This is a genomic window from Pseudomonas gebzensis, from assembly GCF_034427815.1.
Taxonomy (GTDB): Bacteria; Pseudomonadota; Gammaproteobacteria; order Pseudomonadales; family Pseudomonadaceae; genus Aquipseudomonas.
This window is the reverse complement of the sequence record NZ_JAXQNS010000008.1, coordinates 57,378-172,720: the sequence shown is the minus strand read 5'-3', so window position 1 is coordinate 172,720 and position 115,343 is coordinate 57,378. Positions and strand designations below refer to the sequence as shown.

General features: G+C 65.0%; 69 protein-coding genes (2 of these 69 cut by a window edge). 22 read left to right on the top strand and 47 right to left on the bottom strand.

The features are described 5' to 3' along the window. From SJI00_RS16375 to SJI00_RS16350, 6 genes are all read right to left on the bottom strand, one after another. Positions 1-425 carry the 5' portion of a methyl-accepting chemotaxis protein gene (locus tag SJI00_RS16375; protein WP_322462755.1) on the bottom strand. 1,231 nt of this gene lie to the left of the window's left edge, so 425 of the gene's 1,656 nt are visible here — the first part of the coding sequence; the start codon lies at positions 423-425; its stop codon lies beyond the left edge, outside the window. A 29-nt stretch (positions 426-454) separates the two neighbouring features. Further along, positions 455-2,491, bottom strand: coding sequence for a chemotaxis protein CheA (locus SJI00_RS16370; RefSeq protein ID WP_322462754.1), 2,037 nt, complete (start codon positions 2,489-2,491; stop codon positions 455-457). A 40-nt stretch (positions 2,492-2,531) separates the two neighbouring features. Beyond that, the gene (locus tag SJI00_RS16365; RefSeq protein WP_322462753.1) at positions 2,532-2,819 is read right to left on the bottom strand and encodes an STAS domain-containing protein; all 288 of its coding nucleotides are present in this window, start codon (positions 2,817-2,819) and stop codon (positions 2,532-2,534) included. Positions 2,820-2,842: 23 nt separating this feature from the next. Next, the gene (locus SJI00_RS16360) at positions 2,843-3,211 is read right to left on the bottom strand and encodes a response regulator (protein ID WP_322462752.1); all 369 of its coding nucleotides are present in this window, start codon (positions 3,209-3,211) and stop codon (positions 2,843-2,845) included. Positions 3,212-3,221: 10 nt separating this feature from the next. Next, positions 3,222-4,133 (bottom strand): methyl-accepting chemotaxis protein, encoded by a 912-nt coding sequence (locus SJI00_RS16355; RefSeq protein ID WP_416221059.1) that lies wholly within the window; start codon positions 4,131-4,133, stop codon positions 3,222-3,224. Between the two features lie 623 nt (positions 4,134-4,756). Beyond that, on the bottom strand, positions 4,757-5,041 hold the full coding sequence (locus tag SJI00_RS16350; RefSeq protein WP_322462750.1) for a YceK/YidQ family lipoprotein: 285 nt from the start codon (positions 5,039-5,041) through the stop codon (positions 4,757-4,759). A 199-nt stretch (positions 5,042-5,240) separates the two neighbouring features. Between SJI00_RS16350 and SJI00_RS16345 the strand changes: the two genes are divergently transcribed. The 4 genes from SJI00_RS16345 to SJI00_RS16330 all read left to right on the top strand — a co-directional run bounded on the left by SJI00_RS16345 (position 5,241) and on the right by SJI00_RS16330 (position 8,648). Further along, positions 5,241-6,617, top strand: a complete 1,377-nt coding sequence (locus SJI00_RS16345) for an iron-containing redox enzyme family protein (RefSeq protein WP_322462749.1) — start codon at positions 5,241-5,243, stop codon at positions 6,615-6,617. A gap of 77 nt (positions 6,618-6,694) precedes the next feature. Further along, positions 6,695-7,600, top strand: coding sequence for a methyltransferase (locus SJI00_RS16340; protein WP_416221058.1), 906 nt, complete (start codon positions 6,695-6,697; stop codon positions 7,598-7,600). Between the two features lie 260 nt (positions 7,601-7,860). Continuing rightward, complete coding sequence (locus SJI00_RS16335) at positions 7,861-8,178, top strand: type II toxin-antitoxin system PrlF family antitoxin (RefSeq protein ID WP_322462747.1); 318 nt, start codon at positions 7,861-7,863, stop codon at positions 8,176-8,178. Beyond that, the gene (locus tag SJI00_RS16330) at positions 8,178-8,648 is read left to right on the top strand and encodes a type II toxin-antitoxin system YhaV family toxin (RefSeq protein ID WP_322462746.1); all 471 of its coding nucleotides are present in this window, start codon (positions 8,178-8,180) and stop codon (positions 8,646-8,648) included. The genes SJI00_RS16335 and SJI00_RS16330 overlap by 1 nt, the downstream gene beginning before the upstream one ends. A gap of 184 nt (positions 8,649-8,832) precedes the next feature. Here the strand turns inward: SJI00_RS16330 and SJI00_RS16325 are convergent, their stop codons facing one another. The 9 genes from SJI00_RS16325 to SJI00_RS16285 all read right to left on the bottom strand — a co-directional run bounded on the left by SJI00_RS16325 (position 8,833) and on the right by SJI00_RS16285 (position 24,307). Further along, positions 8,833-9,711: an EthD domain-containing protein gene (locus SJI00_RS16325; RefSeq protein WP_322462745.1), complete on the bottom strand. Its 879-nt coding sequence runs from the start codon at positions 9,709-9,711 to the stop codon at positions 8,833-8,835. A 268-nt stretch (positions 9,712-9,979) separates the two neighbouring features. After that, complete coding sequence (locus SJI00_RS16320) at positions 9,980-10,525, bottom strand: hypothetical protein (protein ID WP_322462744.1); 546 nt, start codon at positions 10,523-10,525, stop codon at positions 9,980-9,982. 21 nt (positions 10,526-10,546) lie between these two features. Continuing rightward, on the bottom strand, positions 10,547-10,822 hold the full coding sequence (locus tag SJI00_RS16315; RefSeq protein WP_322462743.1) for a hypothetical protein: 276 nt from the start codon (positions 10,820-10,822) through the stop codon (positions 10,547-10,549). Positions 10,823-10,859: 37 nt separating this feature from the next. Then, positions 10,860-11,174 carry a hypothetical protein gene (locus tag SJI00_RS16310; protein ID WP_313740604.1) on the bottom strand — a complete coding sequence of 105 codons (315 nt, stop codon included), beginning with the start codon at positions 11,172-11,174 and terminating at the stop codon, positions 10,860-10,862. A gap of 2 nt (positions 11,175-11,176) precedes the next feature. Next, positions 11,177-19,423: a two-partner secretion domain-containing protein gene (locus SJI00_RS16305; RefSeq protein ID WP_322462742.1), complete on the bottom strand. Its 8,247-nt coding sequence runs from the start codon at positions 19,421-19,423 to the stop codon at positions 11,177-11,179. A 42-nt stretch (positions 19,424-19,465) separates the two neighbouring features. Then, the gene (locus SJI00_RS16300; RefSeq protein ID WP_322462741.1) at positions 19,466-19,972 is read right to left on the bottom strand and encodes a toxin-activating lysine-acyltransferase; all 507 of its coding nucleotides are present in this window, start codon (positions 19,970-19,972) and stop codon (positions 19,466-19,468) included. 9 nt (positions 19,973-19,981) lie between these two features. Continuing rightward, positions 19,982-21,670 carry a ShlB/FhaC/HecB family hemolysin secretion/activation protein gene (locus tag SJI00_RS16295; protein ID WP_322462740.1) on the bottom strand — a complete coding sequence of 563 codons (1,689 nt, stop codon included), beginning with the start codon at positions 21,668-21,670 and terminating at the stop codon, positions 19,982-19,984. A gap of 913 nt (positions 21,671-22,583) precedes the next feature. Continuing rightward, positions 22,584-23,876 carry a PQQ-dependent sugar dehydrogenase gene (locus SJI00_RS16290; RefSeq protein ID WP_322462739.1) on the bottom strand — a complete coding sequence of 431 codons (1,293 nt, stop codon included), beginning with the start codon at positions 23,874-23,876 and terminating at the stop codon, positions 22,584-22,586. Next, entirely contained in the window at positions 23,873-24,307 is a 435-nt protein-coding gene (locus SJI00_RS16285; protein ID WP_322462738.1) for a DUF2231 domain-containing protein, read from the bottom strand. Before SJI00_RS16285 ends, SJI00_RS16290 begins: the two co-directional genes overlap by 4 nt. A 618-nt stretch (positions 24,308-24,925) precedes the next feature. On the opposite strand from SJI00_RS16285, the gene SJI00_RS16280 reads away from it, so the two are divergent. From SJI00_RS16280 to SJI00_RS16265, 4 genes are all read left to right on the top strand, one after another. Continuing rightward, positions 24,926-25,402: a nuclear transport factor 2 family protein gene (locus SJI00_RS16280; RefSeq protein ID WP_322462737.1), complete on the top strand. Its 477-nt coding sequence runs from the start codon at positions 24,926-24,928 to the stop codon at positions 25,400-25,402. Between the two features lie 323 nt (positions 25,403-25,725). After that, the gene (locus tag SJI00_RS16275; RefSeq protein ID WP_322462736.1) at positions 25,726-26,622 is read left to right on the top strand and encodes a formylglycine-generating enzyme family protein; all 897 of its coding nucleotides are present in this window, start codon (positions 25,726-25,728) and stop codon (positions 26,620-26,622) included. Between the two features lie 426 nt (positions 26,623-27,048). After that, positions 27,049-35,103 carry a non-ribosomal peptide synthetase gene (locus tag SJI00_RS16270; RefSeq protein ID WP_322462735.1) on the top strand — a complete coding sequence of 2,685 codons (8,055 nt, stop codon included), beginning with the start codon at positions 27,049-27,051 and terminating at the stop codon, positions 35,101-35,103. Next, positions 35,103-46,940, top strand: a complete 11,838-nt coding sequence (locus tag SJI00_RS16265) for a non-ribosomal peptide synthetase (protein WP_322462734.1) — start codon at positions 35,103-35,105, stop codon at positions 46,938-46,940. The genes SJI00_RS16270 and SJI00_RS16265 overlap by 1 nt, the downstream gene beginning before the upstream one ends. A gap of 304 nt (positions 46,941-47,244) precedes the next feature. Here SJI00_RS16265 and SJI00_RS16260 read toward each other — a convergent pair whose 3' ends face one another. From SJI00_RS16260 to SJI00_RS16235, 6 genes are all read right to left on the bottom strand, one after another. Next, positions 47,245-49,725, bottom strand: coding sequence for a TonB-dependent siderophore receptor (locus tag SJI00_RS16260; RefSeq protein ID WP_322462733.1), 2,481 nt, complete (start codon positions 49,723-49,725; stop codon positions 47,245-47,247). A gap of 722 nt (positions 49,726-50,447) precedes the next feature. After that, positions 50,448-54,092, bottom strand: coding sequence for a non-ribosomal peptide synthetase (locus tag SJI00_RS16255; protein WP_322462732.1), 3,645 nt, complete (start codon positions 54,090-54,092; stop codon positions 50,448-50,450). Further along, positions 54,089-64,327, bottom strand: a complete 10,239-nt coding sequence (locus SJI00_RS16250; RefSeq protein WP_322462731.1) for a non-ribosomal peptide synthetase — start codon at positions 64,325-64,327, stop codon at positions 54,089-54,091. The genes SJI00_RS16255 and SJI00_RS16250 overlap by 4 nt, the downstream gene beginning before the upstream one ends. After that, positions 64,320-70,889: a non-ribosomal peptide synthetase gene (locus tag SJI00_RS16245; protein WP_322462730.1), complete on the bottom strand. Its 6,570-nt coding sequence runs from the start codon at positions 70,887-70,889 to the stop codon at positions 64,320-64,322. The genes SJI00_RS16250 and SJI00_RS16245 overlap by 8 nt, the downstream gene beginning before the upstream one ends. 313 nt (positions 70,890-71,202) lie before the next feature. Then, complete coding sequence (gabP, locus tag SJI00_RS16240; RefSeq protein ID WP_322462729.1) at positions 71,203-72,597, bottom strand: GABA permease; 1,395 nt, start codon at positions 72,595-72,597, stop codon at positions 71,203-71,205. A gap of 343 nt (positions 72,598-72,940) precedes the next feature. Further along, positions 72,941-73,357: a Fic family protein gene (locus SJI00_RS16235; protein ID WP_416221056.1), complete on the bottom strand. Its 417-nt coding sequence runs from the start codon at positions 73,355-73,357 to the stop codon at positions 72,941-72,943. Positions 73,358-73,727: 370 nt separating this feature from the next. Between SJI00_RS16235 and SJI00_RS16230 the strand changes: the two genes are divergently transcribed. From SJI00_RS16230 to SJI00_RS16210, 5 genes are all read left to right on the top strand, one after another. Then, positions 73,728-73,985 carry a hypothetical protein gene (locus SJI00_RS16230; RefSeq protein WP_322462728.1) on the top strand — a complete coding sequence of 86 codons (258 nt, stop codon included), beginning with the start codon at positions 73,728-73,730 and terminating at the stop codon, positions 73,983-73,985. A 521-nt stretch (positions 73,986-74,506) separates the two neighbouring features. Beyond that, positions 74,507-74,836 carry a type II toxin-antitoxin system TacA family antitoxin gene (locus tag SJI00_RS16225; RefSeq protein ID WP_322462727.1) on the top strand — a complete coding sequence of 110 codons (330 nt, stop codon included), beginning with the start codon at positions 74,507-74,509 and terminating at the stop codon, positions 74,834-74,836. Beyond that, a complete protein-coding gene (locus SJI00_RS16220; RefSeq protein WP_322462726.1) occupies positions 74,793-75,350 on the top strand; it encodes a GNAT family N-acetyltransferase in 558 nt (185 codons plus the stop codon). The genes SJI00_RS16225 and SJI00_RS16220 overlap by 44 nt, the downstream gene beginning before the upstream one ends. A gap of 582 nt (positions 75,351-75,932) precedes the next feature. Beyond that, positions 75,933-76,193 (top strand): hypothetical protein, encoded by a 261-nt coding sequence (locus tag SJI00_RS16215; protein ID WP_322462725.1) that lies wholly within the window; start codon positions 75,933-75,935, stop codon positions 76,191-76,193. 138 nt (positions 76,194-76,331) lie between these two features. Next, on the top strand, positions 76,332-76,958 hold the full coding sequence (locus SJI00_RS16210; protein WP_322462724.1) for a hypothetical protein: 627 nt from the start codon (positions 76,332-76,334) through the stop codon (positions 76,956-76,958). A gap of 25 nt (positions 76,959-76,983) precedes the next feature. On the opposite strand, the gene SJI00_RS16205 is transcribed toward SJI00_RS16210, so the two are convergent. The 6 genes from SJI00_RS16205 to SJI00_RS16180 form a co-directional block, all read right to left on the bottom strand. Continuing rightward, a complete protein-coding gene (locus SJI00_RS16205) occupies positions 76,984-77,610 on the bottom strand; it encodes an RES family NAD+ phosphorylase (protein ID WP_322462723.1) in 627 nt (208 codons plus the stop codon). A 454-nt stretch (positions 77,611-78,064) separates the two neighbouring features. Beyond that, positions 78,065-80,467, bottom strand: coding sequence for a DUF3772 domain-containing protein (locus SJI00_RS16200; protein WP_322462722.1), 2,403 nt, complete (start codon positions 80,465-80,467; stop codon positions 78,065-78,067). A 440-nt stretch (positions 80,468-80,907) separates the two neighbouring features. Further along, complete coding sequence (rhlE1, locus tag SJI00_RS16195) at positions 80,908-82,230, bottom strand: RNA helicase RhlE1 (RefSeq protein WP_322462721.1); 1,323 nt, start codon at positions 82,228-82,230, stop codon at positions 80,908-80,910. A gap of 54 nt (positions 82,231-82,284) precedes the next feature. Beyond that, complete coding sequence (yedA, locus tag SJI00_RS16190; RefSeq protein ID WP_322462720.1) at positions 82,285-83,220, bottom strand: drug/metabolite exporter YedA; 936 nt, start codon at positions 83,218-83,220, stop codon at positions 82,285-82,287. A gap of 112 nt (positions 83,221-83,332) precedes the next feature. After that, entirely contained in the window at positions 83,333-83,812 is a 480-nt protein-coding gene (locus SJI00_RS16185) for a LabA-like NYN domain-containing protein (RefSeq protein ID WP_312936159.1), read from the bottom strand. A 158-nt stretch (positions 83,813-83,970) separates the two neighbouring features. Further along, positions 83,971-84,711 (bottom strand): DUF2076 domain-containing protein, encoded by a 741-nt coding sequence (locus SJI00_RS16180; protein ID WP_322462719.1) that lies wholly within the window; start codon positions 84,709-84,711, stop codon positions 83,971-83,973. Positions 84,712-84,867: 156 nt separating this feature from the next. Here SJI00_RS16180 and SJI00_RS16175 point away from each other — a divergent pair, with 156 nt between their 5' ends. Beyond that, positions 84,868-85,524, top strand: coding sequence for a hypothetical protein (locus SJI00_RS16175; protein ID WP_322462718.1), 657 nt, complete (start codon positions 84,868-84,870; stop codon positions 85,522-85,524). A gap of 288 nt (positions 85,525-85,812) precedes the next feature. On the opposite strand, the gene SJI00_RS16170 is transcribed toward SJI00_RS16175, so the two are convergent. Both SJI00_RS16170 and hrpB read right to left on the bottom strand, forming a co-directional pair. Beyond that, the gene (locus SJI00_RS16170) at positions 85,813-86,166 is read right to left on the bottom strand and encodes an MmcQ/YjbR family DNA-binding protein (RefSeq protein ID WP_322462717.1); all 354 of its coding nucleotides are present in this window, start codon (positions 86,164-86,166) and stop codon (positions 85,813-85,815) included. A gap of 179 nt (positions 86,167-86,345) precedes the next feature. Continuing rightward, positions 86,346-88,865: an ATP-dependent helicase HrpB gene (gene hrpB, locus SJI00_RS16165; RefSeq protein ID WP_322462716.1), complete on the bottom strand. Its 2,520-nt coding sequence runs from the start codon at positions 88,863-88,865 to the stop codon at positions 86,346-86,348. A gap of 103 nt (positions 88,866-88,968) precedes the next feature. On the opposite strand from hrpB, the gene SJI00_RS16160 reads away from it, so the two are divergent. After that, positions 88,969-89,388: a polyribonucleotide nucleotidyltransferase gene (locus SJI00_RS16160; RefSeq protein ID WP_322462715.1), complete on the top strand. Its 420-nt coding sequence runs from the start codon at positions 88,969-88,971 to the stop codon at positions 89,386-89,388. Between the two features lie 40 nt (positions 89,389-89,428). On the opposite strand, the gene SJI00_RS16155 is transcribed toward SJI00_RS16160, so the two are convergent. Both SJI00_RS16155 and SJI00_RS16150 read right to left on the bottom strand, forming a co-directional pair. After that, positions 89,429-90,436: an AI-2E family transporter gene (locus SJI00_RS16155; protein ID WP_322462714.1), complete on the bottom strand. Its 1,008-nt coding sequence runs from the start codon at positions 90,434-90,436 to the stop codon at positions 89,429-89,431. A gap of 251 nt (positions 90,437-90,687) precedes the next feature. Then, the gene (locus SJI00_RS16150) at positions 90,688-90,969 is read right to left on the bottom strand and encodes a PsiF family protein (protein WP_322462713.1); all 282 of its coding nucleotides are present in this window, start codon (positions 90,967-90,969) and stop codon (positions 90,688-90,690) included. Positions 90,970-91,149: 180 nt separating this feature from the next. Between SJI00_RS16150 and osmE the strand changes: the two genes are divergently transcribed. Together osmE and SJI00_RS16140 are read left to right on the top strand one after the other, a co-directional pair. Next, entirely contained in the window at positions 91,150-91,491 is a 342-nt protein-coding gene (osmE, locus tag SJI00_RS16145) for an osmotically-inducible lipoprotein OsmE (RefSeq protein WP_322462712.1), read from the top strand. Positions 91,492-91,539: 48 nt separating this feature from the next. Next, positions 91,540-92,070: a ferritin-like domain-containing protein gene (locus SJI00_RS16140; protein ID WP_322462711.1), complete on the top strand. Its 531-nt coding sequence runs from the start codon at positions 91,540-91,542 to the stop codon at positions 92,068-92,070. A 566-nt stretch (positions 92,071-92,636) separates the two neighbouring features. Here SJI00_RS16140 and SJI00_RS16135 read toward each other — a convergent pair. After that, entirely contained in the window at positions 92,637-94,700 is a 2,064-nt protein-coding gene (locus tag SJI00_RS16135; protein ID WP_322462710.1) for an AsmA family protein, read from the bottom strand. A 337-nt stretch (positions 94,701-95,037) separates the two neighbouring features. Here SJI00_RS16135 and SJI00_RS16130 point away from each other — a divergent pair, with 337 nt between their 5' ends. The 3 genes from SJI00_RS16130 (at position 95,038) to SJI00_RS16120 (ending at position 97,541) form a co-directional block, all read left to right on the top strand. Then, the gene (locus tag SJI00_RS16130; RefSeq protein WP_322462709.1) at positions 95,038-95,538 is read left to right on the top strand and encodes a phage infection protein; all 501 of its coding nucleotides are present in this window, start codon (positions 95,038-95,040) and stop codon (positions 95,536-95,538) included. A gap of 184 nt (positions 95,539-95,722) precedes the next feature. Continuing rightward, a complete protein-coding gene (locus SJI00_RS16125; RefSeq protein WP_322462708.1) occupies positions 95,723-96,355 on the top strand; it encodes a TetR family transcriptional regulator in 633 nt (210 codons plus the stop codon). A gap of 76 nt (positions 96,356-96,431) precedes the next feature. Then, positions 96,432-97,541 carry an AGE family epimerase/isomerase gene (locus SJI00_RS16120; protein WP_322462707.1) on the top strand — a complete coding sequence of 370 codons (1,110 nt, stop codon included), beginning with the start codon at positions 96,432-96,434 and terminating at the stop codon, positions 97,539-97,541. A gap of 243 nt (positions 97,542-97,784) precedes the next feature. Here the strand turns inward: SJI00_RS16120 and SJI00_RS16115 are convergent, their stop codons facing one another. The 6 genes from SJI00_RS16115 to SJI00_RS16090 all read right to left on the bottom strand — a co-directional run bounded on the left by SJI00_RS16115 (position 97,785) and on the right by SJI00_RS16090 (position 104,198). After that, complete coding sequence (locus tag SJI00_RS16115) at positions 97,785-98,552, bottom strand: SDR family oxidoreductase (RefSeq protein ID WP_322462706.1); 768 nt, start codon at positions 98,550-98,552, stop codon at positions 97,785-97,787. A 563-nt stretch (positions 98,553-99,115) separates the two neighbouring features. Continuing rightward, positions 99,116-99,832: an ABC transporter ATP-binding protein gene (locus tag SJI00_RS16110; protein WP_322462705.1), complete on the bottom strand. Its 717-nt coding sequence runs from the start codon at positions 99,830-99,832 to the stop codon at positions 99,116-99,118. Further along, on the bottom strand, positions 99,829-100,704 hold the full coding sequence (locus SJI00_RS16105) for an ATP-binding cassette domain-containing protein (RefSeq protein WP_322462704.1): 876 nt from the start codon (positions 100,702-100,704) through the stop codon (positions 99,829-99,831). The genes SJI00_RS16110 and SJI00_RS16105 overlap by 4 nt, the downstream gene beginning before the upstream one ends. Further along, positions 100,701-101,990 (bottom strand): high-affinity branched-chain amino acid ABC transporter permease LivM, encoded by a 1,290-nt coding sequence (gene livM / locus SJI00_RS16100; protein ID WP_322462703.1) that lies wholly within the window; start codon positions 101,988-101,990, stop codon positions 100,701-100,703. The genes SJI00_RS16105 and livM overlap by 4 nt, the downstream gene beginning before the upstream one ends. Positions 101,991-101,992: 2 nt before the next feature. Further along, complete coding sequence (locus tag SJI00_RS16095) at positions 101,993-102,907, bottom strand: ABC transporter permease subunit (RefSeq protein WP_312935969.1); 915 nt, start codon at positions 102,905-102,907, stop codon at positions 101,993-101,995. Positions 102,908-103,061: 154 nt separating this feature from the next. Next, positions 103,062-104,198 carry a branched-chain amino acid ABC transporter substrate-binding protein gene (locus tag SJI00_RS16090; RefSeq protein ID WP_322462702.1) on the bottom strand — a complete coding sequence of 379 codons (1,137 nt, stop codon included), beginning with the start codon at positions 104,196-104,198 and terminating at the stop codon, positions 103,062-103,064. A gap of 462 nt (positions 104,199-104,660) precedes the next feature. Here SJI00_RS16090 and pncB point away from each other — a divergent pair, with 462 nt between their 5' ends. Together pncB and nadE are read left to right on the top strand one after the other, a co-directional pair. Next, positions 104,661-105,866 carry a nicotinate phosphoribosyltransferase gene (gene pncB, locus SJI00_RS16085; RefSeq protein ID WP_322462701.1) on the top strand — a complete coding sequence of 402 codons (1,206 nt, stop codon included), beginning with the start codon at positions 104,661-104,663 and terminating at the stop codon, positions 105,864-105,866. 3 nt (positions 105,867-105,869) lie between these two features. Continuing rightward, complete coding sequence (gene nadE, locus SJI00_RS16080) at positions 105,870-106,697, top strand: NAD(+) synthase (protein WP_322462700.1); 828 nt, start codon at positions 105,870-105,872, stop codon at positions 106,695-106,697. Between the two features lie 320 nt (positions 106,698-107,017). On the opposite strand, the gene azu is transcribed toward nadE, so the two are convergent. The 9 genes from azu to rnr all read right to left on the bottom strand — a co-directional run. Continuing rightward, a complete protein-coding gene (gene azu, locus SJI00_RS16075) occupies positions 107,018-107,467 on the bottom strand; it encodes an azurin (protein ID WP_322462699.1) in 450 nt (149 codons plus the stop codon). A 704-nt stretch (positions 107,468-108,171) separates the two neighbouring features. Continuing rightward, positions 108,172-110,478 (bottom strand): YgiQ family radical SAM protein, encoded by a 2,307-nt coding sequence (locus SJI00_RS16070; protein WP_322462698.1) that lies wholly within the window; start codon positions 110,476-110,478, stop codon positions 108,172-108,174. A gap of 205 nt (positions 110,479-110,683) precedes the next feature. Next, a complete protein-coding gene (dnaB, locus tag SJI00_RS16065; protein ID WP_322462697.1) occupies positions 110,684-112,081 on the bottom strand; it encodes a replicative DNA helicase in 1,398 nt (465 codons plus the stop codon). A 112-nt stretch (positions 112,082-112,193) separates the two neighbouring features. Then, positions 112,194-112,640, bottom strand: coding sequence for a 50S ribosomal protein L9 (gene rplI, locus SJI00_RS16060; RefSeq protein ID WP_312936601.1), 447 nt, complete (start codon positions 112,638-112,640; stop codon positions 112,194-112,196). A 20-nt stretch (positions 112,641-112,660) separates the two neighbouring features. Beyond that, on the bottom strand, positions 112,661-113,551 hold the full coding sequence (locus SJI00_RS16055) for a YybS family protein (protein ID WP_322462696.1): 891 nt from the start codon (positions 113,549-113,551) through the stop codon (positions 112,661-112,663). 34 nt (positions 113,552-113,585) lie between these two features. Beyond that, positions 113,586-113,816 carry a 30S ribosomal protein S18 gene (gene rpsR / locus SJI00_RS16050; protein ID WP_003249563.1) on the bottom strand — a complete coding sequence of 77 codons (231 nt, stop codon included), beginning with the start codon at positions 113,814-113,816 and terminating at the stop codon, positions 113,586-113,588. Between the two features lie 28 nt (positions 113,817-113,844). Beyond that, positions 113,845-114,270: a 30S ribosomal protein S6 gene (gene rpsF / locus SJI00_RS16045; protein ID WP_322462695.1), complete on the bottom strand. Its 426-nt coding sequence runs from the start codon at positions 114,268-114,270 to the stop codon at positions 113,845-113,847. 250 nt (positions 114,271-114,520) lie between these two features. Next, entirely contained in the window at positions 114,521-115,267 is a 747-nt protein-coding gene (gene rlmB / locus SJI00_RS16040; protein WP_322462694.1) for a 23S rRNA (guanosine(2251)-2'-O)-methyltransferase RlmB, read from the bottom strand. Then, positions 115,264-115,343 carry the end of a ribonuclease R gene (gene rnr / locus SJI00_RS16035; protein WP_322462693.1) on the bottom strand. 2,539 nt of this gene lie beyond the right edge of the window, so 80 of the gene's 2,619 nt are visible here — the last part of the coding sequence; its start codon lies beyond the right edge, outside the window; it ends in the stop codon at positions 115,264-115,266. Before rnr ends, rlmB begins: the two co-directional genes overlap by 4 nt.

Genomic DNA, 115,343 nt, shown 5'->3' with positions numbered 1-115,343 from the left:
TCCTGGTTCTGACGGGACAGCGCCAGCACCTGCTTGCTGCTTTCGAGGTAGGCGTCCCAGGCGCTTCTCACGCTGAGCAGCAGTTGCCGGTCCTCGTCGCTGGCCACCAATGGCTCGTAGGTCTGCATGCGAATTTCGAACTGCTCGCGTGCCTCGCTGGCTTCGCGTTCGGCCTGGGCCTTTTCTTCGGCAATCTCGGTGCCGATGTGGCGGTTTTCCTTCAACCGGTAATTGGCGGCGAAAAAGCGCATGCCTGCCGCTGCGCGCATGGAGGGCATCCAGTTGCTCTTGATGTCCTGGGCGGCTTGGTTGACGGCGCCGAGCTGAAGGATGGCGAAGGTGCCCATGGCCCCGGTCAGTGCCAGGACCACGAGGAACGAGCTGATCAGCTTGGTGGAAATTTTAAGATCGTAGAACCATTTCATCGGGGAACCTCCATGGAATTGCAAAGACGTCAGCGGGCGAAGAGCGTCGGCGACTGAGGCGCCTGTGCCGTGCGGGCTTCCAGTTGTACGAGTTGGTTGAGCAGTGCCGGTACGTCGAGGATCAGGGCCACCGCACCGCTGCCCAGGATGGTCGAGCCACTGATGCCGCGCAGTGCGCCGAACAGCTTGCCCAAGGGCTTGATCACGGTCTGGAACTCGCCGTGCAGGTCGTCGACCACCAGCCCGGCCTTGTGCTCGGCATAGCGCACCACCACCACGTTCTGCCGGCGGGCGGCCGGGCCTGCGTGGTGGAAGTGCTCGCGCAGGTCCACCAGCGGCAGCACCTCGCCACGCAGGTCCAGATAGCCCTGGTCGCGGCTGGACTGGCGCTGGCGTTCGTCCAGTTCGAGGCATTCCTGGACCATGTCCAGCGGAATCACGTAGGTGGAGTGGTCGATGCCGACCAGAAAACCATTGATGATCGCCAGGGTCAGCGGCAAGCGAATGCGCACCAGCGTGCCCTGGCCGGGGCGGCTGTCGAGGTCGACGGTGCCGCGCAACAAGGTGATGTTGCGCTTGACCACGTCCATGCCCACGCCGCGCCCGGACAGGTTGGTGACGGCCTCGGCGGTCGAGAACCCCGCTTCGAAGATCAGGTTGTAGACCTCTTGGTCGGTGAGCACCGCACCGCTGGCCAGCAATCCGCGTTCCTGGGCCTTTTCCAGAATGCGTTCGCGGTTGAGCCCAGCGCCGTCGTCGGCGATTTCGATGACGATGCTGCCGGAGTCGTGATAGGCATTGAGGCTCAGGTGGCCCTTGCTCGGCTTGCCCGCCGCCCGTCGCGCCTCGGCGCTTTCGATACCGTGGTCCATGGCGTTGCGCAGCAGGTGCATCAGCGGGTCGCCGATCTTTTCCACCACGGTCTTGTCCAGCTCGGTTTCCGCCCCATTGATGATCAGCTCGATGTCTTTGCCCAGTTCCTGGCTGACATCGCGCACCACGCGGCGGAAGCGGTTGAACGTGTCGCCGATGGGGATCATGCGCAGGTGCAGGGCGCCGTCGAGGATCTCTTCCACCAGCCCCGACACCGTCGAGGTGGCCTCCTGCAGCGGGTCGTTGTCGCAGGAACGCGCCAGCAGGCTCGCGCCGGCGCTGGCGATCACCAGTTCGCCGACCAGGTTGATCAGCGTGTCGAGTTTGTCGGCGTTGACGCGTACATAGCTGCCGTCGCGGGATTTCGCCTCGCTGTGGGCCGGCAGGCGCTGGGCCGGGGCGCACGCCGAATCTTGCTCGGCGTGCGCAACGACCAGGTCGTTGCCGGTGGCCACGTCGCTGTCGGGTGTTTCGTCGACCGCGCGAATGTGCACGTCGCAGTCGTCGCGCACGAAGTCGAACACCTCAACGAGCGTGGCCTGGCTGGCCGTCGAGCGCAGGTCGATCTCGAAGCCCAGGTAGCAGCTTTCCGGGTCCCAGTGTTCCAGGGCGGGGATGGCGTCGGTCAGGGTGGTGACCTGCACCATCTGCCCCAGCGTTTCGAGGTAGCGCAGGAACGACAGCGGGTCCATGCCATTGCGGAACACGTCCACGCCGAAACGCAGGGAAATGTGCCAGAGCACGTCGGCCTGCGCGTCGTCGGCCAGCACAGCCGGTACGGCATCGGCGGTGCGCAACGGCTGGTAGGCGCTCAGCGCCTCGCGCAAGCCCTCGTCGCGCGCCAGCGCGGCCGGCGTCAGCGCCTCGCCGCGGCAGGCGACCACGTCGATCAGTTCGAGCATGTGGTCGCCGCACTTGAGCAGCAGCGCAATCAAGGCCGCGTCCACCGCCACGCTGCCTTCGCGCAGGCGGTCGAGCACGTCTTCGACGATGTGCGTGAACCCCACGATCGACGTGAGGCCGAACAGCCCGGCGGAACCCTTGATGGTGTGCGCGGCACGGAAGACCGCGCCGATGGCATCCTGGTCGCCGGGGTCGCTTTCCAGTTGCAGCAGGGATTGCTCCATGGCCTGCAACAGGTCGCGCGCCTCGACGATGAAGGTCTGCAGCGCCTGATCGAGATTGATGCTCACCTGGACTTTCCTTGTCGAGCAATGAACGGAGCAGCGCCGACTAAAGCGCGGCACTGCGACACAGTTGGAACGCCTGCATGACCGCCTGGCTCTGGCCGGTCACCTGCAAGGCGGTGCCGGCAATGTCGGCTTCACGCTGGACGACGGCCAGCCACTGCAAGCCGGCACCGTCCATTTCCGTGACCTGGGACAGGTCCAATGCCAGGCGCGGCGCCGCGCCCATCTGCGGCAACAACGCGCCCGCCAGTTCGGCGACGGTGTAGATCGTGAGTTCGCCGTCGATGCCCACCTGGGCAGTGTCATCGAGAATTTCGAGGGTGATCGGCATGTCGGCCTCCCTGGCGCCGGGTATCAGGGCAGGATCAATTTCGAGACGGCCGCGAGCATCTGCGCCGGCTGGAACGGTTTGACCACCCACGCCTTGGCCCCCGCAGCCTGACCTTCGGCCTTCTTCGATGCCTGGGATTCGGTGGTCAGCATGATGATCGGCGTGAACTTGTAGCTGGCCAGCTTCTTGACCTCCTTGACGAAGGTGATGCCGTCCATGTTGGGCATGTTCACGTCACTGATGATCAGGTGCACTTTCTGCCCGGTCAGCTTGTTCAGGGCATCCTTGCCGTCGCCGGCCTCGATCACGTCGTAACCGGCGCTTTTCAGCGCGATGCCGACCACTTGCCGTACGCTGCTGGAGTCGTCGACCACTAATACAGTCTTCGCCATGCTGGGCTCCTTAGAAGAAAGTGATGTCTTGGGAATGCTGTTGCACGGCCGCCTCGCCATGGTGGAGGCGCCGTTGCTCCTCGGTGGCGTAGGTGGTTTCCATGCGCGCCAGCCATTGCCGGGCGTCGATGGCCAACGGCTGGTCCGGAGCCTGCTTGGCCTGCACGAGGTGGTCGTGCAGGGCGTGCATGTTGTCGCGCACGTGGCTGAGGATCTGGCTGACCCGGTCCTGGAATTGCAGGTTGACCAAGACCTCGGTCATCTCGTCGCGGATGCCGTGGCTTTCCTGCTTGAGCAGGTCGGCGGAGTCGGCCAGGCGGCCGGTAATGTTCTGGAAGCGGGCGAGCACCACTTCGATGGTCTGTTCGGACTCGCTCACCGAATGGCTGTCCTGGTCGGCGCTGCTGGAGGCGGCCTGCACCAGCTGGGTGATGGCGTTGTTGATGATGTCGACCTTGGCCGACATCTGCTGGCCCGTTTCGCTGGATTTGCTCGACAGGCTGCGCACGGCATCGGCCACCACCGCGAAACCGCGGCCGGCCTCGCCGGCACGCGCCGCTTCGATGGCCGCGTTGAGGGCCAGCAGGTTGGTTTGCGCGGCAATGGCGGCCACATCGGCGGCCATGGTGCGCAGCTCGCCTGTATAGGCGGTCAGGCTGCGTACCTGGGCCAGGGTCTGGTCACGGCTGGTTTGCGTGGCCTTGAGCGAATCGATCACCTGGCTCAACTCGCTGTCGCTGCGCGCCAGCACGTCGAGCGCGCCGTCGGCGGCCTGCCCGTCCAGTTCGCCGGCCGCGTGTTGCGACGCTTGCACCGTTTCCTGCAAGCGGGTGGCGATTCCGGTGAAGCGGTTCGCCAGGCTGACGATGGCTTCTTCGGTCTGATGGCGCGAGCTTTCCACCTGCTTGGCCCAGATGGGCATGGCGCCGAGCAAGACCTCGTCGAGCGATGCCCGGGAGGCCGTGCCGTGGTGCGCGTGCGCACTCGCCTGGGCCGCTTGCGCCTGCGCAACCGCGCGTTGCAGTGCGTGGCGCTGCGAAACCGCGCTCCAGGCACAGGCCCCCAGGCCGATCGCTACCAGTGCCGCGCAGGCCAGCAGGTTGGCCATCGAGGTCGACTGCACGAGTATCCAGATCACGGCCGGTACGACCGGGATGAACGCGAACCAACGAAGAGGTGGAAGACCGGAAGAAGCCATATGGCTGGATTGACGCTGGGTCATGAGTTCGATCCTTGAACGGTGCAGCGGGTAGAAATGACATAGGGGTTATCAGCCCTGTTTGTAACAACTTTAGACAAACGATCTGCCTTCCGTCCGATTCATGACCCGCGTATGACGATGTCTTGGGTGCGCGCACAGCGCCCGGATTTCGCCTGGGCGAAACCAAGGGCACCGGTGTTTTGGAGGCTAAGGACGTCGGTGGCCAGGGGCTGTTGCTGCAGCTGTGGGCGGGGTGTCGCGATGGCGAGTCGCTGGCCACGCAATAGTGGCCTGAAGCGTTTAAGTGAACGACGAAGAAGCCGTTCGCTCTGGCTGGCGAGCCGTCACATGATTCTCAATGGCCTGATCTCGCACGCCTTGTGGTCGCCGCCCATGCCTTCCGGCAAGAACGCCGTCAGGTCGTAAGGCAGCAGCACCGTATCCAGCGCAGCCGAAAAAGGCGTATCGATCAGCAAGGGCCAGTTTTTCGACAAACTGGGATCGTTCGCCCAAACCCAGGACATGCGCGTGCCGTGATACACGCAGCGCTCCCCGCTCAAATGCCCCAGGGTGCTGAAACAACCGCTCAACGACAACGACAGCGCCAATAGCAGAATTTTCGCCCGCATGGATTTCCTTATGAGTGAAGCCGTCGTCCGTGACCGTGCGATTCCGGCGTGCCGGCAGCATACCTGCCGATCAGCAGCAGGGGCAGCAACGGCGTTCGACAAGCCCGCCGCCACCCGTCAGCCCGACCCAAACCCCATGGAATTTATCCGGCCAGGCCTCCCTCCCATTTAGAAACCATAAAACCGTGTAGGCCCTCGTATGACTTCCCTGCGAAATCTCGCCCAACGCCTGACTGCCACCCCGCCGCCGGAAGCCTCTACCCCCGTTTCGGTTTACCACGCCCTGTTGCGCCACCCGCATGACACCGACCTGACCCCGGTGCGCGGGTTTCTCGACGCGCAACTGGCGCACGCCAGTCGACTCGGCGACGAAGTCGACGGCCTACCCGAAAACCTTGACGACCTGCCGACCTGGATCGAAGACAACGGCAACGACGTTGCCTGCGCCTACCGCCAATACCTCGATGGCCGGCGCGCTGGCAACGGTCGGGCCTACTTCGGCAGCAAAGCCCATGCCCTGTATTTCCTGCAGCACGTGGCGCCGACCAAGCTGGTCGACGGCGCCTGGCTGTACAACGCGTTGTCCCACGCCAACGATTGGCGCTACCACAACCTGATCCGCACCTACCTGGAAGAGTTGGGCGACGGCGACCCCGGCCTCAACCATGTCGTGCTTTACCGCAAATTGCTGGCCGACCACGATTGCGCGCCGACCGAAGTGCTCGAAGACGCGCTGTACGTGCAAGGCGCCATTCAGCTGGCGCTCGGTCACCTGGGTGACGAATACCTGCCCGAACTGCTGGGCTACAACCTGGGTTACGAGCAACTGCCGCTGCACTTGCTCATTTCTTCGTTCGAACTCAACGAACTGGGCATCGACCCTTATTACTTCACCCTCCACGTGACCATCGACAACGCCAGCACCGGCCATGCCCGCAAGGCGGTGGACACCGTGCTGGACCTGCTGCCTACCGACGCCACCCGCGAAGCGTTCATCGCCAGAATGCGCGCAGGCTATTTGCTCAACGAATTGGGCAAAGGCACCAAAGCCGTGATTTCCGGTTTCGACCTGGAGCAGGAAGTGGTCGCCATGCTCGAGCGCAAGCGCGCCTTCGGCCAGCACCTGCATTCCGACTACTGCCGCCTCGACGGGCGCACGGTCAACGAGTGGCTGTCGGAGCCTGGGCGCTGCCGCGAATTCCTCACGGTGTTGGAGAACAAGGGCTGGATCAAACATGACCAGGACCCAGCCGACAGCCGCTTCTGGCAATTGATGGACGGGCCGGGCGCACCCATGTTCGGTGTGTTCAACGGCTATGAAATGCAGCTGCTGCGCGACTGGATCGCAGGGGATTGGCTCGATGAGCACTCGGCCAGACGGCAGAACCCCTTCCGTGCGCAATTCCGCCGTCGCCTGTCGGCCGATGCAGCGTCCACGGCCGCATCGTCCCGCACGGCCGTGGCGACGGACGCACTGATCGACTTGTTGTCGCCCGCGCACCATGCGACCCCTGAAGGGTTGAGCGCCACCCGTGTGTATGCCCGTAAACTGGCGGAAGGATCGTTGACGGTATGAGTCAGTCTTCAACCCAGCCTGTCCTGGATGACACGGTCGTGCTCGATGCGAACACCCACGACCAGGCACTGCTCCGGATGGGCAGGAAGCTGTTGGCGGACCACTACCGGTTCATGACCGTCACGCCGTTGACCCATCAGCGCAACAACCAAAGAGCACACAACCGTGAAGCGCGCGACCTGCGGGATGTCTTCGGTTGGAACCGCCCGTTCGAAACACACGTGCTGCCCGGCGTAGAGGCTCAGGCGCTGCGCGAAAGCGAGGTCATCCACGCGCAGGGCGGTCACTGGATCAGCTCCGTGCGCTATTCGAGCCTGGGCGAGCTGCTCTTCGTCCATTCGGGCTTCCCGACCACCGCACGCGATTCGGTCTTCTTCGGCCCCGACACCTACCGGTTCGCCCAGGCCATCGAAGCGCACTTGCGCACCGCCACCCATCCTGTGCGCACGGCGGCGGACATCGGCTGCGGCAGCGGTGCGGGTGCCATCTTGATTGCTCATGCCAGGCCCCAGGCGCAGGTGCAGGCACTGGACATCAACCCGACGGCGTTGCGCTTCACCGCCGTGAACGCGGCCTTGGCGCAGGTCGACAACGTGTCGGCTCGGTACAGCGATCTGTTGAGCGGCGCGTCGGGCGAGTTCGACCTGATCGTGGCCAACCCGCCGTACATGCAGGACACGCAAAAGCGCGCTTACCGTCACGGTGGTGATCGGCTGGGGTCCGAGCTTGCCGTGCGCATCGTCGAGCAGGCGCTGGACCGTTTGACGCCCGGTGGCACCCTCCTCCTCTACACCGGCACGCCTTGGGTGGACGGCACCGATCTGTTCTTCGAAAGCGCCCAACCCTTGGTCGACAAGCCCGGGTTCACGTGGTCGTACCGCGAAGTCGATCCGGACGTGTTTGGCGAAGAGCTGGAGTCCGACACTTACGCCTGCGCTGAACGCATTGCTGCGGTGGTCCTGACCGTGACTAGAACCTGCTGAGGAGCGATTGGATGGTCGCCACGCGGTGACCCTCCTCACGCTCACCTGCGGCGGCTGGAACGTCGGTCTCAGAGCAGATACGCCAGCCGCACTACCACTTCCATCCCTCTCATAGCTCATCACCAGGCCCCAGGACTGGTACACCGATCCTGGTGCACGCCTGACCTTGCGGCCCATGCCTGTGCTCGTCAGAACGATCAAGGATTGATCATGTAAGGATATTTCCTTACCATCCATTGAGCCTATCCGGGAGAATGCTCATGCCTGCCATCTACGACATCGCCACCTTGACATCAAAAGGCCAAATTACCCTTCCTAAATCCGTTCGCCAGCGACTGGGCCTCGATACCGGTAGCAAGATCGCATTTGATGTGCGCGACGGTGAAGTGGTGGTCAGCCGGGTGGAAGCCATTCACCAAGACCCTGCCATCGGTGCATTTCTGGGTTTGCTGGAGGCAGACATCCGCAGCGGGCGAAACCTCTGCGCGTTACCCGAGGATCTGGCGTACAGCATGCTCGCCAGCGCAGGCTGCGATGTAAATCTGGATGACGAGATCGACGGTGAGGTTGCACTCTGATGCAGCGGCACGGCTGGACACTGTTGTTCCATGAGGGTGTGATCGCACAGTTGCGCAAGCTGCAAGACGCTGCCGCAAGGGCCGAAAAAAATGACCCGCAACGCTTCGAAAGCAATGCCAACGTCAAACTGTTTCGAGCCCTGAGCCAGTTGATTCTGAACGGGGTGCCAGAGGATCCGGCACGCGACGAGTTCCGCCAGGGCAACACATTGGGAGTAGCCTTCCGCCATTGGCGACGGGCAAAGATCGGCAGGCGATTCCGCTTGTTCTTTCGCTACGACTCGAAATCCAGGGTGATTGTCTACGCATGGGTCAATGACGAAAACACCCTGAGGTCGGCAGGCAGCAAATCCGATCCCTATGCCGTGTTCGAGAAAATGCTTGGCCGGGGCAACCCTCCCGATGACTGGGATACGTTGGTGGCTGCCACCAGAAGCGACTGGAAAGCATTCGAGCCTTCTCCTTCTTGAGCCCGGTCGCTCGCAAAAAAGCTGGAACACCCGCTCATGTCGAGGACTGACTTGGAAGGAGCGCTGAGGGTGACAAGAGGCGGTCCGAGGCCCTCGGAATACTTGCCTTTCCAGATTTTTTTGGCGATCAGGCCTGTCTCATCTCCAAAAGGAATGCGCCGAGCCGGTTCTGCCTAGAATCCTCTTACCGCGCAGCCTCGACGTTCTTGAACACCGCCTCTACCTCAGTTTCCAGCTGATTGATCGCCCCCAGATACTCGATCAGCTCCGCCGCCCGACTGCCACGCAGCCCGGCCGTGGTCATCTCCCCGTCGACCACGTACTTGTACACGCCACTCACGGCGAACGCTTTCAATGATCCTATGTGCCGCGCCTGATCCGCCAAGGTGTTCTTGAACGCCTCGCTCTGGAAAAACCGCCGCCGCGCCACCGGGTTGCCAAACGCCACTTCCATCACCACCAGTTCTGCCCGTTCCTGGGTCGCGGTATGCGCCACGTTCGGTGCCGGCGGATGATTGCCGTCGTTCTCGAACGCTGCGCACAGGTGCAGTTGCACCTTCAGTACCGACGGGTCCCCCGCCAGGACTGGCGCCAGCGTGTCGCGGACATACACCTGCAAGTCTTGCAAACCCTGGCGCGGGCTCAGGTGCACGTGAATCCGGTCGGCATGGTCGAGCCCATTGAGCCGCTCGTCCTGCAAGCGACTCACCACGCCTAGCGAGCCGTGTGGCAGGTCGTAGGCCAGCGTTTCTTCGAACATGTTCTGTTCGTCCGAAAACAGCAGAGGGCTGGCCTCCTTGAAGCGCGCCTGCTGGTCGGCGGACTTGAAGCCGATCTCCACGCCGCCATCGAGCTCGTAGTCTTCGATCTCCAGCACACCCTCGGCCAGCGGCCACAAGTGCGCATCCTGGTGGCGCGAGAAATGGTGCTGGATGTACAGACCCAGCCCCGGCAAGCGCGAACACAAGGGCCCGTGCACGTCGCGCCAGTAGTGGGCGAAGATCTCGTGCGGCACGCGCTCGCGTTTCTTCACGGTCGTGTAGCTGTTGATGGTGATGGTCATCTGAAACCCCTGCAGAACTCACTGGATGTTCCATTTGAGAACCGCGTCAGCGAAGGGGCGTTCAGTTCGATGGACTGGTGGCCTGCATCGAGGGTATGCGGGCGAGACGCCGCGCCCGCCAGGGTGCTAGGTTCTGTACGAAAAGCCTCGAGACGAAGGCCAGGCAAGGCGAAAACGGCCGAGGAAGCGGAGTGTACTGGAGTACATGAGCATTCCGAGGACGTTTTCAACGCAGCATGGGCGAGTATCGAGGTTTTTCGTACAGAACCTAGAGCATGTCGCTCATCCGACACAGCCCTGCCCGTTGCATCGGCCCAGCCTCTGTCCAGCCCTCCGTGTGCAACTGCCGCAACAACACCACACACCCGCCGGCCTCGTAGAAGATCACCTCATAGTCCTGCCCGGCCTTGGGCACGAAGTGATACGACTGCCGGCAACTGCGCGATCGGCCCGCCGAGCCGTAGCCCTCGCTCAGGAAGTTCAGGGTGAAGGGTTTGCCTGCGGGCACCTTGAGTTCGGCTCTGGCCACCGGCTCGTCCAGGCGCCAGCTGCCGGTGGGCATGCCCAGGCTGCGGCCGTTGTTGCGGTCGGCGAAGCCGGGCTTGGCCACCGCCATCACCCCGGCGCCGGGCACGCGCCAGTCGATGCAGTCACTGGCAGGGATGCCGCGCACCATGCCGTTGGTGACCACGCGCAGGCGTGCGGTGTCACCGGCGCTGGGTTCGACATAGTCGGTGGAAAACGCGCGAATGTTGGAGACGTTGCCGCAGCCACTTGCGGCCACGGCCAGGCCGAGGATCAGCAGTGCTCTCATGGACGCCCCTCCTCGATGCGATCAGCAGTGGTGGGGGCTTTCGCTCTTGAGCTCTTCGCCGGTATCGGCGTTACGGATGATCACCGTCGCGTCGGGCGCGATGCTGCACATGGCGTTACGCGCGGTGTAGATGTGCCGGCCCTCGGCAACGATCTTGCCCAGTTTCGGGATCGGCTTGCCCGAGGCGTCCTGGGCCGTCACGGTGTATACGCCCGACATGGTCACGCAGCCGCCCAGCCCCAACAGCAGCGCCACGCATAGGCCCGATTTCAACAGGAATGTCCTTGAGGTTTTCATTGCGATGATTCCTTGGCTAAAGAATGGGTTTGCCACGTCATGGCTTCGCCTGGCAGGCCGGCAACGGCTGCGCGTCGGGTAGCGCGCACACGTCGAAGCCATCGCGGCGGGTAAAGCCTGCGCGCTTCATGCACGTGAAGCGTTCCGCGCGCTCCTGCAAGGTTGCCTTCTGGTCGAAGCCTGCGGCATTGGGTTCGCCGCAGGCGAACATTGCGTTGCGAACATCGGCTTTGCTCGCACCCGGTTTGTGCCACTGCTCGATGTCCGGTTTCGGCGGTTTGAACGCATCTTCGGTGCAGGCGGTGACGAGGGGGCTCAACAACACGGCCAGTACGAGCAGTCTGTAACGCATGCTCAATCTCCTTGTTTACGCGGGGTGACCGGTACCAGCAGGGGAATGCTGGGGTTGCTCCAGTAGCGCGCGCAAGCCGATGCGCCGCTGCCGTAACAGCTGTGCACGGTGGTGGCGCCCGTGAAGACGTTGGCCAACTCCTTGAACACGTTGCTGTCTTTGGGAATGACGCCACCGGTGCCGGGGTTGTTGCCCATGAAGAACCAACGGCCCACCGGATCGTTGTTGTGCACCTGGTACTTGAGCACCAGGTTGGCACGCTGTTCTGCGTCGGTGACGCTTGCGCGGTTCTGCAGGTAAGCCAGCTGTTCATCGGCGGTGTAGACGTTGAAGGCGCCGCCGTAGTTGTTCACGGTGGTCTTGCTCAGCATGCCCGCAGTGCCCGGCGTGTTGTAGAGCGCCTGTCTGGCGTTGCCGCCGGTCATGGTGCCGCGGCTGTGTTCGGTCAGGTGCAGGCCGGTGGCGCCGTATTCGATCAGCAGCTGCTGGGTGGCGGCAGTGTAGTTGGTCAGGCCGAAGAAGCTGTTGTCCATGTTCTTCTGGTAAGCGGCGATCAGCAGTTCCGACAAGGCATTGCCGGCCTGGGGGAACCACATGAAGTACTGCGGCCCAGTCGCGTTCGGATCACGATGCTGAGCTGCGTATTTGGCGGCGGCCTTGTCGTCGTTGAAGATGCCATTGAGCGCGACGTTGACCACATTCTTGTCATCGGCCTGTAGGTGCTTGCGCTCCTCGGCACCCACCTCGCGGAACTGCGGTTTGCCGTCATCGTCCATCTTTGGCGCGCCCTTTTCATCCAGGATCAACGCGTACATCTTTTCCGGGTTGCGGAACATGGTCCGATACGCCTCATCGGTAAACTGCACCCCCTGCCGATACGCCTCGTTCTTGATCGTCTGCTCTGCCTCGGCGGTGCGCTGGAGTTTCTCCAGGTTCTGCCGGCCGGCCTCGGTGTGTGCATTGGCGGTGTCGCGATTGAGGCTCGCCACGGTCTGCTCGCCGTCACGCCCGGTCAGTTGCTGCTGGCGGTAGGCATCGGTGATCAGAATGTTGCCGTCACTCACCGCGCTCAGGGTGTTGCCCTTGGACGAATCCGACGCTTTGCCCGCATCCAGGTAATTGCTGAGCAGCGCTTTACTCGCGCCGTACATGCCCTGCCCGACGAAGTCGGTGCTCAGGGTCAGCCCGCTGCTGTCGGCGCTGGCGCTGGAACTGTTGTGCAGGTTGGAGGTGGTCAGGGTGCCGGTGCTCAGGCGGTTCTTGCCGTCAGCGATGGCCTTGTCGTTGCTGGCAATCACGCCGGCGGCCAGGTCGGTATTGCCGTTGACGCGGATATCGAAGCCCTCGTCGCCCGCGCGGATGCCGCTCTGTTCGGTCACGCTCTGGAAGTTGGACGTCTGCACGCCCTTGTTCTGGCTGAACGAGGCGCTCGAGGTGCCCATGCAGAACGGTGGCACGCAAATGCTCACGCCCACGCCGAGGCTGGTCTGCTTGGCCTCGTAGGTGCTGACGTCCTGCAAGCTTTGCACGGTCAGGTCGCCGCCGACATCGGCCGTCACTTGCTTGCCGCTGACCACCGCGCCTTTGAGGCGCGTGTCACCGCCAGACTCGAGCGCCACCCGGTTGCCGGCATCGACATGGGTGTTGCTCCAGACCAGGTCGTCGCCATTGGCCTTGCCACGGTTCTGCGAAGCCCCCGCGTTGAAGCTCAGGCCATTGCGCTCGCCGCCCAGCGAGATACCAATGCCGATGCTGCCACTGCTGCCCTTCTCGGTGCTGCGCTGCTCGACGGTGTTCTGCGCGGCGAGCAGGTCGATCGAGCCGTCAGCCTTGAGGTTGGCATCGCGCCCGGCGGTGATCTGGCTGCCTTGCACCACCAGGTTGCTGTCCTTGCCCGCGCCGGCAGCGGTGATGTTGACATCGCCCCCGGCCAGCACCGACGAACCGGCCGCCGAGTTGGCGCGCTGCTCGCTTTTGCTCTGCTGCTTGCTGCCACCGGCCGAGATGCTGATGTTGATACCGCCGGCCATGGCCGGGTCCTGGTCATAGGCGATGTAGCCATTGCCGACCCCCATGGCGGTGTTGACCAACGCCAGGGTCTTGAGGCGGCCATCGTCGGTGCGATCAGAGGCGGTTTTCATGCGTTGCGCGGTGCGCACGGTTTCGATCACCGGGTTGGTCACGGTGATGGTCAGGCCACCCTGCTTGAACTTGGTTTCCTGGCTGACGTGCTGCTGGTCGCGCGCCTCGAGGATATCGACGTGCTGCGCGGCGATGTCGACATCGCCCTTGGGCGCCGAGACCTGGCTGCCGACCTGCTGGTAGCGGTCGCCGGCCAGAATGTTCACGTTGCCGTCGGTGGCGCCCACGGTACTGGCGGCCGCAGTCTGCCCGTCGGAGGTGTTTTTCTCGCTGCGCTGTTGGCTGCCGATGGTCACGGCGATGGCGCCGCCGCTGAACAGGCCGCTTTTCTTGACGTCCTTGAAGTGCTCCTCGCGCAGTTGATCGGTGGCGGCCAGCACGTTCACGTCATTGCCCGCCACCAGGGTGGTGCCGCTGGTGGACACCACGTTGCTGCCGCGCACATTGATGTCGTTGCCGGCTTTGACCCAGGTCGTCTCGCCGCTGAGGGTAGTGGCCTGGGCGCGGGTCTCTTCGAGGGTGTCTCGGGTGGTGGTGGTCTTCTTCGAGAACAGGCTGTTGCTGCCGGTGACCTTGTGCGCCTCGTCGACGAAGTTGTAGCGCTCGCCGGTGCCGAGGTTGACGTCGCGCCCGGTCGCCACGGTGACGCCGCCCTGGTCACTGGTGACGTTGGCGCCCACGGCGTTGAGGTCGCGGTCGGCGACCAGACGCACATCGCCCTGGCCTTGGATCACGCTGCCGGTGTCGGTGCGGCTGGCCTCCTTGCGCCAGTTGCTGGAATTCCACTGCACGCTCTGCTCGCGGCTTTGGGTGACGGTATCGAGGTTGATGTCGTTGCCAGCGACCAGCGTGGTCTTGCCATCTTTGCCCGAGCTGATGATCTGCGCCGCGCTGAGGTTGATGTCGCGCGCGGCGTTGGCCACCAGCTCACCCTTGGCAGCGGAGACGAACAGCCCGGCCACCCGGGAAATACCGGTGGCGCTGCCCTGTTCACTCTGGGTATCGCGGGTGCTGGAGACCAGGTTGATGTCTCGGCCAGCGACGGTATTGAGCCGCGTGTTGGCATCGATCAAACCGCCGAGGTTGTTCAGATCATTGCCAGCCCTGACCTCGACATCACCGCCGGAAAGGCGTCCGCCCAGGTTCTGGATATTGGCGGCGGAAATCGCCAACACGCTGCGCCCGGCGATCGTGCCGCTGTTGACCAGATCGCCTTGCAGCTTGAGGTCCACCACATTGCCCGCCATCAGGGCACCGGAGCCGTCCAGGTCACCGTCGCGCACGCGCACATACACCTGCGGCACCAGGGCCTGGGTCACGCTGCCATCGGCCAGGGTCACGTCCTGCTTGACCAGCCAGACGATGTCGCTGGTCAATTGCGCCATCTGCTCGGAGCTCAGCGCCACACCGGGCACCAGGTCCCATTTGCCGGCGTAGGTCAGTGCGCTGTCCAGCAGCGCCCGGTACTGGGTCTCGTCGTTGGCATAGCCGTCCAGAAAGCGCCGACCGGTCAATTGCGCGATCTGCTCGCGGATCAGCTTCTGCTCATAGAAGCCGTCCCCCAGGCGCGTGAGCGTAAGCCCTGGATCGAGCTGCAGACGGTCGAGCATGTAGCTCGACGACAGCCAGGAACGGTAGCTGGTGAAGCGTGGATCGCTCTCCACCAGGTAGCCAGGGTTGGCCTGCGGATTGATCTGGAACAGGCTGTTGTTGGGGAGCTGGGTGTTCACCCCGCCGGTGCGGATCGACTCGCCGACACCCCCCGCCGCAATCGCCTGCAAGGCCGGCACTTCCAGCACCGCGCCCAGCGTACGGCCGGCGCCCAGGTTCACCGACGCGGCGCCCGCCCCAGCGGCCGCTTGCGCAACGCTGCCGACCTGACGGTCCGCGACCTGCAGTCCGCTGCCGATGGGTGCGGTGTTTTCCAGGTACTGGGTCGCGCGCAGGAAGATGTCGGTGACGCTGGCCGCCGGGTTGTAGGCGGCGGTCGAGGTGCCTTGATTGTCCCGGCCCTTCTTGTGGATGCGGTACAGGTGGCTCGAGGTGCCGCGGTCGGTCACCGTCTCCTGCCCGGTGACCTCGGTGTTGTCGAGCTGCCCGATGTCACCGACCAGCGCGCCGCCGGCGATGATGTGGCTCTTGTCATTGAGCACCGAATTGGCGGTCAACAGCAGCGAGCCGCCGGCGAGGATCTGCCCAGGGTCGGAGGTGAGAATCTGCGTCTGGGTGGTGGTGCGGGTGAAGTCGTAACGGTTGTAGTTGTCGGACACGCCCTCTGGGCTGACCAGATGGCTGACTTCGTCCTTGAACAGGGAGATCTGGTCGGGTCGATAGCGGTTGGGCGAGCCGGTGTGCTGGAACTCCTGCAGCGTCTCTTTGCCCACTTGCACCACGTGGGTGCTGAAGTGCTCGTTGCTGTTACGCAGCGCGGCCGTGTTCAGGCTCAACGCGCCGAGGGCTTCGATGTTGGCGCTGAGGTTGTCGACCCGCGTGGCCTGGCCCGTGGCCTGGCCTTGGGCATCGAGCGCGCCGCCGATCAGCAGGTCGCCGGCACTGAAGAGCATGGCGTGTTCACGGTTGACGAGGGTGCCGACGCCCAGGTCGAGCCGTTCACGTGCCGCGATCACGGCGGCGCGGTCGCCTTCGACGTCGTTGTTCAGTTGCCCCGCTGCGATCGATACCCGGTCACCGTAGACACGGCCGGTGCCCAGGTTGTTGAGCACCTGAGTATTGATGCGGGTGAGCTGGGCGTCGATCAGCCCACGGTTGGTCAGGCTGTCGGCGGCGTTCAGAGTGACTTGCGCCGCGCTGATCTCGCCGCCTTCGCGGTTTTCGATGAGGTTGCTGGAGACCTGCAAGTGCTTGCCGGCCTGCATCAGGGCACGGTTATCGAGCGCGCCTTGCAGGTTCAATTGCAGGTCGCCGTTGGCTTGCAGCCTGCCGCTGTTGACCAGGCCTGAAGCGAGGTCGAGGTGCATGTCGCCCAAGCTCAGCACGCTGCCATCGCCGCTCAAGCTGGCGCCGGTGAGGCTGATGTTGTCGCCCGCGATCATCGTGCCGTTGCCATTGAGCAGCGCTTGATCGGCGCGCAGCGTGACTTGCTTGCTCGACGAGATCAGCCCAGCGCTGTTGTCCAGTTGCCCGCGGGTCTGCACGCTCAGCGTCTGGTCCGCGCGAAGCGCGCCCGAGCGGTTGAGCAACTGCCCCAGCTTCAGATCCAGCGACTGCCCTTCCACGCCCTGGTTGTTGCCTTGGGTGTTCTGGTTGTCCAACTGGTCGGCCGCGACGGTCAGGGTGCCGCCAGCGCGCAGCAACCCGCCGAGGTTGTCGACGCGGCCAGAGCCCATGTCCAGGCGCGCATCGCCGAGGCTTTGCAGTTGCCCGCCCCGATTGTTCAGGCCGTCGCCGGTGAGCAGGATGGACTGCTCGCTGGTGAGCACGCCGCCTGCAACGTTATCGACCTGCGTGGCCTGCACGTCGACGTCGCCTTTGCTGCCGATGAAGCCGGCGCTGTTGTTCAGAGACCCGGTGACGAGGCTGACTCCGGCTTGGCCCAGAATGCCATTGGCCGTGCCCGAGTCCGTGTTGATCAGCGCCTGCCCGTGGGTGTCGAGGGTCATCGCGCCTTTGGCCTGGATCAGCCCCGCCTGGTTGTCCAGCTCGCCGGTGCGCAGGTCCAGCGTGTCGCTGCTGACCACCGCGCCGCGTTGGTTGGACAGGCGCAGGCCGGCGCTATCGAGGCGCACCGTCGCGCCATTGATCAGGCCATCGGTGTTGTTCAGGCCGAGGCTGGTGAGGGTCACACCCTGCCGGGCCTGGACCACCCCCGCGGCATTATCGAAAGCGCTCTGGCTCAACGTCACGCCCAGCGAACCGTCGGCCGAGCCCAGGGTGCCTTGGCGATTGCTCAGCGCAGCGCCGGTGATCGTCAGCGCGCCCTTGGACACCAGCGTGCCGTGGTCGTTGTTCAACTGCCCGCCCGTCACCTGCAAGGTGTCGCCGGCAGTGACCTTGCCCTGGCCATTGCGCAATTGCCCGGTGGCCAGGCGCACCCCGTTGGCGGCCGACAGCGTGCCGGCGTCGTTGTCCAGTTGCGTACGGGCGGTGATGTCGAGGCTGCCGGTCACTGCCGCCTGTACCGTACCGTCCTGATTGAGCACACGGTCTGCTGTCAGGCTGATGTCGCTGTCACTGGCCAGGGTCGCGCCCGTGTTGTCGAGCAGGCCAGTGGTGGTGATGCGCATCGTCTGCGAGCCGGTCTGCAGCAGGGTGCCCTGGCGGTTGGACAGCTGGTCGGCGTCGATCTGGATCTGCCGCGCCACGGTGGTCGCACCGTCCAGCACGGCCTGGGCGACCGCCACCTGCAGCGCACCGTTGCTGCGGATGTCGCCGGCGCCGCCCTGCAGCGTCTGGCCTTGCAGGCTCAGGCTGCCGGTACCGGCATGCTCGATGTGCCCTTTGGCATTGGTCAGACGCGTACCCGACAGGCGCACGTCCGTCGCATTGCTGGCGATGCGCCCCTCGCTGTTGTCGAGGGCATCGGCCACTGCGATCACCGTGGTGTCCTTGCCCAGCTGGACGATCTCGCCCTGGCGATTGGACAGGCGTCCGGCATTGATCTGAACACCTTCGGCGTTGATCTTGGCGCGGTCGGTGGTCAAGGTGTTGCGCGCGGACGCGCTGAGCGTGCCTGCCGCGTCCACCGTCGCATCGCTCAGGTCAGCGTCACCGGCGCGGGCGGTCAGCGCGACAGTGCGCCCGGCGGTCTGGCTGGCCTTGAGGTCCAACGTGTCCGCACTCAGGTGCACATCCCCGGCCGCCACGGCCGAGCCTTGCTGGTTCAGGCCCTGGCTGGCGCTGACGCGCAGGGCGCCATTGCCGTCCAGCGTGCCATCGGCCGCGACACCTGCGCCCCATACCGACTGGCGGCCCCCCTGGACCGTGCGCGCACTCGCGTTGACGTTCTGCTGCGCGGCCACTACCCCTTGGTTGTTGATGTCGCCACGGCTCGACAGCGTGGCGTCGCCCTTGCTGTACAGCGAGCCGCTGTTGTCGATGCCCTGCGCGCTGTCGACCTGCAGGTTCTGGCTACTGCTGATCTGCCCGCTGTTGCCCAGGCGGCCATCGGCGTTGATCACCACATCACCGGCGCTGGAACCGATTTGCCCGGCATTGCGCACGCCCAGGCCGGCCTCGGTGCCCACCAGCTTGATCTTGCCAGCGTACATGCCGCCCAGTTGCGCGACGTCGATAGCGACCTGGGGCGTTTCGCCCGAACCGTTGATGGGCGTCGCCTGGGTATTGTCGGCATTGACCTGGTTGGCCCCGCTGGTGACCCGCAGGTCCTTGGCCCACAGCCCGGCGTTGACCTCCACCGAGCGGGCGATGACATCGGTGTAGTCGGTTTGCGAGGCATCCAGCCCTTTACCGGAAATGACCACCTTGCCGGCCTCGACGCGGTAGCCCTGCAATTGGCCGTCCTGCATCTGCACGTTGCCGCTGGTCAGGGTCGCCCGGTTGGCGTTGATGAAACCGCAGCCGTCACAAGCGATGCCCGAGGGGTTGGCGATCACCACCTGGGCCCGGTCGCCGGCCACTTCCACGTAACCGCGCAGCTGGCTGGGGTTGCTGCTGTTCACTTCGTTGAGGATCACCCGCGCCGTGCCGTTGGCCAACTGCGCGTTACCCTCGACCCAGCCGCCCAACTGCGTCTGGGTGTTGGTGCGGGCATTGTTGAGGATCGCGCCTTGGGCGTTGACGTCGAACTGGCTGTAGCTGTTGTGCGACACGCCCGCGGCGCTCGGCGCCTGGATGTTGACCTGCGGCACGCCATTGGCGGCATTGATGATCACCGGCTGCTGGCCGGGTGGCGCGCCATGGTCAGCCACGATGTCAGCCCAGGCCAGGGGGGAGACCACGCTGATCAAGCCCAATGCCGACATCAAGGCAAACCGCAGCGGGCGCAAGGTCACCACCGTGCTTGCGACGGCTGGGCTGGCACCTCTGCCGGAACCTGAGGCTTTGGTGCAGCCCCGCACATTCTCGGCCACGACCATCAGCAGGCCGCGGGCTTTGTTGAAAACGATTCGGTAGAGGTGCTTGTTCATCACGATCCCTGTGGAGTGGACTGTTTCAGGATGCGCAGGGCATCAGCAATGGCTGGTAATGGCTGGGGTCGGGCGCTGGGCACGTGCCACCGCAGCGCCTTGGAAATGCTTGATGCGTAACCCGCGTTCGTCGCCACGGTGGTACAGCGCGCAGGACCGGGTGTCGGCGAACAAGTGACGTCGCAGCAGGCGCGCCAGGCGGGCGCTGTGCCCGAACGGCGCCACCCAGTCCAGAATCCATAAGCGCTCGCCACTGTTCCAGTCGTGCGCGGGCAGGCTGATTGCCGGGTTCTGCACGTAGCGCTGTTCGGCCTCGGCGCTGAACCAGCACCAGGCGGCGTAGAACACCGGGCGGCCGTGTTCATGGGCGATGATGAACTGCCGGTTGGCGATCGCCGGCAGCAGCAGCGCGTTCAGGGTGTGCAGGGGCATCTCGCGGTGAGTCGCCGAATGCATCCATAGCCACACCGCCGAGCCCAGTGCCTGGGCTTCGTTCCAGGGTTCTTCACTGAAGGCCGGTGCGATCAGTTCAAAGTCATCGAGTTGCATGGCAAGCCCTCACATCGACCAGGTCAGGCTGAAGCCTGCCGTGGTATTGGCAGTCTCGAAGCCTTTGGGTTTGCTGATGGGCTGGCCCACGAAGGCGTCGTAGGACACCTGCCGGTAGCCACCGCGCAAGCCCACCACATACCCCGCCAGATGATCGCCAATCAGGTAACGGCTCGACTGGCCACCGACCTCGCCGTAATCGACGCCCAGGTAGGTTTCCTGGCCGGAGTTGCCCAGCGCCAGGGCAAGGTCGTTGCGCACCAGCCAGCCACGGTCGGCAGACAGAATGTTTTCACCGTCGAACCCACGCACGCTGTAGCGCCCGCCAATGGAGAAACGGTCCTGAGGCACCAGGGCCGTGCGGTTCCACTGCGCTCGCCAGGCGGCGGTGTAGCGCAAGCGCTGCGTGGCCAGGTCGAACGGGACCGAGAACTGCGCCTCGGCATTGATGATCTTCGAGCGTGAGGTGCCTTCGCCTGACGCCTCTTCGGCCGCCGCGAGGGCGTTGCGCGCACCGGTACCGCGCCGATAGCCGGCGCTCAGGTCGAGGGTGGCCGTACCGATGAACTCGCGATGGCTCAGGCCCAACGCCCAGCCCGCCATGCGCCGGCGCTGCGCTTCGATTTCGGTGTCTTCGATGTAGTTGTTCGACGTGCGCGTCCAGCCACTGACCTTCACCGTGGTCTTGCGCACGGCATCGCGGTAGAGCAGGCGCGAGGCGCTGATTTCGTTGTTCTTGCTCTCACCTGAGTACTGGTACTTCTGGTTCGCCCCGGCCACGGTCTGGTGGTAGTCGTATTCGCTCGAGGTCACGCCGAACAGCCAGTAACCGTAGGGCACGGAGTAATGCAGCGTGTGGCCCTTGGAGCCACGATCGCCTTTGTCACCGCCGCCCAGGTCGTGGTTGTAACTGGCGTAGAACAGGTCGTTCAGGCTCAACAGGTTGTCCAGCGAGAGCGCCGTCGAACCCAGGTATTTGCCGGTCGCGTCGGTGCCCGAATCATCCACCGAAAAGCTCAGGCGCACGGGCAAGGCCTGTTTCCAGGCAATCACCAGGTCGCTGTCACCGGGTTTTGCATCCATGCCTTCGGTGGCGGCGATCTGGATGTCGGCTTCGGCCGTGGGCACGCGCTTGAAGTTTTCCAGCGCTTGTTCGAGGTCGCGCAGGTTGAGCAGATCACCGGCCTTGGCCGGCACCGCATTCCAGGCATTGGCGCGGGTCGAGGTGCCTTCGGCGAAGCGAATCGAATGAATACGCCCGGGAATCAGCGTGAGTTGCAGCACGCCGCTGTTCAGGTCCTGGGGCGGGGCCAGCACCCGCGTGGTGACGTAACCGCGCTCGATGATCGCGTTCTGGATGCGCTTCATCGTCAGGTTGATGCCTTGTGCTCCCAGGCACTGGCCGGTAGCCGGGTCATCCTTGGGATCGGCGCTGCGCAATGCCCATTGAAAGTCTTCAGCCAACTCGCCATTGAGGGCGATCTGCCGAATCTTGAAGCACGGTGACTCGCGCGTGTTGAGTTGCGCATCTTTGCCAGACAGCATGGGTGAATCGAGACGCACATCCGGCGACGGCTCAAGTTGCTCGCGCAGTGCCCGTTCACGGTCTTGCTGGAGCAATAACTGTTGGGCCGGAACAGGAGGGTCAGCGGCCTGTGCACCGGTACTGGCGATCAACCCCAAGAGCACGGTGGCCACGGAACGAGAACGCGTCGACGGTTTAACGGATAGGCACAACATCCCCAGACGGACCAGGACATTTCTGGGCCAGAAGCAGACGCTCATTTCTCATCCCTGTGAAAATTATCCTGCACATACGGCACGCGCCAGGACGGCGATTGGCGTGCAGGAAACGCTTTGGTGGGCAACGTCCCTGAGAGCGGAGTTGAATCAATAAGTTCAACGCCCCGGAAAAAAGGTGCCCGGCGTGCAATGGCCCTGTAGACCCGGGTTAAACGCTCGCGTTGAGGCATCGGGGCGTTGGCGAGTGCTGAGTATCGCGCGTACAGGAACGCCAGGCTGTGAAACGTTTCACAACTTAGCCCGCCGCCCATTACAGGGTTAGCCAACGTGCAGTTGGCAGTGCGCTCGAACTTCGCCCCGACAGTTCGACAACAGTCGTCAAACCACAGCGCAATAACATCGCAGTCGGTGCAAACATGAATGCGTATCGATCAATAACAGCCAGCCGCCTGTTAAGTCGGCTTACTGTCCTGGTTTCAGATCGACTGGGCGCCGCGATACATACAACGCCCTTCACGTAGAGGGTCGCTAGCGTTGTAACAGCCGGTCAGTGAGAGTGTCGACAGCACAACTTTCGCCACGCCTATCTGCAGGTCCCGCTAGGCTCTGTCTGAAAAGTTCTGAGACGAAGGCCAGGCAAGGCGAAAACCGGCGAGGAAGCGCAGTGTAGTGGAGTACATGAGCATTCCGAGCCGGTTTTCAACGCAGCATGGACGAGTATCAGGACTTTTCAGACAGAGCCTAGTGCCCGTGCGCAGGTACACGATCGGCAGGGTCTATCGATCACTCGCGGTCACATAAGAAGGTGGAAGCTGTATGCGGGTTGGTACATCGAGAGTGCAGGGCGGTTACCCGCCCTGCACAAAGGTCACCGGTTACGGGTCACCCGCCAGATCGTGTTCGACAGGTCATCGGCGATGATCAAGGCCCCCTTCGGGTCTACCGTCACGCCCACGGGCCGGCCGCGTGTCTTGCCATCCTCCGCGCGGAAGCCGGTAGCGAAATCGACCGGCTCACCCGCAGGCTGGCCGCTGGCAAAGGGTACGAAGATCACTTTGTAGCCCACCGGATTATCCCGGTTCCAGCTGCCGTGCTCACCCACGAATGCGCCGTTGGCAAACTGCTCGCCCATCGCGGGGTTCGAGAAGTCCACGCCCAGTGCCGCCACGTGCGAACCCAGGCTGTAGTCCGGCTTCACGGCGATATCGACCATTTCCGGCTTGAACGGCTGCACGCGCTTGTCGGCGTTCGGGCCCCAGTAGGCGTACGGCCAGCCATAGAATTTCCCTTCCTGGATCGAGGTCAGGTAATCGGGCACCAGGTCCGGGCCCAACTCGTCACGCTCGTTCGCCACCGCCCACAGCTGGCCGGTCTCAGGCTGGATGCTCAGCGCCGTCGGGTTGCGCACGCCGGTGGCGTAGGGCTTGTGCATGCCGGTCTGAGCATCGATCTGCCAGATCATCGCGCGGTCGATCTCGACCTCCATGCCGCGCTCGCCGATGTTGCTGTTCGAGCCGATGCCGACGTACAGGTAGCGGCCATCGGGGCTGATGGTCATGGACTTGGTCCAGTGGTGGTTGATTGCAGACGGCAGGTCGACCACCTTGGTGGGCGCGCCGCTGGCTTGGGTCTGGCCGTCCTGGTAGTCGAAGCGCACCACAGCGTCCTGATTGGCGACGTACAGCGTGCCGTCGTGGAAGGCCAGGCCGTAGGGGGCGTTGAGGTTTTCGGCGAAGACGGTCTGGGTCTCGTATTTGCCGTCGCCATCGGCGTCGCGCAGCAGGGTCAGGCGGTTGCCGCCTTTCACTTTGGTGTTGCCCTGGGCCTTGATGTAGCCGGCGATCACGTCCTTGGGCTTGAGCTTGGCGGCATTGCCGCCACGGCCTTCGGCCACGAGGATGTCGCCGTTGGGCAGCACCAGGGTCTGGCGGGGGATTTTCAGGTCGGTGGCGATGGCGGTGATGCTGAAGCCGTCGGGGACGGTGGGTTTCTGTTCGCCCCAGGCGGCGGGCTCGGCGATCTTCATGCTCGGCAGCAGGCCGCGTTGCTGCTCGGGCAGTTTCGGGTTGGGGCCGCGCTCGAGGGTGCTGTCGGCTTCGTTGCCGCAGGCGCTGAGCAGCAGCGCCACACTGAGGGTGGTCAGGGTGCCGAGGGTTTTCATCGGGCGACTCCAGTGCGTGTGCGCAGGTTGCTCAGGCCGAGCGAGGCGGTGATGAGGGTCAGGACGGCGACGATGACCGAGAGAATCAGGCCCGATGGCATCACGGCGTAGGCGTCCTTGGCGTGCTCGAAGGCGTTGATCAGGCCCAGCACCCAGGTCACCAGCAACAGCAGGAAGTAACGGGTCGGGCGGCCAGCCTTATGGTCGGCACGAATCAGGTTGGTCAGCGCGAACAGCAGTGCCAGGCCTGCGAACAACAAGCCGCCGGCGATCAGCCAGGCGGCGAAGTTGCTCCACTGGATCTGGAAGGTGTTGTAGTAGGCGATGTCGCTCAGCAGCGCGCCGAGAAACAGCGGGACGGTGCCGGCCAGCAGCATCGCGTGCAGCGGGCCGGGTCGGCAGCGGTAGTCGGGGTGGGTGGCGGTGGTCACGGCGGCTCCTTGGTATTCGGGAATCCCGGGGCTGACGGCTGGCGGGGGGTGTCGGGCCATCAGGCTCGCGCTGGCTGCGCCTAAGCAATGATTGCCCTGCGGGTTGGTTAGTTCAGGTGTATTTCGCGGGTGAAATGTTTTGAGACACAGCATGAGGATGGAGGGCCGCCTGGCGCGAGGTGCCGTCGCTGTCGCGCGGGTGACGCAGGGCATGAGCGCGTGCCATTCGCAGCGACCGCCAAGGCGCCCGGGACCGCCGCGCAGGGCGGCAAGGCAGCGCCAGTGGCCATGGCTGCGGTTCTTCAAGTGACTCGCTGCGTGTGTGCTGGGCGGCGCAAGCCGCGCCCTCCTCGATCGCGCAGATTCCACAGACTCCACAGACTCCACAGACTCCACAGACTCCGCAGACCAAGAAGCGGCTATTGCCGCGAAGGTCGACGAAGTCGGCCCAACACAAGCAGCACGGGTTCAACAGACAGAACCCGTGCAAAGAGCCCTTTGACCAGCGTTGAAAACCGCACACTATGCTTATTGACAACATTTTTTCAGCACTGCGGGTCGGGTGACCCGCAGCGGTGTTCAACGCACTGTTCTACCCACCTCACTGGAGTGTCCGCCATGCCTGCCGCCGCAACCCGCCCACCCCTGCCCCCCTTCACCCTCGAGACCGCCACGCAGAAGGTCCGCCTGGCCGAAGACGGCTGGAACAGCCGCGACCCCGACAAGGTGTCGCTGGCCTACACCGCCGACACGCAGTGGCGTAACCGCGTCGAGTTCGTCACCAGTCGCGACGAAGCCAGAGCTTTCCTCACCCGCAAGTGGAACAAGGAGCTCGACTACCGCCTGATCAAGGAACTCTGGACCTTCGCCGATAACCGCATCGCCGTGCGCTACGCCTATGAATGGCACGACGATTCGGGCAACTGGTTCCGCTCCTATGGCAACGAGAACTGGGAGTTCGCCGAAAACGGGCTGATGCACCGCCGTTTTGCCTGCATCAACGACACGCCCATCGAAGCATCCGAGCGCAAGTTCCGCTGGCCGCTGGGGCGGCGGCCGGATGACCATCCGGGGCTGTCGGAGCTGGGCTTGTAAGCAGCACCTGAGGCGGGTGGCTACACATCCGCCCTGGGTCAAAGACCAACAGCCCCGCGCACGCCAGGCCGGCAGCGACTGCAGAGCCTGAGCGGACGCGTCGCCGGGCGGCTGCGCCAGGCAGTGCCGGACACCTTGAGCAAGGTGCCGCAGGCGCGCTCGTAGCGGTGTCAGGCGCTGTCGCATCCATCAACCGCCCGTTAAATCTCCCGCCTCATAGCTCGTTCTTCCCAGACAACGCACCCGCCGCAGGCGGTGTGGCAGGCCCGCGCCTGGCACCCGCCCGCCCCTCCTCGCCAGCCGCTCCGGGAACCCCTCACGCCATGACTCACGCCCTGCCCACCCTGCTGTCCCGCCTCGCCCTTGGCGCGCTGTTCTGCACCCTGGCGCCGTTGACCCTGGCTGCGCCCAGCAAGCCCGGCGCTGTGTTCAATGACTGCAAAGCGGGCTGCCCGGAGATGGTCGTGCTGCCGGCAGGCAGTTTCACCATGGGCACCCCCGAGGGCGAACAAGGCCGTGAAGACGACGAGGGCCCGCTACACACCGTGACCTTCGCCAAGGCCTTCGCCGTCAGCCGCTTCCAGGTGCTCAACGGTGAATGGCAGGCCTACCTGGCCGACACCGGTTACCACATGCCCGACGGCGACGACCGCCCGGGTCGCGAATGCATCGCCGGGGTGCCGCGTTACAGCGAAACCAAGGAATACAAAAGCCGCGACGCCGCGCGTTACCCCGCGGTGTGCATGGATTACCGCGAGGCCGAGGCTTACGCGGCGTGGCTGTCGAAAAAAACCGGCCAGCACTACCGACTGCTCAGCGAAGCCGAGCGCGAATACGCCGGCCGCGCCGGCAGCACCGGGCCGCAGCCGTTTCCGCGCGATGAGGGCAAGCCCTACAGCATTGCTCGGCACGCCAACACTTACGGGCCGGAAGATGGCTTCAGTTACATCGCCCCAGCCGGCAGCTACGCGCCCAATGCCTTCGGCCTCTACGACACGCACGGCAATGTCTACGAGTGGACCGCCGACTGCCAGAACGACGACTACGTGGGCGCGCCGAACGATGGCAGCGCCTGGACCGCAGGCGATTGCGTGGTGCGGATGATCCGCGGCAACGACTGGACCGAAGCGCCGATCTTCTCTCGCTCGGGCAACCGCAACTACCGGCATACCGAACGTCGCGGCGACTGGCTGGGCTTTCGCGTGGCACGCGAGCTGTAAGGCGCGCCCCAAGAGCTGGCCGGGCACGGGCCGCTTCCAGGGCGGGCGCCCCCTGTAGGCGCGAGCTTGCTCGCGATGGACCTCAACGATGACGCGCCCCCCCGACACAGCGCGGTGTCTGGGCTTTTTTCGCGAGCGAGCTCGCGCCTACACATTGCGGCGGCGCAGCCGACCCAAGGCTGCAACTTACGTCAACCTACCAGTGCGCGGCAGCTGAACCAGGCCGGCTGCGCTTTCCTACACGTCGGCAGCCCAACGCGCCCCTGAGCGAGCTCGCTCGCGACGGACCTCAACGATGACGCCAACGCCTGGCAGAGCGCGCTGCCTGGCGCAAACGCCCGCCGTGCGCCGTGTGCGTGTAAATACCCCTGCGTGTGCTTCGTCTTCCTCGGTACTGCTCAATTCCGGCCGACGGCGACGAACTCGATGACCACTGCACAGCTTCCCCCTTCCGACGACGACTTGCTGGCCCTGCTGCTGGCCGACGAACACGGCCCGGCGCCGGTCATCGTGGCCGGCGCGGGGCAAGCGCCGCAGCCGCTCTCCTTCGCCCAGCAGCGGCTGTGGTTCCTGCAGCAGTTCGCGCCGCAGAGTTCGGCCTACAACCTGCCCCGCGCCCTGCAACTCGATGGGCCACTGCACGTCGAGCGCTTGCAGCAGGCGCTGCAACAGGTGATCGCGCGCCATGACATCCTGCGCACCCGTTTCATCGAGGTCGACGGCCAGCCGCAGCAGGTGGTTGACCCCAGCGCGCGCCTGAGCCTGCAACAGCAAGACCTGCGCCACCTGGACCAGGCCGCCCGCGACACGCAACTGAACACGCTGATGGTCACTGAGGCCGGCACGCCCTTCGACCTGAGCCAGGCGCCGCTGATCCGCGCCACCCTGATCGCGCTGCCCGCGCAGCGCCATGTGCTGTTGCTGAACATGCACCACATCGTGTCCGACGCCTGGTCCAACCCGATCCTCATGCACGACCTGGCCCGCGCCTACCAGGGGCAACCCCTGCAGCGCCCGGCGATCCAGTACGCCGACTACGCCCGCTGGCAGCGCGAGGACTACCCGCACAGCCCAGGGCATGACGCCGCAGCAGCCTACTGGCGCACCTACCTCGGCGACGCCCTGGCGCCGCTGCAACTGCCTACCGAGCATCCGCGCAACGACGATCGCCCGACAGTGGCCGCGACCCATCGCATGCCGCTGCCGCGCGCGCAGGTCGAGCGCCTCAATGCTTTCTGCCAACGCCACGGCCTGACGCCCTTCGGCGTGCTGCTGGGCGCCTGGCAGCTGCTGCTGGGCCGCTACGCCGGGCAAGACGACTTTACCGTCGGTGTGCCCAACGCCAGCCGTAACCAGGCGCAGACCCAGGCGCTGGTCGGCTACTTCGTCAGCAGCCAGATTTTCCGTGCACACCTGGACCCCAGCCAGACCACCCTGGACTTCCTGCACGGCGTGCGCCGCCACGCCCTGGCGACCCTGGAACACGCTGACCATCCGGTCGAGCTGATGCTCGAACAGTTGCAGCTGCAACGCAGCACCCAGGCCAACCCGCTGTTCCAGAGCCTGTTCAACTGGCGCGTGGCGAGCGATGACAGCGGCCCCCTGCGCTTTGCCGACCTGGCACTGGATTTCCTGCCGCTGGGCCAGCAGCAGGCCAAGTTCGACCTGTCGCTCGACGTGCTCTACAGCCCGGGCAGCATCGAGGCCTGCTTCGACTACGACGCCACGCTGTTCGGCGCCGAACGCATCGCGGCCCTGGCGGGGCATTTTGGCAACCTGCTCGACGCGCTGCTGGCCAACCCGCAGCAGGCCCTGGGTGAGCTGTCGATGTACCCGCAGCACGCACTCAGCGCGTGCCTCGCGGCGGCCCAGGGTGCCGCGCAGCCGTACAGCACCCTGCCCGCGGTACACCTGCAGATCGCCGCGCAGGCGGCGCTGACCCCTGAACGGATTGCCGTGCGCTGCGCCGCAGCCACCTTGACCTACGCCGAACTGGAACACCGGGCCAACCGCCTGGCGCAGCGCTTGATCGAACACGGTGTCGGCCCCGACGTGCTGGTGGGCGTGGCGCTGGCGCGCAGCCTGGCGTTGGTGGTGGGCCTGCTGGCGATCCACAAGGCCGGCGGCGCGTACCTGCCGCTGGACCCCAGCTATCCGCCGGAACGCCTCGACTACATGATCCGCGACAGCGGCATCACCCTGCTGCTGCGCCAGCCCGAGCAGGCTCAAGCACTGCCGTTGCCAGACGGCGTCGAGGCACTCGCCATCACCGAACTCGACGACGTCGCCCGCACAGCGACTACGCAACACACCGAGCCCGCTCAGGCCCATCCACTGCAGACGCCCACTGGCCGCAGCGCGTTCCCCGACAGCGCACTCAACGCCGAGGCTCGTGCAACCTCTGCGCAGGCCATCGCCTCCGACCAGACCCACCCCCTGTCAGCTTCCGCCAGCACCCAGCCACTGGCAATGGCCCACCTCGACAACCCACACCACACAGCGCCTGCGCGCACCCCCGACCCCGAGCACCTGGCCTACGTCATCTACACCTCCGGCTCCACCGGCCAGCCCAAAGGCGTGCAGGTTCGCCACGCCGGCCTGATCAACCACATGGCCTGGATGCAACGTACCTTGCAGCTGCAGCCGAGCGACCGGGTCTTGCAGAAAACCGCGTTCAGCTTCGACGCCTCGGTGTGGGAGTTCTGGCTGGCGCTGCAACAGGGCGCCGAACTGGTCCTGGCCAGCCCGGCGCTGAGCGAGGACCTGTCGCGGCTGTGGGACGAGGTGCACGCGCACGGCATCAGCGTGCTGCAGATGGCGCCGTCGCTGTTGCAGGCGTTGCTGCCCCAGGCCGACGCTGCGCAACTGAACGGGCTGCGCCTGTGGCTGCTGGGCGGTGAAGCGCTGGGCGCCGAGCTGGTCACGCAGGTGCAGGCGCGCTTCGCCGGGCGGCTGGTCAACCTGTATGGCCCGACCGAAGCCACCATCGACAGTTGCTACCATGACCTGCAAGGCCCGCTCGATGGCGCCGTTGCACCGATCGGGCACCCCATCGACAACGCCCAGGGCTACGTGCTCGACGACCAACTGCAGCCCTGCCCACAGGGCACGCCGGGTGAGCTGTACCTCGGCGGCGCCGGCCTGGCCCGTGGCTACCACCAGCGCCCAGCCCTGACCGCCGAACGTTTCGTGCCGCACCCGTTTGGCGCCAGTGGCCAGCGCCTGTATCGCAGCGGTGACCTGACCCGCCGCCGCGCCGATGGCGCACTGGACTACCTCAGCCGCCTCGACCATCAAGTGAAGGTCCGCGGCCTGCGCATCGAGCTGGGCGAGATCGAAAGCCAGCTGCTGCGCCAGCCGGGTGTCAGCGAAGCCGCCGTGCTGGCCCAGCCCGGCGCCCACGGCCTGCAACTGGTGGCCTACACCGCCCCGGCGGCGACCCACAGCGCCCAGGCCCTGCGCGAGGCCCTGCTGAAGACGCTGCCCGACTACATGCTGCCGGCGCACTTCCTGTTGCTCGACGCGCTGCCGCTGACCGCCAACGGCAAACTCGACCGCCGCGCCCTGCCGACCCTCGACCAACACGGCAGCCAGCGTGGCTACGTCGCGCCGCGCAGCCCACTGGAGCAGCGCATCGCCGCCATCTGGCAGAGCACGCTGAACCGCCCGCAGATCAGCCTCGACGACAACTTCTTCGAACTGGGCGGCGACTCGATCCTGTCGATCCAGGTGGTCAGCCGCGCGCGCCAGGCGGGCATCCACTTCACCCCAAAAGACCTGTTCACCCAGCAGACCATCCAGGCCCTGGCCCAGGTGGCGAGCCTGGCCGATGACGCCCAGGTGCTGGACCAAGGGCCGGTCACAGGCCCGGCGCCGTTGCTGCCGATCCAGCAGGCGTTCTTCGACATGCCGTTGCCCGAGCGCGGGCAGTGGAACCAGTCGGTGATGCTCAAGCCCGCCACCGCGCTGAACCCCGAGCTGCTCAGCCAGGCGCTGGCCGCCCTGATCGACCACCATGACGCCCTGCGCCTGCGCTTTGCCCAAGGCGATGCGGGCTGGGTCGCCGAGCATGCCGAGCTGCGCAGTGACGACAGCCTGCTCTGGCAGGCCGACGTCGCTGACACCCAGGCGCAGACGGTGCTGGCCAACCAGGCCCAGCGCAGCCTCGACCTGGCCCATGGCCCGCTGCTGCGCGCCGTGCTGATGACCCTGGCCGATGGCAGCCAACGCTTGCTGCTGGTGATCCACCACCTGGTGGTCGATGGCGTGTCATGGCGCATCCTGTTCGACGACCTGCAGCAGGTCTATGGCCAGTTGCAGGCCGGCCAGGCGCCGCAGCCGATGGCCAAGACCAGCGCCTTCAAAGCGTGGGGCGAGCGCCTGCGCCAGTACGCCCAACGTCCGCAGGCCGCCGCCGAGCTGGCCTACTGGCAGGCGCAGGCGCATGGCCTGGACCCTGACCTGCCCGGCGCCAACCCTGGCGCCTCACTGCTGGCCCGCGACGCCCACACGGTCGGCGTGCAACTGTCCCAGGAGCACACCCGGCAACTGCTGCACGTGGCCCCTGCGGCCTACCGCACGCGCATCAACGACCTGCTGCTGAGCGCACTGGCCCGCGCCGTGCAGCGCTGGAGCGGCCTGCCCGAGGTGCTGGTGCAGCTTGAAGGGCATGGCCGTGAAGCGCTGTTCGATGAACTCGACCTGACCCGCACCGTCGGCTGGTTCACCAGCCTGTTCCCGGTACGCCTGTCGCCCCAGGCCGATGTGCCGGCCTCGATCAAGACCATCAAGGAACAACTGCGCGCGGTGCCCGACAACGGCTTGGGCTACGGTGCCCTGCGTTATCTGGGCAGCGCCGAGGTCCAGGCCAGCCTGCGGGCGCTGCCGAGCCCGCGCATCACCTTCAATTATCTGGGGCAGTTCGACGCCAGCTTCGGCAACGACGATGCGCCGCTGTTCGCCCCATGCGCAGACCCGGTCGGGGACGAGAAGCACGCCGAGGCGCCGCTGGGCAACTGGCTGACGGTCAACAGCCAGGTGTTCGACGGGCGTCTGAACATGGCCTGGACCTTCAGCCAGCAGATGTTCGAACCGGCACACATCGAGGCCCTGGCCCAGCACTGCCAGGCCGCGCTGATCGAGGTGATCGAGCATTGCGCGCAGGGCGAGCACTTCGGCGTCACGCCGTCGGACTTCCCCCTCGCCCCACTCAGCCAGGCGCAACTCGATGCCCTGCCCATACCGGCACGCAACATCGACGACATCTTTCCGCTGTCGCCCATGCAGGAAGGGCTGCTGGTGCATACCCTGCTGGAGCAGCACTCGGGCATCTACTTCATGCAAGAGTGCTACACCATTCGCGAACCCCTCGACTATGCGCTGTTCGACGCCGCCTGGCAGCAGGTGGTGCAGCGTTACGAGGCGGTACGCGCCTCGTTCCTGTGGAACACCGGTGGCGAACTGCTCCAGGTGATCCACCGCGACACCCCGGTGCAGGTCACGCTGCTCGACCTCAGCGACCTGCCGCTGGAGCAGGCCGAGGCGCGCATCGTGACGCTGCTGCGCGAAGAGCGCGAGGCCGGCTTCGACCTGAGCCGCGAACCGCCGATTCGCTTCCAGTTGATCAAACTCGCCGACCACAGCCACCGCTTCGTGATGAGCAACCACCACATCCTCATCGACGCCTGGTGCCGCTCGCTGCTGATGGCCGACTTCTTCGAGCTGTACCACGCCGCCCGCGAACAACGCCCGAGCCAGTTGCGCACGCCGTATCGCTTTCGCCAGTTCATCGAATGGTTGCAGGCGCAGGACCCACAGGCCGCCGAACACTTCTGGCGCACCCAGCTCAACGGCGTCGAACAAGCCACCGCGCTGCCCACCGACCGGCCGCAGGTCGGCGGCGCCGCGCACTCGCGCATCGACGACAACTACACCTGGCTCAGCACCGCGCAGAGCGCACAGCTGCTGGAGGCCGCCAACCGCCACCGGCTGACCGTCAACACCTTCGTTCAGGCGGCCTGGGCGCTGACCCTGCACCAGCACAGCCGCAGCCATGACATCGTCTTCGGCGTGACCGTGTCCGGGCGCCCGGCGCACATCCCCGAGATGCAAGACACCGTGGGGCTGTTCATCAACAGCGTGCCGCTGCGCATCCAACTGCCCACGCCGGACCGCACCGTGACCACGCTGGACTGGCTGCACGGCATTCTCGACAGCAACGTCTCGCTGCGCGAATACGACTACCTGCCCCTGGTGCGCATCCAGGCCTGCAGCGATCTGCCCAAGGGCCAGCCCCTGTTCGACAGCCTGTTCGTGTTCGAGAACGCGCCGCTCGATGCCTCGGTCGGCAACGATGCGCGGGACATGGGCGTGGTCTCGGAGTCTTCGCGCACCCACACCAACTACCCGATCACCGTGGTGGTGTACCCCGGCGAACAGCTGGGCCTGCACCTGTCGTACGACACCCGTTATTTCGAGCGCAGTACGATGGATGCGCTGCTGGCGCAGTTCCAGGCCTACCTGGTGAGCCTGCCCCCGCACCTGCAGCAACCCCTGCACAGCCTGACCCAGCACACCCCCGACGACCCGCGCGCCTGGAGCCTGCAACACAACCAGACCGAAGCGGCGCATGCCCTGGACCGCTCGTTCGTCGAGCTGTTCGAGGCCCAGGTGGACCGCTGCGGCGAGGCCATCGCGGCGGCCTGCGGCGAGGTGCAATGGCGCTACCGCGACCTCGACCAGCAGGCCAACCGCGTGGGCCAGGCGCTGCTCGCTGCCGGTGTGCACCAGGATCAGCCGGTCGCCTTGCTCGCCGAACGCAGCCTGGAGCTGCTGGCCAGCATCGTCGGCGCCTTCAAGGCCGGCGCCGGTTACCTGCCGCTCGACCCCAGCCACCCGGACGAGCGCCTGATCGACATTCTGGCGCGCAGCCAGACCCCCGCCCTGCTCTGCACCGCCAGCCAGCGCGCGCGCGCCGAGCAAGTGCTGGCCGGCGTCGGCCACCGGGTGCGCCTGCTGGTCTGGGAGCACCTGCCGCTCGAAGCCGAGCACGCGCAGCGTCCCGGCGTGTACAGCGCGCCGAACAGCCTGGCCTACGTGATCTTCACCTCCGGCTCCACCGGCCAGCCCAAAGGCGTGCTGGTCGAGCAGGCCGGCATGCTCAACAACCAGCTGAGCAAACTGCCGTACCTGCAACTGGACGCGCGCGACATCATTGCCCAGACCGCCTCGCAGTCGTTCGACATCTCGGTGTGGCAGTTCCTCACCGCGCTGCTGTGCGGCGCCCAGGTGCGCATCTTCCCGGACGCCGTGTCGCGCCACCCCACCGAGCTGCTGCGCCAGGTGCGCGAGCGGCGCGTCAGCGTACTGGAAATCGTCCCCGCGCTGATCCAGGCCCTGCTCGACCAACAGCACGCCGCGCTGCCTGACCTGCGCTGGCTGCTGCCCACCGGCGAAGCGCTGCCGGCAGAAATCGCCGCCGGTTGGCTGCGACGCTACCCAGCCATCCCCCTGGTGAACGCCTATGGCCCGGCCGAGTGCTCCGATGATGTGGCCTTCTACCGCATCGACTCCGCCGCCACTGCGCGCAGCAGCATCCCCATCGGCTACCCCACCGACAACAACCGCCTGTACCTGCTCGACGACTACCTCGACCCGGTGCCCGACGGCGCCGTGGGCGAACTCTGCGTGGCCGGCGTGGGCGTGGGCCGTGGCTACTGCGCCGACCCGGCAAAGACCGTGGCGGTGTTCGTGCCCAACCCCTTCGCCTTGCAGCCGGGCGAGCGCCTGTACAAGACCGGCGACCTGGCGCGCCGGCGCAAGGACGACGGCGCCCTGGAATACCTGGGCCGCGTCGATCAGCAGGTGAAGGTCAACGGCTACCGCATCGAGCTGGGCGAGATCGAGGCGCAGATCAGCCAGTTCGACGGCGTCCGTGAGGCGGCGGTGATCGTGGCTGAACATGCCCTGGGCAAGCGCCTGGTGGCCTTCATGACCGTGGCCGACGTGCACGCAACCGGCCCCGCCGCGCTGCAGGCGCTGCGCGATTTTCTGAAAACGCGCCTGCCGGCCTACATGACCCCCGCGCTGTATCAGGTGCTGGAACAGATGCCGCGCAACGCCAACGGCAAGCTCGACCGCAAGGCCCTGGCCCGCCTCGATGTGGGCGGCCCGGAACAATGCTTCCGCGCCCCGCAGAGCGCACTGCAACAGGCCGTGGCGGCGATCTGGCAGACCGTGCTGAAAACCGAACGCGTGGGCCTGGACGACAACTTCTTCGCCCTGGGCGGTAACTCGCTGCTGGCCACCCAGGTGACTTCGCGCATTCAGCTCGAACTGGCCATCGAGGCGCCGCTGGCGCTGCTGTTCGAGAGCGCCAGCCTGGATGACTTCACTCGGCGCCTGCCGGCTGCGGCTGCACCCACCCCCGAAACTGAACTGAGTGACCTGTTCGATCTGCTCGATGAGCTGGAGACCCACTGATGCAAAGCAAAGCCCTGTCCGAGCTGATCGCACGTTTCGTCAAACTGCCCGCTGCCGCCCGCAAGACCCTGTACCAGCAGATGCTCGGCAAGGGCATCAACGTGGCCCGCTTGCCGATCCCGGTGACGCGCGATGCCTTCGCGCAGATTCCGTTGTCGTTCGCCCAGGAACGCCAGTGGTTCCTCTGGGAGCTGGACCCGACCAGCGCCGCCTACCATCTGCCAACCGCGCTGCGCCTGCATGGCGCCCTGGACGTCGACGCCTTGCAGGCCAGCTTCGATGCGCTGCTGGCGCGGCACGACAGCCTGCGCACGCGCTTCGTCGACATCGAGGGGGTGCGCTGCCAGGTGGTCGAGCCGGATGCGCGCATCGTCATCCAGCAGCAGGCCCTACCGCTGGGTCCGGGCACTGTCGAAGCGCGTTTGCAGGCCTACATCGGCGCCTGCATCGCCGAGCCCTTCGACCTGCCCAACCCACCTTTGCTGCGCGTGCGTCTGCTGCGCCTGGCCGCTGACGAGCACGTGTTGCTGCTGGTGCAGCACCACATCGTTTCCGATGCCTGGTCGATGCAGGTGATGGTGCGTGAGCTGATCGCCGGCTATGCCGGTGGCGCGGCGCTGCCGGCCTTGCCGATTCAATATGCCGACTACGCCCTGTGGCAGCGGCACTGGATGGAAGCCGGCGGCCGCGATGCGCAGTTGGCGTATTGGCTGGAACAGCTGGGTGATGAACAGCCCGTGCTGCAGTTGCCGGCCAGCCGTGCGCGCCCGGCGCAGCGTGACGGCCATGGCGCGCGGCTGGAGGTGGACCTGCCGGCGGCCCTCGGCCAGTCGCTCAAGGCCCTGGCGCAACAACACGGCGTGACGCTGTTCATGCTCTTGCTGGCCTCGTTCCAGGTGTTGCTGCAACGCAGTTCTGGGCAAAACGACATCCGCGTGGGCGTGCCCATCGCCAACCGCAACCGCGTCGAAACCGAGGGCCTGATCGGCTTCTTCGTCAACACCCAGGTGCTGCGGGCGCAGATCGACGGGCAGCAACCGTTCAGCACGCTGGTCGAGCAGGTCAAGCAGCGTGCCCTGGGCGCGCAGGCGCACCAGGACTTGCCCTTCGAGCAACTGGTCGATGCCCTGCAACTGGCCCGCACGCTCAGCCACAACCCGCTGTTCCAGGTGGTCTACAACCACCTCGCTGCCGACCCGGCGCAGGCCGGCCAAGGCAGCGTCGCGGCCCAGGGTTTGCGTGTCGAGGCCATCGAATGGAGCAGCCAGACCGCCCAGTTCGACCTGGCGCTCAACACCTTCGAGTCCGCTGACGGCCTGCGCGCCACGCTGATCTACGCCACCGACCTGTTCGACGCCGCCGATGCCGAGCGCCTCGCGGCGCACTGGCGCAACCTGCTGCGCAGCATCGTGCGCGACCCACAGCAACGGGTCGGTGAGCTGGCCCTGCTGGACGCCGAGGACTACCAGCACACCCTGGCCCAATGGAACCCGGCGCCGCGCCAGGTCGAGGTCGAGCAGTGCCTGCACCTGTTGATCGAGCGCCAGGCCGCGCGGCGCCCCGAGGCCATCGCCCTGACCTGCAACGGCGAACACCTGAGCTACGACCAGCTCAACCGCCGCGCCAACCGCCTGGCCCATCACCTGATCGCCCAGGGCGTGGGTGCCGAGCGCTTGGTCGGCCTGGCCTGCGAGCGCTCCTTCGACATGCTGGTGGCGGTCCTGGCCGTGCTCAAGGCCGGCGGCGCCTACGTGCCGCTCGACCCGCACGTGCCGGCCGAGCGCCTGGTCTACATCCTCGAGGACAGCGCCGTGGCGCTGCTGCTCGGCCAGCCTGAGGTGCTGGCGCGCCTGACGCTGCCCGAGGGCCTGGCGACCTGCGCCGTGGACGCGGCCGGCGCCGAGCTGCCCGCGCACAACCCAGGGGTCGTGGTCTCTCCCGACAACCTCGCCTACGTCATCTACACCTCAGGCTCCACCGGGCTGCCCAAGGGCACCCTGCTCAGCCAGCGCAACGTGCTGCGCCTGTTCGACGCCACCGCGCCATGGTTCCACTTCGACCATCAGGACGTGTGGACCCTGTTCCACTCCTACGCCTTCGACTTTTCGGTCTGGGAGCTCTTCGGCGCGCTGTTGTACGGCGGGCGTCTGGTGATCGTGCCGCAGGCGGTGACGCGCTCGCCGGAAGACTTCCATGCACTGCTTGTGGCCGAAGGCGTCAGCGTGCTCAACCAGACGCCATCGGCCTTCCGCCAACTGATGCACGTGGCCTGCGCAGCGCCCGCCAGCGCGCCGCTCAGCCACCTGCGCTATGTGATCTTCGGCGGCGAAGCGCTGGATGTCGGCAGCCTCGCGCCGTGGTTCGAGCGTTTCGGCGACCGCGCGCCGCAACTGGTGAACATGTACGGCATCACCGAAACCACCGTGCACGTCACCTACCGGCCGCTGTCACGCAGCGACCTGGAACGGCCGGGCCTGAGCCCGATCGGCGAACCGATCGCCGACTTGAGCCAGTACCTGCTCGACGAGCAGCTCAACCCGGTGCCGCGCAACTGCGTCGGTGAGCTGTACGTGGGCCGTGCGGGCCTGGCGCGCGGCTACCTGAACCGCGCCGACCTGACCGCCTCGCGCTTCATCCCCAACCCGTTCGATGCCGCGGGCGGGCGCCTGTACCGCACCGGCGACCTGGCGCGCTTCGGCGCCGATGGCGTGGTCGAGTACATCGGCCGCCTCGACCAGCAAGTGAAGATCCGCGGCTTTCGCATCGAGCTGGGCGAAGTCGAAGCCCGCCTGCAAGCGCTGGACGGCATCCGCGACGCCGTGGTGCTGGCCCTGCCAGGGCCCAGCGGCGCGCAACTGGTGGCCTATGTGGTGGCCGACGGCGAGCCGCTGGACGTGGCCGAGCTGAAACACCAGCTCAAGGCCTCGTTGCCCGACTACATGGTGCCGGCGCATGTGCTGGTGCTGGAGGCATTGCCGCTGACCAGTAACGGCAAGCTCGACCGCAAGGCGTTGCCGGCGGTGGACCTCGCCCTGGTGCAGCAGCACTATCGCGCTGCGCACACTGCCCTCGAACAGGCACTGGCCACGATCTGGCAAGAGGTGCTGCAGCTCGAGCAGGTGGGCCTGGACGACGACTTCTTCCAGCTCGGCGGGCACTCGCTGCTGGCCACCCAGGTGACCAGCCGCGCGCGGCGCAACCTCGGCCTGGAAGTGCCGCTGCGGGTGCTGTTCGAGCACAGCACGCTGGGCGCCTTTGCCCAAGCCCTGGTCGCAGAGGCCCCACAAACCCTGGCGCCGATTGCCCCGGTGGCCCGCGATGGCGCGCTGGCGTTGTCCTACGCCCAGGAACGACAGTGGTTCCTCTGGCAACTGGAGCCTGACAGCGCCGCCTACAACATTCCCCAGGCCCTGCGCCTGCGCGGCCCGCTGAACCAGCCCGCGTTGCAGCAGGCCTTCGATGCCCTGATCGAGCGCCACGAAAGCCTGCGAACACGCCTGCTGGAGACCGAGCACGGCGCCTTGCAGTTGATCGAGGCCGCCACGCCGGTGCGCATCGAAATGGCCCAGGTGCCAGCAGACCAGGCGCCTGAGGCGTACGTGCGCGAGTACGTGCAGGCCGAGTCGCAACGCCCGTTCGACCTGCGCACCGGGCCGCTGATGCGCGTCGGCCTGCTGCGCGTGGCCGCCGACGACCACGTGCTGCTGGTGACCCAGCACCATATCGTTTCAGACGGTTGGTCCATGCAGGTGATGGTCGATGAGCTGGTGGCGCTGTACAGCGCCGCCAGCACGGGCCAGGACGCGCAATTGCCGGCCCTGCCCATTCAGTATGTGGACTACGCCAGCTGGCAGCGCCAGCGCATGCAAGCCGGCGAACGCCAACGGCAGCTGGCCTACTGGTGTGCGCACCTGGGCCCGGACGACTACGTGCTGGAACTGCCTGGCGATCACCCGCGTCCGGCGCAGCAAAGCGCGCGCGGCGCCAGCCATTCGGTACTGCTCGACGATGCGCTGCGCCAGCGCCTGAACCGCCTGGCCAGCGCCCATGGCGCCACCCCGTTCATGGTGCTCCTGGCGGCCTTCCAGACCTTGCTGCACCTGTACAGCGGCAAGGCCGATATCCGCGTCGGCGTGCCCATTGCCAACCGCAACCGCCTGGAAGTCGAGCGGCTGATCGGTTTCTTCGTCAACACCCAGGTGCTCAAGGCCGACATCGATGCCCAGGCCAGCTTCAGCACCCTGCTGGGGCAAGTGCGCCAGCATGCGCTGGACGCGCAGGCCAACCAGGACCTGCCTTTCGAGCAACTGGTCGAGGCGCTGCAGCCGCAACGCAACCTGGCTTACAACCCGTTGTTCCAGGTGATGTTCAACAGCCAGAGCGAGACGCCTCGGGGCGCGCCCACCGCAGCCAGCAGCGCGCTCGATGTCCAGCCTATCAGTTGGGAAAACCGTTCGGCGCAGTGCGACCTGAGCCTCGACACCTGCGAAACCGAACACGGCCTGCTGAGCGTCTTCACCTACGCCACCGACCTGTTCGAACCCGACACCATTGCGCGCATGGCAGGCCACTGGACTGCGCTACTCGAAGCCATCGTGCAGGCGCCAGAGCAGCGCATTGCCGAGCTGTCGCTGCTCACCGGCGAGGAGCGCGAGTGCCTGCTGCACCGCTGGAGCGGGGTCGGCAACGACCTGCCGCGCGCGCCGGACGTGACCCTGCTGATCGCCGAGCAGGCCCGGCTGGCGCCGGACAAACCGGCGGTGATTCTCGACGCGGCGCAGTTGTCTTACGCCGAGCTGGACACCCAGGCCAACCGCCTGGCCCATCACCTGATCGCGCAGGGCGTTGGTCCCGAGACACTGGTGGGCATCGCCGTGCAGCGCTCCATCGACATGGTGGTAGGCGTGCTGGCGATTCTCAAAGCCGGTGGCGCCTATGTGCCGCTGGATCCGGCCTACCCGGCCGAGCGCCTGCGGCACATGATGCAGACCAGCGCTATCGGCCTGCTGCTGACTCAGGCTGAGGTGCTGGCGACCCTGGAGTTGCCTGCGCAGACCCACACCCTGCTGCTCGACAACCCCAGCGCCTGGCAGGCGCAGCCCACTCATGCGCCTGTGCAGAGGGCGCAGCCTGAGCACCTGGCCTACGTCATCTTCACCTCCGGCTCGACCGGCCTGCCCAAGGGCGTTGCCATCGACCGGGGGGCGCTGACCCAGCACAGCCGGGTCACTCAAGGCTTCTTTGCCATCGACCGCAACGACCGCGTGCTGCAGTTCTCGACCATCAACTTCGACGGTTTCGTCGAACAGATGTTCGGCACCCTGACCTGCGGCGCGACCCTGGTGCTGCGTGGGCAGACGCTATGGGACGCGGAGGCGTTCCAGGCGGCCGTGCGCGAACACGCCATCACCATGGCAGACCTGACCACGGCCTACGTCAGCATGCTGGCTCGCGAGTTCGCCCAGGCCGGTGCAGGCGCCTGCACCTTGGCCCCGCTGCGTCGCGTGCATGCCGGCGGCGAAGCGCTGGCGGCAGAAACCCTGGCCGCCTGGGCCGAGGCGGGCTTGCAGGACATTGAGCTGATCAACACCTACGGCCCGACCGAAGCCACCGTGACCTGCTCGACCTTCGATTGCAGCCCCCAGGTTCGTGGCCTGCAACGCCGCGTCGGCAGTGTGCCGATCGGCACGCCGCTGCCGGGCCGTGCGCTGTACATCCTCGACCCGCACGGGCAGCCTGCCGCGGTTGGGGTGATCGGTGAGCTGATGATCGGCGGCGCCCTGCTCGCCCGTGGCTACCATGGTCGGGCGGCACTGAGCGCCGAACGTTTCCTGCCTGACCCGTTCGCCGACGGCGGCCGCCTGTACCGCACAGGCGATCTGGTGCGTTACCGCGCCGACGGTAATATCGAGTACGTCGGGCGCACCGATCATCAGGTCAAGATCCGTGGCCTGCGGGTGGAGCTGGGCGAGATCGAAAGCCGGCTGCTGGCCTTACCCGCCGTCAGCGACTGCGTGGTGGTGGCTCATCGACACGGCCACAGCCACCAATTGGTCGCTTACGTGGCACCCGCCAACGCTGCCGCCGACGCGGCAGTGTTGCGCGGGGCGCTGAAAACCGACCTGCGCCAAGGGCTGCCGGACTACATGGTGCCGGCACTGTTCGAGTTTCTCCCCGCCCTGCCACTGAGCCCCAACGGCAAGGTCGACCGCAAGGCCCTGCCCGCGCCGCAGCACAGTGCCCAACAGAGCGCCGGCCAAGCCCCGAGCAGCGCCATGCAACGGCGCATCGCGGCGATCTGGGAAGGCGTGCTCAAACGCCAGGACATCGGTCTGGATGACAACTTCTTCGAGCTGGGCGGCGATTCGATCATCTCCATTCAGGTGGTCAGCCGTGCCCGCCAGGCCGGTATTCAGTTCACCCCTCGCGAGCTGTTCCTGCACCAGAGCATTCGTGAACTGGCGGCCGTGGCGCAAGACAGCGACGGCCACAGGCAGGTCGAACACCCGCCTGCCCGCGGCGTGCTGACACTGCTGCCCATCCAGCAGGCATTCTTCGAAGAGGTCAGCGTCGAGCGCCACCACTGGAACCAGTCGGTGCTGTTGCGCCCCACCCAGCCTATCGACGCCGGGCGGCTGGAACAGGCGTTGCAGGCGCTGCTGATACAGCACGATGCGCTGCGCCTGCGCTTCGAGCAAACGCCTGGCGTTGACTGGCAAGGCCACTACACCGAGATCGCCGACGTTCAGGCCAGCTGGGCCACACAGCCGGTGCTGCAACAACGTGCGATTGCGTTGCACGACCTGCCTGAGCTGGCCAACCAGACCCAGCGCAGCCTCGACCTCGCCCGCGGGCCGCTATTGCGTGCTGTGTTGCTGACCCTCGAAGACGACAGCCAGCGGGTATTGCTGGTCGTGCATCACCTGGTGGTCGACGGCGTGTCCTGGCGCATCCTCTTCGATGACCTGCAACAGGCCTATGAACAGCGACATGACGGCCAGGCGCTGCGGCTACCGGCGCGCACGAATTCCCTGGCCGACTGGAGCCTGCGCCTGCAGCAGTGGGCTGGCGAGGGCGCTCTGGTTCAAGAGCTGGACTACTGGCGCCGGCAGTTGCACGACGCCCCCGTCGAGCTGCCCTGCGATCAGCGTGGCGGGCGCCTGCAGAACCGCCAGGCCAGCCACGTGCGCATCGGCCTGCAAGCCGCGGATACCCGCCGCTTGCTGCAGCAGGCCGGCAGCGCCTACCGCACCCAGATCAACGACCTGCTGCTCACCGCCCTGGCCCGCGTAGTGTCGCGTTGGACCGCGCAGCCCAAGGTGCTGATTCAACTCGAAGGCCACGGCCGCGACAGCCTCTTCGACAACCTCGACCTGACCCGCACCGTGGGGTGGTTCACCAGCCTGTATCCCCTGGCCCTGGTGCCGGGCGACGACCTGGGCAGCGCTATCCAGGCGGTCAAGGAACAGCTGCGCGCGGTGCCTCACAAGGGCCTGGGCCATGGTGTGCTGCGCTACCTGGGCAGCCCCGCCGAGCGCGCGGTGCTGGCCGCATTGCCGACCCCGCGCATCACCTTCAACTACTTGGGCCAGTTCGATGGCAGCTTCGACGGCGACGACGGCGCACTGTTCAGCCCCTCGGGCGAAGGCAGTGGCGACGAGCAGAGCCTGGATGCGCCGCTGGACAACTGGCTGAGCATCAACGGCCAAGTGTTCGACAGCCAGTTGAGCCTGACCTTCACCTTCAGCCACGAGATGTTCGAAACCGCCACCATCGAGCGCCTGGCCAACGCCTTCCAGGCCGAGTTGCTGGCCGTGATCGAACACTGCTGCGCACACGGCCCGCGCGGCTTCACCCCCTCTGACTTTCCGTTGGCCGGGCTGGCGCAGACGCACCTCGCGCAACTGCCGCTGGCGGTCGGCCAGGTGGAAGATATCTACCCGTTGTCACCGATGCAGCAAGGGATGTTGTTCCATTCGCTGGAAGCCGGTGAGGCCGGGCTGTACATCAACCAGATGAGCGTGCCGGTCGAGGGCCTGGAGGTGGAGCCGTTCCTGGCGGCCTTCGCGCAGGTGATTCAGCGACACGAGATCCTGCGCACCGGTTTCTGGGCGGCGCAGCACCTGGCCCAGCCGCTGCAGATCGTTCAACGCCAGGCCACCCTGCCGGTGGTGCGGCTCGACTGGCGCGGCCGTGGCGACAGCGCACAGGCGCTGAGCGAGCTGCTCGAGGCCGATGCCCGCCAGCCGTTCGACCTGCTGGCCGCGCCGCTGATGCGCCTGACCCTGGTCGAGCGCGATGACCTGCCGCTGCAACTGATCTGGACCAGCCACCACATGCTGGTGGACGGCTGGAGCACCTCGCGCCTGCTCGGCGAAGTGCTGGAGGCTTACCACAACCAGCCGCCGAGCCCGATTCGCGGCCGCTACCGCGATTACATCCGCTGGCTGCAGGCGCAGCCCCAAGGCGCGCTGGAAACCTTCTGGCGCGAACGCTTGGCCGAGCTGGAAGCGCCCACCATGCTCGCCAGCAGCCTGGCTCAAGCGAGCAGCGCCGTGCGCCCAGGGCACAGCGCGCTGTACCTGGACTGGGACACCACACATACCCAACAGCTGCGGGAACAGGCGCAACGCTTGCGCATTACCCCCAACACACTGATTCAGGCCACCTGGGTGCTGCTGTTGCAGCGTTTCACAGGCCAGCGCAGCGTCTGCTTCGGCGCGACCGTGGCAGGCCGCCCGGCCAGCCTGCCCCACGCCAACGACATGCTCGGCCTGTTCATCAACACCCTGCCGGTGATCCAGCAGCCGAGCCCGGAGCAGCCGCTGGGGCAGTGGCTGCAACAGTTGCAGGCCTATAACGTCGACGTGCGCGATTACGAGCACGCCTCGCTGGCCGACATCCAGCGTTGGGCCGGCAGTGCCGGGCAGGCGTTGTTCGACAGCATCATCGTGTTCGAGAACTACCCGGTCGATGAACGCCTGCAAGAGGCCGGCGACAGCCAATTGCGCTTCGGCCAGAGCGAGGGCCGCGACGTCACCAACTTCGCCATGGACCTGGCGGTGCAACTGGGCTCGCGCCTGAACATCGAGTTCCTCTACCTGCGCGAACACTTCAGCGAAGCCTCGGTCCAGCTGATCATCGCCAGCTTCGAATGCCTGCTGTCGGCCATGCTTGCCACCCCAGACGCCTGCATCGGTGAACTGCCAATGCTCAGCAGGGCCGGGCAGCAGCAGTTGGCGGCAGGCAATCGCCTCAACCAGGCCACGGCTGCCCAGCCGCTGCTGGCGCAGCAAATCCGTGCTCACGCCCTGCTGGGCGGCGAGCGGGTCGCCGTGACCTGCGCCGAGCAGTCGCTGACCTGGGCGGCACTGGAACGCCGGGCGAACCAGTTGGCCCAGCACCTGATCGGCCTGGGCGCCAAGCCGGAGGTGCGTATCGGTGTGGCGCTGGAGCGCTCGGTCGAGGTGATCGTGGCCTTCTACGCGGTCATGAAAACCGGCGCGGCCTATGTACCGCTGGACATCGACTACCCCAGTGAGCGCCTGCAATGGATCGCCGAGGATTCGGGCATGTCGCTGTTGCTGACCCAGCACAGCGTGGCAGGCACTCTGCAGTGGCCTGCCACGGTTGCGGTGCAGGCACTGGACGACCTGGCTGTCGATCACCTGCCCGATCGCTGCCCTGAAGTCAGGGTGCACGGCGACAACCTTGCCTACCTGATCTACACCTCGGGTTCCACCGGTAAACCCAAGGGTGTGGCGGTGGCCAACGAGCCGCTGCGCATGCATTGCCAGGCCATCGCCGAGCGTTATGCCATGGGCCCGCAGACCCGCGAACTGCTGTTCATGTCGTTCGCCTTCGACGGTGCGCAGGAACGCTGGCTGACCACCCTCGCCCATGGCGGGCAACTGGTGCTGCGTGACAACCGCCTGTGGACGCCGGAAGAAACCTGGCAGGCCCTGCACGCCCACCGCATCAGCATCGCCTGCTTCCCACCGGCGTACCTGCAACAGCTGGGCGAGTACGCCCAGACCCAGGAGCAGGCACCGCCGCCGGTCGCGATCTACTGCTTTGGCGGCGATGCCGTGGCCGAAGCCACGTTCGAGCTGGTCAGACAGGCGCTCAAGCCGCAGTGGCTGACCAATGGCTATGGCCCCACCGAAACGGTGGTCACGCCGCTGTTGTGGAAAGTGGCCGCCAGCGGTCGCTGTGAGGCGGTGTACGCCCCCATTGGCAGCCGTGTCGGCGAGCGCACGCTGTATGTCCTGGACGAGGCCTTGAACCCGCTGCCGATCGGCGTTGCCGGTGAGCTGTACATCGGCGCGGCAGGCTTGGCACGTGGATACCATCAACGCCCGGGGCTGAGCGCTGAGCGCTTCGTGGCCGATCCGTTCGCCGAAGGCGGGCGTCTGTACCGCACGGGCGATCTGGTGCGCCAGCGCGCCGAGGGTGTCTTTGACTACCTGGGGCGGCTGGACAACCAGGTAAAGATTCGTGGTTTCCGCATTGAACTGGGCGAGGTCGAAGCCCGCCTGCGCGCCTTGCCCGGTGTGCAGGACGCCGTGGTGGTCGCCCACAGTACGCACAGCGGCAAGCAGTTGATCGGTTACGTGGCCGCCGCTGCCCAGCCGCCACGGGCGACCAGCCTGCGCGATGCCCTGCGCGCGGAGCTGCCGGACTACATGGTGCCGGCGCAGATCCAGGTGCTGGCGCGCCTGCCGCTCAACCCCAACGGTAAAGTCGACCGCTTGGCGCTGCCCGCACCCGACTTCAAAAGCCGCGAATTCGTGGCCCCGCGCACGGCACTGGAAGCGGGCCTGGCGCGCATCTGGGAGGAGGTGCTGGAACTCGAACAGGTCGGCGTGACCGACAGTTTCTTCGAACTCGGCGGCGATTCGCTGCGCGTGCTCAAGGTGCTGTCGAAGGTACGCAACCAGCCCGAACTGGGCCTGCAACTCAAGCTGCGCGATTTGATGAGCAAGCCGACCATCGCCGAGCTATCGGGTTACGCCGCACCAGAGCGCAGCCTCGACCCGCTGCTGTTGCTCAATAGCGCGGTGCAGGGCAGCACGCCGTTGTTCTGTTTGCACGCCGGGTTCGGCACGGTGTTCGACTATGACGCGCTGGCCCGCCGCCTGGATGGCCGCTGCAGCGTCTATGGCCTGCAATGCCGCATGTTGCTCGATGACCTGTGGCAGGACGAATCCCTGGAAGCGATGGCCATCGACTACACCCAGTACATTCGCCAGAAACAGCCGCAAGGGCCTTACCACTTGCTCGGGTGGTCGCTGGGCGGGCCGCTGGTGTCGCTGGTGGCTCAGGAGCTGATCGGCCAGGGCCAGCGCGTGGCATTCGCCGCGCTGGTGGACAGTTTCGTGCCGCCCGAACACGCCGAGCCGGTCACCGACCAGGACTGGTCCGACGACTTGCGGGCGCTGCTCTGCGTGGTGCTGGGCGTACCCCTGCAGGACGTGCCGGCGGTACAGGTCAATGCCGGGGATGAGCTGGACAGGCTGGAACAGGTGATCGAGCAGGCGCGTCAGGGGCTGCATGAGGGTGAGTGGAGTGAAATGCGCTCCGACGAACTGGCGCGCACCTTGCGCACCGGCATGCGCCTCAAGGCGCTGTCGTTGCGCCTGGCGCAGATGCCGCGCTGCGTGCCGCACAGCCATTGCTGGTGGGCGGGCGATGCGACGCCGGGCACGGCTGCGGCCTTCGCGGGCAGCGTGCAGCACGCGCTGATCGAGGCCGATCACTACGCCATCCTGCGCCATCCGCTGTTCATCGACAGCGTGGTGGAGCACTTGCCGCAATCCGAAGTGGTACTGCCGTAAGCGCTTCAGCCGTCCACACGGTGTGGGCGGCTGAAACGCGGTGTGTTGAATCCCCGTGAGCGGGCTGTACCGATGCCAGCCAGCCAGTCGAGTCGAATCAGTTGGGGCTGCTTTGCAGCCCATCGCTGCTGAGCGGAGCGCCAGACCGGCCGCTTCTACAGGCTGCGGTGTACCTGCCAGAGTGAGCGTTCGAGCGCGATCAGGTGTCGACGCAGGGGCCACGCCAGCGTGGCGCAGATCGCTGCCACCTTCATGCAAAAGGGCCGCAATGCGGCCCTTTGGTCTGTGCAGGTGAAGGGGTGACTCAGTGGAACGTGCCGCGCAGGGTCAGCATGAAGTTGCGCGGTTCGCCGTAGTAGTTGCCGTACTCGCTGCTGTACACGGTGGAGTAGTAGCGGCGGTCGAACAGGTTGTTGCCATTGAGGGCCACGCTCCAGTTGTCATTGACCTGATACTCGACCATCGCGTCAGTCACCGCATGGCCCGCCTGGTTGAATTTGTAGGACCGGCTGTCGAGCACCTGCTCGGTGACCGGGTCCGTGCGGTAGGCAGTGCCATTCACATAGGCCGCGCTTTGCGCGGTGACACCCCCACCCACGCGCCATGCAGAGAAGTCACCTGGCAGGGTGTACATGCTCCACACCTTGAACAGGTGCTTGGGCGTGATGCTGCTGTAAAGGGTTTCTTCAGTGTCGTTACGCACTTGGTTGTAGGTGTAACCGGCCATCACTTCCCAGCCAGGTGCAATCTCGCCGGTCGCTTCCAGGTCGATACCGCGGCTGGTGACCTGATCGGAGGCCAGGAAGCAGCACGAGGCGCTGTAGCTGAACAGCGCGTCTGGGTACGTCGGATCGGTCACGGCCTGGTTTTTTCGCTTGGTGTAGAACAGCGCTGCGTTGACGTTCAGTCGGCCATCGAGCAGCTCGCCCTTGATGCCGGTTTCATAGCTTTTGCCCACCATCGGCTCGATGGAGCTCATCGAATCTTCAGGGCCGCTCAGCTTCTGCGACTGTGGTTTGAAGACCTCGGAGTAACTGACGTAGGTCGACCACTGGTCGTTCAGCGCGTAGATCAGCCCGCCGTACGGGACCAGCGTGGTGGGCTGGCGGTCGGAGACGGTGTCGCTGCTGCTCTGAGTCCATTCGCCGCTGCCATCGGGGTTCCGTTTGGAGTATCCCTGCTCGAACTTGTAGCGCTGCGCTCGGGCGCCAACGACCAGTTTCAACGGATCGGTCAGTTGCAGTCGCAAGGTGGAGTAGAGGCCGTACTGCACACGGCTGTTTGGCGAGTAGTCACGGTAGAACGCGTGATTCGACTCGTCGCTGGTCAGCGGCGACGCTTTCGGGTCCCACAGGTCGATGTAGCCGCCCTTGCCGAGCATGCCTTGTGCGGCCTGCCAGCGGCTGTCGACTTTCTGATAGTCCGCACCGACCAGGACTTCATGGCGCCGACCGAAGGCATCGAATGCGCCAGACAAGTTGACATCCACCACCTGCTGCTTGCTGAAGCTGCCGACATAGCTGCCCCACCAGTAGGTCCCACGCTGGGTGTTTTCATCGACCCAGCCATAGGGGTTGATGCCCTCGGTGGTCGCGGCGTTGTAGGAGTAGGTGTAGGAGGTGTTGAGTTTCCAGTCATCGTTGAACTGGTGGTCGACCTTGGCAAACCACTCACGGGTGTAGCTGTCGGCCCAGGCTTTATCCGTCGAGTACCAGGTGTGCCGAGGCAGGTGCACATCGCCGCCACCTGAGTAGCGCGGCAGACCATCGCCGGTGCCGGTTTCCTTCTGTTTGTCGTAGCTACCGCCAAAGGTCAGCATCGTGTCGTCGGTAATGTCCGCTTCGAGGATACCGTAGAGGAACGGCCGTTCGGTCGCGCGCACATCCTGGAAGTAGTGGCGATCGGTGTAGGCCGCCACCATGCGGCCACGCAGTCTGCCGTCGAAGGCCAGCGGGCCGGTCACGTCGACTTCGCTACGGTAGTTGTCCCACGAACCTGCCGAGGCTTCGAACTTGAGCTGGTACTGGCCCATGGGGCGCTTGCGCACCAGGTTGACGATGCCACCGGGGTCACCGGTGCCGCCCAGCAGACCGCTCGCGCCGCGCAGGATTTCGACGTGGTCGTACGCCGCCAGGTCGTACTGGCGCTCGCTGTAGAACGTGCCGACGCCGGTGCCGATGTCCATCGGTGCCGCGCCATCGATCTGCACGTTGTCGATGCCGAAGCCGCGCGAATAGAAGCCCTGGGTGTTGTAGTTGGCATTGCGCAGCGTGATACCCGGCGCACGCTTCATCGCATCGGCGAGGCTGGTGCTGCGCGTGTCGTCGATCAGCTTCTTGCTGACGATCGAGACAGTCTGCGGGGTGTCCTTGAGGCTGACCGGCGTTTTCGAACCCACCGAGACCAGGCCGGTGGTGTACGAACCCGAGTTCTCCGTGGCCTCGCCCATGCCTTGGCCGGAGATGCTGGTGGCGTCCAGTTCGATGGCCGCCCCCGAAGTACCGAGGTCGGTACGGGTGGCATTGATGATCACCGTGCCATTGTCGATCCGATAGGTCAGCCCTGCATTGATCAACAGCAGGTCCAGGGCCTGGCCCGGCTCCATCGTCCCCGCCACCGCCGTGGAACGCTTGCCGCTGACCAGGTTTGGCTCGAACAGCAACTGCAGGCCGGTCTGCCGGGCCAGGGCAGTGAGCGCGTCATTCAGTGAGCTGGCGGGAATGTTCACCGCCACAGGCTCGGCCTGCGCCGCGCTGCCAAACCCCAGGGCGAGCCCGAGAACCATGATCGATGCGCAAGACCGCCACTGGGTACGTTCCCAGAGGCCCAGGCTCCCCGCCTGCCTGACCTGATCGGATTTCATTCGCTGTGTTACTCCGTATGTTGTGATCTGGAAGACCGTCGCCTCTTGGGGGTAACTGGTCGGAATTCGCCCTCCTGGCGAAGCAGCTTCCTGCGAGCGGCCGGCCTGAGGTCGTACCTGCTCGGTCACTAGACGAACGGGGCATGAGTGAAATTAAGAAGCGTTCACGCTTGGCGCAAAAAATGCGACGTAAACCACGTGTGGCCAGGTGATGGGAGGTGCAGGGGGAATGCCGGAATAGTACCGTGCCCGGTGTCAGGCTGATAAGCACCGTGCGATCCAGGCAGGTTGACGCTCGTCTCAGGCAGGTCGACACGTCGAACCGACGCTCGCACATGACCGAACTGGCAGGTTGCCTGAGCACTTCTGGGCCACTTCATTTGCCACGCTGGGCGGCGGGGCCGGCCCAGGGCTGGCACCTCGATTATCCTGCCGGTGCACGGCGGCTGAATCAGGCCGGCTTTGCCGCCTCAGGGCTGCAACCACTATTTCCCTGCTGTTTTCGCGGCGCCTGGTTCAGGCCGGCTTTGCCGCCCCAGGGCTGCGGCCTGTATTTACCCGTCATTGGTGGGCGCTTTGCTTAAGCCGACTGCGCCGGCCATCGCCGTTCATCAGCGCCACACCGCCGCCCAACCCATCCTGCCCTAACCGGGCTGCCGCGCCTTCTCCAGCAACCGCGCCTTCTCCTCCGGGCTCATCGACTCCAGCCGCACACGGGCCTGGGCCAGCTTCTCCAACTGCCCTGGCGCCACTTCCTGCAAGCGCAACGCCTGGGCCAGCGCTGCCGGGCTTGGATGGTCGAAGACCACGCCCGGGTGCACCTCGCAGTGCAGCAGCTTGCGGATGCCGGCCACCAGCTTGATCACCAGCAGCGAATGCCCGCCAGCGGCGAAGAAGTCCTGCTCAACGCTCAGGCGCTCGCTGCCGAGCAACTGCGCCATGCGCCCTGCCAACACCTGTTCCAGTGCATCGCGTGGCGCCACGTAGGCCTGCTGGGTGGCGCCAAGGTCGCTGGCGGTCAGGGCCTGGCGGTCGATCTTGCCGTTGCCCAGGCGCGGCATGCGTGCCAGTGGTTGCACGCTTCGCGGCACCATCACCGCAGGCAGGCGTTGTTCGAGCTGGCGCTTGAGGGCGTTGCCCCAGTCGTCTGGCGCCTCGCCTCGCGCGGTGACGAAGGCCAGCGGCTCGCCCTGCCCGTCGAGCACCACGGCGGCTTCGCTGACGTCCGCCAGCGCCGCCAGCTCGGCCTCGATCTCGCCCAGTTCGACGCGAAAGCCGCGCAGCTTGACCTGCTGATCCGCGCGCCCTTGCAGCACGATGCCGCCTTCGGGGCGATAACGGGCCAGGTCGCCGGTGCGGTACAGGCGCCCACCGATGACCTGCGGGGCCTCGATGAACGCCTCGGCCTGTTGCTGCGCAGCGTTGAGGTAGCCGCGGGCCAGCTGCGGGCCGGCCAGGTACAGCTCGCCCAGCTCGCCGCTGGCCACCAGTTGCTGCTGGGCATCGAGCACCCGCAGCTGATTGTGGCCGAGCACCTGGGTGAGCGGCAGCGCGCTGCCGTCGAGGTCGGCGGCACTGATGGCGTGCACCAGCACCCCGACCGTGGCCTCGCTCGGGCCGTAGTGGTTGAACAGGCGCAGGTCCGGGCGCAGGCGCAGCAGCCGCTCGACCAGCGCTGGCGCCACGGCTTCGCCGCCCAGGACCAGGGTGCCGGGCAGTTGCGGCTGGGGCGTGTCCAGCAGGGCCGCCAGGTGCGAGGGCACGATTTTCAGGCAGTCGATGGCCTGCTCGCCAATGAACCGCGCAAACGCTTCGCCGGCCTGCACCGTGGCGTCGTCGGCCAGGTGCAGGGCGGCGCCGTTGAACAGCGCGCCGAACAGGGTGGTGTGGCCAAGATCGGCGACCACGCTGGCGCTGAAGGCGAAGCGTTGGCAGCCGGCCAGGCCCAGCGCCTCGCTCGCGCTGGCCACGTAGTGCGCCAGCGCGCCGTGCTCGATGGCCACCGCTTTGGGCATACCGGTCGAGCCCGAGGTGAACAGCACATAGGCCAGGTCACTGGCGCTGAGCACGGCGGGCTCGGGGATGGGTGCAGCGGCGGCCTGGCCGTCGGCTTCCCCCATCAGCACGTGGGCGATGTCCAGCTCCAGACGCCGCTCGCTGATTAGCAGCGTGGCGTCCGCTTGCTGCACCAGTGTGCTCAGCCGCGCCACCGGCCAGTGCGGGTCCAACGCTACCCAAGCTGCGCCAAGGCGCCAGGTGGCCAGCGCCGCCACCAGCCAGTGCGCCGAACGCGGCAACGCCAGGCCGACGCGCGTCCCGGCGCTGACGCCCTGCACCGCCAAGGTCGCGGCAAGGCGCTGCACACGGCCGTCCAGCGCGGCGTAGGTCAGGGTTTCACCCGGGCCGACGAATGCCGGCGCGTACGGTGTTTCCCGGCACCAGTGAGCGATGCGCGCGGGCAGCGTGTCGGCCGCTGCAGGCGCTTGAGCACGCGGAGCGAGGGCCGGCTGACGGCCAGGTTCAGCGGCGCCCGACTGCGTAAGGTCGGCGACCGCAGCGGAACCCGACAGATCGCCTTGTTCAGCGTCAGCCCGGTGCTCAAGCCCCGCGACCGGGTCAAAGCTGGGCACACTGCTCCGCTCAGCGTCAGCCCGGTGTGCAAGCTCAGCGACCGGATCGACGCTCGGCAGACCGCCCTGCTCAGCAGCATCCCGCTGCACAAGCTCAGCGCCCGGATCGACGCTCGGTACTGAACCGCGTGCCATCTCGGCCGTGTTCCAGCCAGCCGCAGCGCGGTTGAACGCCAGCAGCCGCTCGCGTTCGGCGTCGCCCAGTACCGCGCAGTCGGCCACTGGCGCGGCTGGCGTAGCAACGAGGTTGCCGAGCAGCACCTGATACTGCTCGAGCAAGACGCCCATGGCGACGCGGCTGTAGTGGCGGCGGTCGAACACCAGGCTCAGCGGCTGCGTGGCCGGCTCGGCGGCCACGCTCACTTGCAATTGCAGCTCCAGGCCCGGGGCCAGGCACGGCGTCATCTGCGCCGACCACGCAGACGCCTCGAGCGCCGGCAGGCGGCGCGCGGCGAAGCCGCAGCGGGGGCGGGTCGCATCAGTGCTGGCGGGGCAGTACTCCTGCCAGGTGCGGTGCTGTTCCAGCACGCCGCTCAGTTGGCTCAGGCAGGTGTCGAACGAGGCCTGGGGATCGAACACCAGGTGCAGCGGCAGGGTTTTTTCGAACACCCCCAGGCTGTGCGCGAAGAAGTCGTAGTCGGCGCGGCTGTCGTGGCGCCAGCCGGCGATGAACGACGAACGCCCGCTGATGCGCGCCAGCAGCAGCCACCAGGCTGCCTGCAGGACGGTGTCGGGGCTGACGCCGCTGCGCGCGGCCAGTGCCTGAACCGCCTGGCGCAACGTCGCCGACCACTGTGCCTCGACCTGCTCGACGCCAGCCTCGCCGGCCCCGATGCCGATGCCGATGCCGGTGCGGGTGTGGGCGTCTGGGCCGTTGCCGTTGCCAGTGACGGCGTCTCTACCTGCACCTGTTGGGGCCGCGTCGCGGCCCATCGCGACCGAGGTCGCTCCTAGAGGGATACCTGGACCTGTGCTGGTGTCGGCGCCAACGTTCATATCTGCGCCACCAGCGGCACCGCCCTGGCGCCGATACGGCAAGTCGGCCTGGAACAGCGCCTGGCTGCCCAGGTGCGCCTGCCAGTACTGCGCGGCCTGCCCGGCGTCTTCGTCGAGCACCACTTCGGCGCGCCATTCCAGGTACTGCGCGAACTGGCCCAGTTCGTCGTCCGCTCCGAGCGGGCCTTGGCGATAGGTCTGGATCAGTTGCTCTGCCAGCAGGGGCAGGCTGCTGGCATCGAGCAGCACGCGTGGCGCGACCAGGGTCAAATGCCAGGCATCGCCCTCCAGACGCTGCAGCAGGGCCTGCACCTGGGCTGGCTGCGTGGCGGCCTGGCGCAGCCAGTGCTGGCGCTGGGCGCTGGCAACCGCAGTGGGCTGCGGCGCATCGAGCACGCTCAGTGGCAACTGCGCGCCACGCCCCCCCGGAAACTGACGCAGGCCGTGATAGCCCGGCACCGCCGCGATGGCCGTGGTCAGCACCGGCTGGCGCAGCGCCAGGTCATCGAGGGCCGCCTGCAGCGCGGCTACCTGCAGCGCGCCGTGGAGGCGGATGTCCAGCACCTGGGCCGCTGGGCCTCGCGCAATCGGGTCATTGCAGCAGTGCTGTTCGGCGAGCAGGGCCAGGCCCGCGCCGAGGGTTTGCACGTCAAGCTCGCTCATGCGTCAGCCTCTTGGGTCAGTGAGGCGGCCCGTGGGGCCGCTTGCAGGGTGCGTCGTTCGATCATTTCGCCCATCGCCACGACGATCTTGCGTGGCCCCTCGAACGGGTCTCGGGCGTGGGCGGCGAGCATGTTGTCGAGCAGGATCACATCGCCCTTGCGCCAGTCGAAGCGCACCGCGCAGGCCTCGTACAGCTCGCCGACCAGCGCCATGGTGGCGTCGTCGATCGGCGTGCCATCGCCGTAGTAGACGTGGCGCGGCATGCGCTCGGCGCCGAACAGCGCCAGCAGGTCTTCGCGCACGTCCGGGTCCAGGCAATGGATGTGGTGCAACTGCACTTGGTTGAAGAAGGTTTTCTCGCCGGTGACCGGGTGGCGAATGATCGCCGGGCACGGCGTGCGGATCTGCAGCTCGTCGTTGTCGAACCAGGTCCACTGAATGCCGGCGGCGCTGCAACGCGCTTCCACCTCACGGCGGTCGTCGGTCTTGAAGAAGTGCTGCCACGACACATCGAGGTTGCTGGCGAAGGTGCGCACGTACAGCAGGCCCTTGCGCTCGAACTGATCGCGCACCGCCTCAGGCATGCGCTGGTACATCAGCCGGCAGTCGACCACGGGCGTGGCACCGCCCACCGGCGAGGGCTGCTCACAGAAGAACAGCTGCTTGCGCGGCCAGGTGTCCTGGTGCGAGCTCTCGTTGTGGAACAGGATCATCTTGTTTTCCGGGTAGGGCGTTGAGCGGTAGGTGTTCTTGCCGCCCTCTTTCTTCGGCAGGTCGCCGTACTTGCCGTACAGGCCCGGCTGCACCGCCTCGGCAAACGCCTCGAAGGCGTGGATGTCGTGCATGGCAAAACCGCGGAACAGCAGCCCGGCATGGCGCGACAGCTTGGCCTCGATGTCGGCGCGGTTGGCCTGCACCCAGCTCACCAGGTCGAGCCCCGGGTCGTTCGGCTCGATCAGCAGCGGGAACACCTGCGGCGCGGCCAGCAGGGTTTCACGCACCGCAGCGCTTGGCGCCGCCTCGGCGGGTTTGGGTTTCTTGAGAAACTTGCCGAGCTTGTCGGGCTTCGGCGCGGCTGCAGGCGCGGCGCCAAGCGCGGCAGGGCTCGGGGCGGCTGCGACAACGGTCTCCGTGCTCATCTTGAGGTCTCCTAATCTGATATCCGGCTCGCGCAGGATCTGCTGCAGAATGCCGGTCCAGTCCCTGGCCAGGGCACGCACGCGCTCGCCGGCGAACAGCTCGCTGGCGTACTGCCAGGTGCCGCGCAGGCCATCGCCGTCCTGATCGAGGAACAGGGCCATGTCGAATTTCGAGTAGCTGCTCAGGGCCGGGATCACCTCGACCTGCAACGCCGCCAGGCGGGCGTCGCGCACCGGCAGGTTGTTCATCACGAACAGCACTTGCACCAAGGGGTTGAGGCCGCGCTGGCGCGGCGCACCGGACGCTTCGACGATCCTGTCGAAGGGCAGCTCCTGGTGCTCGAAGGCCTCCAGGCTGGTGTCGCGTGTGGTGGCCAGGTAGTCGCTGAAGCGTTGCGCGGCGGCATAGCGCGACCGCAGCGGCAGGATGTTCACGAAAAAGCCGATCAGGCCTTCGAGTTCCGGGCGCGGGCGACCGGCGACATCGGCGCCGACCACCAGGTCGTCGCACGCCGCCACGCGGTGCAGCAACACCTGAAAGCCTGCCAGCAGGACGCTGTAGAGGGTGGCGCCGGCGCGTGCCGCCACGGCGCGCAAGCCCTGCACCAGCTCCGCGTCCAGCTGCAGCTCCAGCGCGCTGCCGGCGCTGGAGGTCTGCTGGGCGCGGGGCTGGTCGGTGGGCAGCGCCAGCACGCCAGCGTGCCCGGCCAGGGCCTGGCGCCAGTAGTCGGCCTGGGCCGCGAGCACGCCGGCCTGCTCCAGCGCCAGTTGCCAGCGGGCATAGTCGCTGTACTGCAGCGGCAGCGGGTCGAGGTGCGGCGGCTCGCCGGCCTGCAACTGCCCGTAGAACGCCACCAGCTCGTTGACCAGCAGCGACATCGACCAACCGTCGGAGATGATGTGGTGCATGGCGTACAGCAGCACATGCTCACGCTCACCGAGGCGCAGCACCTGCCCGCGCAGCAGCGGGGCGTGCAGCAGGCTGATGGCCGTGCTGGCGTTGTCGAGCACCGCCTGCGCCACCTGCGCTTCACGCTCGGCGCGGCCCAGGCCGGACAGGTCGCGCAGCGCCAGCTCGCTGCTGGCCGAGGGCAACACCTGCGCCTGCGGGTCGCCTTCGTCATCGGCCACATAGGCCGTGCGCAGCACCTCATGGCGCTGGATGACGGCATCGAGCGCCTGCTGCAGCAGCGCCACCTGCAGCTCGCCGGTCACCCGCAGGGCCAGCGGCATGCCGTAGGCGGCGCTGCCGCCGGCCAGTTGCTCGACCACCCACAAGCGCCGCTGCGCCAGCGACAACACCGCCTGGGCGTCGGCGCCTGCGGCCTGCAACACCGGCAGCGCCGCGCGGGTTGCCCCGGTGCGGGCCTGCAGCAGGTCGACGAAGGCGTCGAAGCGTGGCTGCTCGAACAGGTCGCGCAGGCCCACCGGCATCGGCAGCAGTTCTTGCAGACGCGCGACCACCTGGGTCGCCAGCAACGAGTGGCCGCCGAGTGCGAAGAACTGCGCATCCAGCCCCACCGGCTGGACGTCCAGCACCTGCTCCCAGACCGCCGCCACCTGTCGTTCGAAGGCGTTGCGCGGCGCCCGCAGCGGGCCGTCGGCCTGCACCGCCTGAGGCGCGGGCAAGGCGCTGCGGTCGAGCTTGCCGTTGGGCGTCAGCGGCAGGCGGGCCAGGCAGACGATGAAGGCCGGCACCATGTAAGCGGGCAACTGCTCGGCCAGTTGCGCCTTGAGCTCGGCGTCCAGGTTGGCCTGGGCGTCGGCGCTGGTGCAGGGGCGATGGGGCGCCACATACGCCACCAGTTGCGTGCTGCCTTGCAGCTCACAGGCCAGCACCGCCGCCTCGCGCAGCTCGTTCAGTGCCAGCAGACGCGCTTCGATTTCCCCGAGTTCCACGCGATAGCCACGGATCTTCACCTGATGGTCCAGGCGGCCGAGGTATTCCAGGGCGCCGTCGTCGCGGTAGCGAGTCAGGTCGCTGGTGCGGTACAGGCGCTCGCCCGCACGGGCGAAGGGGTGCGGCACGAAGCGCTCGGCGGTCAATGCCGGGCGGCCCAGGTAGCCGCGGGTCAGGCCTGCGCCCGACAGGTACAGCTCGGCGCCCACGCCCTGCGGCACCGGTTGCAGGTCGGCGCCGAGCAGGTAGCTGCCGGTGCCCGGCAGCGGGCGGCCAATGTTCGGCGTACCGCCGGCCTGGCGCTGGGTGGCGGTGGAATAGGTGGTGTCTTCGGAGGGCCCGTAGAGGTCATTGACGCGCACCACGTTGGGCAACTGATACAGCGCATCGACCAGGTGCTGCTTGAGCGGCTCGCCCGCCAGGTTGATCACCCGCACGCTGGGCGGAATCTGTCCGGCCTGCAGCAACGCGGCCAGCGCCGATGGCACGCTGTTGATCAGCCGCACACGTTCGCGCGCCGGCAGCTCAGGCAGGCTCAGGGCATTGCGCGCCAGCACGATGAAGCCACCACTGGCCAGGGTGATGAAGATTTCCCAGACCGACAGGTCGAAACACACCGAGGTGGCCGCCAGCACGCCTTGCAGCTCGTCGCGGCTGAAGCTCTGCTGCGACCAGTTCAGCAGCGCCTGAACGTTGCGGTGGGTGATCGACACGCCCTTGGGCAAGCCGGTGGAGCCGGAGGTATAGATCACATAAGCGAGGTTGTCGGGGCTCACCGGGGTGGCCGGCGCGGTGCTGGGGCAGTCGGCCAGCCAGGTGTGGGCATCGTCCAGGCACAGCACCTGCACGTTGCCCGGCAGATCGAGGCTGGCCAGCACTGCGGCGTCGCTGAGCAGCACCTGGGCGCGGCTGTCCTCGAGCATGTAGGCCAGGCGTTCGACGGGGTAGTCGGGGTCAAGCGGCACGTACGCGCCACCGGCCTTGAGCACCGCCAGCAAGGCCACGATCAGCTCGGCGGTACGCGGCAAGGCGATGCCCACGCGCACCTCAGGGCCCACGCCCAGGGCCAGCAGACGATGGGCCAGACGGTTGGCGCGCTGGTCCAGCTGGCGATAGGTCAGGGTCTGCGTGCCGTCGATCAGCGCCAGGTGTTCGGGGTCGCGCTCGACCTGCGCGGCAACGCAAGCATGAATGCACTGCGCCGGCACCGCGGCAACGGCATCCTGGTTCCACTCATCGACCAGGCGGTGGTGCTCCTCGTCGCCGAGCATGCGCAGCTCACCCAGCGCGGCGGGAGCTGCGAGCAAGCCGTGCAGCAGGTTCAGCAGGTGCTGGCCCAGCTGCTCGACCTGCGCGGCGCCGAACTGCTGGCGGTCGTACTGGAAGTGCACGCTCAGCCCGGCCTCGACGCCCACCAGCAGGGTCAGCGGCACGCTGGTCTGCTCGCGGGTCGCCACCGCGCCGAACTGCAGCCCGTCCGCGGCGCCCTGTTGCAGCGCCTCGGCCACCGGGTAGTTCTCGAACACCAGCAAGGTGTCGAACAGGCTGTCACCGCCCTGCCCGGCCCAGCGCTGGATGTCGAACAGCGGCGTGTGCTCGTGTTCACGCAGCGCCAGATTGTGCGCCTGTAGCTGCGCAAACAGCGCTGCCGGCGACTGCTCGCCCTGCAGCGGTACGATCACCGGCAAGGTGTTGATGAACAGCCCGACCTGGGCGTCGATACCTGGCAATGACGCCGAGCGGCCCGAGACTGTCGTGCCGAAGACCACGCAGGCCTGCCCGGTGTAGCGCTGCAAGAGCAAAGCCCAGGCCGCCTGCAACACCGTATTGAGGGTCACCTTGTGGGCACCGGCCAGGGCCTTGAGGCGCTCGCAGGCAGCGCTGTCGAGCAGCCGCAGGTGCTCGCCGTGCCCGCTGCGGGCAGCCGTGCTGGCCGGTAATGCTGCCGCCAGCCGCGTGGGCGCCGCGAGCCCCTGCAGCTGCTCACGCCAGAACTGTTCGGTGGCCTGCGCATCCCGCCCGGCCAGCCAGGCGATGTAGTCGCGGTAACGGCCCGGTGCTGCCGGCAGCGCTTCACCCCGATAGCGCTGCAGCACTTCGCCCAGCCACTGCGCGTTGCTCCAGCCATCCATCAGCAGGTGGTGGCTGGTGTAGATCAACTGGTAGCGCTGCGCGTCGAGGCGCACCAGGTGCACGCTGAGCAGTGGCGCCTGGTCCAGCTCGAAACCTTGGTTGCGCAGTTGCAGGGCCAGCGCGTCTGCGTCGGCGAGCGGGTCAGGGTGCTCGCGCCAGTCATGCTCGAAGAACGGCAGCCGCACGCTGCGCTGTACCACTTGCAGTGCGCGTTCGCCTGGCAGGAACGCGCTGCGCAGGCTGTCGTGGGCATCCAGCGCGGCTTGCCAGGCGGCGCGCAGGCGCTGCGCATCGAGGCCGCTGACCGCGACCGACAGTTGGTTGATGTACGCGCTGTCGCCAGGTTGATAGAGGCTGTGAAAGAGCATGCCTTGCTGCATGGGCGACAGCGGGTAGAGGTCTTGCACGCTGCGCGGGTCGAGCGCCAGGCGATCCAGCGCTGCTTGATCGAGGCCGGCCAGCGGCACGTCGGAGGGGGTCAGGCTGCCGTTGCCGGCGCTGCAGCAATGGCCGATCAGCGCGGCCAGCGCCTGGCCGTAGGCCTCGGCCAGGGCCTGCACGTCGGCCGGCGCAAACTGCCGCTCGCTGAACTGCCAGTCCACCTGCAACTCACCGCCGTAGACCTGACCATTGAGGGTCAAGCCGTTGCCCAGCGGTGCCTCGGCGCCCTGCTCCGCGCCGCGCGGCTCGCCCACTGCGGCGAAGAGCGCATCGGCCTGGTCGAAGCTGCCGTCGAGCTGGCCCAGGTAGTTGAAGGTGATGCACGGGGCCGGCTGTGCGGCCAGGGCTGCGCGCGCCTCTTCGCGGCCCAGGTAGCGCAGCGCGCCATAGCTCAGGCCGTTGTCCGGCACGCCGCGCAGTTGTTCCTTGATCTGCTGGATCGACGCCGCCAAGGTGGCCGCTGGGGTCAGCTTGACCGGGTACAGGCTGGTGAACCAGCCAACGCTGCGGGTCAGGTCCAGCTCGCGGGACAACACCTCGCGGCCATGGCCTTCCATCAACACGCTGACCGCCGGGCAGTCACTCCAGCGGCAGATCACCTGGGCCAGTGCGGTCAGGAGCAGGTCGTTGACCTGGGTACGGTAGGCTGCGGGCGCCTGTTGCAGCAGCTGCCGGGTCAGCTCGGCGTCCAGCCGGGTCTGCACATGGCAGGCCTCGCGCTGCAGCAGCGGTGTGTCGAGCGCTGCGGCGGGCAGCGCGAGGTCGACCGCCTGCGCCTGCCAATAGGCCAGTTGATTGTGCAGGCCCGGCGCCTGCGCATCGGCTTGCAGTTGCTCGGCCCAGGCCTTGACCGAATGGGTCCTGGCCGGCAGGCATTGCTGGCGATAGGCGCTCTGCAGGTCTTCGAGCAGCACCCGCCATGACACGCCATCCACGGCCAGGTGATGAATGACCAGCAGCAAGCGCTGGCGGCCATCCGGGCGCTGGGTCAACAGCCCGCGCAACAGCGGCCCGTGTTCGAGGTCGAGGCTGGCCTGGGCCGCGTCGGCAGCGGCCTGTTGCTGCGCGTCATCGGCCACCGCCTGCTGCCACACCAGCGTGGCCGGCTCGGCGTCGGCGAAGTGCGCAGCGCCGTCGTTGAAGCGCAGGCGCAGCGCGTCGTGGTGCTGCACCAGGACGTGCAAGGCCTGTTCGAGGGTCGCGGCGTCGAGGGGATGTCGCGGGGCCAGCAGCACGGACTGGTTCCAGTGCTGCGGCGTGCTGTGCACGGTGTCGAAGAACCACTGTTGGAACGGCAACAGCGGCGTCGACCCGCAGGCCGGTTGCTGGTCGATCAGCTCGGCCGCCTCACCGCACACGGCCACCGTGGCCAGGGCCTGCACGGTCTGGTGCTGGAACAGGTCTCGGGGGCTGAAACGAATACCGACCTGCCGCGCGCGGCTGACCAACTGGATGGCGATGATCGAATCGCCGCCCAGCTCGAAGAAGTTGTCGTTCAGGCCCACCTGTTCGCGCTTGAGCAGCGTTTGCCAGACCTGCGCCAGGCGCTGCTCCAGCACGCTGCGCGGGGCCACGTACTCGGCCTGTGCCTGCGCCGCGTCGGGGCGCGGCAGGGCCTTGCGCTCGAGCTTGCCGTTGGGGCTCAGCGGCATGCGTTCGATGAACACCAGCTGGTTGGGCACCATGTAGTCGGGCAGCGCCTGGCGCAATGGCGCACGCAGGGCCTCGCGCAGGCTGGTCTGCTGATCAGGTTGCCAGTGGCTGGGCACCACATAGCCCACCAACGCGCCGTCGAGGGCCAGCACCACCGCTTCGCGCACCGCATCCTGCTCCATCAGCCGCGCTTCGATCTCGCCCAGCTCGATGCGCAAGCCGCGAATTTTCACTTGATGATCGATGCGCCCGCGGTACTCGATCACGCCATCGGCGCGCTGGCTGGCCAGGTCGCCGGTGCGGTACAAGCGTTGCCCGCTGCCGAACGCACTGGTGACGAAACGCTCGGCCGTCAGCCCCGGGCGGCGATGGTAACCGCGCGCCAGGCCCTCACCGCCCAGGTACAGCTCACCGACCACCCCGGGCGGCACTGGCTGCAGTTCAGGGTCGAGCACGTAGGTCTGCAGGTTGGCGATCGGCTGGCCGATCGGCACCGCGTCGCGGCCCTCATCGCGGCAGGTCCAGTGGGTAACGTCGATGGCGGCCTCGGTCGGGCCATAGAGGTTGTACAGCGCCACGCCCGGCAGGCGCGCCAGCACCTGGTCCTGGGCGTCCACTGGCAGGGCTTCACCACTGCAGACGATCCGCCGCAGGCTCTGGCAACCGCCCACCTGCTCATCGAGCAGGAACATCTGCAGCATCGAGGGCACGAAGTGCAGCGTGGTGACCTGGTAGTGCCTGATCGACTCGACCAGCCGCTGCGGGTCACGATGGTCGCCCGGGCGAGCCACGGCCAGGCAGGCACCGGTCATCAGCGGCCAGAAGAATTCCCACACCGACACGTCGAAACTGAACGGGGTCTTCTGCAGCACCGTGTCGCCCGGGCCCAGGCCATAGGCCTGCTGCATCCAGCACAGACGGTTGGTCAGGGCGCGGTGGCGGTTGCCGGCGCCTTTGGGCTTGCCGGTCGAGCCGGAGGTGTAGATCACGTAGGCCAGCTGTTCGGGGTCGACCGACACAGCCGGCGCCTCGGCGGGCGCATCGTCCAGCACCAGGGTATCCAGCGCCAGCTGCGGCACCTGTGCCGGGCATGGCAGGTCTAGGTGCGAGTGGGTCAGCAGCAGCGCCACGCCACTGTCATCGAGCATGTAGCTCAAGCGCTCGGCCGGGTAGTCCGGGTCCAGCGGCACGTAGGCCCCGCCCGCCTTGAGGATCGCCAGCAGGCCGACGACCATCTCCACACTGCGCTCCACCGCAATGCCCACCAGCACCTCAGGGCCGATCCCGAGCCCCCTCAGGTGATGGGCCAAGGCATTGGCGCGCTGGTCGAGCTCGCGGTAGCTCAGTGCGGCATCAGCAAAACGCAGCGCCGGAGCGTCGGGGGTGGCGCGCACCTGGCGTTCGATCAGGCGCTGCACCGGTTGGTCGAGCGGGTATTCGGTGACGGCGGTGGCGTTCCACTGCTCGACGATCAACGCCTGTTCGGCGGCATCGAGCAACGCCAGCTTGGCCACCGGGGTGTGCGGCGCGGCGACGATGCCGCGCAGCAGGTTCAACCAGTGGCGGGCCATGCGCGCCACGCTGTCGCGGGCGAACAGGTCGCTGGCATAGACCAGCGCGGCGCCGAGCGCGCGCCCGTCATCCTGGGTTTCCAGGGTCAGGTCCAGCTGTGCGCTGGCGGCGTCCCACTGCAAGGGCGTCACGCTCAGCCCCGGCAAACCGAGGTCTGCAGCTTGGCGCACGCCGTCCTGATGGCTGTGCATGGCCTGGAACAATGGGTTGTGGCTGAGGCTGCGCGGCACGCCCAAGGCCTCGACCAGTTGCTCGAACGGCAGGTCTTCATGGGCCTGAGCCTCGCGCACCTGGTGCGCCACACGCTGCAGCACCGCGCTGAAGGCCTCGTTGGCGTCGAACTGCACCGCGAGCACCTGGGTGTTGACGAACAGGCCGATCAGCCTTTCGGTTTCCAGGCGATTGCGGTTGGCCACCGGCACCCCGACGCGCACCTGCGCCTGGCCACTGTAGCGGTGCAGCAAGGTCTGGAAGCTGGCCAGCAGCAGCACGAACAGGCTCACCCCGTGTGCCGATGCAAGCCCGCGCAGGGCTTGGGCCAGCGGCGCGGGAAGGTCCACCGACACGCGACCGCCCGCAGCGCTCAGGCTTGCCGGGCGCGGCTGGTCGGTGGGCAACTCCAGGACCTGCTGCGGGTCGCCGATCTGGGTTTTCCAATACGCCAGCTGCCGCTCGCCTTCACCGGCCTGCATCCACTGTCGCTGCCAGGCGGCAAAGTCTGCGTACTGCACCGCCAGCGCCGGCAGCGCCACGCCGCCGGCGTAGGTGGCCAGCAGCTCCTCGACCATCAGCGCCATCGACCAGCCGTCGGTGATGATGTGATGCAACACCAGCACCAGCAGGTGCTCATCCTGCGCCACCGGCACCCGGCACACGCGCAGCAGCGGGCCGTGCTGCAGGTCGAACGGGCGTGCGCTGATACGCTCGACGCAGGCGTGCAAGCGCTGTTGCAGCGGCAGGTCAGCGTTCGGCAACTCAGCGTGCTCAAGGGTCACGCGCGTCGGCGCATCGATGACCTGAAACACCTCGCCGCCGTCTTCGACAAAGCGCGTGCGCAGGCTGGCGTGGCGCGCGACCAGCGCATCGAAGCTGGCCTGCAAGCGCGCCTGATCCAGCGCGCCGCGCACCTGCAGCGCAGTGGCAATGTGGTAGGCGCTGCCGCTCGGCGCCAGCTGCCAGAGGAACCACTGGCGCTGCTGCGCGTACGACAGCGGCGCACGCTCGCCGGCCAGCGCCGGGACGATCGGCAAGCGCGCCACGTCGATGCCCCTCTCATGCAGCTTGGCGAACAGCTGGCGGCGCTTGTCCGCGCTCAAGCCGGCGATGCGCTCGACCAGCTGCTGATTGCGTGCGGCGTGTTCAGACGCGCCGCGTTCAGGCCCGAGGTGTTCAGACATTGTCCATCTCCAGTTCATCGAGCACGCCAAAGATCTGATCCAGCTCGCTGTCGCGCGCTTGGCTCGAGGCGTTCTGCTGCAGGTGTCCGGCCAGCTCGCCGAGGGTGCGCAGCCCATGGAAGTCGCGCAGCTTGAGCTCGATCTCGAATTCATCACGGATGCGCGACAGCAGCCGCACGACCTGCAACGAGTGCCCGCCGAGGGCGAAGAAGTCGTCGTCAAGGCCGACCTGCGGCACCTCCAGCAGGTCTTGCCAGATCAGCGCCAGACGCTGCTCCAGCTCACTGGCAGGCGCTGCATAGGCCTGCTGCAACACGCGCGCGTCCGGCGCGGGCAAGGCCTGCCGGTCGAGTTTGCCGTTGGTGGTCAGCGGCAGTGCCGCCAGCCACAACACGTGGGTCGGCACCATGTACTCCGGCAATTGCCCACGCAGGTTGGCCTTGAGCTGATCACGGGCCAGGGCTTGCGTGTGCGCCTCGGCGCTGGCCAGTGCCGGGTCGCGCGGCACCACGTAGGCCACCAGTTGCAACGACTCACCACGGCCATGGGCCAGCACCACCACGCTGGCCACCGCAGGGTCGGCCAGCAGGCGCGCTTCGATCTCGCCCAGCTCGATGCGAAAGCCGCGGATCTTCACTTGCTGGTCGATCCGGCCGCTGTACTCGATCACCCCATCGGCACGGTTGCGTGCCAGGTCGCCCGTGCGGTACAGGCGCCCGCCGTGGGCATCGAACGGGTTGGCCACGAAGCGCGTGGCGCTCAGGCCCGCGCGATTCAGATAGCCCCGGGCAAGCCCCGCGCCGCCGATGTACAACTCGCCCACGCAGCCTTTGGCGACGGGGTTGAGGCCGGCGTCGAGCAGGTACCAGGTCAGGTCGCCGATCGGTTCGCCGATCGGGCTGCTGGCGGGCTGGTCGAGGTCATGGCGGGTCAGCGCGCGGTAGGTGACGTGCACGGTGGTTTCGGTGATGCCATACATGTTGACCAGTTGCGGCGTGCGGTCGCCGAAGCGCTCGAACCACGGCCGCAGGCTGTTCACCTCCAACGCTTCGCCACCGAAGATCACCTGGCGCAACGCCAACGCCTGCGGGTTGGCGCAGGCCACCGGCATCAGTGCCTTGAACGCCGAAGGGGTCTGATTGAGAACAGTCACCCGCTCCTGGCTGAGCAACTGATGGAAGGCCTCAGGCGTGCGGCTGACGTCATGTGGCACCACCACCAGGCGCCCGCCATGCAGCAGCGCGCCGAAGATTTCCCAGACCGAAAAATCGAAACCGTAGGAATGGAACAGGCTCCAGACATCCTGCTCGTCGAAGTTGAACCTGCTCTGCGTTGCCGCGAACAGGCGCAGCACGTTGCGGTGGGTCAGCAGCGTGCCTTTGGGGTGGCCGGTGGAGCCGGAGGTGTAGATGACGTAGGCCAGGTGGTCCGGGCCCACACGCGGGGCCGGGGCATCACGACGCGCGTCGGCAGCCCCCAGGTCGAGCACCGGCAAGTGCTCGGGCAGCGGCAGGTGCGCCCGCACCGCCGGCTCGGCCAGCAGCAAGGCGATGCCGCTGTCTTCGATCATGTAGGCCAGGCGTTGCTGCGGGTAGGCCGGGTCCAACGGCACGTAGGCGCCGCCGGCTTTGAGAATGGCCAGCAGGCCGATCAGCATCGGCACGCCACGTTCGGCCGCCAGGCCGACGCAGACGTCGGGGCCGACGCCGCGTTCGACCAAGGTGTGGGCCAAGGCGTTGGCGCGCGCGTCGAGCTCGGCGTAGGTCAGGTGCTGAGCGTCACAGGTGATCGCCACGGCCGCGCCACGGCGCTGGGCCTGGGTGGCGATGACGCTGTGCAGGCAGTGTTCGACCGGCACCTGCAGCGGCTGGCCATTCCACCCGTGCAAGGTCGCCTGGTACTCGTCGACGCTTAACAGCGGCACGTCAGCCAGGCGCTGCTCAGGCCCATCGACCATGCCCTGCAGCAGCGCCTGCCAATGCCCGGCCAGGCGCTGCACCGTGGTGGCCGTGAACAGGTCGGTGGCGTAGGTGAACACCGCGTGCAGGCCGCCTGCAGACTCGAAGGTGTCGAGCATCAGGTCGAACTGACTGGTCTCGCTGGTCAGCATCAAGGCCTCCAGCTGCAACCCGCCCACCTCACGCCGTAGCGCACTCTGGCGGGCATGGGCTTGGTGGTTGAACAGCACCTGGAACAGCGGGTGATGGCTGTGACTGCGCTCGGGCTGCAAGGCCTCGACCAGTTGCTCGAAGGGCAGCGCCTGATGCGCCTGGGCGTCCTGCGTGGTGCGCCGCACTTGGGCCAACAGCGCGGTGACGGTCATCTGCGGGTCGAGCTGGGCCTGCAACACTTGGGTGTTGACGAAAAAGCCCAACAGGCCCTCGGTTTCCAGACGCTGGCGGTTGGCCACCGGCACCCCGACGCGGATTTCCGCTTGCTGGCTGTAGCGGTGCAGCAGCGCCTGCAACGAGGCCAACAGCACGCTGAACAAGGTGGTATTGGCCGCGTGCGCCAGGCCCTTGAGCTGCGCGGTCAGGGCCGCCTCCAGGCTCAGTTCCACGGCGGCGCCACGGCCACTGGCCTGCGCCGGGCGGGGGTGGTCCAGGGGCAGCTCGATGACGCTGTGGTCAGTGCCCAGTTGCGCGGTCCAGTAGGCCAGTTCGCGCGCCCCTTCGCCGCCTGCCAGGCGTGCACGCTGCCAGACGGCGTAGTCGGCGTACTGCACGGGCAGCGCTGGCAGTGCCGGCAGCTGGCCTTGGCTGAAGGCTTCATAGCCCAGCACCAATTCCTCGACCATGCGCTGCATCGACCAGGCATCCGAGACGATGTGGTGCTGTACCAGCACCAGCACGTGCTCGTCGTCGGCCTGGCGCAGCAGCGCGACCCGCAGCAGCGGGCCGTTGTCCAGGTCGAAGGGCTGACGGGCGAAGCCTTGTACCCACCCCGCGCAGTCGCTGCCGGCTGGCAGCGGTTGCGGCGCGAGGTCCAGGGCTGTGGGCGCCGCGATCACCTGCAGCAGTTGCTCGCCATCGTGGCGGAAGGTGGTGCGCAGGGTTTCGTGGCGCGCGATCAGCAGGTCGAAGGCCTGCTGCAAGGCACTGACGTCCAGTGGCCCGTGCAGGCGCAAGGCGACCGGAATGTGATAGGCGCTGCTCTGCGCATCGAGCTGCCACAGGTACCACTGACGTTCCTGGGCGTAGGACACCGGCAGCGGTTGCTGGCGGCTCACCGGCTGCAGCGGCGCATGGCGCGGTGCGTCCTGGCCGAGGCTGGCGGCAAAGGCACGCAGGGTGGTGTGCTCGAACACGCGCTTGAGGGCGATCTCTTGATCGAGCAGCACGCTCAGGCGCGACACCACTTGTGTGGCCAGCAGCGAATGGCCACCGAGCACGAAGAAATCGTCGTCGGCGCCCACTTCGCTGACCTGCAGCAGCTCGCCCCAGACCTGGGCCACGGCGTGCTCAAGCGGCCCTTGTGGCGGCAGGTAGGCGCGCTGCAACAGGCTGGCGTCAGGGGTTGGCAAGGCCGTGCGATCGAGCTTGCCGTTGGTGGTCAACGGCCATGCGCCGAGCAGCAGCCAGTGGGTCGGCAGCATGTACTCGGGCACCTGTCCGCGCAGGCTGACCTTGAGCTGCTCGCGCAGTGATGCCTGGGCTGCGGCCTCGGCGGTGACCTGTGTGGTGTCGGTCGGCACCACGTAGGCCACCAGTTGCAGTGACTCGCCGCTGCCGTGGGGCAGCACCACCACGCTGGCGACCGCAGGCTCGGCCAGCAGCCGCGCTTCGATCTCGCCCAGCTCGATGCGGTGGCCACGGATCTTCAATTGCTGGTCAAGCCGGCCGCTGTATTCGATCACCCCGTCGGCGCGGTAGCGGGCCAGGTCGCCGGTGCGGTACAGGCGCCCGCCGTCTGCACCGAACGGGTCGGCGATGAAGCGCGTGGCACTGAGCCCGCCGCGGTTCAGGTAACCACGCGCCAAACCCGCCCCGGCAATGTACAGCTCGCCCACGCAGCCCTTGGCCACCGGGTTGAGGTCGGCGTCGAGCAGGTACCAGCGCAGGTCGGGAAGCGGTTGGCCAATCGGGCTGTTGGCGCTCTGGCGCAGATCCTCGAGGGTCAGTGGGCGGTAGGTGACGTGTACGGTGGTTTCGGTGATGCCGTACATGTTCACCAGGCGTGGGGCGCGCTCACCGAAGCGCTCGAACCACGGCCGCAGGGCGTTCACATCAAGCGCTTCGCCGCCGAAGATCACTTCGCGCAGGGCCAGGCGCCCGGTGCCGGCGCAGGCCACCGGCTGCAGCGCCTTGAAGGCCGACGGGGTCTGGTTCAGCACCGTCACGCCCTCGCGGCACAGCAGTGCGTAGAACGCCTGCGGCGAACGGCTGACGTCATGCGGCACCACCACCAGGCGCCCTCCGTGCAGCCAGGCACCGAAAATTTCCCACACCGAAAAATCGAAGCCATAGGCATGGAACAGCGTCCACACATCGTGCTCGTCGAAGGCGAACCAGGGCGCGCTGGCCGTGAACAGGCGCAGGGCGTTGGCATGGGTCAGCAGCGTGCCTTTGGGCTGGCCGGTAGAGCCGGAGGTGTAGATGACATAGGCCAGGTTGTCCGGGCCGACGTGGGTGGCCGGAGCCTCGTCACGCTCGCCCTGCTCGCCCAAGGCGATCAGCGTCACGTGCTCGGGTAGCGGCAGGCCTGCCTGCACCGACGGTTCGGCCAGCAGCAGGGTGATGCCACTGTCTTCGATCAGGTAGGCCAGGCGTTGCTGTGGGTAGGCCGGGTCCAACGGCACGTAGGCGCCGCCGGCTTTGAGAATGGCCAGCAGGCCGATCAGCATCGGCACGCCACGTTCGGCCGCCAGGCCGACGCAGACGTCGGGGCCGACGCCGCGTTCGACCAAGGTGTGGGCCAGGGCATTGGCGCGGCGCTCGAGCTGGCCATAGGTCAGTTGCTGCTCGGCGCAGGTCACGGCCACAGCCTCCGGGCGTCGCTGGGCCTGCAGCGCGATCTGCTGGTGCAGGCAGGTGCTGACCGGGAACTGAGCCGGTGCAGGGTTCCAGGCCTGTAGGCTGGCCTGGTGCTCAGCGGCGTCGAGCATGGGCAGCTCGGCCAGCCGTCGCTCATCGCCCGCCACCAGCGCCTGCAACAGCGCCTGCCAGTGCTCGGCCATGCGCGTGACGGTGTCGGCCGTGAACAGGTCGCAGGCGTAGGTCAGCGCGGCGTGCAGCTCGCCCCCGCGCTCGAAGGTATCGAGGGTGAGGTCGAACTGGGTGGTCTGGCTCTGCCACTGCACCTGCCCCAGGCGCAGGCCGCCGGGCAAGGCGTAGGTGCTGAGGTCGGCCACCTCCGGCTGGTGGTTGTACATCACTTGGAACAGCGGCGTGCGGCGAGTATCGCGCTCAAGGTGCAGGGCTTCGACCAACTGCTCGAAGGGCAGGTCCTGATGGGCCTGGGCATCGAGCACCACGCCGCGCACCCGGCGCAGGAAGTCGTTCACTCGCAGCTGGCTGTCGACCTCGGTGCGCAGCACCTGGGTATTGACGAAGAAGCCGATCAGCCCTTCGGTTTCGCGGCGGTGGCGGTTGGCGATGGGCGTGCCGATGCGGATGTCCGCCTGGCCACTGTAGCGCTGCAACAACAGCTTGAAGGCCGCCAGCAGCACCACGAACAGGCTGACCTCCTGACGGCGAGCCAGACCGCGCAGCTGTTCGGCCAGTGCCGGTGCAACACTGAAGGTGCAGCGTCGGCCTTGCTGGCTGGGGTGTGCGGGGCGCGGGTGATCGGTGGGCAAGGCCAGCGGCGTCTGCTCGTGGCCCAGCTGGGCCAGCCAGTAGTCGAGCTGGCGCTGGCCCTCGCCCGCCTCCAGCCAGCGCCGCTGCCACAGGGCGTAGTCGCTGTACTGGATCGGCAGGGCTTGCCAGTTCGGCGCCTGGCCGGCCAGGCACGCGCTATAGGCCTGGATGAATTCTTCGATCAACACGCCCATCGACCAACCGTCGGCGACGATATGGTGCAGGGTGAGCAGCAGCACGTGCTCGTCGTCGGCCAGCTTGAGCAGGTGCACGCGCAGCAGCGGCCCGTTGGCCAGGTCGAACGGCGCCTGCGCCGTGGCCTCGGCCAGGGTCGACACCTGTTGTTCACGGGCAGCGGGGTCGAGTGCGGTCAGGTCATGCGTCTGCACCGCTACCGGAGTCGAGGCCAGGGCCCAGCGCACCTCGCCGTCGGCCTGGCGCTGGAACACCGTGCGCAAGGTTTCGTGGCGCGCCAGCAGGGCGGCGAACGCAGCCTCCAGCGCCGAGGCGTCCAGGCGACCGGTCAGGCGCACCGCCGCCGGCAGGTTGTAGGCGCCACTGTCGGGCGCCAGCGCCCAGAGAAACCACATCCGTTGCTGGGCGAACGACAGCGTGTGCCGGTCCTCGGCCGCCACCCCGGCAGGGATCGGCAATTGCTGAAAACTCACCCCTTCCTTTGCCAGCGCGGCGAGAAACGCGCGCCGCTTGTCCAGAGGCAGACCGATGAAACGGCCGGCGAGCATGAGGGATTGGTCAGCATTCATTTCGAGGCGTCCGGATTCAGAGGCGGGAGGCGCACAGGCGTGTCGTCCCTATAGAACGAATCCGCCGCCGAAAAATTAGCCGGCCCGGACGTGCGCTGACCATGGGTGCCGGGCACGCGCAATCGGCGCTGGCTGCAGGTGGCCAGGCGCACCGAACGCGGCATGAGGGGTTGCGAAAGCACGCGACGACGGACGTCTTGCCGCGAAGGGAGGGTGCAGGCAGAAACGGCCTGACGCAGGGTGCGTCAGGCCGTTTCGGGATCAGCGTTCAGGCGCTGGTTTCAGGCTTTGGTTTCAGGGCCTGGTCTCAGGCTCAGGTGAGCGAACGGACGCCCACCGAACGCGCATGGCCACGGGTGGTGACGATACCGAGGAACGAGATCACGATCGCCAGCCCCAAGGTGGCGCTGACTTCGGCGCGGTGCGCTTCGGTGAACATCATCACCGCCAGCGCCGCGCTGATGAAGATGATCACCGCCCAGGTCAGGTACGGGAACAGCCACATGCGGAACTTCAGCTCGGTGTTCTCACGTTCCAGGCGGCGGCGCATGCGCAGTTGCGAAATGGCGATCACCAGGTACACCAGCAGCGCGATGGCGCCGGAGCTCGCCAGCAGGAACTCGAACACGCCTTTGGGGGCGAAGTAGTTGAGCACGGCGATGGCGGCGCCGATCAAGGTGCTGCCGAACACTGCGGCATACGGCACGCCGACCTTGTTGGTGTGCTTGAGTACCGCCGGGGCGTCGCCGCGTTTGGCCAGCGAGTACATCATCCGCGAGGCGATGTAGATCGAGGAGTTCATGCAGCTGGTGACCGCCACCAGCACCACCATGTCGACCATGAAGGCGGCATGGGGAATGTTCATGATTTCCAACGCGCGCTGGTAGGAACCCACCACCGCCAGTTGCGGGTCGTTCCACGGCACCACGGAAATGATCACGAAGATCGACAGGATGTAGAAGGTGCTGATGCGCCAGATCACCGAGCGGGTGGCCTTGGCGATGTTGCGCGACGGGTCGCTCGACTCGGACGCGGCAATGGTCACAGCCTCCGTGCCAATGAAGCTGAACATCACCGTAATGAACGCACCGATCACCGCCGACCAGCCGTTGGGCGCAAAGCCGCCTTTTTCTGCGATCAAGGTGCTCAGGCCGCTGACTTCACGGTCCGGCAGCCAGCCCATCAGCGCTGCGGCGCCCAGGCCGATGAAGCAGAGAATGGCGGTGACTTTGAGGATGGCGAACCAGAACTCGAACTCGCCGTACTTGGCCACGCTGAACAGGTTGGTGCCGGCCAGCAGCAGCACCGAGGCCAGGGCGAAGATCCAGCTGTCGATGTGCGGGAACCAGGCATTGAGCACATGCCCGGCGGCCAGGGCTTCGATGGGGATCACCAGCACCCAGAACCACCAGTACAACCAACCGATGGTGTAGCCAGCCCAGCGGCCGATGGCCTGGTCGGCGTAAGTGGAGAACGAGCCGGTGTCGGGGTGGGCCACGGCCATCTCGCCGAGCATGCGCATGACCAGGACGACCAAGGTCCCGGCCACGAAATAAGAGATTATGGTGGCCGGGCCAGCTGCCGCGATGGCGTGCCCTGAACCGACGAAAAGTCCGGCACCGATGATGCCCGCAATGGACAGCATCGTTACATGACGTGGCTTGAACCCTTGCGCAAGGGCATTGCCATCAGATCCCACGGTGTTCATTCGATATTGTTCTCTTTTTGCTGACACAGGAAAGGACGGGCAGGCGTAGGCGATCTTATCTCCTTGATTGCACTGTGAATAACGCGGCACGCACGGGATTTTGTTGAGGTTTTGCCCGTGTGTCAGGGTGCTGCGCGGTGAATGACGGTGCCCATTTAAGCCCTGTGCGCCTGTGGGAATTTATGCGAGAACGCCTTGGGAGTGCGTGATTGCGACGACGGTTGTCTGATCGCGGCAGATGTCGGGATTGGCATGTCTGTTTGCGTCATGGGGTGTGACGCAGGGGGTGCGGCGCATGCCGGCAACACCGGCGCAGGCCTGAGAACTTTGCTGTGGCGAGCGATCAGACGCGTCGGTACTGCTGCAGCGGGCTGCGGGGCGAGGCGGGATCGGTCATCTCGATCAGGCCAGCCGCCAGGGCAGGCTTGAGGTAGTTCTGGTTGAAGGTGGGTCGGTGTGCGAGGCCCAGGCGTTGCATCAGTTCGCTGGCTCTGAGGGTGGTGCCGGGAGTGAGCACGGCGAGCAGGCGGGCGACGGGGGCGGTTACTTGATCGGTTACTTGGTCGGTTACTTGGTCGGTGGCTGGGTTAGCCGCGTATGGGTCCCCGGGTTTCATAGCATTTTCAGGCTCGCTTTCACTGGCCTCGCGCAGCGCCTGCTGCAAGGCTTGCAGCATGAACTCGACGAACGGCGTGGCCTCCCCCACCTGGTCGGCCAAGGCCAGCGCCGCGTAATAGGACTCTTGCCGAGCGCAGATCACCGACTCGACCGGCAGGTGGGTCTGGTCTGGTCTGGTCTGGTCTGGTCTGGTCTGGTCGTAACAGCAAACCGTACATCACCCAAGTGCTGTTGATTTTTCATTGATTACCAGATTTTCAACATGCGTTGAAATGTGAGTTTCCAGTGAAATTGCTCGACATGATTTTACTCTCGCCGCAGTGCGCGACGCTGTACCCTGGCGGCTCTGCGGACGGAGTAATGTTGATATATCTGACACGCATCTAGGACTTTTCGACTTTTAGCCGTATGACTCAGAGACTACTTTCCTGCGACTTATCGGCGTGGCAATACCACTCGATGCATCCACCAGCTGTTGCCTGGCGGCCACCCTACCGATTACTCGGACTGCCATGAAAAAGCCCGCCCCTACCACTCTCATTGCTACACCTCATTTGTCCGTTCACAGCGGCCTGAGCCGTGAGGACGCACTCGCGTATGCCCAGCAACTGTTGCAGGGCATCGAAGAGTCGCTCGATGGATATCGCACGACCAAAGCCGGTACCTCGGAAATGCACAACGTCCTCAGCGCTGTGCGCGCTGCGCGGACGGGACAGACGCTGTTGGCGCATGTGATGGGGCTTGATCCAGCTGAGGCACGCCGGCTGTAGGGCCGATTCAGCGCTCACTTAATGGAGTATCAGCAGGTTGAACGCTGGTTCGCAGCCTTGAAAATCGTCAAATGATCACTGAATTTGACTGAATGTTTCAGTTCTATCGCGCAAGCGCTTTGTCCTTCGAACACTGCAGCCGTTTCGACGTTGCTGGCCCAATGCCTTGGAGTTAACGTCCTCAGGCCGGCACTGACGTCCCGCCACTCCCGTCCATGGTCTACACCCCCTGGATCCGAAGCCCAGCCAACGATTTCCTGCTCCAACCGTACGGTAACCGTACAGAATTGACGCGCCTCAGGCTCTCGCCTACGATTCACCTCGTACGGTCTGTGTACGTACGGAGCCAAATACATTGCGAATCAGATGGATCACACGGCTCCAGACTGGAAACCGGTACGAGCGATGAATCGTCACATGAGCAGAGGACTTCGAGCAGATAAGCGCGTCAAAGAGACTGGATCCAAGCCAGAGGTAGGCAATCAAATCGATCAACATACAAGATTAATGAGGACGTCATAATGTCATCAGTAGGCGAAACACTTCAGGGTGCAAAAACTGCGAGATTGGACTTGAAAACAACTGAGTTTGCCAAGGAGGTCATTCGTAAAGCTGCAATTATTTCCGGACTCGACATGACTTCCTTCATTGTCGCTTCAGCCTTTGAAAAGGCTGAAGCTGTCCTGGAATCTCATCAAAGAATAGAAATTTCGGAAAAAGCCTTTGCTCGTGCTCATGAACTGAGCATACAAGCCATGAACAATCCGAAAGCCCATAAAAATCTTGTTGAACTACTACGGCAAAGAAATGAAAAATCCCAAACCGGTGTACGTCCAAGTAAACCTGAATAATTCACTGCACCAAGTAAAAATCAACAAGTCGTTTAAGTGTGGCGATCCGGTTATTGACCACTATCTTCGTTCCGGAAATCTCAAGCGCGCTGTAAATTCTGAAAACCTTCACGCCACAGCTGTGTGCAATGAACACTATGACGTCGTTGGCTTCATGACCGTGGGTTTCTCGCAGCTCGCGGCCAATCGGGTGAAAACGCCAAAGGGCAACCAACCCAAAATGCTTGCGGTCGCCAAGGTATTCATGATCGGCATCGATCAAGCCCATCAGGGAAAAGGACTTGGCACAGATCTGATGCTTGAAGCATTTGAGAAAGCCGTGGCTGTACACCTGCATATGCCGCTAAAGGGGATTTTCCTGGATGCCGCTCCAGGTAAAGCCTCGTTCTACGCAACCGTGTTCGGCTTCAAAGCGCTTGACGCTGACTGCATCGGCCCAAACGGAACCACCCCGATGTTCATACCTATCGAGAACGTGATAGCTGCTCTCATGGAAGTCAGCGATCTCGCCTAATAAACGCGCGTCATGCGGTATCGAACTGTTGTTTAACGAGTAAAACCACTCGTCCTGCAGCGTCTGAAAGCCCGTCCATTCGATCCGTTGCGCACATGAACTGGGTCGTTGATGCCCTTTCAAAACGGCGAACAGACGTGTGAAGACTGACGATTGATGACCCGCTGATAGGAAATCCTCAGCCTTGGTATAAAAGCGGGCCATCCGAAAACAGTCGTATATTTTTTCGAACAAGCGTGAGTGGATCTTCAAACCAAATGCGTTAATGATTGTAAGAAAATTCTGTATTTTTACCAAATACTACAGCTTAGCCTGACGCGCGACTTATCCTACGCGCGCTGCAGCCGTTTCGACGTTGTTGATCCGAGGCAAGAGGATTAATTTCCTCTGGTCGTCGTCCTGACGATCAGGGTGTGAGAGCCCGGCGGATTATCGGAATGCTGTTATGGCAGCCGTTCGTGGGCAGACTTCGGTCTGGCCGGAATTCCGATGTTCGCCGGTCTCTCACCCTGCGAACGGCTGCCACCCATTTCTGTGAGAGGAACTGTCTGGCAGCCACTACCGCGAACACGGAGTCCCGCCATGAAAAAACCAGTCCCTGATCCACCCCGCAAAATCATCCACACCCCTTACCTCGCCATCCACGACGACCTCAGCCCGCAAGACGCTCTGACCTACGCTGAACAATTGCTGCACGCTATCGAAGAGTCGCTCGACGAATACTGCTTGGCCAATGCCGGTACCTCAGGGATGGCGCTGTTGATCGGCGCCGCCCATGCCGCCCGCAGTGGCCAGGCGTTGTTGGCGCATGCGTTGAAATCCGAAGCTGGGGAAACAGTTTAGGCGCGAGAGGCCGGCGCTGGACTCATGCAGGACCAGCGCCTGGCTCCCAAACCCACAGGCTTACAGGTTTACAAATTTACAACTTGACCAGGCGCTTTATCCACGAGTAGCTTAGCTCCATTGACCCGGAGAACTAAGATGCTGCACGCCCCCTCAGTCGGACCCCATGCTCAAAACCGAAATAGGGAAGCAATCGAGGCCGAATTGCGTCAGCGTTTCGAGAGGCATCTCGCTCACGCCTCAGATGAAGCCCTGCTTCAGGTTGTCCAACTCCAGGATGCCAAAGCGTTCGCTGCACTGACCAAACCCGAACGGGCTGAGACGCGCAGCGCTGATGTAAGAAGTCAAGCGGCCAAAGCAAGAATGCTGGGCAAGGCATTTGACCGAGTGATGGAGCGGTGCGAATTGCTGGAAGCCAGCGAAGTGGTGGAGATTCTAGGAATTTCCAAGCAGGCATTGAGCCAAAAAACCAAGGCCGGCCAAATTCTGGCGTACTCCAATCAGAGGCGGAAATATTATCCAGCCTTTCAGCTCAGGGGTAATAAAATAAGGCCTGAGTTCTACAGGCTGCTCAAGGATCTGGGGGTTGACCCGGCCGATCCGTCAGCGATCAATTTTATGATCCAGCACTTGATCAGTAATATGGACTTCTCTGAGCCAGGCGAGCCGAGCAATGTCATGCCACGCTTCAAACTTATTCAGGACGAGGCCGCTTTTCAGATCATCAAACGTGATTATCTATACGCTTTTGAAATGGGTCAGTAGAATAAATCACCTGCTCAATCCTGTCTCAGACCAGGATGACACCCAAGCTTTCAAGTAGCTCTTCAGTGGTTTCACCCTGCGATAACACTGCACCCGCCACAGGTCTGTAGTCGAGGGCCTTTACCTGCACGGCTCTATGCCCAAACAACATAAGGTTGCAAGCAAGCATGGAACCACTGACGGAGTAAACAGCAGAGGGGTAAAGCAGCCCATCAATGTTATTCAGGCGGTGCATGCACAGGTAGCTAAGTGCTCGCGTCAACTGATAGCCGCGCGCGCCCTGCCCTTTTGCTTGTACAAGATCTCTGAGCTTGTGATGAGTGACGCGATTAGCAAGGACGCCAATGTCCACGGCTCGCAAAGGACGTAACGTTTCGTAGCGATAAAGAGAGCTTGCCATCAAACGCACCTCGGGCACGGCTTGTGTATCAACGCCTTGCCCCGATTGAAATGACTCCGCAATGGCTACCTCCTCGCTAAACCCCAGGTAAAAAACACCAATTTTTTGCTCGGGATCAGCATATCTTGTGTAGGAATCAGTTTTATAGTTAATAGGGTGCGCGTCATATTTCGATGGCTGCGTGCGATAGAAATACGTAGCGTTTGGAACTATTCGGATCAAGTTTTTATACTTGGCCAGATTTTCGAGCACGTGTTATGACTCGAGGCTATACCTTTCAAATTCATTCATGAGAACACGACTCACCTGATAAAACGAATCCAGACAACCATCCGGACCTGCTCGCCTCTATATTTCGCCTGCAAAACAACCAGATCAGACAAATATAAAGACATCGAGCATTACCGCACAACCACCGAATAAAATTAATTATCAAGACACACTTTATGAGTAATTATTCGGAATCTACTGACAGAGCAAGCCCTTATATGACGGCTGACAAACATCGAGTGACATGCAGAAACAAATTGAATAACAACGCTCTGTGCATTCAAACGAAGCATGTTCATTGACACACATGTCAAACCGCTTTCACTACCAGGACGCCTACGCAGATTTGAGCGAATGTAACGCGAGCAGAAGCCAATAGCGGCCAGATGGTCAGGGACGTATCGCACATCTGCGTGCCATCCGCCCCCTTCCAGCCTTACACCGAAGCAGTCCCCTCCGGCGCATTGTCCTTGAGCAACACCATGCTCTGCGGCGAAGACAACGCAATGCCCTCCTCGCGCAGCGCCGCCAGGATGTTGAACAGCAGATCACTGCGCGCCCCACCCACCTGCCGCGGCCCGGCCACATAACCGCTGACCGCGATCACCATGCCGCTGGCCGTGATGTCCTTGAACGTCACCGACGGCGCCGGCGCATCGAGGATGCCTTCGTGGTGCTGGTAGGCCGCCAGGAGTATCTCGCGCACGCGGCTGGCGTCGGTGTCCAACGGTAGCGTGAGGCTGATGCCGACCACGCCCAGAGCATTGGCCATGGTCACGTTGCGCACGTTCTGCGAGATGAACTGCGAGTTCGGCACGATCACCGTGGAGCGGTCGGACATCTGGATCTCGGTGGCGCGCACGTTGATCCGGCGAATGTCGCCTTCGACGCCGGCCAGGCTCACCCAGTCGCCGACTTTCACTGGGCGCTCGGTGAGCAGGATCAGGCCGGAAATGAAGTTCTGCACGATCTGTTGCAAGCCGAAACCGATCCCCACCGACAGCGCGCTGACCACCCAGGTCAGGCTGGTGAGGTTGATGTGCAGGGTCGACATCACCACCGAGGCCAGGAACAGGAAGCCGAGGTAGCCGACCAGGGTCACCAGGGACGCACGCATGCCAGCGTCCATGTCGGTGTCCGGCAGCAGGCGTTCGCCCAGCCAGCGCTTGAGCACGCGGATGGCGAACAGGCCGACGAAGAAGATCAGTACCGCGAGGAAGATGTCTTGCGGCACCAGGTTGAGGTTGCCGAGCACCTTGCCGCCGCTGCCATCCCAGTCGCCCAGGCTCATCAGCAGTTCGCCCGGGCTGGTGCCCGAGGGCATGAAGGCGAACATTACGGCAACCAGCAGCATCAGCGTGCGCCCGACGCCGCCCAGGATGGTGCTGGCCTGGGCCTGGTGCCGCTGCTGCAGGCCCAGGGCCGAGGCCAGCGCCAAGCCACCGGGTTGACGCGGCGAGAGCAGGGTTTCGCAGAGGTCGCCAAACACCGTGACCATCAGGTAGGCGCAGGTGGCGACCACGCTGATCCACAGCAGCTTGGCCGTGAGGAAATAGGCCAGTGTCAGGAAGCCGGTGAGCAGCGCACCGAGGATGACCGCCGCCCACACCAGGACCACGAACGGAATCAGCCCGGCCAGCCCCGTGGGGCGCGGCAGGCCGTGTTGACGGCGGGTCCGCCGGTAGCTGAGCAGCGCGGCGATGAACAGGATTGCCACCACCAGCGCGGTCAGGCCGTTGGTGGCGAGCGTCAATGCCAGGCTGGTGCCGATCACGCTGTTGATGCGCTCGACGGTCAGCAGCAGCATCAGCGACAGGGCCAGTACCTGCGGGAACCAGCCCAGGGCGCTGGCGACTTCATCGGGGATCGGCGGCAGGCGCCAGGACGGGCGCTGCAACATCAGCATGGCCCGGCCCAGGCCAGAGATGAAGGCGCTGAACACCACCAGGGTGAGGATGTGATTGGTGACGCTGGCCAGGTCGCTGCTGAGCTCGGCGCTGTTTTCCAGGCCCCAGCGCACCAGCGATACCGCGCCGCCGATGGTGCACAAGGTGGCCAGGCTGACGCCCAGGGCCAACGCGCTACGGCGCAGGCGCCCCTCGGGCAGCCAACGCACCATCAGGCGTGCCAGCAACCGCTCCAGCACGCCACGCCCGAGGGTCCAGACCAGGATCGCAGCGAGCAGGCTGGAGAGGAAGAACCAGCGGTGCTCGGCGCTGAACGCGCTGGCCACGGCATCGGCAGCGTCGCTGCGCAGGCCGCTCAGGCGCGCCACGTCTTCATCGGTCGGGCGGATCAGGCTCGACCAGAACGCTGGGCTCAATGGGCTGGCGGCGCGGCTGCTGATCTGTGAATTGAACAGGCTGCGGCGCAGGTTGACGATCTGTGTCGAGAGGTCACGCGCCGATTGGGACAGGTCAGTGGCCTGCTTCTGTTCGGCGTTCAGCGACTTCTGCTGGGCCGTGAGCTGACGGCGCTGCTGGGTCAGGCTGTCGGGCTCGTCGGCCTGGGCCGGACCCACCACGTTGAGCTGGTCGGCCACGCGCTGCAGCTCGGTGGCGCGCTGGGCGCCGAGGTCGGCGGCCTGGCGCTGCACCTGCAAGGCGGCTTGGCGCAGTTGGGAAAGCAGATCGTCGTTGGCGTTGGTGGTCACCGCCTGACGGACCTGATCGAGGCGCGTATTGAGCTGGTCCAGGCTGGCGTCTTCGGCCAGCGTCTGCTGTTCGGCAGAGGCCAGGCTGGGCGCCGTAGTGGCCGGCGCAGACCAGGCAGGGGTCGCGACCCACAGCAGCAGGGCCAACAAACCCACACAGAAATGGTCAAGGCGGGTGCGCCTCATCGTGTTTTCCTCTTTACATCTCGATTGAAAGGGGAATTCTAGGCGGGGCGGTGCTGGCTGGGAATGAAAAAGCGTTCATTACGGTGAGGATGAGTGGGGACAGCGTCTGGATTACCGCTCAACGGCGGTGGATCCACCCCAAGGAGCCGCTACTGCCGCGATGGCCAGCGAAGCCGGCCCGATTCAGGCGTAGCGCCATAACAGGGGATCGCGGTGGCAGGACTGGGTCGGCTTCGCCGCCCATCGCGGCGATAGCCGCTCCCACAGGGATCTGGGTAAGAGCGAGGGCGACGAAGCCGTCCTGGCACACGCGACACGTACTGCCAGGCACTACACGATGGCAGCCATTAGGGCTGCGGCGCAGCCCATCGCGACTGACCGGAGCGCCGGACCGGTCGCTCCGACAGAGCTCTTACAGGGCGCCTACAGGACCGTGTGGCTCACGGCTTCTTGCGCTTGCCGCCATTGAAACTCGGCACCTTGCGCACCGGCTTCACCGAAGGCGGCTCACTCCCGGCACTGTCCATCCACTTGCCCAACCCACGCTTGGCCGTGCTTTCCTTGGGTTTCTTCGGCTTCTTGGGTTTCTTGATCACCTGCCCGCTGGCATCGGTCTGCGGCACGCGGTGGTCGGGGATGAAGTCCGGCTCGTCGTGGCGCGGCAGGGTTTGGCGGGTGAGGGTTTCGATGGCCGCGAGCAACTGCACTTCGTCCGCGCACACCAGCGAAATCGCCTCACCGGTGTTGCCGGCCCGACCGGTGCGGCCGATACGGTGCACGTAATCTTCAGCGACGATCGGCAGATCGAGGTTGACCACCAGCGGCAGGTCATCGATGTCGATCCCGCGCGCAGCCACATCGGTGGCCACCAGAATCTGGATGTCGCGCTGCTTGAAGCTGTCCAACGCACGCTGGCGGGTGGCCTGCGGGCGGTCGCCATGGATGCCATCGACCTTGAGGCCCTCGCCCTGCAGACGCTCGACCAGTTGATCGACACCATTGCGGGTCTTGGCGAACACCAGCACCTGGCCCCAGCGCTGCTTGCGCAGCAGGTGGCAGAACAGGTCGGCCTTGCGCTTTTTGTCGACCGTCACCAGCCACTGCTTGACGCTGCTGGCGGCGGCATTGCGCGGGCTGACTTCGATGCTCAGCGGGTCTTGCAGGGCCAGGCCTGCGAGCAGGCGGATCTGCTCGGAGAACGTGGCGGAGAACAGCAGCGTCTGGCGCTTGCGCGGCAGCGCGGCGTACACCGCTTGCAGTTCTTCGGCAAAGCCGAGGTCGAGCATGCGGTCGGCTTCATCGAGCACCAGGGTCTGTACCTGGTTGAACTTGACTGCCTTCTGCCGGAACAGGTCGAGCAAGCGACCCGGGGTGGCGACCAGCAGGTCGACGCCACGGCGCAGGCGCATCATCTGCGGGTTGATGCTGACCCCGCCGTACGCCGCGTAGGTGCTGATCGGCAGGTGCTCGGCGTAGGCCTGCAGGTTGGCATGAACCTGCTCGGCCAGCTCGCGAGTGGGCACCAGGACCAGGGCGCGAATCGAATTGCTCGCGACCTTCTCGCCTTCCATCGTCAAACGTTGCAGCAGTGGCAGGCCGAAGCCTGCGGTCTTGCCGGTGCCGGTCTGGGCGGCGGCCATCAGGTCGCGGCCGGCCAGCACGGCGGGAATGGCCTGGGCCTGGACCGGCGTCGGCGTGGTGTAGTCCAGTTCCTGCAAGACGCGCAGCAGGGGTTCGATCAGGCCGAGGGAGGCGAAAGTCATGGCAATACCGTCAGGGGTTCAGCGAAGGCGGCGAGTTTACCGCAACGCCCTGCCCTACTTGCACATTTTGCCGGGCAGCGGCGCATCCGCCTGAGGCGCGGCTGGCGGCGGCGCCTTGCGCCACTGCGGCAGGCCGATCAGCACCACTGCGCTGATGATCACTGCCATGGCCAGGCGTTCCTCGGCGCCGATCTGCTCGCCCGCAAAGACGATGCCCAGCAACACGGCCACCGCCGGGTTGACGTAGGCATAGCTGGTGGCCGCCGCTGGACGCACGTGCTTGAGCAGGTACATATAGGCACTGAAGGCGAGGATCGAGCCGAACAGCACCAGATACGCCAGCGCGCCCCAGCCAGCGGCGCTGGGCATCTGCGTCAGGCGCTCGCCGCTGATCGCGCTGCCGATCAGCAGGATGGCGCCACCGAGCAGCATCTCGCAGGCTGCAGCCATCGCACCCTGAGGCAACGGCAGGTGTTTGCTCCATACCGAACCAAAGGCCCAGGCCGCTGCGGCAAACAGGATCAGCAGCGCGCCCAGGGGGCTGGCCTGCAGGTTGGAGCCCAAGTTGAGCAAGCCGATGCCGGCCAGCCCAAGGAGAATCCCTGCCCACTCCAGGCGTGAGTTGCGATGGCCGAACCACAGCCCGAACAACAAGGTGAACAGCGGCACCGTTGCAATCGCCAACGCTGCGACGCCAGAGGCTACCCCTGCATGTTCAGCCAGGGTCACGCCGCCGTTACCGCAACTGAGCAGCAAAAAACCGATGGCCCCCGCCGCTCGCCACTGGGGCCAGGTGGGGTTGGCCACCCCGCGCCAGCGCAAGAAGCCATACAGCAACGCGCCAGCCATCACGAAGCGCACCCCCGCCATGAGCATGGGCGGCCAGGATTCGACGCCAATGCGGATCATCAGGTAGGTGGAGCCCCAGACGAAATACAGGGCCAGGAAGGCGCCGATCAACAGCAGCGGGAAACGACGAGAGGCAGGCATGGCAGGGGCTCGAAATCCATTCAAAGAGCCCTGATTCTAAGACTGGCCGTCTGAAAACCTTAGTTACAATCTGCGACGAAATGACCCACACACTTTGCGCAAACCGCCGCGTTCAGTGGCGCAGCAGCAACCGCCCCTCGATCGGCTGAAAGCGCGTCGCCGCGCGGATCAGTGACATGGCCGTGGTGCCAGGCACGCCATACACCACCGCCTCGACACCATGGCGCTGGATCACTCGCTCCAGCAACAGGTCGAAATCACCGTCGCCCGAAGCCAGCACCACCTGGTCGACGCGGCTGGCGGCCTCGACCACATCCAGGGTGATGCCCACGTCCCAGTCGCCCTTGGCCGAGCCATCGCTGCGCTGGATATAGGGTTTCAGACGCACCTCGAAACCGAGGTTGCGCAGAATCTGCTGGAACTGCTGCTGTTTGGCATCGCCGCGGTCGATGGCGTAGGCCACCGCTTCGACGATCTCGCCCTCGCGGCTGACATCCGCCCACAGCGCGGCGTAGTTGAAGTGGCAGCCGTGGACCTGGCGCACGGTGTAATAGAGGTTCTGTACATCCGCGAACAGCGCGATCTTCTTCACCTGGACTTCCTCGGTGGCGGGGCCTGAGCAACGGGTAACTGCGTGACGGTCGGGGCCGAGCGTTCCAGCCCTCCTGCGAACGCCAGCCCAAGCGTGCCTTCACTCAAGCCAATCGGGCGCCAGGCGCCCGGAAACGGCCACCGAGTATGCCAGACCGGTCAGATGAACGTGTCGTCGTCCGCGAAGCCGCCGCCATCATCGCTGCCATAGTCGGCGTCGGAAAAGCCGCCGTGGCCCTGGTCATCACCGCCGTTGTCGGCCACGTGCCGCTGATCGGCCGAATCCTGCCAGCCGCCAGTGTCACTGGCCGGCGCGGGTTGCTCCTCGATCACATTGACCACTTCCTGCGGCTGCGAGCCATGGCCGAACAGGCTGCTGATGCCTTGCGCCAGCAGCACGCCACCCGCCACGCCGGCGGCGGTCTGCATGGCACCGCCCAGGAAGCTGTTGGCCCCGCCACGGACCGGGGCCGCAGCGCCAGCCGGTGCGCCATTGCCAGAGACGGGCGCCGCGGCGCTGCCCGGCCCTTGATCACGCCAGCCACCGCCAGAGGGTGCCGGGGTGCTGGGCCGCGGTGGTGCGGCGGGGGTCGAGGATCGAGCGCTGCCGCCGAACAGGCTGGACAAAAAGCCGCCGCTGCCCTGGTCGCTGGACTGACTGGGCTGGGCGCGCGCCTGTTGCAGCTCGGCCTGCAGCTGTTTGTTCTGTTCATCCAGGCGTTTGAGCGCGGCTTCCTGCACCAGAATCGCCTGGGCCATGTAGTAGGCGGCGGCCGGTTGCTGGCGCAGGTGTTCTTCGATACGCGCAGCGGCCTGGGCGTCACGTGGCTGGCCAGCGTCTTCGGCTTGGCGCAGGCGGCTGAACAGGCTGTCGATCAGGTGTTGCTCTTCGGTATTCATAGGGGCTACCTCACACAGGTGAGCGGGACATCGGACAGGCTCAAGATGGGGCGGCTGGCGCGCGGCTTCAATCGCCTGGCCGATGAAACTTTCTTCAGCCCGGGCCCGCCGTGGGCTAAAGTGGCGCCTTGCTTTTTGACCCTGCGATAGTGACCGATGACTCCCTATAGCGTTCTGCGCGACTCCCTGCGTTTCTTCCGCCTGCACCTCGCAGGCATCGCCCAGCTGTGCTTGCCTCTGCTGGTGCTCGAAGCCCTCTGCTCACAATTGCTGCTGCAGCAACTGGGTGAAAATGCCAACCCCGGCTATGCGCTGCTCATCAGCCTGCTGTTCTACCCGTTGTATACCGCAGCGCTGATTCTCTACCTCGACACCCGCACCCACGGCAAGGACATCCCCAAGCGCGACCTGTTCGCCCGCGCCTTGCAGCTGTGGCCGCAGATGACCCTGCTGATCCTCATCAGCTCGCTGCTGACCATGGCCGGCTTGGCGCTGTTCATCTTCCCGGGCGTGTGGATCATGATCAACCTGGTGTTCGCCGAGTTCTTCCTGGTGCTGCGCGGGCGCCCGGTGGTGCAGGCCATGCGCGACAGCGCGAGCATGACCACCGGCCATTTCATGGCGATTCTGGTGTGCCTGCTGTCGGTGGTGGCGCCACTGTGGCTGATCGACGGCCTGTTGTTGATGGCCTTCCCCGATCCGCAGCCAGGTGTGTCACTGCTGATCGACAGCGTCGGTGGCTTCCTGCAATTGTTGAGCACGGTGGTGATGTATCGCTTCTTCATGCTGCGTGAGGCGCAGTTGGCGGGGTGATGGCGCCGGTTGCGCGGCATGATCGACCGGTGCGCGGCGCAAGCCCGGTCGATCCGTCCAGAGGCAGCTTGGTTTGCCCTGAACTGCGGTCCACGCACTCAGCTGTCAAGGCGACCGTCTTGATCGCCTGCTGATCACTGAAGCCGACCACCTGGGTAACGCCGTCGACTCTGGCAGACCGCCCTGCAGCTCATCGATTCGAAGGGCACGCGGCTGGGTCGAACCGCTTGCTCACACGAAAACCGCGCGTTGTTCGCCGCAGCGCGGCCCGCCGGGCTGGACGATCTGTTACTGCGTCAGTCGATGGCTGTCTTCAATCAGTGAATGGATTTCTTCGGCGCCCAGTGGGCCGTTCAGAAGTACGGTGATCCAGTGTTCCTTGTTCATGTGGTAGGCCGGATAGATGCCCGGTTTTTTCCGTAACGACCCCACTAACGCTGGCTCGACTTTCACGTCCAGAACATCGACTCGGCCATCTCGATCGATACCGATTTTCTCGGCAGGAATGTCCATGAGCAACGCATACCACTTGTCATTATCCGAATGCCTGAACACCGCGTAGTCAGGGAATTTCTCCCAGGGGTGATCAGGTTTCGTCTGGTATTTCTTCTGCATGTGATCAATCAGCTGCTGGCGGTTCATGCAACGCTCCTGAATCGTCGGGAATGTGAAAGGCCTGCCTTGTCTGTTCAGTCAGACCCGTTGAACCGCACTTGATTTACTTTCATGACCCTCGGCGGGGGTATTGTCGAGGCGCGTCGACTGCCATCGCTTGCGAACGCAAATCCATGACGCCGTCCCCGGCCATCCACACGCCCTCGTCAGGATTTTCTGGGTTTCACCCTGGCCGTCGCCTCTGCCACCAACGGATCATCCGGCCAATAATGCTTCGGATAGCGCCCCTTCAGATCCTTCTTCACCTCGGCATAGGTGGTGCGCCAGAAGTTCGCCAGGTCTTGGGTGACCTGCACCGGACGCCGCGCTGGCGACAGCAGGTGCAGTTTCAGCACCTGCCTGCCGTTGGCGATACGCGGGGTGTCGGCCAGGCCGAACAGCTCCTGCAAACGCACGGCCAGCACCGGTGGTTGTTCGCTGTAATCGATGCGCACGTTGGAGCCTGAGGGCACTTGCAGCGTTTGCGGCGCCTGGGCCTCCAACTGCTGCGGCAAGGGCCAGGGCAGCAGGTTGCGCAGGATCGATGGCAGGTCGAGCTGGCTGAAATGGCTAAGCCGGCTGACCCGCTCCAGGTACGGTGCCAACCAGTGCTCAAGGCTGTTGCGCAGGGCCGTATCGCTGAGGTCGGGCCAGGTCTGCGCGCCGTCCTGCTCCAGGCTGCGCAGCAGCGCCACGCGGGCCTGCCACTGGCGCAGCTCGGGGGTCCAGGGCAGCAACTCCAGGCCCTTGCGGCGCACGTAATTGACCAGCGCCTGCACACGCGTAGCAGTGTCGAGGTTGCTCAGCGGGGCGCTCGAGAGCACCAGCTCGCCCACCTTGCGCTGGCGCTCGGCGCGCAGCACGCCTTCGCGCTCATTCCAGTCCAGCTCGTCCACCTCGTTGACCTGCTCGCGTAGCACCTCGTCGAACATCTGCGGATCGAAATCTGCGGCGAGGTAGATACGCTCTTCACGCTGGCCCTGGCGGCTGCCGAGGTCGGCGATCACCAGCCAAGGGTGCTTCATCAGCGCATCCGGGCTGGCGAACAGCGCTGCGCGGCCATTGGCCAAGCGATACTCGCCGCCGCCTGCGCGGCGCTGCTGGGCGATGCGATCGGGGTAGGCAAAAGCCAGCAGTGCGCCGACCCAACGGGGGTGCTGCGGGTCAGCCACCGGCATGCCAGGCGTGCCGCGCAAATGGCTGCGGTACTGGCGGGCCAGTTGCCGGGCACGTTGTACCCCGCCTTGTTCACCGCGCTGCGCCCGCTGTTCGCTGCCGAGCAGGGCCAGGCGGCTGTGGATATCAGCGCCGTCGGCGCCACGCTGAATATCGCGCTCGCCGAGCAGCGCGGCGAGGTCACAGGCCAACGGGCCCAGGCCCAAGGCGTGGCCGCGCAGCAGCAGGTGGGCGATGCGCGGATGGGCGGGCAGTTGCGCCATGTCTTGGCCGTGGCGGGTCAGCGCGCCGTCTGCATTGAAGGCGCCAAGGCGGCTCAGCAGGTCGCGGGCCTGGGCGAAGGCTGCGCCCGGCGGTGCATCGAGCCAGCGCAACTCGCTGGGCTGCACGCCCCAGCGCGCCAGTTGCAGGGCCAGGCCGGAAAGATCGGCGTGTTGGATTTCCGGCGCGGCGTAGGCCGCCAACAGGTCATGCTGCGCTTCGGACCACAGCCGGTAGCACACCCCCGGCGCCAACCGCCCGGCCCGCCCGGCACGCTGGGTGGCGCTGGCCTTGGCGATGCGTTGGGTCGCCAGGCGGGTCATGCCGCTGCGCGGGTCGAACACCGGCACCCGCTCAAGGCCCGCATCAATGACCACGCGCACACCTTCGATGGTGACGCTGGTCTCGGCGATGTTGGTTGCCAGCACCACCTTGCGCACACCCGCAGGCGCAGGCTCGATGGCCGCGCGCTGGGCGTTCAAGTCCAGCTCGCCGTGCAGCGGGCACAGCAGGATGTCCGCACGCGCTCCCAGCGCCTCGGCCAAGCCTTGCTGCACGCGGCGAATCTCGGCCTGGCCGGGCAGAAACACCAGCAGGCCTCCGGGTTGTTCGGCCAACGCCTGCAAGCAGGTGGCAACGGTACGCTGGTCAATGAACTCGCCAGTCTGGAACGGTGCGCCCCACACCGTTTGCACGGGGAACATACGCCCTTCGCTGGACACCACCGGGGCGTCGTCGAGCAACCGCGACAGGCGTTCACCTTCCAGGGTGGCCGACATCAACAGCACTTTCAGCGGCAGGTCGTCGCGCAGCATCTCGCGGCCATTGAGCGTCAGCGCCAGGGCCAGGTCGGCATCGAGGTTACGCAGGTGAAACTCGTCGAAGATCACCAGGCCCACGCCGTCCAGCGACGGGTCGTCCTGCAGACGGCGGGCGAGGATGCCTTCGGTGACCACTTCGATGCGCGTGGCCGGGCCGACCTTGCTCTCCAGGCGAATGCGATAGCCGACCGTCTCGCCGACGCGCTCGCCCAATTCACTGGCCAGCCGTTCGGCGGCGGCGCGAGCCGCCAACCGGCGCGGCTCGAGCATCAGGATGCTCTGCCCGGCGAGCCACGGCTCCTGGAGCAGCGCCAACGGCACACGGGTCGTCTTGCCGGCCCCGGGCGGCGCTTCGAGTACCGCCTCATGGCGGCTGGAAAGGGCTGTGCGCAGCGCCGGCAGTGCGGCATCGATGGGGAGTGAAATCATGGTGGTCCTCAGGCGGGCCAGCGAGTATAACGGCGAACCCAGCGCAGGGCTGATTGCGTCCAGCCGCTGGCTAGGTCTTGTACTGCTCATTAGGAGATTGTCTATGCGTATCCCCTCTCGCCTCATCGGTGGCGCGCTCGTCGCAGCCCTGCTGACCCAGCTGACCGCCTGCGGCACGCTGTTCTACCCCGACCGCCGCGGGCAGATCGACGGCAAGATCGATCCGGGCATCCTCGCGCTGGATATCGTCGGCCTGGTGTTCTACGTGATTCCTGGCTTGATCGCCCTGGGTGTCGACTTCGCGACGGGCGCGATCTACTACAGCGAGGGTGAGATGGCTCAGGTGGCTCCCGAAAAGCTGCGCCCGGCCCTCAATGCCGATGACACCGTCGACCGCGTCAAGCTGCAGGCGATCCTGGAAAGCGAGCTGGGCCAGCGCCTGCCGCTGAACGATCCGCGCCTGATCGAGCACCGTGGCAGTGTCGAGCAACTGGCCGCCTATGGCATCGTGCCGGCGGCCTGAAGCGTCTCCATGCCTCTGCAGGCGCGCCGCAGCTTGGCGCTCAGACCAGCTCGATGCGCCGCAGCTCGCTTTTCAAGTACGCGTAGTAGATCGGCCCCGCCACCACGCCCGGCAGGCCGAACGCCGCTTCGCACACCAGCATCGCCAGCAGCAATTCCCACGACTTGGCGCGAATCTGCCCACCGACGATGCGCGCGTTGAGGAAGTACTCAACCTTGTGGATCACGATCAGGTAGCCCAACGCCGCCAGCGCCACCCAGATCGACAGCGACAGCCCGACGATGGTGATCAGGGTGTTGGAGATCAGGTTGCCAATCACCGGCAGCAGGCCCAGCAGGAAGGTCAGCACGATCAGCGTCTTGGTCAGCGGCAGGTGCACGCCAAACAGCGGCAGCACCACGGCCAGGAAGATGCCGGTGAAGGCGGTGTTGAGCAGCGAGATCTTGATCTGCGCAAAAACGATGTTGCGAAACGCCTGCACCAGCAGGCTCAGGCGTTCGAACAGCGCAGCGGCCAGGGGCTTGCGCCGGGAGATGTCCGGCAGGCGCTGCAAGGCCACGATAGCACCGAGGATCATGCCGATCAGCAGGGTCACGAACATGTGCGCCATGCCTTTGCCGACCAGTTGCAGCTCGCTGAAATGCCCCTTGAGCCAATCGCCGATGGCCACCTTGAACTCGGCCGCGCTGGCCGGCAGGTAACGATCGATGAATGGCGGCAGCTGGCCACGTGCGCGGTCGACCAACGCCATGAACTTGTCCAGCGAGGCGCCGGGGTTTTCCGCTTCGTGCAGCAGGAAGCTGAACGCGCCAGCAATCAGCAGCGACAAGGTGCACACCACCAGCGTGCCCAGCAACGCGACCGCCAGCCAGCGTGCGCGCTGCCCGGCAATCAAGGGCTGCAAGCGCGGGGTCAGCATATTGACCAGCTCGAACACCAACAGGCCCGCGAGCAGGCTGGGTAGGAGTTTCAACGGGAGCGCCAGTAACAACCCGGCAGCGACAATGATCCAACTGGCAATGGTGATCTGGCGGGGGGTGAAGGTCATACAGCCTCTACGGCAGACATCAGAAAAGATCCGCAGTCTGCCAGCCTTCGTCCTACAAACATAGTGATCAGGCGCAGTACGGAATGTGCCTGCGCCGCGCTGTGCCGGGGCATACGGGTCGGTGACAGCGCTCGGGGTGACGTCGGACTGTATTGATGGCGCTGCGCGCGACGGTGGGAAATACCGCCGCCTGCGCCCGCCCGCCCGGCCCTGTGCCCGTCACCTGGCCGGGTGCAGCGCTCGTGCGACGGTTATTTTTTCTTCAGGCAACTGCTCATGTAGGCCTTGCGCTCATCACCCTTGAGCGCCTTGCCGCTGGCGTCGGCATTGCAGGTTTTCATCTTGTCCTGCTGGGTGGCGGGCTTGGCTTTCAGGCACTGGCTCATGAACGTTTTGCGCGCGTCGCCTTTGAGTGACTGGCCAGTGGCATCTGCATTACATGACTTCATCTTTTCCTGTTGCGCGGTGGCGGCAACGCCAGGGGCGCTGATGAGCAGGCCAAGCACCAGCGCTGGCACGGTGAGCATTTTCATGGTGGATCTCCTGGGCGCCGCGCCCGCTGCGCGGTGTGCGAATGAGTGTAGACAAGATTTGCAACACCTTACCCAGTTGCACGCTATCGAACCGGCTTGACCAGATCGCCAGCATTCGGATCGAACTCCCAAAGCGCCGTGCGGTTCAAAGCAACACAACCTCAGCACGGAGCGGGACCCATGTACAAACAGACCTTGGCACTTCTCCTGGTGGGCGCGTCTCTGGCCGCCTGCAGCAGCCACCCGGAAAACCCGGTTGACCATGTCACCTTCCGCCACGAGCCGCTGGTCAGGCAGGTCGAAGACGGCATGACCATGCAGAAGGTCATCGCCATTGGGGGTAGCCCGTCGAACGTGGTGGACCTGCCAAACGGCGGCACCTGCAACGATTACATCCTCAATCGAGACGGTAATCAGCAGCCCTATTACGTGCGTTTTGACGCCACCGGGCATGTCGATGCCAAAGGCTTCAAGACCTGCAAACAACGCGAGGAAGAACGTCGCGCCACCCCAGGTGCGTAATGCTTCCCACAAGACCCAAGCCTAATCCTGATCTGTTCGGAGAAAACCATGAGCCACGCTGAATTGACCGATGTCCAAACCCTGCGTGCACGCGCCCGCCAGAACGTCGAAGACGGCCCGGTGACCCAGGACTACACCTCTGACCGCGAACAAATCATCGAGCTGCTGAACCACTCGCTGGCCACCGAGCTGGTGTGCGTACTGCGCTACAAGCGCCATTACTTCATGGCCAGCGGCATCAAGGGTGCCAATGCAGCCGAGGAGTTCCTGGAGCATGCCCAGCAGGAAAGCGAGCACGCTGACAAGCTGGCCGAGCGCATCGTCCAACTGGGCGGCGAGCCGGACTTCAACCCGGACAACCTGAGCAAGAACTCGCACGCTCAGTACGTGGCCGGTAACAGCCTGAAAGAAATGGTCCTGGAAGACCTGGTCGCCGAGCGGATTGCCGTCGAGAGCTACCGCGAAATCATCAAGTTCATCGGTGACAAGGACCCCACCACCCGTCGCATCTTCGAAGACATCCTGGCCCAGGAAGAAGAGCACGCCGACGACATGGCGGACCTGCTGCAAGGGCTGTAAGCCTGCGTTGATCCACGCGCTGGATGAAAAAAGGGCCGCTGATGCGGCCCTTTTTGTTGCTCGGTGCGCAGCGGTCTTCAACGTGACGACTGCGTCGCCTATCGCGGCTGATCGCAACGCCAGGGCGGCCGTGTGGGCAGGTCCCGTATCAAGTTTCAGTCAGGCCGGCATAGCCGGCCCAATGGCTGCAGTCATGCATTGTCGTAGCCGCCCCAATGGCTGCAGCTGTGCGTTACCTGTCTTGTGGGAGCGACTTCAGTCGCGATGGCCGGCGTAGCCGGCCCAATGGCTGCCTGTCGATACGCGTGGCTTGGGCCAGGCCGGCTGCGCCGGCCATCGCGACCAAGGTCGCTGCTACAGGGGTCGCTTGTTCCTGCAGTACAAGCGCTTTCTAACCACGGCGGCCTTGTAGGAGCGACCTTGGTCGCGATCGGCTGCGAAGCAGCACTGACCGTACCCAACTCAGCCCAACTCCCCAGCACTACGCTGTTGCAGCCGTTATGGCGACCCTCTCAAGGTACACCGTTAGCCGCCAAGCGCACCGGACTGGCCACACGCTCGATGACTCACTTCTTGCCCTTCACCGCCGCCGGGGCCTTGCCGGCTTTCATCTGTTGCAGCAACGGGGTGCACTGATTGTTGTCGCTGTCGCCAGGGGCGATCAGCGCCAGCAGGCCGGCAGCCGGGCCCACGGCCACACCGAGCGCAACCATGCCAGCACCACGCAGTGCCAGTGGCAGCGCTTGCACGCCTGCCTGGGGCTTGGCGAACGGGCCACGCACATACAGCGGCGAGCGCAATGAGAACAGACGGAAGCCTTTGGATTCCGGGGTGATCTTCAGATCCAGGCGTTCGGTCGCAAAATTGGCCGTGCCGTCGATGTAGATGATGGCGTTCTCGGTATCGAAGACGAACACCCGCGTGCTGCCCAGGCCGTCCTTGATGCCGACATCCGCGGCCGCGCAGTTGATCTTCACGTCCTCATCGCCGAACAGCTTGTCGACGATGTAGTTGCCGACGTTGAGCCCGGCGATCTCCATGAGGCTGCGGCTGATCGCGCCATCGTTGATCAACATGCGCAGGTCGCCGTTGGCGCTGCCGAGCAAGGCCGATACCGAATTTCCCCGGCCCTTGAGATCGGCATCACCGTTGAGTTCGCCGAAGCTGGTCTGCATCGGGGCGAAGGTCGGGAACAGCTGTTTGAGCTTGAAACCACGCGCCGTCATTTTCACCTGGCCCTGCATTGGCGTGTCACGGCCATTCAGGCGAATGTCGGCCTTGAGGTTGCCACCGGCCACGCCAAAACGCAGCGGAGTCAGTTGCAGTACTCCATCGTCGAGCACCAGGTGCGCAGCAAGGTCGGTAAACGGCAGCTCTTCGGTCTGCACGATGCGCTTGCCGGCGAACGCGACATCCGCGTCCATGGCGCGCCAGCGCTCGGTGCGGAACTCTTCGACCGGCAGTACCTTGTCACCGGGCTGCTTGCTGGCGCCGCCGCGGGCCTTCTGCTCGGCATTGGAATCGGCACCGATCAGCGGCGCGAGGTCTTTGAACAGCAACTGGTTCGAAACCAGCTTGCCCGAGAGCTTGGGCCGTGGCGTGCTGGCCACGTAGGCCAGGTCACCGTGGATGTCGCTGTCGCCGATCTTGCCGTTGAAGCCTTGGTATTTGAAGGTCGCGCCATTGGCATCGTGCAGGTTGGCGAGCAGGTGGCCGTCAGTGGAATACGGCGGGGTGTCGGGCAAGGTAACGCCGGTCAGCGGATAGAGGTTGCCCAGGCTTTTGCCCGACAGGCGCAGGCGCAGGTCCAGCGCACCGAGGTTGCGCGGGTCGGTCAGGGTGCCTGCCACCCGTGCGCGGGTATCACCCGCGCGGGCGTCCACCTGCAGCGGGAACGGCTGGCTGGCGTCCTGCAGTGCCAGCAGGCCACCGATCTTGCCGGTGGCCGCCACCGTCTGGCCCTGGTAGCGGCCATCGGCCTTGAAGCCGAAGGCGTAGTCCTGGGTACCGCTGGCTTTCTCGGCGCTGGCCTTGCCGACGATCTCACTGAAGGGAATCGGCTTGCCCAGCGGATCGATCTTCACCTTTACCCGGGTCTTCAAGGTCTCATCGTCGAAACTGACATTGCCTTCGTCGAAACCGATGGCGCCGATGTCGAGGGTCCACTTCGAGGGCTCGGCCTTTTCATCCTTGGGCCCGAAATCGAAATTCCAGTTGGCCCGGCCATCGGCCAGACGGGTGAGGCTGGCGACCGGCTTGACCAGATCGATGCGCGGAATGCTGATGGTCTGGGCAATCAGCGGTAGCGGCGCGAGGCGAAAATCGACCCGCTCGAGGCCGACCATCTGCGGCTCTTTGAGCCAATCGGGGTTGCCCAGGGTGATGTCTTCAGCGGTGAAGTGCGGCCAGGGCACCCAGGCACGCCAACCGCCCTCCTCCGGCGCCGTGCGCCAGTGCACGGCGAGATTGCCATTGATCGCGAAGGGCCGGTGCAGGGCCTCGGAGACTTTCTCGTTGAGCAGCGGTTTGGCGCGGTTCCAGTCGAACGTGGCGATGACAATCACCAGGATCGCCAGCAGGGTCAAGAGGGTAGCGAGGGTCCAGACGAGGACTCGGATGGGGCGCGTCATTGCGGGTGTCTCCTGACGTCATGCCATTTCAGCAGGCGGAAAAGGACTGATTGATAGTGGGACTGATGAAAACCGCCTGGGTTTAATCCCTTCCCCAAGCTTAGTGGAGAAATTCACTGCACCCGGAGGTTATGCCGGGGTTAAGGATTTCCAGACGCCACCCAAGACAACCCCCATTTGGCGCTGAATCGCTGACAACTCATTGATAGGTAACGATTTTTAAGCACTATGAAAGCGACTGATGTTCATCATCACGCCGATGAAATGGTCTCTTTTCCAAGCGCGCGTAGCATGGCCGACATACCCACTGATCAGCGCCCCCAAGGAGCGCCCCGCCATGAAACGTTCACTGATTTTCAGCCTGCTGTTAGCCGCCCTCGCCGCTCAAGCGCAGGCGTTGCCCGCACAGGATCAGCGCCCGACTGCCCAGGCGCATGCCAGCGATGCGGTCATTCTCAAGCCGATCCAGCCAGTCGCCGAAGGGGGCTCCGACCGCTTGATCGAACGCAGCAACCGTGTCGCCGAAGGTGGCTCCGACCGCCTGATCGAACGCAACAACCGCGTTGCCGAAGGCGGCTCCGACCGCCTGATCGAACGCAGCAACCGCGTTGCCGAAGGCGGCTCCGACCGCTTGATCGAACGCAACAACCGCGTTGCCGAAGGCGGCTCCGACCGCCTGATCGAACGCAACAACCGCGTTGCCGAGGGCGGCTCCGACCGTTTGATCGAACGCAGCAACCGCGTTGCCGAAGGTGGCTCCGACCGCTTGATCGAACGCAACAACCGCCTCGCCGAAGGTGGCTCCGACCGCCTGATCGCAGCCGGCCATGTGAGCTGAACCGCTTGGCACCCCCGATCGTCCACCGCGCAACCTGCCACCTGAGCCCCGGCCCTTGCTGCACTAAGCGTGCGAAGGGCCCCTGCCGCCCCACCCCAACCCACACGCAACCACCTCTGGCGGATTGACCCGCCTTCCTGCTTTTCACTAGAGTGCGCTGCCGTACCTTCCAAGAAGCCTGCCCATGTCGCCGCGCGCCGAACAGAAGCTCCAGACCCGCCAGGCATTGCTCCATGCAGCCTGCGAGCTGATGCAGAGTGGCCGCGGGTTCGGCAGCATCAGCCTGCGCGAAGTCGCCCGCAGCGCCGGCATCGTGCCCACTGGCTTCTACCGTCACTTCCCCGACATGGACGCCCTCGGCCTGGCCTTGGTCGCTGAGGTCGAAGCGACCTTCCGGGACACCATTCGCCGGGTGCGGCACAACGAGCTAGAGCTGGGCGGCATCACCGACGCCTCGGTGCGCATCTTTCTCGACGTGGTAGCGGCGCACCGCACCCAGTTTCTGTTTCTGGCCCGCGAGCAGTACGGCGGCTCCCACGCCGTGCGTCAGGCCATCGCTCGGCTGCGCAATGGCATCAGCTCGGACCTGGCCACCGACCTGGCGCGCATGCCGCGTTGGCAGCACATAAACGCCGGTGCGCTGTCGATGATGGCCGACCTGGTGGTCAAGACCGTGTTCGCCACCCTTCCGGAGCTGATCGACAGCCCTGACCCAGACTGCCCGCAACCCTTCACCGCCCAGGAAAAGATCGCCCAGCAGTTGCGCCTGATCTTCATCGGTGGGCGCCACTGGCACGGCTCCAGCCACTCCAGCTGACCGTATGGGCCAGGTGCTGGGGGGTGCGGGCACATCTGCTACCATTGCGCCCTGCCTGATCGTGACGAGCCTCGCCATGCCCAATACCCCCTCTCGCCCCTGCGCGCTGACCCAGCGCCTGGCCCAGGTGCGCCAACACTTCGCCGACTGCATCGTGCCGCTGTGGCAGGGCCCGGGCTGGAATGCCGAAATGGCCTTGCCCTTCGAGTCGCTGGCGGCCGATCACCAGCCTGAGCCGGTCAAGCGGTACCGCGCGATGGCATGCGCGCGGCAGCTCTACCTGTTCAGCAGCCGTATCGAGCAACCCGGCGCGGCCTTGCGGGCAGCGGCGTTGTTCGACTCGTTGCAGCGGCACTTCCACGACGCCGAGCACGGCGGCTGGTTCTACAGTGTCGATGCCCAGGGCCAGCCGCTGGACCGACGCAAGGACCTCTACACCCATGCCTTCATCGTGTTTGCCTGTGCCCACTACTGGGGCCAGGTACGCGAGCCACAGGTGGCGGCGGTGCTGGACTCGGCGCTGAGCCTGATCGCAGAGCGCTTTGGTCGTGACGACGGGCTGTATGAGGCAAGCCTTGGCCAAGACTGGAGCTCGCTTGGCAGTGGCCCGCTGCAGAACCCACTGATGCACCTGGCCGAAGCCTTTCTGCAGGTGCTGAGCGTGCGTGCAGACGCCCCGGTGCAAGCGGCGCTGCTGACCCTGTGCGCGGCGTTGCACGCCCAGTTCATCGACCCGCAGCATGGCGTGATGCTGGAAAAGCCCTTGGGCACTGTGGACAACTGGTTCGAACCGGGCCATCAGTTCGAATGGTTCTTCCTGCTCGACACCTCACCGCTGCTGAGCGAGACCCCGCTTCACCACGCCATTGATCGAGCCTTCGCACATGCCGAGCGATACGGCATACAGGGCACCGCCGTGGTAGCGATGCTCGACACCGAAGGCCGCACGCTCGACGCCACCCAACGCATCTGGGCCAAGGCCGAGTACATCCGCGCCCTGGTGTTGCGCCCTGAGCACGACGCGCGCCTGCTCGCGCAACTGACCGCACTGCAAGCGCAGTTCCTGCACCCCGGCGGCTGGCACGAATGCCGCGACGCCCAGGGTGCGGTGAGCCGCCACGACATGCCGTCTACCACGCCCTATCACCTGGCTACGGCGCTGCAAGGTTTGCAGCACCTGCGCTAGCGCCGGCTGCCGAGCGCGATGGCTGAGCTGACAGCGCTCAGCCACCCGATCCTGGGCGGCTGCCAGGCTCAGGACCCCGGCAGCCAGACGGCGCCCTCACCCGCCTGGTGCTGGATCAATACCTGGACGATGAGCCAGACGCCATACAAGCCCAGCCGCCCCTCGTTAGCCGCGCGCCCGCCAAGGCCCGGGGCGCGCCAGTGACGTGCAGCTTGCACTCGGCGCAGAACGCCCGCGCCGCTGTCAGGCCTTGGCGGTACGATTGATCGAGAACCCTGCCCAGTCCTGGCTCACCGGCATCAGCTCCAGCGAATTGATGTTGACGTGGGCCGGCTGGTTGAGCACCCAGAAGATGGTCTCGGCGATGTCTTGCGGCTGAATGGGCTCGGCGCCGGCATAGGTGGCGTCGTAACGCGACTGGTCGCCGCCAAACCGCACCAGCGAGAACTCGCTTTCGCACAAGCCCGGTTCGATATTCGTCACCCGTACTCCGGTGCCGCGCAGGTCGCAGCGCAGGCTCAGCGAGAACTGCCCGACGAAGGCTTTGGTGCCGCCATACACGTGGCTACCCGGATAGGGGTAATTGCCCGCTACAGACCCCACGTTGAGGATCGACGCCCCGCGGCCATGGCCGATCAGCCGGGGCAGCAACAGGCGCGTGGTGTACATCAGGCCCTTGATGTTGGTATCGACCATGGTGTCCCAGTCGTCCAGGTCGCAATGCTGCGCGGCATCAGCACCCAAGGCCAGACCTGCGTTGTTGACCAGGCCCTGCAAGGTGTCGAAGCTTGGCGGCAGGCTGGCGATGGCGGCCTCCATGGCCTGCCGGTCGCGCACATCCACCACCAGACCTACCACTTCGGTGCTTGTGGACAACTCGTTGCACAAGGCGTCCAGGCGATCCTGGCGGCGGCCCGTGAGCACCAGCTTCCAGCCGGCCTGGGCAAAGCGCCGAGCCGTGGCTTCGCCGAAGCCGGAGGTGGCACCGGTGATGAATACTGTGGCTGTCATGGGGAAGCTCCTGGGCACTGGAAAAGTAAGGGCTTGGAAGGATGCCCGGTCGACCCACTGCGCAGCAAGCCATGGCCGGTTGGACGAAAAACGACCAGAGCTCTGCAGGCCTTGATCCATAAGGCCTGGCGCCAGGTATGCGCACCTTATCCACAAGGCTACCCCCACGGATTGGGGGCAACTAGGGCGTCGATCACCGCAATGCGAGCGGGGCACGCATCCCATCCACCGCCTCAGGCGTTCAACACTGGCGCCTGTAGCCTTCTGTGCAGAGTTTTTGCACAGTTTTATCCACAGGCTGAAGGTGCATTCACAGCCTGAGCATGGCCACTGTATCCAGCCGTTCAGAGCAGTGTTGCAGGCCAACTGATCAAAAAATAGGCAGAACGCTACAGCCCCTTAAAGACGTGGCCTACAGCAACATGCCACCATGTTTTCCACAGGCGGTTCAACACAAACGGTGGACAGCTCAAGCGCTGTGCACAACCGCCCCCACAGCACGTGATTCGCGTACCGTGAGGGCGGGGTGCGACATGTTGTCCACATTTGCCAGGGGCGGCTGATCAGTGCCCGCCCAGATAAGCGTTGCGCACATCTTCGTTGGCCAACAGTTCAGCGCCGGTGCCGGTCATGCGAATCTGCCCATTGACCATCACATAGGCGCGATCTGACAGCTTCAGCGCGTGGTTGGCGTTCTGCTCCACCAGAAAGATGGTCATGCCGGTCTTGGCCAGCTCGCGCAAGGTGGCGAAGATCTGTTTGACCACAATCGGCGCCAGGCCAAGCGACGGCTCATCGAGCAGCAACAAGCGCGGCCGGCTCATCAAGGCGCGGGCGATGGCCAGCATCTGCTGCTCCCCCCCGGACATGGTCATGGCGCGCTGGGAACGGCGCTCCTTGAGGCGCGGGAACAGGTCATACATGCGCTGCATGTCCTCATCGGCGTGCTTGTCGCCGATGGGGATGGTGCCCATCATCAGGTTCTCTTCCACCGTCATGTCGGGAAACACCCGGCGCCCTTCGGGGGACTGGGCGATGCCGTTGGAGGCGATGTAGTGCGAGCTCTTGCGGGTGATGTCGGTGCCCTGATAGATGATCTGCCCGGAAGCCGCCCGCGGCTGGCCGAAAATCGACATCAACAGGGTCGACTTGCCCGCCCCGTTGGCGCCGATCAGGCTCACCGTCTCGCCTTCGGCGATGTGCATCGACACCCCCCTGAGCGCCTGGATCGGGCCGTAGAACACGTTCAGGTCGCGCAGTTCGAGAATGGGTGCGGTCATACGATTTCCTCTTCGTCGGCACCCAGATAGGCGGCGATCACCGTCGGGTTGTCACGGATGGCCTGCGGTGTGCCTTCGGCAATCACGTTGCCGTGGTCGAGCACCACGATGTGGTCGGAGATGCTCATGACCATGCCCATGTCGTGTTCGATCAGTACCACGGTGATGTCGTGCTGGTCGCGCAGCACACGAATCATGCGGCTCAGCGCTTCGGTTTCCTGGGGGTTGAGGCCGGCAGCGGGTTCGTCCAGGCAGATGATCTTCGGCCGGGTGCACATGGCCCGGGCGATCTCCAGACGCCGCTGCTGGCCGTAGGACAATTCGCCGGCCAGGCGGTTGGCGCAGTCCACCAGGTCGACCACCTCCAGCCAGTAGAACGCATGGTCCAGCGCGTCGCTCTCGGCCTTGCGGTAACCCGGGGTGTTGAGCACGCCGGCCAGCAGGTTGCGGTTGACCCACATGTGCTGGGCCACCAGCAGGTTTTCCACCACCGACATTTCCCGGAACAGACGGATGTTCTGGAAGGTACGCGCCAGGCCTGCGCGGTTCACCAGGTGGGTGCCGCCGAACATCTTGTAGTACACCCGGCTGCCGAAGCGCGCAGGGGAAACGAAGTCGGCCGCCTGGAAGCGCTCGCCGAGCAGCTGGATCACGTCGGTGCGGGCGCCGCGCACATTCAGCTCGATGCGCCCACCGGTGGCTTTGTAGAAACCGGTCAGGCAGTTGAACACCGTGGTCTTGCCCGCACCGTTAGGCCCGATCAGGGCGAAGATCTGGTTGCGCTTGACCTGCAGGTTGACGTCGCTGAGGGCCTTGATGCCGCCAAACTGCATCATCAGGTGCTCGACCGACAGAATGACTTCATCGTTCATGGCGCCACCCCCTTGCGTACCGGCACGCCCGTGCGGCTGATCCGAATCAGCCCACGCGGTCGCCAGATCATCATCAACACCATCAGCACGCCAAACAGCAGCACCCGGTACTCGGAGAAGCTGCGCAGCAGTTCAGGCGCCACCGTCAGCACAAAGGCTGCGATCACCACCCCCACGGTCGAGCCCATGCCGCCCAGCACGACGATGGCGAGGATCAGCGCCGACTCGAAGAAGGTGAACGACGACGGGTTGACGAAGCCCTGATACGTGGCGAAGAACACCCCGGCCAGGCCGGCCGTGGAGGCCCCCAGGGTGAAGGCCGAGAGCTTGACCAGCACGTGGTTCAGGCCCATGGAGCGGCAGGCGATTTCGTCTTCACGCAGCGCTTCCCAGGCCCGACCCACCGGCATGCGGGTCAGCCGATGCTTGATGTACAGCACCGCCAGCACCACCAGGAACAGCACGATGTAGATGAACAGGAATTTCACGTTGGGGTTGTAGTCGATGCCGAAGAACTCGTGAAACGGCACGCCACCGTCTTTGGCGCGCCGGCCGAACTCAAGGCCGAGGAAGGTCGGCGAAGGCGCCGGCATACCGTTCGGGCCACCGGTGAACGACAACCAGTTGTTCAGCACCAGGCGAATGATCTCGCCAAAGCCCAGGGTGACGATCGCCAGGTAGTCGCCATGCATCCGCAGCACCGGGAAGCCCAGGATGCACCCCGCCAGCGCCGCGGCGATGGCCGCCAGTGGCAGCACGCTCCAGAAACCCAACCCCAGGTATTGATAGCCCAGCGCCAGGCCGTAGGCGCCGATGGCGTAGAACGCCACATACCCCAGGTCGAGCAGGCCCGCCAGGCCGACCACGATGTTCAGGCCGAGCCCGAGCAGCACGTAGATCAGGCCGAGGATCACCACGGTCAGCAGGTACTTGTTGGCAAAGATCGGGAACACGATGGCGATCACCACCAGCGCCGGGATGATGTAACGCAGCCGCGACTTGTAGTCCACGGGGCGCACATGCACACCCGAGCTGTTGCCCTCGAAGCCTTGCAACAGGCGTTTGCCGGGCGCGGTCTGCAGGTACAGGCTGAGCAGGAAACGCCCGATCATCACCGCGCCGACCAGCCAGGCCACGCGGGCCGGTTGGGCGTTGAAGCTGTAACCGTCAAGCACCACGCCGACCACGGGGCCGAACACGATCAGCGCCAGCAGGCCGGCGACCACGGTTTCGATGAGGCTGCGTTTGATATCGATCGATGAAGAAGCAGTAGAGGCAGAGGACATGTTCACACCTTGGCCACGAGCGGGCGACCCAGCAGGCCCTGGGGTCGGAAGATGAGGATCAGGACCAGCAGCGAGAAGCTGAACACGTCCTTGTAGTCGGAGTTGATCAGCCCGGCGAACAACGACTCCGAGACCCCGAGAATGATCCCGCCAAGCATCGCGCCCGGCAGCGAGCCGATACCGCCCAGTACCGCTGCGGTGAATGCCTTGATGCCGATGATGAAGCCTGCATAGAAGTCGAACGTGCCGTAGTTCAAGGTGATGAGCACACCCGCCAGCGCCGCCATCACTGCACCGATCACGAACACATAGGAGATGACCCGGTCGGTGTTGATGCCCAGAATCGAGGCCATCTTGCGGTCTTGCTGAGTGGCCCGGCACATGCGCCCCAGTTTGGTGTACTTGATCACGTAGGTGAGCAAGGCCATGCCGGCGAACGCCGCGACGAGGATGAAGATCTTGGTGTAGGTCAGCTGCACGAAGCCACTGCCGACGTCCAGGCGCACAGCGCCTTCAAGCAGGGTCGGCACGCCTTGCTGGCGGGCACCCTGACTGATCTGGGCATAGTTCTGCAGGATCAGCGAGATACCGATGGCGCTGATCAGCGGGGCCAGGCGGGTGGAGTTGCGAAGGGGGCGGTAGGCGATGCGTTCAATGGTGAAACCGTACACACCGGTAACGACGATGGTGAACAACAGGGTGCCCAACATCAGCAGTGGAAACGACTCGATACCGAAATACGCCAGCAATGCCAGACTGATTGCCGCGAGGTACGCGGAAATCATATACACCTCGCCGTGCGCGAAGTTGATCATGCCGATGATGCCATAGACCATTGTGTAGCCGATGGCGATCAAGCCATAGACCGACCCGAGGGTTAGCCCATTGACCAGTTGCTGCAGGAAAATACCATCCATAAACGCAATCTCGCGTAGGTGAGATCGCACGCGCACTGATCACGGCAGGGCAGCAACCACACGGCCCTCGCAACGCAGCTGCGTACGCATCTCCGGGTAGAGACAGGTACCGCTGGGGCGATAGCCCGGGCAGGCGCCCGGGCCTAGGCCGTGATTATTTTTGTTTGTCCAGCTGGTGGTACTTGCCTTGGGCATCCCACTGGTAGACCACGTAGTCGGAGACGGTCAGGTCGCCCTTCTTGTCCCACTTCTTCTCACCCATGACGGTCTGTACAGGGTTGGCCTTGAGCCATTCTGCAGCATCCTCTCCCTTGTTCGACTTGGCGCCATTGAAGGCCGCGGCCAGGGCTTGCAGGGAAGCGTAGGCGTACAGGGTATAGCCCTCAGGCTCGGTGCCTGCCTTGCGGAACTCTTCCACCACCGCCTTGCTGTCAGGCAGCAGACGCGGGTCGGCGCCGAAGGTCATGTACACGCCGTCGACATACTTGGCACCGCCTGCGGTGGAAACCAGCTCGTCGGTGACGATGCCGTCGTCGGACATGAAGCGCACATCCTTCAGACCCTGCTCGCGCAGTTGTCGAACCAGCGGACCTGCCTCAGGGTGCAAGCCGCCGAAGTAGACGACGTCAGCCCCGGTGGAGCGGATCTTGGTGACCACGGCGCTGAAGTCTTTCTCGCCGCGGGTCAGGCCCTCGTACAGCACCGGCTTGACGCCCCGCTTTTCGAGTTGCGCTTTGGTGGCGTCGGCCAGACCCTGCCCATAGGTGTCTTTGTCATGCAGGACCGCGACCTTCTTGCCCTTGAGCACATCGACGATGTAGTCGCCGGCCACGATGCCCTGCTGATCGTCACGCCCGCACATACGGAACATGCCACTCAGGCCGCGCTCGGTGACTTGGGGGTTGGTGGAGCCTGGGGTGATAGCGATCACGCCCGCTTCGTCATACACCTCTGAGGCCGGAATGGTATTGGAGGAACAGAAGTGGCCCACGACACCGACGACCTTGTCCTGATCGACCAAACGGTTGGCTACGGCCACCGCCTGTTTGGGTTCGCAAGCATCATCGCCTTTGACCAGCACGATCTGTTCGCCATTCACGCCGCCTGCAGCGTTGATCTTGTCAGCTGCGGCTTGCGCACCTTTCATGTATTGCTCGCCAAACGCCGCGTTGGCACCGGTCATGGGCCCCGCGACACCGATCTTGACGTCGGCCTGTACATAGGAAGAAACACCCAGCGCCATGGCGACGGCCATGGCCAGGAAACCTTTCTTGTAAAACGTTTGCGACATGAGGTGGTGCTCCTGGAGTTTTTATTGGTCAGCACTGCAACTTCACTACCCTGTGCTCAGAGCAAGGGCCGTGCCAGCGGTTTTGATCCCTCGAAAAAAACCCGCGCTGCCGCTCTATGCCGGTCAGACCGGCTCGTGCGCATTGGCGGCGCCACCGTCTAGAAAAGGCATAGCGCCACCATTGGCCGGAAAAGGCGCCACCCGGCGATGCCATCAGTGCAACCCCGGCGGTTGTCTGCGCGCGACGCATCTGTAACAGGCGACGTCACCGAACTGCACATTATCGGTGCGAGGCTGCTACGCAGAGCACTGTTTGCAGGCCGCGCAGCGGCCGCAGTCGGCGCTGGCGCGATGCGCCACGCCCACGAGGAAATGGCTCCTGGGCAAAAAAGACTGGCACAATGGCGCGCACCCCCGCGCGCTCGTGCCGTTCAGCCAGCGCCGCTGACCTGGAGCCACCTGATGAGCGAGAGCGCATTTTCCGAGCGCATCGTGCATAACCTGCTCGACACCGATTTGTACAAGCTCACCATGATGCAGGCCGTGCTGCACAACTACCCCGATGCCGATGTGGAATGGGAGTTTCGCTGTCGCAATGGCGAAGACCTGCGCCCGTACCTGAGCGAGATCCGCCATCAGGTCGAGGCCCTGGCTGACCTGACCCTCGACGAGGGCCAACTGGGCTTTCTGGAACGGATCAGCTTCCTCAAACCGGACTTTCTGCGTTTTCTCGGCCTGTTTCGCTTCAACCTGCGCTACCTGCACATCGGCATCGACAACGACCAGCTGAGCCTGCGTATTCGCGGACCCTGGCTGCATGTGATTCTCTTCGAGGTGCCGCTACTGGCGATCATCAGCGAAGTGCGCAACCGCCACCTGCACCCGGACATGCCGCTGTCGGCCGCCCGCGATCAACTGCACCGCAAGTTCGACTGGCTGCGCCAGCACGCCAGCAGCGAAGAGCTGAGCGAGCTGCAAGTGGCCGATTTCGGCACGCGCCGACGCTTCTCCAGCCAGGTGCAGGGTGAAGTGGTGAAGGTGCTGCGCGACGATTTCCCCGCGCGCTTCGTGGGCACCAGCAACGTCGACCTGGCCTGGAAGCTGGGCATCAAGCCCCTCGGCACCATGGCCCACGAATGGATCATGGCGCACCAGCAGCTCGGCCCCCGGCTGATCGACAGCCAGGCCGCCGCGCTCGACTGCTGGGTGCGCGAATACCGCGGATTGCTCGGTATCGCCCTGACCGACTGCATCACCACCGATGCCTTCCTGGGCGACTTCGATCTGTACTTCGCCAAGCTGTTCGATGGCCTGCGGCACGATTCGGGCGACCCGATCGTCTGGGCGGAAAAGACCGTGGCGCACTACAAAAGCCTGGGCATCGATCCGATGACCAAGACCCTGGTGTTCTCCGATGGTCTCGACCTGCCGCGTGCGCTGCAAATCTTCCGCACGATGCGTGGTCGCATCAATGTCAGCTTCGGCATCGGCACCAACCTCACCTGCGACCTGCCTGGCGTGGCGCCGATGAGCATTGTGCTGAAGATGACCGACTGCAACGGCTCGCCCGTTGCCAAGATTTCTGACGAAGCCGCCAAGACTCAGTGCCGCGATGCCAACTTCGTGGCCTACCTGCGTCATGTCTTCAACGTTCCGTACAAGGAGTGACCGATGCACGCCGTCCAACTCGAAATTGCTCAGAAACTGAACGTCCAGCCACGCTTCGCTGATAACGACGCGCTCGATACCGAGATCACTCGACGCGTCGAGTTCATCAAGCAGTGCCTGGCCAATGCACACCTCAAAACCCTGGTACTGGGCATCAGTGGCGGTGTGGATTCGCTCACCGCCGCCCTGCTCGCCCAGCGCGCCATCGAAGAACTGCGCAGCGCCAGCGGTGATCAGGCCTACCGTTTCATCGCCGTGCGTCTGCCGTACCGCGTACAGAAAGACGAAGACGACGCCCAGGCCTGCCTGGCGGTGATCAAGGCCGATGAAGTGCACACCGTCGACATCGCCCCCGCCGTGCAGGCCCTGGCCGCTGAAGTGAAGGCGCTGCAGGAAGGCACCCCGGCCCATGTCGATTTCGTACTGGGCAACGCCAAGGCGCGCATGCGCATGCTGGCCCAGTACGCCATTGCCGGCGCGCGCAGTGGCCTGGTGATCGGTACCGACCATGCGGCCGAGGCCGTGATGGGCTTCTTCACCAAGTTCGGTGACGGCGCCTGCGACCTGACGCCCCTGGGCGGACTGGTAAAAAACCAGGTGCGCGCCATCGCTCGGCGCTTCGGTGCCCCGGAATCGCTGGTGGAAAAAGTGCCAACCGCCGACCTGGAAGACCTGGAGCCGGGCAAGCCGGACGAAGCTTCCCACGGGGTGACCTATCAGCAGATCGACGCTTTCCTGCAGGGCGAAGAGGTGGATGCAGAGGCCGCCGAGATCATCGTCGCCTCGTATCGCAAGACCCAGCACAAGCGCGAGCTGCCGTTCGCGCCGTAACAACGGTGGATCATTGCTGATGGACAACGCGGTCGAGATTGTCGGCTTTGATAGACAACGCGATCGAGGTTGCCGGCTTTAGCCGCGATGGGCGGCGAAGCCGGCCTGATCCAGGCGTTGCGCACCAGCGGGCGAATGGAGGTTGCAGCCTCGGAACGGCTGCGCCGTCCATCGCAGCTAAAGGCCGCTCTTACAGACTATGCATATCCTTCTAGGAGCGGCTGGCCCGGCCATCCAGTCAGCCGCGAGGGGCTGCAAAGCGGCCCCTATTGCTTGACTGACGCTCCCTCACAGGCCGCCCTTTTCTGTGCTGCGGTGGATTACTTCACCACCACCTTGCCTTTCATCATCGCGATGTGGCCAGGGAAGGTGCAGAAGAAGCTGTAGTCGCCGCCGGCTTCGAGCTTGGCGGTGTCGAAGCTGATTTCGGTTTCTTTCTCAGGCGCGCCGATCAGCTTGGTATGCGCGATGATGCCGGCGTTGTCGGCCTTGATGTAGTCGTTGGCTTCGCCCTGGCTCATGCCTTCGGTGGCGATGCCTTGCATGTCGGCGGTTTTGCTGATGACCAGGTTATGACCCATCACGTTCTTCGGCAGGTTGCCCGAGTGGGTCAGCTTGACGGTGAATTCCTTGCAGCTTTTGTCGACAGTGAATTCTTTAGTGTTGTAGGACATCTGGTCGGTAGAGTCGACGGTGACCGAGCACTCGGCGGCGAACACGCAGGTGCTGGCGAGGGTCAGCAGGGATACCGCTACGGCTTTCGCAAACATCTTGAATCTCCTAGGCAGGGTATTGGATTGCGAGACTGCCCTGTTGCGCCCCGACCTGCGCTGACGTGGGTCAAGCACAGCGTCAAGGGGGCAGTCGGTAGAATTGTTCAATGGATTGTATACAACTAATCTAAGTGCGCATGATGCACCCTTGTAAGACGATGCAACAACCGCTCATTTAGGAGTAATTGCAATGTCCCTTGGTAGCTTGATGCGCGGCATGCTCGCCGCTTATGCCTGTGGTGCCAGTGGTGCGGCGGTCTGTGAGTTCGCCCGGCCAGAGTGAACCGACGCCGCGCGCCCTCCAGCCGCGACCTTTTGCCACTGTAGGCGCCCACCCGCCGCCAGGGGCTTGAATGAAAGATGGCTCCTACAGAGCCCTGCTAGGTTCTGTACGAAAAGCCTTGAGACGAAGGCCAGGCAAGGCGAAAACGGCCGAGGAAGCGGAGTGTACTGGAGTACATGAGCATTCCGAGGGCGTTTTCAACGCAGCATGGGCGAGTATCGAGGTTTTTCGTACAGAACCTAGCTCAACGAGCTGTGGTTATATGCAGGGGCGAGCGTGCTCGCGAAAAGCATCAGCCAGGCCTCGGGCGGTGCGCCTGAGCGCAGATCAGAACGCTTTGTTGACGATCACCTTCGTGCGCGTCCAGAGCACACTACAGATACGACTCGGGGGCCCTTGCGGCCCCCGTGTCGTTCGCTTAGCGCGGTATCACCGGCTGGCGCGGCTTCTTGCCTTTCACCGCCTTGCCACCCTTGGCCGCTTCCTTGCGTTCCTTGGCCGCCTGCTGGTTGCGGGCGAAGGCATCAGCCTTGGCTTTCTCGCGCTTGTCCCACGGCTGGCTGCCGTCGCTGGCGCGCGGCGGCAGGCCGGTGTGCTGGGTAAGGATCTTCTGTTCCTTGCCCACCTTGTGGCTGCCGGCCGGGGTGGAGTTCTTGCGCCGGGCGCTCTGGTAGCTGTCGCTCTGCGGCTGGTGCAGCGGGATCAACTGGTGCTTGCCCGGGCCGATCAGGTCGGCACGGCCCATGCGCTCGAGCGCTTCACGCAACATCGGCCAGCCTTTCGGATCGTGGTAGCGCAGGAACGCCTTGTGCAAGCGGCGCTGCTCGTCGCTCTTGACGATGTCCACGCCTTCACTCTTGTAGGTGACCTTGCGCAGCGGGTTCTTGCCCGAGTGGTACATGGCCGTGGCCGAGGCCATGGGCGATGGGTAGAACGCCTGCACCTGATCGGCGCGAAAGCCATTGCCCTTGAGCCACAGGGCCAGGTTCATCATGTCTTCATCGGTGGTGCCGGGGTGGGCGGCGATGAAGTACGGGATCAGGTATTGCTCCTTGCCCGCTTCCTTCGAGTACTTCTCGAACATGCGCTTGAAGCGATCGTAGGAGCCGATGCCCGGCTTCATCATCTTGTCCAGCGGGCCGCGTTCGGTGTGCTCCGGGGCGATCTTCAGGTAGCCGCCAACGTGGTGGGTCACCAGCTCCTTGACGTACTCGGGCGACTCTACCGCCAAGTCATAGCGCAGACCCGAGGCGATCAGGATCTTCTTCACCCCCGGCAGGGCACGGGCCTTGCGGTACAGCGAGATCAGCGAGCTGTGGTCGGTGTTGAGGTTCTCGCAGATGCCCGGGAACACGCACGACGGCTTGCGGCAGTGCTTCTCGATCTCTTCGCTCTTGCAGGCGATGCGGTACATGTTCGCGGTCGGCCCGCCAAGGTCGGAAACCACACCCGTGAACCCCGGCACCTTGTCACGCATCTCCTCGATCTCATGCAGGATCGATTCATGTGAGCGGTTCTGGATGATGCGGCCCTCATGCTCGGTGATCGAGCAGAAGGTGCAGCCACCGAAACAGCCACGCATGATGTTCACCGAGAAACGGATCATCTCGTACGCCGGGATACGCGCTTTGCCGTAGGCCGGGTGCGGTACGCGGGCGTACGGCATGCCGAACACGTAGTCCATTTCCTCGGTGGTCATGGGAATGGGCGGCGGGTTGAACCACACGTCCACTTCGCCATGCTTCTGCACCAGGGCGCGAGCGTTACCGGGGTTGGTTTCCAGGTGCAGCACGCGGTTGGCGTGGGCGTACAGCACCGAGTCGTTACGTACCTTTTCAAACGATGGCAGGCGGATCACCGACTTCTCACGAGTGACCCGCGGGCTGTCGAGAATCTGCACCACCTTGGCTTCGTTCGGGTCTTCCACCTCGCCTTTGGCTTGCTCGATGGCGCAGGCCTGGGTGTCCTGGGTGTTGACGTAAGGATTGATGATCTTGTCGACACGGCCCGGGCGGTCGATACGCGTCGAGTCGATCTCGTACCAGCCTTCGGGCGTATCGCGGCGTACGAAAGCGGTGCCGCGCACGTCGGTGATGTGCTCGACGCGCTCGCCGTTGGACAGGCGCTGGGCCACTTCCACCACGGCACGCTCGGCGTTGCCGAACAGCAGGATGTCGGCGCAGGCGTCGATCAGGATCGAATGGCGGACCTTGTCCTGCCAATAGTCGTAATGCGCGATGCGGCGCAGCGAAGCCTCGATGCCGCCGAGCACGATCGGCACGTGCTTGTAGGCTTCCTTGCAGCGCTGGCTGTACACCAGGCTGGCACGGTCCGGACGGCTGCCCGCCTCACCGCCTGGGGTGTAGGCATCGTCGGAGCGGACTTTCTTGTCGGCGGTGTAGCGGTTGATCATCGAGTCCATGTTGCCGGCCGCGACACCGAAGAACAGGTTCGGCTCACCGAGCTTCATGAAGTCGTCTTTGGACTGCCAGTTCGGCTGCGCAATGATGCCTACCCGGAAACCCTGCGCCTCCAGCAAACGGCCGATGATGGCCATGCCAAACGACGGATGGTCGACGTAGGCATCGCCGGTGACGATGATGATGTCGCACGAATCCCAGCCGAGCTGATCCATCTCCTCCCTGCTCATCGGCAGGAACGGCGCGGGCCCGAAGCATTCGGCCCAGTATTTGGGATAGTCGTAGAGAGGCTTGGCTGCGTGCATGTCAGGAACCAGTCTTGGGGGTGCAGGGAAATCGCGGGCGCGGAATATAGCACAAATTTTGATCAAATCCGACTAGGGTTGTCGGATTCATGGCGTGACGGCTTGCAACATCCAGACGGCCAGAGGGCACGCCTGAATACGGTTGCATCGGTCACTGCGCGTGAAAGGCCCACGCGCGCAGAAGGACGCGGCTGAGGCTTACTCGTTACTCATCGTCATCGAAGTTGTAACTACCCGGCGCGAGGTTCTCGAAGCGGGTGTATTTGCCGATGAAGGCCAGGCGCACGAAACCGATGGGGCCGTTACGCTGTTTACCGATGATGATCTCGGCGATGCCTTTGTGTTCGGTGTCGGGGTGATACACCTCGTCGCGGTAGACGAACATGATCACGTCGGCGTCCTGCTCGATCGCACCCGATTCGCGCAAGTCGGAGTTGACCGGACGCTTGTTCGGGCGTTGCTCCAAGGAGCGGTTGAGCTGCGACAGCGCCACTACCGGGCAGTTGAATTCCTTGGCCAGGGCTTTCAAGGACCGGGAGATTTCGGAAATCTCGTTGGTGCGGTTATCGCCGGAGGAACCAGGAATCTGCATCAACTGCAGGTAGTCGACCATGATCAGGCCGATCTCACCGTGCTCACGGGCCAGACGGCGGCTGCGCGCGCGCATCTCCGACGGGCTGATACCGGCTGTATCGTCAATGAACAATTTGCGGTCATTGAGCAGGTTCACCGCGGAGGTGAGGCGTGGCCAGTCGTCGTCATCGAGCTGGCCGGAGCGCACTTTGGTCTGGTCGATACGACCCAGCGAGGACAACATCCGCATGATCAGCGACTCACCGGGCATCTCGAGCGAGAACACCAGCACCGCCTTGTCGCTGCGCAGCACCGCATTTTCTACCAGGTTCATGGCGAAGGTGGTCTTGCCCATCGACGGACGACCGGCAACGATGATCAAGTCCGCCGGCTGCAGGCCGCTGGTCTTGCCGTCCAGATCGGTGTAACCGGTGGAAATGCCCGTGATGTCGCTGTCGGAGTTGAACAGGGTGTCGATGCGATCGATGGCCTTGGTCAGCAGGTCATTGACGCCCACCGGGCCACCGGTCTTCGGACGCGCCTCGGCGATCTGGAAGATCTGCCGTTCGGCGTCATCGAGAATTTCGGCCGCGTTGCGCCCCTGCGGGTTGAAGGCGTTGTCGGCAATGTCAGTGCTGATGCTGATCAGTTGGCGCAGCGTGGCACGCTCGCGGATGATCGCGGCGTAGGCCTTGATGTTGGCAACAGAAGGCGTGTTCTTGGCCAGTTCCGCCAAGTACGCCAGGCCGCCGATCTGCGAGGACACCCCTTCCTGTTCCAACTGCTCGTGCAGGGTCACCACGTCGAACGGCTGGTTCTGGTCTGCCAGCTTGTGCACGGCACGGAAGATCAGGCGATGGTCATGCCGATAGAAATCACCATCCGAGACCTGATCGAGCACACGCTCCCACGCACTGTTGTCCAACAGCAGACCACCGAGCACGGCCTGTTCGGCCTCGATGGAATGGGGCGGCACCTTGAGGGCGGCGGTTTGCAGGTCGAGTTGTTCGGGAGTGCTGAGTTCGTTCATGGCCACGCGAAAATCTGGGGGGATGAAAACGACAAAGGGCACGACCTGCAATGCAGGAGCGTGCCCGATGTTAACCGGCCAGCCCCGCGAGGGGCCAGCCGATCATCGCAGCTTAGGCAGCGACCACAACCACACGAACGGTGGCTTCAACGTCGCTGTGCAAGTGCACGGCAACGTCGTATTCACCGACGTGACGGATGGTGCCGTTCGGCAGACGAACTTCAGCTTTGGCCACTTCAACGCCGGAGGCGGTCAGGGCGTCAGCGATGTCGTGGGTGCCGATCGAACCGAACAGCTTGCCTTCGTCGCCAGCGGTGGCAGTGATGGTCACTTCCAGCTCGGCCAGTTGGGCAGCACGGCTTTCAGCCGAAGTTTTGCGGTCTGCAGCGGCTTTTTCAAGCTCTGCACGGCGCTCTTCGAATGCAGCCAGGTTGGCGGCAGTGGCGCTAACGGCCTTGCCGAACGGCAGCAGGAAGTTACGACCGTAACCGGATTTGACTTTAACTTTGTCGCCCAGGTTGCCCAGGTTAGCGACTTTTTCCAGCAGGATCAGTTCCATTTGGTAAAACCTCTTAACTTTTAACCTTCACCGTTCGCGGGGTCATCGTCGCGTTGACGGGACTTGATACCGCGAAAATCAATCAGGCTATCGACAATGGCCAGGACCACGAGCAACGGATACGTCAACTGCATGAACAACAGGCTTACGTACAAGCCAACCAGCCAGAACCTCGACAGTCGTCCTTGCGCGACCAGACCGTGCACCAGGGCAACGCCTGCGAGCGCGAGCGGCACGCTGCACAACGGTGTCAACAACGCCAGCCCCGAACCAAGGGTCGGGCCGAACATGACACCTGCCAGCAACATCATGGCTGGCACCGGGGTGAAACGCACCGCCTGAAACTCGCGGGCGAAACCACCGGGGTTGTACAACGCGGCCTGCCAGTAGCGAGCCAACATCAAGGTCAGGACACAGATAACCTGTAACCCTATTGCCATCATTCCGGTGACCAGGGGGAACAGGTGCGTTCCGAGCCGGGTTCGTTCCTCTACCGAGAGTTTCTGGTAGAAGCCGTCGAGCATCTGCGGCAGGGCTTTTTCAAGCGCTCGCGCCAGAGCTTCGATCGGTTCGCGGAACACCGAGCTCAGAAGTAACCCATACACCAGGCCCAGGGCGACGCTGACCAACAGCACCCGGTTCCAGGAATGCCCGGCGCGCAACAGCGCCGCCAGGCCCAACGTTCCGCACATCCCGAACAGGATCAGCGGATCGCCAAGGCTCCACCAGGCCAGCATGGGCAATAATGCCCAGGCGATGACCGGAGAAGCATCCTTGAAACCGCGCCGCAGGAACACCAGGCTCACAGCGGCGGCACTCAACCAGAACAGCAGCGGCAATGCCGCACAACCGACCACGATTACCGTGGCCTGCACACGACCGCGCATGATGAAATCAGCTAACGCTCGCATGCGTATCCCTTGCTACTTGTCGATAAACCCGGTCTCAGCGGCCGTGGCTGTCGGTGTAGGGCAGCAGGGCCAGGAAGCGGGCGCGCTTGATAGCGGTAGCCAGCTGACGCTGATAACGAGCTTTGGTACCGGTGATACGGCTTGGAACGATCTTGCCGGTTTCGGATACGTAAGCTTTCAGGGTGTTGAGATCTTTGAAGTCGATCTCTTTCACGTCTTCAGCGGTGAAGCGGCAGAATTTACGACGACGGAAGAAACGTGCCATGTAATAGGCTCCTCAAAAAGTCCGTGGATTACTCGTCAGCGTTATCGCTGTTGTCGCTGTCATTGCTGTCATCGCCTTCGGCGCCATCAGCAGATTCAGGACGTTCGCGACGCTCACGGCGCTCGCTGCGGTTCTCTTCGGCCTTGAGCATCTCGGACGGACCGGTAACGGCTTCGTCACGACGGATGACCAGGTTACGGATCACGGCATCGTTGTAGCGGAAGTTGTCTTCCAGCTCGGACAGCGCCTTGCCGGTGCATTCAACGTTCAGCATCACGTAGTGAGCCTTGTGAACATTGTTGATTGCGTAGGCCAGTTGACGACGGCCCCAGTCTTCCAGACGGTGGATCTTGCCGCCGTCTTCTTCGATCAGCTTGGTGTAACGCTCAACCATGCCGCCGACTTGCTCGCTCTGATCCGGGTGGACCAGAAAGATGATTTCGTAATGACGCATGAATGCTCCTTACGGGTTAGTAGCCTGCCAGGAACACTGGTCAGACAAGGAGTGAATGAAACGGTGAGGCTTGCCACGGAAAACAGGCACTTGTGTACCGGCCTGCAGGGCAAGGCGCGCAATTGTAGAGAAGGTGGGTGGCACACGCAAGGTAATTGGCGATTATTTGAACAGCCAGGGCACGTCCAGGGCTAGCCCGTAGACGGTGTGCCGCGGCAGAACCGACGCCACACCGTTGCCCCGCCAGGCCTCAGCGCTTGGCTTGGCGCTGGCGTACCGCCTCGAACAGGCAGACACCCGTCGCGACCGACACGTTCAGGCTGCTGACACTGCCCGACATCGGCAGCTTGACCAGGAAATCGCAGTGCTCGCGGGTCAGCCGGCGCATGCCGCGCCCTTCGGCGCCCATGATCATCACCAGCGGGCCGGTGAGGTCCTGCTGGTAGATTTCCTGCTCGGCTTCGCCTGCCGTGCCCACGACCCACAAACCGCGCTGCTGGAGTTTCTCCAGCGTGCGCGCCAGGTTGGTCACGGCCACCAGCGGAATCACCTCGGCAGCACCACAGGCCACTTTACGCACCACGCCGGTCAGGGTTGCCGACTTGTCCTTGGGGATGACCACGGCAGTGGCGCCGGCGGCATCGGCGGTGCGCAGGCAGGCGCCGAGGTTATGCGGATCGGTAACGCCATCGAGCACCAGAATCAGCGGCGGCGTTTCCGCGCGCTCGAGCAGCTCGTCGAGCATCGCCTCGCCCCACACCTGGCTGGGGCTGACATCGGCCACCACGCCCTGGTGTACGCCCTCGACCCAGGCATCGAGCTCGCGGCGCTCGGCCTGGCCGACCGCGACACGGTTCTCTGCGGCCAGCGCCAGCAGCGCCTGCAGGCGCGGCTCACTGCGCCCTTCGGAGAGCCAGATCTGCTTGACCCGCTTGGGGTGGTATTGCAACAGCGCCTGCACCGCATGCACGCCGTAGATCTTTTCCAGCTGACTCATGAGGTGCTCTTGCCTTTACGTGCTGCGCCGGGCTTGGACGTGCTGCCCTTGCGGTGCTTGGTTTTGCCGCTGCTGT

Excerpts from the sequence above, each read along its gene's own strand:
- SJI00_RS16365 (WP_322462753.1), bottom strand. The coding sequence starts at position 2,819 with ATGCCGATCACCCTCGAAATTCTCGATGACACTGCCCAGGTGGGCATC.
- SJI00_RS16360 (WP_322462752.1), bottom strand. The coding sequence starts at position 3,211 with ATGGCGAAGACTGTATTAGTGGTCGACGACTCCAGCAGCGTACGGCAA.
- SJI00_RS16355 (WP_416221059.1), bottom strand. The coding sequence starts at position 4,133 with ATGCCCATCTGGGCCAAGCAGGTGGAAAGCTCGCGCCATCAGACCGAA.
- SJI00_RS16350 (WP_322462750.1), bottom strand. The coding sequence starts at position 5,041 with ATGCGGGCGAAAATTCTGCTATTGGCGCTGTCGTTGTCGTTGAGCGGT.
- SJI00_RS16345 (WP_322462749.1), top strand. The coding sequence starts at position 5,241 with ATGACTTCCCTGCGAAATCTCGCCCAACGCCTGACTGCCACCCCGCCG.
- SJI00_RS16340 (WP_416221058.1), top strand. The coding sequence starts at position 6,695 with ATGGGCAGGAAGCTGTTGGCGGACCACTACCGGTTCATGACCGTCACG.
- SJI00_RS16335 (WP_322462747.1), top strand. The coding sequence starts at position 7,861 with ATGCCTGCCATCTACGACATCGCCACCTTGACATCAAAAGGCCAAATT.
- SJI00_RS16330 (WP_322462746.1), top strand. The coding sequence starts at position 8,178 with ATGCAGCGGCACGGCTGGACACTGTTGTTCCATGAGGGTGTGATCGCA.
- SJI00_RS16325 (WP_322462745.1), bottom strand. The coding sequence starts at position 9,711 with ATGACCATCACCATCAACAGCTACACGACCGTGAAGAAACGCGAGCGC.
- SJI00_RS16320 (WP_322462744.1), bottom strand. The coding sequence starts at position 10,525 with ATGAGAGCACTGCTGATCCTCGGCCTGGCCGTGGCCGCAAGTGGCTGC.
- SJI00_RS16315 (WP_322462743.1), bottom strand. The coding sequence starts at position 10,822 with ATGAAAACCTCAAGGACATTCCTGTTGAAATCGGGCCTATGCGTGGCG.
- SJI00_RS16310 (WP_313740604.1), bottom strand. The coding sequence starts at position 11,174 with ATGCGTTACAGACTGCTCGTACTGGCCGTGTTGTTGAGCCCCCTCGTC.
- SJI00_RS16305 (WP_322462742.1), bottom strand. The coding sequence starts at position 19,423 with ATGAACAAGCACCTCTACCGAATCGTTTTCAACAAAGCCCGCGGCCTG.
- SJI00_RS16300 (WP_322462741.1), bottom strand. The coding sequence starts at position 19,972 with ATGCAACTCGATGACTTTGAACTGATCGCACCGGCCTTCAGTGAAGAA.
- SJI00_RS16290 (WP_322462739.1), bottom strand. The coding sequence starts at position 23,876 with ATGAAAACCCTCGGCACCCTGACCACCCTCAGTGTGGCGCTGCTGCTC.
- SJI00_RS16280 (WP_322462737.1), top strand. The coding sequence starts at position 24,926 with ATGCCTGCCGCCGCAACCCGCCCACCCCTGCCCCCCTTCACCCTCGAG.
- SJI00_RS16275 (WP_322462736.1), top strand. The coding sequence starts at position 25,726 with ATGACTCACGCCCTGCCCACCCTGCTGTCCCGCCTCGCCCTTGGCGCG.
- SJI00_RS16270 (WP_322462735.1), top strand. The coding sequence starts at position 27,049 with ATGACCACTGCACAGCTTCCCCCTTCCGACGACGACTTGCTGGCCCTG.
- SJI00_RS16265 (WP_322462734.1), top strand. The coding sequence starts at position 35,103 with ATGCAAAGCAAAGCCCTGTCCGAGCTGATCGCACGTTTCGTCAAACTG.
- SJI00_RS16260 (WP_322462733.1), bottom strand. The coding sequence starts at position 49,725 with ATGGTTCTCGGGCTCGCCCTGGGGTTTGGCAGCGCGGCGCAGGCCGAG.
- SJI00_RS16255 (WP_322462732.1), bottom strand. The coding sequence starts at position 54,092 with ATGAGCGAGCTTGACGTGCAAACCCTCGGCGCGGGCCTGGCCCTGCTC.
- SJI00_RS16250 (WP_322462731.1), bottom strand. The coding sequence starts at position 64,327 with ATGTCTGAACACCTCGGGCCTGAACGCGGCGCGTCTGAACACGCCGCA.
- SJI00_RS16245 (WP_322462730.1), bottom strand. The coding sequence starts at position 70,889 with ATGAATGCTGACCAATCCCTCATGCTCGCCGGCCGTTTCATCGGTCTG.
- gabP (WP_322462729.1), bottom strand. The coding sequence starts at position 72,597 with ATGAACACCGTGGGATCTGATGGCAATGCCCTTGCGCAAGGGTTCAAG.
- SJI00_RS16230 (WP_322462728.1), top strand. The coding sequence starts at position 73,728 with ATGAAAAAGCCCGCCCCTACCACTCTCATTGCTACACCTCATTTGTCC.
- SJI00_RS16225 (WP_322462727.1), top strand. The coding sequence starts at position 74,507 with ATGTCATCAGTAGGCGAAACACTTCAGGGTGCAAAAACTGCGAGATTG.
- SJI00_RS16220 (WP_322462726.1), top strand. The coding sequence starts at position 74,793 with ATGAAAAATCCCAAACCGGTGTACGTCCAAGTAAACCTGAATAATTCA.
- SJI00_RS16215 (WP_322462725.1), top strand. The coding sequence starts at position 75,933 with ATGAAAAAACCAGTCCCTGATCCACCCCGCAAAATCATCCACACCCCT.
- SJI00_RS16210 (WP_322462724.1), top strand. The coding sequence starts at position 76,332 with ATGCTGCACGCCCCCTCAGTCGGACCCCATGCTCAAAACCGAAATAGG.
- SJI00_RS16200 (WP_322462722.1), bottom strand. The coding sequence starts at position 80,467 with ATGAGGCGCACCCGCCTTGACCATTTCTGTGTGGGTTTGTTGGCCCTG.
- rhlE1 (WP_322462721.1), bottom strand. The coding sequence starts at position 82,230 with ATGACTTTCGCCTCCCTCGGCCTGATCGAACCCCTGCTGCGCGTCTTG.
- yedA (WP_322462720.1), bottom strand. The coding sequence starts at position 83,220 with ATGCCTGCCTCTCGTCGTTTCCCGCTGCTGTTGATCGGCGCCTTCCTG.
- SJI00_RS16180 (WP_322462719.1), bottom strand. The coding sequence starts at position 84,711 with ATGAATACCGAAGAGCAACACCTGATCGACAGCCTGTTCAGCCGCCTG.
- SJI00_RS16175 (WP_322462718.1), top strand. The coding sequence starts at position 84,868 with ATGACTCCCTATAGCGTTCTGCGCGACTCCCTGCGTTTCTTCCGCCTG.
- SJI00_RS16170 (WP_322462717.1), bottom strand. The coding sequence starts at position 86,166 with ATGAACCGCCAGCAGCTGATTGATCACATGCAGAAGAAATACCAGACG.
- hrpB (WP_322462716.1), bottom strand. The coding sequence starts at position 88,865 with ATGATTTCACTCCCCATCGATGCCGCACTGCCGGCGCTGCGCACAGCC.
- SJI00_RS16160 (WP_322462715.1), top strand. The coding sequence starts at position 88,969 with ATGCGTATCCCCTCTCGCCTCATCGGTGGCGCGCTCGTCGCAGCCCTG.
- SJI00_RS16155 (WP_322462714.1), bottom strand. The coding sequence starts at position 90,436 with ATGACCTTCACCCCCCGCCAGATCACCATTGCCAGTTGGATCATTGTC.
- SJI00_RS16150 (WP_322462713.1), bottom strand. The coding sequence starts at position 90,969 with ATGAAAATGCTCACCGTGCCAGCGCTGGTGCTTGGCCTGCTCATCAGC.
- osmE (WP_322462712.1), top strand. The coding sequence starts at position 91,150 with ATGTACAAACAGACCTTGGCACTTCTCCTGGTGGGCGCGTCTCTGGCC.
- SJI00_RS16140 (WP_322462711.1), top strand. The coding sequence starts at position 91,540 with ATGAGCCACGCTGAATTGACCGATGTCCAAACCCTGCGTGCACGCGCC.
- SJI00_RS16135 (WP_322462710.1), bottom strand. The coding sequence starts at position 94,700 with ATGACGCGCCCCATCCGAGTCCTCGTCTGGACCCTCGCTACCCTCTTG.
- SJI00_RS16130 (WP_322462709.1), top strand. The coding sequence starts at position 95,038 with ATGAAACGTTCACTGATTTTCAGCCTGCTGTTAGCCGCCCTCGCCGCT.
- SJI00_RS16125 (WP_322462708.1), top strand. The coding sequence starts at position 95,723 with ATGTCGCCGCGCGCCGAACAGAAGCTCCAGACCCGCCAGGCATTGCTC.
- SJI00_RS16120 (WP_322462707.1), top strand. The coding sequence starts at position 96,432 with ATGCCCAATACCCCCTCTCGCCCCTGCGCGCTGACCCAGCGCCTGGCC.
- SJI00_RS16115 (WP_322462706.1), bottom strand. The coding sequence starts at position 98,552 with ATGACAGCCACAGTATTCATCACCGGTGCCACCTCCGGCTTCGGCGAA.
- SJI00_RS16110 (WP_322462705.1), bottom strand. The coding sequence starts at position 99,832 with ATGACCGCACCCATTCTCGAACTGCGCGACCTGAACGTGTTCTACGGC.
- SJI00_RS16105 (WP_322462704.1), bottom strand. The coding sequence starts at position 100,704 with ATGAACGATGAAGTCATTCTGTCGGTCGAGCACCTGATGATGCAGTTT.
- livM (WP_322462703.1), bottom strand. The coding sequence starts at position 101,990 with ATGTCCTCTGCCTCTACTGCTTCTTCATCGATCGATATCAAACGCAGC.
- SJI00_RS16095 (WP_312935969.1), bottom strand. The coding sequence starts at position 102,907 with ATGGATGGTATTTTCCTGCAGCAACTGGTCAATGGGCTAACCCTCGGG.
- SJI00_RS16090 (WP_322462702.1), bottom strand. The coding sequence starts at position 104,198 with ATGTCGCAAACGTTTTACAAGAAAGGTTTCCTGGCCATGGCCGTCGCC.
- pncB (WP_322462701.1), top strand. The coding sequence starts at position 104,661 with ATGAGCGAGAGCGCATTTTCCGAGCGCATCGTGCATAACCTGCTCGAC.
- nadE (WP_322462700.1), top strand. The coding sequence starts at position 105,870 with ATGCACGCCGTCCAACTCGAAATTGCTCAGAAACTGAACGTCCAGCCA.
- azu (WP_322462699.1), bottom strand. The coding sequence starts at position 107,467 with ATGTTTGCGAAAGCCGTAGCGGTATCCCTGCTGACCCTCGCCAGCACC.
- SJI00_RS16070 (WP_322462698.1), bottom strand. The coding sequence starts at position 110,478 with ATGCACGCAGCCAAGCCTCTCTACGACTATCCCAAATACTGGGCCGAA.
- dnaB (WP_322462697.1), bottom strand. The coding sequence starts at position 112,081 with ATGAACGAACTCAGCACTCCCGAACAACTCGACCTGCAAACCGCCGCC.
- rplI (WP_312936601.1), bottom strand. The coding sequence starts at position 112,640 with ATGGAACTGATCCTGCTGGAAAAAGTCGCTAACCTGGGCAACCTGGGC.
- SJI00_RS16055 (WP_322462696.1), bottom strand. The coding sequence starts at position 113,551 with ATGCGAGCGTTAGCTGATTTCATCATGCGCGGTCGTGTGCAGGCCACG.
- rpsR (WP_003249563.1), bottom strand. The coding sequence starts at position 113,816 with ATGGCACGTTTCTTCCGTCGTCGTAAATTCTGCCGCTTCACCGCTGAA.
- rpsF (WP_322462695.1), bottom strand. The coding sequence starts at position 114,270 with ATGCGTCATTACGAAATCATCTTTCTGGTCCACCCGGATCAGAGCGAG.
- rlmB (WP_322462694.1), bottom strand. The coding sequence starts at position 115,267 with ATGAGTCAGCTGGAAAAGATCTACGGCGTGCATGCGGTGCAGGCGCTG.